The organism is Rhizobium sp. K33, assembly GCF_056501445.1.
The window spans coordinates 623990-732750 of sequence record NZ_CP096478.1; the positions used below are offsets into that span (position 1 = coordinate 623990).

113 protein-coding genes, 2 tRNA genes and 1 other annotated feature (2 of these 116 running past the window's edge) are annotated in these 108761 nt (G+C 63.0%); of the genes, 57 read left to right on the top strand and 58 right to left on the bottom strand.

Features of this window, described 5'->3' with window-relative positions; translation table 11 throughout:
* Nucleotides 1-287, bottom strand: the beginning of a protein-coding gene (locus M1E12_RS02955) for an MFS transporter (RefSeq protein WP_479563682.1). 877 nt of this gene lie to the left of the window's left edge; only the first 287 of its 1164 coding nucleotides appear in the window; it begins with the start codon at nucleotides 285-287; the stop codon falls past the left edge of the window.
* Nucleotides 288-605: 318 nt separating this feature from the next.
* Nucleotides 606-1919 carry an enoyl ACP reductase FabMG family protein gene (locus M1E12_RS02960; RefSeq protein WP_479564809.1) on the bottom strand — a complete coding sequence of 438 codons (1314 nt, stop codon included), beginning with the start codon at nucleotides 1917-1919 and terminating at the stop codon, nucleotides 606-608.
* A gap of 358 nt (nucleotides 1920-2277) precedes the next feature.
* Between M1E12_RS02960 and ppdK the strand changes: the two genes are divergently transcribed.
* From ppdK to M1E12_RS02975, 3 genes are all read left to right on the top strand, one after another.
* Entirely contained in the window at nucleotides 2278-4959 is a 2682-nt protein-coding gene (gene ppdK, locus M1E12_RS02965) for a pyruvate, phosphate dikinase (protein WP_479563683.1), read from the top strand.
* A 1-nt stretch (nucleotide 4960) separates the two neighbouring features.
* Nucleotides 4961-5212, top strand: coding sequence for an addiction module antidote protein (locus M1E12_RS02970; RefSeq protein ID WP_479564810.1), 252 nt, complete (start codon nucleotides 4961-4963; stop codon nucleotides 5210-5212).
* Nucleotides 5213-5282: 70 nt separating this feature from the next.
* A complete protein-coding gene (locus M1E12_RS02975; RefSeq protein ID WP_479563684.1) occupies nucleotides 5283-6239 on the top strand; it encodes a hypothetical protein in 957 nt (318 codons plus the stop codon).
* Between the two features lie 10 nt (nucleotides 6240-6249).
* On the opposite strand, the gene M1E12_RS02980 is transcribed toward M1E12_RS02975, so the two are convergent.
* Nucleotides 6250-6534, bottom strand: coding sequence for a hypothetical protein (locus M1E12_RS02980; protein ID WP_479563685.1), 285 nt, complete (start codon nucleotides 6532-6534; stop codon nucleotides 6250-6252).
* A 45-nt stretch (nucleotides 6535-6579) separates the two neighbouring features.
* On the opposite strand from M1E12_RS02980, the gene M1E12_RS02985 reads away from it, so the two are divergent.
* Nucleotides 6580-7056, top strand: coding sequence for a carboxymuconolactone decarboxylase family protein (locus M1E12_RS02985; RefSeq protein ID WP_479563686.1), 477 nt, complete (start codon nucleotides 6580-6582; stop codon nucleotides 7054-7056).
* Entirely contained in the window at nucleotides 7056-7916 is an 861-nt protein-coding gene (locus M1E12_RS02990; RefSeq protein WP_479563687.1) for a sigma-70 family RNA polymerase sigma factor, read from the top strand. Before M1E12_RS02985 ends, M1E12_RS02990 begins: the two co-directional genes overlap by 1 nt.
* A gap of 113 nt (nucleotides 7917-8029) precedes the next feature.
* Here the strand turns inward: M1E12_RS02990 and M1E12_RS02995 are convergent, their stop codons facing one another.
* Nucleotides 8030-8500, bottom strand: coding sequence for a cupin domain-containing protein (locus M1E12_RS02995; protein WP_479563688.1), 471 nt, complete (start codon nucleotides 8498-8500; stop codon nucleotides 8030-8032).
* A gap of 124 nt (nucleotides 8501-8624) precedes the next feature.
* Nucleotides 8625-9530: a helix-turn-helix transcriptional regulator gene (locus M1E12_RS03000; RefSeq protein ID WP_479563689.1), complete on the bottom strand. Its 906-nt coding sequence runs from the start codon at nucleotides 9528-9530 to the stop codon at nucleotides 8625-8627.
* A gap of 219 nt (nucleotides 9531-9749) precedes the next feature.
* Here M1E12_RS03000 and M1E12_RS03005 point away from each other — a divergent pair, with 219 nt between their 5' ends.
* Nucleotides 9750-10046, top strand: coding sequence for a cupin domain-containing protein (locus M1E12_RS03005; RefSeq protein ID WP_479563690.1), 297 nt, complete (start codon nucleotides 9750-9752; stop codon nucleotides 10044-10046).
* Nucleotides 10043-10963, top strand: a complete 921-nt coding sequence (locus tag M1E12_RS03010) for an MBL fold metallo-hydrolase (protein ID WP_479563691.1) — start codon at nucleotides 10043-10045, stop codon at nucleotides 10961-10963. The genes M1E12_RS03005 and M1E12_RS03010 overlap by 4 nt, the downstream gene beginning before the upstream one ends.
* A gap of 247 nt (nucleotides 10964-11210) precedes the next feature.
* Here M1E12_RS03010 and M1E12_RS03015 read toward each other — a convergent pair whose 3' ends face one another.
* Together M1E12_RS03015 and M1E12_RS03020 are read right to left on the bottom strand one after the other, a co-directional pair.
* Nucleotides 11211-12155 (bottom strand): DUF1499 domain-containing protein, encoded by a 945-nt coding sequence (locus tag M1E12_RS03015; RefSeq protein WP_136538434.1) that lies wholly within the window; start codon nucleotides 12153-12155, stop codon nucleotides 11211-11213.
* Between the two features lie 83 nt (nucleotides 12156-12238).
* Nucleotides 12239-13276: a hypothetical protein gene (locus tag M1E12_RS03020; protein WP_479563692.1), complete on the bottom strand. Its 1038-nt coding sequence runs from the start codon at nucleotides 13274-13276 to the stop codon at nucleotides 12239-12241.
* Between the two features lie 72 nt (nucleotides 13277-13348).
* Between M1E12_RS03020 and M1E12_RS03025 the strand changes: the two genes are divergently transcribed.
* Complete coding sequence (locus M1E12_RS03025) at nucleotides 13349-13675, top strand: hypothetical protein (protein ID WP_479563693.1); 327 nt, start codon at nucleotides 13349-13351, stop codon at nucleotides 13673-13675.
* Nucleotides 13676-13766: 91 nt separating this feature from the next.
* On the opposite strand, the gene M1E12_RS03030 is transcribed toward M1E12_RS03025, so the two are convergent.
* On the bottom strand, nucleotides 13767-14327 hold the full coding sequence (locus tag M1E12_RS03030) for a type 1 glutamine amidotransferase domain-containing protein (RefSeq protein WP_310240967.1): 561 nt from the start codon (nucleotides 14325-14327) through the stop codon (nucleotides 13767-13769).
* Nucleotides 14328-14499: 172 nt separating this feature from the next.
* Here M1E12_RS03030 and M1E12_RS03035 point away from each other — a divergent pair.
* Nucleotides 14500-14574, top strand: a tRNA-Gln gene (locus tag M1E12_RS03035).
* Nucleotides 14575-14616: 42 nt separating this feature from the next.
* Here M1E12_RS03035 and M1E12_RS03040 read toward each other — a convergent pair.
* From M1E12_RS03040 to M1E12_RS03050, 3 genes are all read right to left on the bottom strand, one after another.
* Nucleotides 14617-16302, bottom strand: a complete 1686-nt coding sequence (locus M1E12_RS03040; RefSeq protein ID WP_479563694.1) for an ABC transporter permease — start codon at nucleotides 16300-16302, stop codon at nucleotides 14617-14619.
* A 7-nt stretch (nucleotides 16303-16309) separates the two neighbouring features.
* Nucleotides 16310-17287: an ABC transporter substrate-binding protein gene (locus M1E12_RS03045; protein ID WP_136538439.1), complete on the bottom strand. Its 978-nt coding sequence runs from the start codon at nucleotides 17285-17287 to the stop codon at nucleotides 16310-16312.
* Nucleotides 17288-17375: 88 nt separating this feature from the next.
* On the bottom strand, nucleotides 17376-18497 hold the full coding sequence (locus M1E12_RS03050) for an ABC transporter ATP-binding protein (RefSeq protein WP_479563695.1): 1122 nt from the start codon (nucleotides 18495-18497) through the stop codon (nucleotides 17376-17378).
* 232 nt (nucleotides 18498-18729) lie between these two features.
* On the opposite strand from M1E12_RS03050, the gene M1E12_RS03055 reads away from it, so the two are divergent.
* From M1E12_RS03055 to M1E12_RS03080, 6 genes are all read left to right on the top strand, one after another.
* A complete protein-coding gene (locus tag M1E12_RS03055; protein ID WP_479563696.1) occupies nucleotides 18730-19611 on the top strand; it encodes a helix-turn-helix domain-containing protein in 882 nt (293 codons plus the stop codon).
* A gap of 123 nt (nucleotides 19612-19734) precedes the next feature.
* On the top strand, nucleotides 19735-21825 hold the full coding sequence (locus M1E12_RS03060) for a TonB-dependent siderophore receptor (protein ID WP_479563697.1): 2091 nt from the start codon (nucleotides 19735-19737) through the stop codon (nucleotides 21823-21825).
* Nucleotides 21819-22727, top strand: a complete 909-nt coding sequence (locus M1E12_RS03065) for an iron-siderophore ABC transporter substrate-binding protein (RefSeq protein ID WP_479563698.1) — start codon at nucleotides 21819-21821, stop codon at nucleotides 22725-22727. Before M1E12_RS03060 ends, M1E12_RS03065 begins: the two co-directional genes overlap by 7 nt.
* Nucleotides 22724-24682, top strand: a complete 1959-nt coding sequence (fhuB, locus tag M1E12_RS03070) for a Fe(3+)-hydroxamate ABC transporter permease FhuB (RefSeq protein WP_479563699.1) — start codon at nucleotides 22724-22726, stop codon at nucleotides 24680-24682. The genes M1E12_RS03065 and fhuB overlap by 4 nt, the downstream gene beginning before the upstream one ends.
* A complete protein-coding gene (locus tag M1E12_RS03075; protein ID WP_479563700.1) occupies nucleotides 24679-25461 on the top strand; it encodes an ABC transporter ATP-binding protein in 783 nt (260 codons plus the stop codon). The genes fhuB and M1E12_RS03075 overlap by 4 nt, the downstream gene beginning before the upstream one ends.
* Nucleotides 25462-25490: 29 nt before the next feature.
* Nucleotides 25491-27191, top strand: a complete 1701-nt coding sequence (locus M1E12_RS03080) for an ABC transporter ATP-binding protein (RefSeq protein WP_479563701.1) — start codon at nucleotides 25491-25493, stop codon at nucleotides 27189-27191.
* Nucleotides 27192-27227: 36 nt separating this feature from the next.
* On the opposite strand, the gene M1E12_RS03085 is transcribed toward M1E12_RS03080, so the two are convergent.
* Nucleotides 27228-28181, bottom strand: a complete 954-nt coding sequence (locus tag M1E12_RS03085) for a siderophore-interacting protein (protein WP_479563702.1) — start codon at nucleotides 28179-28181, stop codon at nucleotides 27228-27230.
* A 228-nt stretch (nucleotides 28182-28409) separates the two neighbouring features.
* Between M1E12_RS03085 and M1E12_RS03090 the strand changes: the two genes are divergently transcribed.
* Together M1E12_RS03090 and M1E12_RS03095 are read left to right on the top strand one after the other, a co-directional pair.
* Nucleotides 28410-29333, top strand: a complete 924-nt coding sequence (locus tag M1E12_RS03090) for a fatty acid desaturase (RefSeq protein ID WP_479563703.1) — start codon at nucleotides 28410-28412, stop codon at nucleotides 29331-29333.
* 35 nt (nucleotides 29334-29368) lie between these two features.
* The gene (locus M1E12_RS03095) at nucleotides 29369-30157 is read left to right on the top strand and encodes a phosphate/phosphite/phosphonate ABC transporter substrate-binding protein (RefSeq protein ID WP_479563704.1); all 789 of its coding nucleotides are present in this window, start codon (nucleotides 29369-29371) and stop codon (nucleotides 30155-30157) included.
* 16 nt (nucleotides 30158-30173) lie between these two features.
* Here M1E12_RS03095 and M1E12_RS03100 read toward each other — a convergent pair whose 3' ends face one another.
* Nucleotides 30174-30434, bottom strand: a complete 261-nt coding sequence (locus M1E12_RS03100; RefSeq protein ID WP_113458322.1) for a hypothetical protein — start codon at nucleotides 30432-30434, stop codon at nucleotides 30174-30176.
* 443 nt (nucleotides 30435-30877) lie between these two features.
* The gene (locus M1E12_RS03105; protein ID WP_113458324.1) at nucleotides 30878-31297 is read right to left on the bottom strand and encodes a hypothetical protein; all 420 of its coding nucleotides are present in this window, start codon (nucleotides 31295-31297) and stop codon (nucleotides 30878-30880) included.
* Nucleotides 31298-31656: 359 nt separating this feature from the next.
* Here M1E12_RS03105 and M1E12_RS03110 point away from each other — a divergent pair.
* Nucleotides 31657-31733: transfer RNA gene (locus tag M1E12_RS03110), tRNA-Pro, on the top strand.
* A 290-nt stretch (nucleotides 31734-32023) separates the two neighbouring features.
* On the top strand, nucleotides 32024-33064 hold the full coding sequence (locus tag M1E12_RS03115) for a LacI family DNA-binding transcriptional regulator (protein WP_479564811.1): 1041 nt from the start codon (nucleotides 32024-32026) through the stop codon (nucleotides 33062-33064).
* A gap of 39 nt (nucleotides 33065-33103) precedes the next feature.
* Here the strand turns inward: M1E12_RS03115 and M1E12_RS03120 are convergent, their stop codons facing one another.
* From M1E12_RS03120 to M1E12_RS03140, 5 genes are all read right to left on the bottom strand, one after another.
* Nucleotides 33104-34792, bottom strand: coding sequence for a methyl-accepting chemotaxis protein (locus M1E12_RS03120; RefSeq protein ID WP_479564812.1), 1689 nt, complete (start codon nucleotides 34790-34792; stop codon nucleotides 33104-33106).
* A 233-nt stretch (nucleotides 34793-35025) separates the two neighbouring features.
* Nucleotides 35026-35934 (bottom strand): MerR family transcriptional regulator, encoded by a 909-nt coding sequence (locus tag M1E12_RS03125; protein ID WP_479563705.1) that lies wholly within the window; start codon nucleotides 35932-35934, stop codon nucleotides 35026-35028.
* Between the two features lie 129 nt (nucleotides 35935-36063).
* Nucleotides 36064-37542, bottom strand: a complete 1479-nt coding sequence (gene cysN / locus M1E12_RS03130) for a sulfate adenylyltransferase subunit CysN (protein WP_479563706.1) — start codon at nucleotides 37540-37542, stop codon at nucleotides 36064-36066.
* A 1-nt stretch (nucleotide 37543) separates the two neighbouring features.
* Nucleotides 37544-38500 (bottom strand): sulfate adenylyltransferase subunit CysD, encoded by a 957-nt coding sequence (cysD, locus tag M1E12_RS03135; protein ID WP_310241035.1) that lies wholly within the window; start codon nucleotides 38498-38500, stop codon nucleotides 37544-37546.
* Nucleotides 38501-38689: 189 nt separating this feature from the next.
* The gene (locus tag M1E12_RS03140) at nucleotides 38690-39436 is read right to left on the bottom strand and encodes a phosphoadenylyl-sulfate reductase (RefSeq protein WP_479564813.1); all 747 of its coding nucleotides are present in this window, start codon (nucleotides 39434-39436) and stop codon (nucleotides 38690-38692) included.
* A 224-nt stretch (nucleotides 39437-39660) separates the two neighbouring features.
* Between M1E12_RS03140 and M1E12_RS03145 the strand changes: the two genes are divergently transcribed.
* On the top strand, nucleotides 39661-40092 hold the full coding sequence (locus M1E12_RS03145; protein WP_479563707.1) for an RrF2 family transcriptional regulator: 432 nt from the start codon (nucleotides 39661-39663) through the stop codon (nucleotides 40090-40092).
* 90 nt (nucleotides 40093-40182) lie between these two features.
* On the opposite strand, the gene M1E12_RS03150 is transcribed toward M1E12_RS03145, so the two are convergent.
* From M1E12_RS03150 to M1E12_RS03165, 4 genes are all read right to left on the bottom strand, one after another.
* On the bottom strand, nucleotides 40183-40431 hold the full coding sequence (locus tag M1E12_RS03150; RefSeq protein ID WP_113460868.1) for a hypothetical protein: 249 nt from the start codon (nucleotides 40429-40431) through the stop codon (nucleotides 40183-40185).
* A 107-nt stretch (nucleotides 40432-40538) separates the two neighbouring features.
* Entirely contained in the window at nucleotides 40539-40787 is a 249-nt protein-coding gene (locus M1E12_RS03155; RefSeq protein WP_113460868.1) for a hypothetical protein, read from the bottom strand.
* A 118-nt stretch (nucleotides 40788-40905) separates the two neighbouring features.
* On the bottom strand, nucleotides 40906-41154 hold the full coding sequence (locus M1E12_RS03160; protein WP_479563708.1) for a hypothetical protein: 249 nt from the start codon (nucleotides 41152-41154) through the stop codon (nucleotides 40906-40908).
* A 101-nt stretch (nucleotides 41155-41255) separates the two neighbouring features.
* Nucleotides 41256-41495 (bottom strand): hypothetical protein, encoded by a 240-nt coding sequence (locus M1E12_RS03165; protein ID WP_136538457.1) that lies wholly within the window; start codon nucleotides 41493-41495, stop codon nucleotides 41256-41258.
* 557 nt (nucleotides 41496-42052) lie between these two features.
* Between M1E12_RS03165 and M1E12_RS03170 the strand changes: the two genes are divergently transcribed.
* From M1E12_RS03170 to M1E12_RS03190, 5 genes are all read left to right on the top strand, one after another.
* Nucleotides 42053-43069, top strand: a complete 1017-nt coding sequence (locus tag M1E12_RS03170) for a sulfate ABC transporter substrate-binding protein (RefSeq protein WP_479563709.1) — start codon at nucleotides 42053-42055, stop codon at nucleotides 43067-43069.
* 144 nt (nucleotides 43070-43213) lie between these two features.
* Nucleotides 43214-43269 (top strand) — a sequence feature (sul1 is cis-regulatory element that is thought to sense ions involved in sulfur or methionine metabolism; They are found in Alphaproteobacteria).
* A 73-nt stretch (nucleotides 43270-43342) separates the two neighbouring features.
* The gene (locus M1E12_RS03175) at nucleotides 43343-44830 is read left to right on the top strand and encodes a SulP family inorganic anion transporter (protein ID WP_479563710.1); all 1488 of its coding nucleotides are present in this window, start codon (nucleotides 43343-43345) and stop codon (nucleotides 44828-44830) included.
* Nucleotides 44831-44975: 145 nt separating this feature from the next.
* Nucleotides 44976-45365 carry a DUF6152 family protein gene (locus M1E12_RS03180; RefSeq protein ID WP_479563711.1) on the top strand — a complete coding sequence of 130 codons (390 nt, stop codon included), beginning with the start codon at nucleotides 44976-44978 and terminating at the stop codon, nucleotides 45363-45365.
* 5 nt (nucleotides 45366-45370) lie between these two features.
* On the top strand, nucleotides 45371-45838 hold the full coding sequence (locus M1E12_RS03185; RefSeq protein ID WP_479563712.1) for a DUF6644 family protein: 468 nt from the start codon (nucleotides 45371-45373) through the stop codon (nucleotides 45836-45838).
* Between the two features lie 115 nt (nucleotides 45839-45953).
* On the top strand, nucleotides 45954-46325 hold the full coding sequence (locus M1E12_RS03190; RefSeq protein WP_479563713.1) for a hypothetical protein: 372 nt from the start codon (nucleotides 45954-45956) through the stop codon (nucleotides 46323-46325).
* On the opposite strand, the gene M1E12_RS03195 is transcribed toward M1E12_RS03190, so the two are convergent.
* A complete protein-coding gene (locus M1E12_RS03195; protein ID WP_479563714.1) occupies nucleotides 46309-46983 on the bottom strand; it encodes a DUF2161 domain-containing phosphodiesterase in 675 nt (224 codons plus the stop codon). The two genes, M1E12_RS03190 and M1E12_RS03195, sit on opposite strands and share 17 nt — an antisense overlap.
* Before the next feature lie 156 nt (nucleotides 46984-47139).
* Here M1E12_RS03195 and M1E12_RS03200 point away from each other — a divergent pair, with 156 nt between their 5' ends.
* On the top strand, nucleotides 47140-47394 hold the full coding sequence (locus M1E12_RS03200) for an Ada metal-binding domain-containing protein (RefSeq protein ID WP_479563715.1): 255 nt from the start codon (nucleotides 47140-47142) through the stop codon (nucleotides 47392-47394).
* Here M1E12_RS03200 and M1E12_RS03205 read toward each other — a convergent pair.
* The 3 genes from M1E12_RS03205 to M1E12_RS03215 all read right to left on the bottom strand — a co-directional run bounded on the left by M1E12_RS03205 (nucleotide 47391) and on the right by M1E12_RS03215 (nucleotide 50344).
* Complete coding sequence (locus M1E12_RS03205) at nucleotides 47391-48701, bottom strand: TRAP transporter large permease (protein WP_479563716.1); 1311 nt, start codon at nucleotides 48699-48701, stop codon at nucleotides 47391-47393. The two genes, M1E12_RS03200 and M1E12_RS03205, sit on opposite strands and share 4 nt — an antisense overlap.
* Entirely contained in the window at nucleotides 48701-49240 is a 540-nt protein-coding gene (locus M1E12_RS03210) for a TRAP transporter small permease (RefSeq protein WP_136538465.1), read from the bottom strand. Before M1E12_RS03210 ends, M1E12_RS03205 begins: the two co-directional genes overlap by 1 nt.
* Nucleotides 49241-49309: 69 nt before the next feature.
* Nucleotides 49310-50344 (bottom strand): TRAP transporter substrate-binding protein, encoded by a 1035-nt coding sequence (locus tag M1E12_RS03215; protein ID WP_136538466.1) that lies wholly within the window; start codon nucleotides 50342-50344, stop codon nucleotides 49310-49312.
* A 386-nt stretch (nucleotides 50345-50730) separates the two neighbouring features.
* On the opposite strand from M1E12_RS03215, the gene M1E12_RS03220 reads away from it, so the two are divergent.
* The 3 genes from M1E12_RS03220 (at nucleotide 50731) to M1E12_RS03230 (ending at nucleotide 54797) form a co-directional block, all read left to right on the top strand.
* Nucleotides 50731-51867, top strand: a complete 1137-nt coding sequence (locus M1E12_RS03220; protein WP_479563717.1) for an alpha/beta hydrolase — start codon at nucleotides 50731-50733, stop codon at nucleotides 51865-51867.
* 204 nt (nucleotides 51868-52071) lie between these two features.
* Nucleotides 52072-53394 carry a phosphatidylglycerol lysyltransferase domain-containing protein gene (locus tag M1E12_RS03225; RefSeq protein WP_479563718.1) on the top strand — a complete coding sequence of 441 codons (1323 nt, stop codon included), beginning with the start codon at nucleotides 52072-52074 and terminating at the stop codon, nucleotides 53392-53394.
* The gene (locus M1E12_RS03230; RefSeq protein ID WP_479563719.1) at nucleotides 53391-54797 is read left to right on the top strand and encodes a virulence factor family protein; all 1407 of its coding nucleotides are present in this window, start codon (nucleotides 53391-53393) and stop codon (nucleotides 54795-54797) included. Before M1E12_RS03225 ends, M1E12_RS03230 begins: the two co-directional genes overlap by 4 nt.
* A gap of 60 nt (nucleotides 54798-54857) precedes the next feature.
* On the opposite strand, the gene M1E12_RS03235 is transcribed toward M1E12_RS03230, so the two are convergent.
* From M1E12_RS03235 to betA, 3 genes are all read right to left on the bottom strand, one after another.
* Nucleotides 54858-55223: a hypothetical protein gene (locus tag M1E12_RS03235; protein ID WP_310236934.1), complete on the bottom strand. Its 366-nt coding sequence runs from the start codon at nucleotides 55221-55223 to the stop codon at nucleotides 54858-54860.
* A 36-nt stretch (nucleotides 55224-55259) separates the two neighbouring features.
* Nucleotides 55260-56726, bottom strand: coding sequence for a S8 family peptidase (locus M1E12_RS03240; RefSeq protein ID WP_479563720.1), 1467 nt, complete (start codon nucleotides 56724-56726; stop codon nucleotides 55260-55262).
* 90 nt (nucleotides 56727-56816) lie between these two features.
* Nucleotides 56817-58469, bottom strand: a complete 1653-nt coding sequence (gene betA, locus M1E12_RS03245; RefSeq protein WP_479563721.1) for a choline dehydrogenase — start codon at nucleotides 58467-58469, stop codon at nucleotides 56817-56819.
* Between the two features lie 52 nt (nucleotides 58470-58521).
* On the opposite strand from betA, the gene M1E12_RS03250 reads away from it, so the two are divergent.
* Together M1E12_RS03250 and M1E12_RS03255 are read left to right on the top strand one after the other, a co-directional pair.
* A complete protein-coding gene (locus tag M1E12_RS03250; RefSeq protein WP_479563722.1) occupies nucleotides 58522-58767 on the top strand; it encodes a type II toxin-antitoxin system RelE family toxin in 246 nt (81 codons plus the stop codon).
* A gap of 3 nt (nucleotides 58768-58770) precedes the next feature.
* Nucleotides 58771-59121 carry a helix-turn-helix domain-containing protein gene (locus tag M1E12_RS03255; protein WP_479564814.1) on the top strand — a complete coding sequence of 117 codons (351 nt, stop codon included), beginning with the start codon at nucleotides 58771-58773 and terminating at the stop codon, nucleotides 59119-59121.
* A gap of 226 nt (nucleotides 59122-59347) precedes the next feature.
* On the opposite strand, the gene betB is transcribed toward M1E12_RS03255, so the two are convergent.
* Together betB and betI are read right to left on the bottom strand one after the other, a co-directional pair.
* A complete protein-coding gene (gene betB / locus M1E12_RS03260; RefSeq protein ID WP_479563723.1) occupies nucleotides 59348-60811 on the bottom strand; it encodes a betaine-aldehyde dehydrogenase in 1464 nt (487 codons plus the stop codon).
* 106 nt (nucleotides 60812-60917) lie between these two features.
* Nucleotides 60918-61565 carry a transcriptional regulator BetI gene (gene betI / locus M1E12_RS03265; protein ID WP_479563724.1) on the bottom strand — a complete coding sequence of 216 codons (648 nt, stop codon included), beginning with the start codon at nucleotides 61563-61565 and terminating at the stop codon, nucleotides 60918-60920.
* A gap of 343 nt (nucleotides 61566-61908) precedes the next feature.
* On the opposite strand from betI, the gene M1E12_RS03270 reads away from it, so the two are divergent.
* The 4 genes from M1E12_RS03270 (at nucleotide 61909) to M1E12_RS03285 (ending at nucleotide 65813) form a co-directional block, all read left to right on the top strand.
* A complete protein-coding gene (locus tag M1E12_RS03270; RefSeq protein WP_374725511.1) occupies nucleotides 61909-63708 on the top strand; it encodes a bifunctional diguanylate cyclase/phosphodiesterase in 1800 nt (599 codons plus the stop codon).
* A gap of 111 nt (nucleotides 63709-63819) precedes the next feature.
* A complete protein-coding gene (locus M1E12_RS03275) occupies nucleotides 63820-64209 on the top strand; it encodes a membrane lipoprotein lipid attachment site-containing protein (protein ID WP_479563725.1) in 390 nt (129 codons plus the stop codon).
* Between the two features lie 115 nt (nucleotides 64210-64324).
* Entirely contained in the window at nucleotides 64325-64699 is a 375-nt protein-coding gene (locus M1E12_RS03280) for a GNAT family N-acetyltransferase (RefSeq protein WP_479564815.1), read from the top strand.
* Between the two features lie 112 nt (nucleotides 64700-64811).
* Complete coding sequence (locus M1E12_RS03285; RefSeq protein WP_479563726.1) at nucleotides 64812-65813, top strand: NAD(P)H-quinone oxidoreductase; 1002 nt, start codon at nucleotides 64812-64814, stop codon at nucleotides 65811-65813.
* A 73-nt stretch (nucleotides 65814-65886) separates the two neighbouring features.
* Here M1E12_RS03285 and M1E12_RS03290 read toward each other — a convergent pair whose 3' ends face one another.
* The gene (locus tag M1E12_RS03290) at nucleotides 65887-66261 is read right to left on the bottom strand and encodes a VOC family protein (RefSeq protein WP_479563727.1); all 375 of its coding nucleotides are present in this window, start codon (nucleotides 66259-66261) and stop codon (nucleotides 65887-65889) included.
* Between the two features lie 75 nt (nucleotides 66262-66336).
* Nucleotides 66337-66642, bottom strand: coding sequence for a hypothetical protein (locus M1E12_RS03295; RefSeq protein WP_113460560.1), 306 nt, complete (start codon nucleotides 66640-66642; stop codon nucleotides 66337-66339).
* 186 nt (nucleotides 66643-66828) lie between these two features.
* Here M1E12_RS03295 and M1E12_RS03300 point away from each other — a divergent pair, with 186 nt between their 5' ends.
* Complete coding sequence (locus M1E12_RS03300) at nucleotides 66829-67347, top strand: hypothetical protein (RefSeq protein WP_479563728.1); 519 nt, start codon at nucleotides 66829-66831, stop codon at nucleotides 67345-67347.
* A gap of 11 nt (nucleotides 67348-67358) precedes the next feature.
* Here the strand turns inward: M1E12_RS03300 and M1E12_RS03305 are convergent, their stop codons facing one another.
* Together M1E12_RS03305 and M1E12_RS03310 are read right to left on the bottom strand one after the other, a co-directional pair.
* Nucleotides 67359-67613, bottom strand: a complete 255-nt coding sequence (locus M1E12_RS03305; protein WP_479563729.1) for a hypothetical protein — start codon at nucleotides 67611-67613, stop codon at nucleotides 67359-67361.
* 267 nt (nucleotides 67614-67880) lie between these two features.
* Nucleotides 67881-68615: a DUF3750 domain-containing protein gene (locus tag M1E12_RS03310; protein WP_479563730.1), complete on the bottom strand. Its 735-nt coding sequence runs from the start codon at nucleotides 68613-68615 to the stop codon at nucleotides 67881-67883.
* A 72-nt stretch (nucleotides 68616-68687) separates the two neighbouring features.
* On the opposite strand from M1E12_RS03310, the gene M1E12_RS03315 reads away from it, so the two are divergent.
* The 5 genes from M1E12_RS03315 to M1E12_RS03335 all read left to right on the top strand — a co-directional run bounded on the left by M1E12_RS03315 (nucleotide 68688) and on the right by M1E12_RS03335 (nucleotide 73127).
* On the top strand, nucleotides 68688-69695 hold the full coding sequence (locus M1E12_RS03315) for an asparaginase (RefSeq protein ID WP_479563731.1): 1008 nt from the start codon (nucleotides 68688-68690) through the stop codon (nucleotides 69693-69695).
* A 156-nt stretch (nucleotides 69696-69851) separates the two neighbouring features.
* Nucleotides 69852-71126, top strand: coding sequence for a GNAT family N-acetyltransferase (locus M1E12_RS03320; protein WP_479563732.1), 1275 nt, complete (start codon nucleotides 69852-69854; stop codon nucleotides 71124-71126).
* Nucleotides 71123-72460, top strand: a complete 1338-nt coding sequence (locus M1E12_RS03325) for a lipopolysaccharide biosynthesis protein (protein WP_479563733.1) — start codon at nucleotides 71123-71125, stop codon at nucleotides 72458-72460. The genes M1E12_RS03320 and M1E12_RS03325 overlap by 4 nt, the downstream gene beginning before the upstream one ends.
* A 67-nt stretch (nucleotides 72461-72527) precedes the next feature.
* On the top strand, nucleotides 72528-72611 hold the full coding sequence (locus tag M1E12_RS03330) for a DUF4160 domain-containing protein (RefSeq protein ID WP_479564816.1): 84 nt from the start codon (nucleotides 72528-72530) through the stop codon (nucleotides 72609-72611).
* 108 nt (nucleotides 72612-72719) lie between these two features.
* Nucleotides 72720-73127 carry a DUF2442 domain-containing protein gene (locus tag M1E12_RS03335; RefSeq protein WP_479563734.1) on the top strand — a complete coding sequence of 136 codons (408 nt, stop codon included), beginning with the start codon at nucleotides 72720-72722 and terminating at the stop codon, nucleotides 73125-73127.
* 17 nt (nucleotides 73128-73144) lie between these two features.
* On the opposite strand, the gene M1E12_RS03340 is transcribed toward M1E12_RS03335, so the two are convergent.
* Nucleotides 73145-73804: a glutathione S-transferase family protein gene (locus tag M1E12_RS03340; RefSeq protein WP_479563735.1), complete on the bottom strand. Its 660-nt coding sequence runs from the start codon at nucleotides 73802-73804 to the stop codon at nucleotides 73145-73147.
* A 302-nt stretch (nucleotides 73805-74106) separates the two neighbouring features.
* On the opposite strand from M1E12_RS03340, the gene M1E12_RS03345 reads away from it, so the two are divergent.
* Nucleotides 74107-74661 carry a DUF2087 domain-containing protein gene (locus M1E12_RS03345; RefSeq protein WP_479563736.1) on the top strand — a complete coding sequence of 185 codons (555 nt, stop codon included), beginning with the start codon at nucleotides 74107-74109 and terminating at the stop codon, nucleotides 74659-74661.
* Between the two features lie 51 nt (nucleotides 74662-74712).
* Here M1E12_RS03345 and M1E12_RS03350 read toward each other — a convergent pair whose 3' ends face one another.
* Nucleotides 74713-76551, bottom strand: coding sequence for a putative bifunctional diguanylate cyclase/phosphodiesterase (locus tag M1E12_RS03350; RefSeq protein ID WP_479563737.1), 1839 nt, complete (start codon nucleotides 76549-76551; stop codon nucleotides 74713-74715).
* 121 nt (nucleotides 76552-76672) lie between these two features.
* A complete protein-coding gene (locus M1E12_RS03355) occupies nucleotides 76673-78052 on the bottom strand; it encodes a TIGR03808 family TAT-translocated repetitive protein (RefSeq protein WP_479563738.1) in 1380 nt (459 codons plus the stop codon).
* Nucleotides 78053-78269: 217 nt separating this feature from the next.
* Here M1E12_RS03355 and M1E12_RS03360 point away from each other — a divergent pair, with 217 nt between their 5' ends.
* Nucleotides 78270-78473: a hypothetical protein gene (locus M1E12_RS03360; RefSeq protein ID WP_113460547.1), complete on the top strand. Its 204-nt coding sequence runs from the start codon at nucleotides 78270-78272 to the stop codon at nucleotides 78471-78473.
* Between the two features lie 144 nt (nucleotides 78474-78617).
* Here M1E12_RS03360 and M1E12_RS03365 read toward each other — a convergent pair whose 3' ends face one another.
* Nucleotides 78618-79169: a MarR family winged helix-turn-helix transcriptional regulator gene (locus M1E12_RS03365; protein WP_136538484.1), complete on the bottom strand. Its 552-nt coding sequence runs from the start codon at nucleotides 79167-79169 to the stop codon at nucleotides 78618-78620.
* A gap of 202 nt (nucleotides 79170-79371) precedes the next feature.
* On the opposite strand from M1E12_RS03365, the gene M1E12_RS03370 reads away from it, so the two are divergent.
* Nucleotides 79372-80895 (top strand): MDR family MFS transporter, encoded by a 1524-nt coding sequence (locus tag M1E12_RS03370; RefSeq protein ID WP_479564817.1) that lies wholly within the window; start codon nucleotides 79372-79374, stop codon nucleotides 80893-80895.
* A gap of 76 nt (nucleotides 80896-80971) precedes the next feature.
* Here M1E12_RS03370 and M1E12_RS03375 read toward each other — a convergent pair whose 3' ends face one another.
* Nucleotides 80972-83182, bottom strand: coding sequence for a methyl-accepting chemotaxis protein (locus M1E12_RS03375; RefSeq protein WP_310236999.1), 2211 nt, complete (start codon nucleotides 83180-83182; stop codon nucleotides 80972-80974).
* 314 nt (nucleotides 83183-83496) lie between these two features.
* Here M1E12_RS03375 and M1E12_RS03380 point away from each other — a divergent pair, with 314 nt between their 5' ends.
* Nucleotides 83497-84324: a L,D-transpeptidase gene (locus M1E12_RS03380; protein ID WP_479563739.1), complete on the top strand. Its 828-nt coding sequence runs from the start codon at nucleotides 83497-83499 to the stop codon at nucleotides 84322-84324.
* A 157-nt stretch (nucleotides 84325-84481) separates the two neighbouring features.
* A complete protein-coding gene (locus tag M1E12_RS03385; RefSeq protein ID WP_479563740.1) occupies nucleotides 84482-85189 on the top strand; it encodes a L,D-transpeptidase in 708 nt (235 codons plus the stop codon).
* A gap of 96 nt (nucleotides 85190-85285) precedes the next feature.
* Here the strand turns inward: M1E12_RS03385 and M1E12_RS03390 are convergent, their stop codons facing one another.
* The 4 genes from M1E12_RS03390 to M1E12_RS03405 form a co-directional block, all read right to left on the bottom strand.
* A complete protein-coding gene (locus M1E12_RS03390; protein WP_479563741.1) occupies nucleotides 85286-85690 on the bottom strand; it encodes a host attachment family protein in 405 nt (134 codons plus the stop codon).
* Nucleotides 85691-85819: 129 nt separating this feature from the next.
* Nucleotides 85820-86194: a hypothetical protein gene (locus tag M1E12_RS03395; RefSeq protein ID WP_479563742.1), complete on the bottom strand. Its 375-nt coding sequence runs from the start codon at nucleotides 86192-86194 to the stop codon at nucleotides 85820-85822.
* A gap of 5 nt (nucleotides 86195-86199) precedes the next feature.
* A complete protein-coding gene (bla, locus tag M1E12_RS03400) occupies nucleotides 86200-87093 on the bottom strand; it encodes a class A beta-lactamase (protein WP_479563743.1) in 894 nt (297 codons plus the stop codon).
* 101 nt (nucleotides 87094-87194) lie between these two features.
* Nucleotides 87195-87650 carry a MarR family winged helix-turn-helix transcriptional regulator gene (locus M1E12_RS03405; protein WP_479563744.1) on the bottom strand — a complete coding sequence of 152 codons (456 nt, stop codon included), beginning with the start codon at nucleotides 87648-87650 and terminating at the stop codon, nucleotides 87195-87197.
* A gap of 144 nt (nucleotides 87651-87794) precedes the next feature.
* Between M1E12_RS03405 and M1E12_RS03410 the strand changes: the two genes are divergently transcribed.
* Together M1E12_RS03410 and M1E12_RS03415 are read left to right on the top strand one after the other, a co-directional pair.
* Nucleotides 87795-88217 (top strand): organic hydroperoxide resistance protein, encoded by a 423-nt coding sequence (locus M1E12_RS03410; protein WP_113460538.1) that lies wholly within the window; start codon nucleotides 87795-87797, stop codon nucleotides 88215-88217.
* A 134-nt stretch (nucleotides 88218-88351) separates the two neighbouring features.
* A complete protein-coding gene (locus tag M1E12_RS03415; RefSeq protein WP_479563745.1) occupies nucleotides 88352-88567 on the top strand; it encodes a hypothetical protein in 216 nt (71 codons plus the stop codon).
* A 5-nt stretch (nucleotides 88568-88572) separates the two neighbouring features.
* On the opposite strand, the gene M1E12_RS03420 is transcribed toward M1E12_RS03415, so the two are convergent.
* On the bottom strand, nucleotides 88573-89019 hold the full coding sequence (locus tag M1E12_RS03420; RefSeq protein WP_479563746.1) for a MarR family winged helix-turn-helix transcriptional regulator: 447 nt from the start codon (nucleotides 89017-89019) through the stop codon (nucleotides 88573-88575).
* A gap of 50 nt (nucleotides 89020-89069) precedes the next feature.
* Here M1E12_RS03420 and M1E12_RS03425 point away from each other — a divergent pair, with 50 nt between their 5' ends.
* Genes M1E12_RS03425 through M1E12_RS03435 form a run of 3 tightly spaced genes read left to right on the top strand, consistent with a single transcriptional unit; the run spans nucleotide 89070 to nucleotide 91142 of the window.
* Nucleotides 89070-89837, top strand: coding sequence for a DUF899 domain-containing protein (locus tag M1E12_RS03425; protein WP_479563747.1), 768 nt, complete (start codon nucleotides 89070-89072; stop codon nucleotides 89835-89837).
* Between the two features lie 13 nt (nucleotides 89838-89850).
* Nucleotides 89851-90336 carry a DUF1579 domain-containing protein gene (locus M1E12_RS03430; RefSeq protein WP_479563748.1) on the top strand — a complete coding sequence of 162 codons (486 nt, stop codon included), beginning with the start codon at nucleotides 89851-89853 and terminating at the stop codon, nucleotides 90334-90336.
* Between the two features lie 29 nt (nucleotides 90337-90365).
* Entirely contained in the window at nucleotides 90366-91142 is a 777-nt protein-coding gene (locus tag M1E12_RS03435) for a VOC family protein (protein WP_479563749.1), read from the top strand.
* A gap of 75 nt (nucleotides 91143-91217) precedes the next feature.
* Here M1E12_RS03435 and M1E12_RS03440 read toward each other — a convergent pair whose 3' ends face one another.
* The 3 genes from M1E12_RS03440 to M1E12_RS03450 all read right to left on the bottom strand — a co-directional run bounded on the left by M1E12_RS03440 (nucleotide 91218) and on the right by M1E12_RS03450 (nucleotide 92280).
* Nucleotides 91218-91445, bottom strand: a complete 228-nt coding sequence (locus M1E12_RS03440) for a hypothetical protein (RefSeq protein ID WP_479563750.1) — start codon at nucleotides 91443-91445, stop codon at nucleotides 91218-91220.
* A gap of 154 nt (nucleotides 91446-91599) precedes the next feature.
* Nucleotides 91600-91836, bottom strand: a complete 237-nt coding sequence (rpsU, locus tag M1E12_RS03445; RefSeq protein WP_113461985.1) for a 30S ribosomal protein S21 — start codon at nucleotides 91834-91836, stop codon at nucleotides 91600-91602.
* Between the two features lie 234 nt (nucleotides 91837-92070).
* Nucleotides 92071-92280: a cold-shock protein gene (locus tag M1E12_RS03450; RefSeq protein WP_113461984.1), complete on the bottom strand. Its 210-nt coding sequence runs from the start codon at nucleotides 92278-92280 to the stop codon at nucleotides 92071-92073.
* Nucleotides 92281-92744: 464 nt separating this feature from the next.
* On the opposite strand from M1E12_RS03450, the gene M1E12_RS03455 reads away from it, so the two are divergent.
* The gene (locus tag M1E12_RS03455) at nucleotides 92745-93236 is read left to right on the top strand and encodes a histidine kinase (RefSeq protein ID WP_479563751.1); all 492 of its coding nucleotides are present in this window, start codon (nucleotides 92745-92747) and stop codon (nucleotides 93234-93236) included.
* 70 nt (nucleotides 93237-93306) lie between these two features.
* Here the strand turns inward: M1E12_RS03455 and M1E12_RS03460 are convergent, their stop codons facing one another.
* Together M1E12_RS03460 and M1E12_RS03465 are read right to left on the bottom strand one after the other, a co-directional pair.
* Nucleotides 93307-94014 carry a response regulator transcription factor gene (locus tag M1E12_RS03460; protein ID WP_479563752.1) on the bottom strand — a complete coding sequence of 236 codons (708 nt, stop codon included), beginning with the start codon at nucleotides 94012-94014 and terminating at the stop codon, nucleotides 93307-93309.
* Nucleotides 94011-95459 carry a sensor histidine kinase gene (locus tag M1E12_RS03465; protein ID WP_479563753.1) on the bottom strand — a complete coding sequence of 483 codons (1449 nt, stop codon included), beginning with the start codon at nucleotides 95457-95459 and terminating at the stop codon, nucleotides 94011-94013. The genes M1E12_RS03460 and M1E12_RS03465 overlap by 4 nt, the downstream gene beginning before the upstream one ends.
* Before the next feature lie 224 nt (nucleotides 95460-95683).
* On the opposite strand from M1E12_RS03465, the gene M1E12_RS03470 reads away from it, so the two are divergent.
* A complete protein-coding gene (locus M1E12_RS03470; protein WP_479563754.1) occupies nucleotides 95684-98080 on the top strand; it encodes an autotransporter outer membrane beta-barrel domain-containing protein in 2397 nt (798 codons plus the stop codon).
* A 389-nt stretch (nucleotides 98081-98469) separates the two neighbouring features.
* Nucleotides 98470-99489, top strand: coding sequence for a fatty acid desaturase (locus M1E12_RS03475; protein WP_479564818.1), 1020 nt, complete (start codon nucleotides 98470-98472; stop codon nucleotides 99487-99489).
* 90 nt (nucleotides 99490-99579) lie between these two features.
* Here M1E12_RS03475 and M1E12_RS03480 read toward each other — a convergent pair whose 3' ends face one another.
* On the bottom strand, nucleotides 99580-100272 hold the full coding sequence (locus tag M1E12_RS03480) for a helix-turn-helix transcriptional regulator (RefSeq protein ID WP_479563755.1): 693 nt from the start codon (nucleotides 100270-100272) through the stop codon (nucleotides 99580-99582).
* Between the two features lie 122 nt (nucleotides 100273-100394).
* On the opposite strand from M1E12_RS03480, the gene M1E12_RS03485 reads away from it, so the two are divergent.
* Nucleotides 100395-101030, top strand: a complete 636-nt coding sequence (locus tag M1E12_RS03485) for a LysE family translocator (RefSeq protein WP_479563756.1) — start codon at nucleotides 100395-100397, stop codon at nucleotides 101028-101030.
* Between the two features lie 24 nt (nucleotides 101031-101054).
* Here the strand turns inward: M1E12_RS03485 and M1E12_RS03490 are convergent, their stop codons facing one another.
* From M1E12_RS03490 to M1E12_RS03510, 5 genes are all read right to left on the bottom strand, one after another.
* On the bottom strand, nucleotides 101055-101366 hold the full coding sequence (locus M1E12_RS03490; protein ID WP_136538504.1) for a BrnA antitoxin family protein: 312 nt from the start codon (nucleotides 101364-101366) through the stop codon (nucleotides 101055-101057).
* The gene (locus tag M1E12_RS03495; protein WP_136538505.1) at nucleotides 101363-101611 is read right to left on the bottom strand and encodes a BrnT family toxin; all 249 of its coding nucleotides are present in this window, start codon (nucleotides 101609-101611) and stop codon (nucleotides 101363-101365) included. Before M1E12_RS03495 ends, M1E12_RS03490 begins: the two co-directional genes overlap by 4 nt.
* Nucleotides 101612-101670: 59 nt before the next feature.
* Nucleotides 101671-101991: a YnfA family protein gene (locus tag M1E12_RS03500; protein WP_136538506.1), complete on the bottom strand. Its 321-nt coding sequence runs from the start codon at nucleotides 101989-101991 to the stop codon at nucleotides 101671-101673.
* A 50-nt stretch (nucleotides 101992-102041) separates the two neighbouring features.
* Nucleotides 102042-102848, bottom strand: a complete 807-nt coding sequence (locus M1E12_RS03505; protein ID WP_479563757.1) for an EAL domain-containing protein — start codon at nucleotides 102846-102848, stop codon at nucleotides 102042-102044.
* 151 nt (nucleotides 102849-102999) lie between these two features.
* Nucleotides 103000-104559 carry a helicase HerA-like C-terminal domain-containing protein gene (locus tag M1E12_RS03510; protein WP_479563758.1) on the bottom strand — a complete coding sequence of 520 codons (1560 nt, stop codon included), beginning with the start codon at nucleotides 104557-104559 and terminating at the stop codon, nucleotides 103000-103002.
* Nucleotides 104560-104801: 242 nt separating this feature from the next.
* On the opposite strand from M1E12_RS03510, the gene M1E12_RS03515 reads away from it, so the two are divergent.
* Nucleotides 104802-105194 (top strand): DUF937 domain-containing protein, encoded by a 393-nt coding sequence (locus M1E12_RS03515; RefSeq protein ID WP_102021634.1) that lies wholly within the window; start codon nucleotides 104802-104804, stop codon nucleotides 105192-105194.
* Nucleotides 105195-105537: 343 nt separating this feature from the next.
* Nucleotides 105538-107226 carry a methyl-accepting chemotaxis protein gene (locus M1E12_RS03520; RefSeq protein WP_479563759.1) on the top strand — a complete coding sequence of 563 codons (1689 nt, stop codon included), beginning with the start codon at nucleotides 105538-105540 and terminating at the stop codon, nucleotides 107224-107226.
* A 27-nt stretch (nucleotides 107227-107253) separates the two neighbouring features.
* Here the strand turns inward: M1E12_RS03520 and M1E12_RS03525 are convergent, their stop codons facing one another.
* Nucleotides 107254-108761, bottom strand: partial view of a sensor histidine kinase gene (locus M1E12_RS03525; RefSeq protein WP_479563760.1) — the 3' portion only. Its footprint extends 37 nt past the window's final position; only the last 1508 of its 1545 coding nucleotides appear in the window; its start codon lies beyond the right edge, outside the window; it ends in the stop codon at nucleotides 107254-107256.

Sequence of the window (108761 nt, forward strand, 5' to 3'; positions counted from 1 at the left end):
AAAACATAGGGCGCCGAGGGCAGGAGCGGGATCAGGCTGAGCAGCAGCATGACGCCGAGCAGGGTAATGGCAAGCGTCACCCGCGATCCGAGACGCACGATGAGCGGCGACGAGAAGGTGAGCGAGATCAGCGAACCGATGGCCATGCCGATCAGCGTCATGCCCAGTTCCGCCTTGTTGACGGAAAGCTGCATCTGCAGGTCCGGCAGGCGCGAAAACAGAGATCCGGTCGACATGGCGAACAGGAAGAAGGCGATATAGACGCGGTACTGCGGCTGAAACTGCATCGGTGAGACTCGATTTGTCTGATGACCCGTCAACGGCGTGACAGCATTCGGCGGCCAAGTCCAGTGACGCCAGACGCCGATCGGTTCGCTTACGGAAAAGACCGTCATCCTCGGCCTTGTGCCGAGGATCTGCCGAGGGTGGTCACGAATTGGGAGGGGCTCAAGGGAATGGCCATGAACGTCGAGCAAGCTGCAGCGGCAGTAGATCCTCGGCACAAGGCCGAGGATGACGACCGTCGGGGGCGCCCGCCCAAACAGAAATGCCGGAAGCAAGCTCCCGGCATCGTTCTATTGGCTTTGCCTATTCGCTATTCGCGCTCACCCAGCCTTGTTGATCTGCCGTGCAACCACGTCGTGGTTCAGCCACAGAACCGGGGTCGACGGATTGGCCATCGCGCCGAAGATCAGCGCGCCGGTCGCTTCGACGACGAGAACGCTGAGATAATCCGAGATCAGCGCCTTGGCGTCCTTGTGCATCTGGGCGATCTCCTGGGAGGTGCCGATGGTGATATCAGACTGGCCCTGGCTATTGGGCATCGGCCAGTTGTTGAAGTCGTAGAACGGCTTCATCACGTCGCTCACCTGGAAATCGGCGATCTTCTGCAGCACGTCGTCGACGGTCGCACCCTCGACCAGGAGCGCTTCGCAATCGGCCCAGATCTTCTCGGCGCGGGCGCCGGGGGTTTCCTTCTTCAGCGCCTTCAGGAGCGGCAGAAGCGGAAGCTCGATGCCGGCGAAGACGTCGGACGAATTGGTGCGGATCTCGGGGCAGTTGAACACGGTCGCCTTGATCCCCGAAGCAAAAGCCTCTTCGGCAATCGCCTCGAGCTTCATCTTGGCATAGCCCTGGGTGTAGTTCGTATAGGTCTGCCAGCGATATTCGTCGCCGATCAGAATGCCCGTGCCGTGATAGCCATAGGCCGAGTAACGCACCTGGCCGCCGCTCTTCTCGATTCGGGCGCGGATGGCAGCGCTGCCTTCGATCAGGTGGCGGAAGGTGTTGGCTGAGACTTCGTCGAAGTTCTGCAGGATCAGCTTGCCCAGATCGCTGTCGAGCAGCACCTGCGAGGACATGTGGCGTGCGCCACGGCCCTTGTAGATGCGGTTGGCGATCACGAGGAAGACCTTGGCCTTCGGAATGCCGCCGGCCATGGTATGGGCGAAATGCACATTCTTGCCGTCGGCGATCATGCCTTCGAGCTCGGCCATGATGTCGGCCACGGCCTTCTGGAAGCGGGATACGCCCACCTGACGGCACTTTTCGATATGCGCCCAGTCGAGCTTTTCCGTTTCCCAGTTTTCGAGCGTCAGCGAGGCGAGCAGGTCGGTGGGCGTTGCTTCGCCTTCCGGAGCGTCGAGATCGAAGCCGGCCATGGCGGGAATGTTGATGATCCGGCCGCCGAGATTGGCTTCCGCCTGGGCAAGCTCTTCTTCCGTCAGCGGACGCAGTCGGTTGTTCTCGTCGCGGCGGCCAACGGTGATCCCGATGATCTCCATGCCGGCCTTCTTGGCCTGGTCGAGCAGGCCCGTGACATAGCCGCGCCCGAACAATTCACCGAAGAGAACGAAAACGTCGCCCTTTTTGTAGAGGTTGTTCTGCGGGATCTCGGTCAGGGAAACCGGGCTGGTCAGGGTCATGTTTGATTCCAAATTACAATTGGCGTGCATGCCCACTAGCAAAGTGTGAGCCGCAGTGCATCATCCCGAAGCGATTTCTCCGGTCATTTTAAGTGACCGTTTATCGCAATGCGTGATGAGCTGTAACAATCGGTCCTTGCCGGGCGACGCCCAAGCGGCTGCCCCGAAGCGCAGAGCCTCCAGCCTCGGCATTCCGGTCGTTCTGACGACGTTTCACGCCGCCGTGAGCACGGACTGCCCACACTGCCGCAATTATGATGCATTGCAGCATAAACTTCGGGCGGTGGCGTTTCCAATCCGTCACAATTGCTGTAAACGGTGGAAAAACAAGCCTGTTCGGGTGGAGAGGGCAATGCGTAAATGGGTTTACACCTTCGGCGGAGGAGCGGCCGAAGGGAGTAGGGCCGAAATCGATCAGCTGGGAGGCAAGGGGGCCAATCTCGCCGAAATGGCGGCGCTTGGCCTGCCGGTGCCGCCCGGCCTCACGATCGTGTCAGACGCATGTGGCCTCTATTACAAGAATGGCAAGACGCTGTGCGAGGACTTGAAGGCCCAGGTGCTGCAGGGCATTGCTGGCATAGAAACGGCCACTGGCCGTGCCTTCGGCGACACCAGCCAGCCGCTTCTTCTTTCCGTCCGCTCCGGCTCGCGCACCTCCATGCCCGGCATGATGGACACCGTCCTCAATCTCGGCCTCAACGACCGCGCGGTCGAAGCACTCGGCCACCATTCCGGTGACGCCCGCTTCGCCTGGGACAGCTATCGCCGCTTCATCCAGATGTATGGCGATGTCGTCATGGGCCTCGATCACGAGGTCTTCGAGGAGATCCTGGAAGACGAAAAGGCCCGCCTCGGTCATGAGCTCGATACCGATCTCTCCGCAGTCGAATGGCAGTATGTGGTCAAGCTCTACAAGGAAATCCTCGAACAGGAACTGGGCGAGCCCTTCCCGCAGGATCCGCATGTCCAGCTTTGGGGCGCGATCGGGGCTGTCTTTTCGAGCTGGATGAACCCGCGGGCCCAGACCTACCGCATGCTGCATTCGATTCCCGAAGCCTGGGGCACGTCCGTCACCGTCCAGACCATGGTCTTCGGCAATCTCGGCTCCACCTCGGCCACCGGTGTCGCCTTCACCCGCAATCCCTCGACGGGCGCCAAGGAGCTCTACGGCGAGTTTCTCGTCAATGCACAGGGCGAAGACGTGGTCGCCGGCATCCGCACGCCGCAATCGATCACCGAGGCTGCCCGCATCGACAGTGGCTCCGACAAGCCATCGCTCGAAAAGCTGATGCCCGAAGCCTTCGCCGAGTTCGAGACGATCTGCGCGCGGTTGGAATCTCACTACCACGACATGCAGGACCTCGAATTCACCATCGAGCGCGGCAAGCTCTGGATGCTGCAGGCCCGCTCCGGCAAGCGCACCACCAAGGCGGCGATGAAAATCGCCGTCGACATGGTGGCCGAAGGCCTGATCTCCGAAGAAGAGGCGGTGCTGCGCATCGAACCCTCCTCTCTCGACCAGCTCCTGCATCCGACCATCGACCCGCGTGTCGAGCGCCATGTCATCGGCTCCGGCCTGCCGGCGTCCCCGGGGGCTGCGACCGGTGCCATCGTCTTCACGGCGGAAGAGGCGGTCGAGGCGGAAGCCGAAGGCCGCAAGGTCATCCTCGTCCGCGTCGAAACGAGCCCCGAAGACATTCACGGCATGCATGCCGCTCAGGGCATCCTGACGACCCGCGGCGGCATGACCAGCCATGCAGCCGTCGTCGCCCGTGGCATGGGCATCCCTTGCGTCTCCGGTGCGGGCACCATGCGCGTCGATCTCCGCAACGAAAAGCTCATCGGCATGGGTGTCACCCTCACCAAGGGCGACATCGTGACCATCGATGGCTCCTCCGGTCAGGTGCTGAAGGGCGAAGTCCCCATGCTGCAGCCGGAGCTGTCGGGCGATTTCGCGCAGCTGATGGAATGGGCGGACCGCGCCCGCCGCATGACGGTGCGCACCAATGCCGACACGCCGGGCGATGCCCGCGCCGCCCGCTCCTTCGGCGCCGAAGGCATCGGTCTCTGCCGCACCGAACACATGTTCTTCGAGGGCGACCGCATCCATGTCATGCGCGAGATGATCCTCGCCGAAGACGAGGCCGGCCGCCGCGCAGCCCTCGACAAGCTGCTCCCCATGCAGCGCTCCGATTTCACCGAGCTCTTCACCATCATGCATGGCCTGCCGGTGACGATCCGCATGCTCGATCCGCCGCTGCACGAGTTCCTGCCGAAGTCGGACGAGGAAATCGAGGAAGTGGCCAATGCCATGGGGCTGGAACCCGGCTTCATGCGCCGCCGCATCGATGCGCTGCACGAGTTCAACCCGATGCTCGGCCATCGCGGCTGCCGTCTCGCCATCTCCTATCCCGAGATCGCCGAAATGCAGGCCCGCGCCATCTTCGAGGCGGCAGTGAGCGCCGCCCGCGAAACGGGCGCTGCCGTCGTGCCGGAAATCATGGTGCCGCTGGTCGGCCTGCGCTCCGAGCTCGACTACGTCAAGGGCGTGATCGACCGCGTCGCTGCTGATGTCATGGGCGAGGCGAAGCTCGAGATCTCCTATCTCGTCGGCACGATGATCGAGCTGCCGCGCGCTGCGATCCGCGCCCATATCATCGCCGAAGCCGCGGAATTCTTCTCCTTCGGCACCAACGACCTGACCCAGACCACCTTCGGCATGTCCCGCGACGACGCCGCCCGCTTCATCCCGACCTACCAGAAGAAGGGCATCATCGTGCAGGACCCCTTCGTCTCCCTGGATTTCGACGGCGTCGGCGAACTCATCCGCATCGCCGCCGAACGTGGCCGGAAGACAAGGCCAGACATGAAACTCGGCATCTGCGGCGAACACGGCGGCGACCCCACCTCGATCCACTTCTGCGAGGATGTCGGGTTGGATTATGTCTCCTGCTCGCCGTTCCGCGTGCCGATCGCAAGGCTCTCGGCGGCCCAGGCGGCGATCAAGGCGCGGGGGGTGATGGGGCACGGTTGAGATTGTTTCTGACTACGATCCGGTGAGAGACCTCACTCCACCGGAAGCTATCGCCACGTTCGTTAACGAAGCGCTGGGGACCGATGACGCCGCATACATTGCACATGCACTCGGTGTTGTCGCAAGGGCTAAAGGGATGGCCGGACTTGCCGACGTGGCTGAACTTTGGAATGAGGGTAATCCGACTCTCAAGACGACGCTCGCGTTGATAAGGGCATTGGGGATTTCGCTGACGGCAGAGGTGATGAGCTGATTGGTTAGCCGGCCGAAATGATAAACGGCGGACGGCAGCAAGCGCATTGCCTTAGAGGGGGATATCTCACTTGAAATTTTTGAAGAATTTCGCTCAGGCATGTCTAGATTTTTTCTTGAAATGGGCTGCGGCGGGAACCCGCCGCATCACATATCGAGAACGACGAAAGATGCTTCCGCCGCTGTTCATTGTGGTCGTCGCCGCAGTAATACTTCTGCTGTTAGACCTTCTTTTGCGGACAGATTTGCGGATGTGGATCTCCACCTTTGAAGGGGTGAACGCATACGAATTCTGGGTAGGCAAAAAGAGTGTGCTAGATGTTGCTCTGGGCCTTGTTACGACTTTGATCGCCGTTGGTGCAGCATTTCTTGCTCTCCGCAGCTATCAGGTCAACCAGCGTGCTGCGGTCGCTAATCGTTATCAAAAGGGAATAGAGCTACTCGGGGCTGAAGCCGACAGCTCGAAGCTTGGCGGGGTGGAGCTTTTATCCATTGTGGCAAGAGAGGCCCCTAAAGAATATCAAGAGCCTGTGCTTAGAACGCTTCGCCATTTTATGCAGGAACGTTCCGCAGAAGTTGTGAAAGCAGCCGAAACGGCTATGGCGGAAGATAGAGAGCTGCCCGCGACTGATGCCGTTGTTATTGCTGCGCTGTCCGTTGTAACTCGCACAAACCAGAAACTTAGATGGTTAGAACAAGAGTCTGATGCAGATGGCCATACGCTTAGTGGGATTTACCTGCACAATATTTGGATTTTCAGATCGGATTTTTCGAGAGTGTCATTTAAGGATGGTGTCTTCGGAGACATACGGTTCGAGTCTTGTGAGCTCGCCGAAACTTTCATTGCTTGCAGAGTGTTTGGATCGGTAAGCTTCGATGATTGCATTATTAGAAACTCTGAAATACTCGCGTACAACATTGATGGATCGCCTGTGGAAGCTTCCCAACTGCACTTTTCAATCTCAAAGAGCTGTCACACGTCTGGATTCACAGTTAATGGCAAAAGACTGCATGCCCGAGATGATTAAGTTCGCAAATTCAGATGCCATCGAACACCTCATCTAAGTCGATAAGACTATCGGCTTCAGTCATCACGTGATCATAGGTCGGCGCCATCATGCGCACGCCTTCCGAGACCACCTCGCCTTCATGGGAACAGGCGCCCGATACCGCTCTTGAGCGGATAAGATCGAGTAGCTCGGACGGCAATGCGACCGTCACTGTCTGGCGTATGCACGTGATGGTCCCCTTGGCGCTTGGGGGCAGAATATCATGACGCGTCCAGCGCTCACAAATATCCCCACGCCATGTCACATTGACCATTCCCCGCTCGTCATGAAGTCGTACCCAACAGAAGGAAACGATGTCATGACTGCGAGACTTGATCCCTTTGCCGCCGCGCCCGCACTGATGAAGAAGTGGATGGCGGTGTCCGTCGATGTGGCCGGCAGCCTCGAGCCGAGCCTCGTCGAACTCGTCAAGATCCGTTCTTCCCAGATCAATGCCTGCGCCAATTGCCTGAACATGCACACGGCCGAAGCCCGCGTCAGGGGCGAGACGGAGCAGCGCATTAATCTCCTGGCCGCCTGGCGTGAGGCGCCCTGCTACACGGAGCGCGAGCGCGCCGCACTCGGCTGGACGGAGGCGCTGACCAGGCTTTCCGAAGGCCGCGCGCATCTCGCTGCCCGGCAGGCGCTTCAGGCGGCCTTTACCGAGGATGAGCAGGTGAAACTGACGCTGATGATCAATGTCATCAACGGCTGGAACAGGCTGGCCGTCGGCTTCGATCTCTGGATCGAAACCCCTGCGACCTCCGCGCTCAGCGCGACCGGAGTGGCCGCCTGATGCAGACCTCCGAGCAAACAGATGCGGCGGCGAGTTTCGATCCCTTGCGGCGCAAGCTGATGCGGCTCTCTTACCGCATGCTGGGCTCGGTCGCGGATGCCGAAGACATCCTCCAGGAGGCCTTCATCCGCTGGATGAGGGCCGACCGTAGCGCAATCCGCGAGCCGGAGGCCTTCCTGCGCCGCGTCGTCACAAGGCTATGCCTCGACCAGCTGAAATCGGCCCGCCATCAGCGCGAGACCTATATCGGCCCCTGGCTGCCGGAGCCTGTGGTGGAGGACGAAGACGAATCTGATGACGTCACCCTGCCGCTGATGCTGGCGCTGGAACGGCTGTCGCCGCTCGAGCGCGCGGCTCTGCTGCTGCACGATGTCTTCGGCCAGCCTTTCGAGGAAATCGCGGTGACGCTGGATCGCGACGCTGCCGCCTGCCGGCAACTGGCGGCACGGGCACGCCGAAACGTTCGCGAGGAGCGCACGCGATATGCCGTGGACCCGAGGCAGGGGCTCGAAATCGCCGAAGCCTTCTTCAAGGCGTCGCGCAGCGGCGACATGACGGCGCTTTCCGCCATGCTCGCGGCCGATGTCGGCCTGCATTCCGATGGCGGCGGCAAGCGGCCGGCTGCGATCGCCCCGATCCTCGGCCATGCCGCCGTCATGAAGGTGCACGCCTATCTCGCGGACAAGATCTGGCCGCAGGGGTCCGAACTGCTGCGCGTCGGCCTCGTCAACGGCTTGCCGGGTTTCGTGACCCGCGAGGCGGATGGCGAATTGCAGACAACGGCGCTGCAGATCGAAGACGGTGCAATTGTCGCGATCTATGTCATGCGCAACCCGGACAAGCTGAAACATCTGCATTGACGAACCGGTGATCCACGCACACCCGTCATGCTCAGCGCAGCTATTCCGCCAACTGCCCGTCCGGTCAGTAACAGGATGGCCGACGATGGCGGGCGCCGGCTATCACGCGGAGGTCAATCCGCCAGCGGTGCATCGATCGGCGGGCCAACGATCTCCATGCCGTATTCAAGTGCCAGTTGCGGGATATCCGAGGTCGGGCGGCCCTTCATCGCCGGCATGAACTGTTCGAAGCCGCCGGGGGTGAGCAGGACCACCATGCGCAGCGGCGTGACCTCGAAATTGCGAAACGCATGCGGCGTGCCGCGCGGGATGGCGGCAAAGCCGCCCGGGCCGGTGCGGAAGCGTTCGCTGCCGCAGATGAAGTCGCCGATGCCCTCGAGCACATAGAGCACTTCGTCGGCATCGTGATGGATATGCAGCGGCGGTCCCGATTGCGGGGCGACGATGATCTCCGTCAGCGAGAAGGCGCCGTTGGTGTGCTGGCTTTCAACGCGCATGGCGATCTGTTCGCCGGGCAGCGGTTGAAACCAGTCGCGGCTCTCGCCAGAGCGGAAAAGATGGGTACTCAGTCTTTTGTCGGTCATGTCGGTCATTCCTTGTCTGAACGTTCGCCCACCGGCCAGGGACCGGCGGCGGCGAGACATTAGACGGGGAGGGGATGGGCGTTCCTGCACGCATCCGGCGCGACTGGAACAAAACCGATGTAAATCAGGCTCGGTTGCGGCGCCAGCGAAATGGGCTCTCACCGGTCTGCCGCAGGAAGGTGCGGGAGAAATGGCTCTGGTCGGCGAAGCCGCAGACCTGGGCGATCTGCGAGATCGGCAGATCCGAGCGCAACAGCAGATCCTTGGCCTGCGCGATCCGCCGCGCCTGCAGCCAGGCTTGCGGCGTCTGCCCGGTCGAGGCGCGGAAGGCACGGGTGAAATGATCCGGCGAAAGGCCGAGCGCCTGCGCGATCTCACGGATAGAGGCTGGTCGCGCATCGTCCAGCATATCCAGCGCCTGGCGCTCCTGCCAGGCCGCCAGCCCGCCGCGTGCAGGCCGGTGACCTGATGTGACGCCGCCATAGCGCCGCACGAAGTGGGCACCGAGGCCGAGCAGGAGATGTTCGTTAAGGAGGCCGTTCACCTCCGCCTCCGGCATCGCAAGCGCCTCGACGAGAACCGGCGCCAGCTGGTCGACCAGCGGGTCGGTCGTGCGCCAAGGGTCGGGGGCGCGCAATCCCGCGATCGTGCCGGCATCGGTGCCGTCTACCACATGCTCGATGGCTCGCATGGGCATATGGAACATCAGCGTATCGACCGGATGCAGCAATCGCCCGCAGGCATCTCCGAGACGCAGGTCGACGATGTTGAGCGTCCCGCGCCGTGCCGCATCCGGACGCTCCAACCGCCCGTCGAGCTTGAATTCATGCGCGGGATGGTCGCGCAGCTGGTAGAGCACGACAAAGGAGTCTTCGCCGGCCATTTTCGCCACATGCTCCCGCCCGGCAACAATCTGTGGCCTGAACCGGGTGACGCTGATTGCAGCCTCTCCGGCGCGTGCCATCAGTGCCGGCTGATGTCCCGGGAAGGCCGGGCGGCGAAGCGAGGTTGCTTGTCTCATTATCTGCATGGCACATGTCCAAGATCCGGAGAGCGCCTTCCCATTCGCCCCGCCCGGTGGTCCCGCGAGGGATTGTGCATGTTTCACCGGCGGAGAAAAGTGTCATCGGACACGGGGCGCTATCTTATCGCCGCCAGGGGTCTCTGGCGGCGCCGGTCCGTTCCACCAATTGCCCCCGCCACCTCGGCGGGGTAGATTGGCCCCTAATCCACTTCGGAGTCCCACCCCATGCCCGGCTATTCCGCCCGTCCACCCGCGATTCCGACCGTCGTCCTCGACGATGCCGTCACCCGCATCACCCGCTGGGATTTCGAACCCGGTGCCGCGACCGGGCATCATACCCACGGCCTCGGCTATGTCGTCGTGCCGATGACCGATTGCCACTTCCTGATCGAGGATGCCGCGGGTGAACGCCGCGTCATGAGCAAAGCCGGCGAGGCCTATCGCCGCGATGCCGGCGTCGAGCACAATGTCATCAATGGCGGCGACCAGCCGATGAGTTTTGTCGAGATCGAGTACAAATGAGCGACGACCAGGCATTGCCGCGTTTCGTCACCACCTTCGAACCGCATCGTGGTATCGCGGTCCCGGTGGCAGATGGCGTCCAGCGCCTGACGGCACCCAATCCAAGCCCGTTCACCTTCCACGGCACCAACACCTATATCGTGGGTCAAAAATCCGTCTGCGTCATCGATCCCGGCCCTGACAATGACGCGCATTTCGAAGCCCTGATGAAAGCGCTGAAGGGCAGGGAAGTCACCCATATCGCCGTCAGCCACACCCATCGCGATCATTCCCCGCTTGCCCGCCGGCTGAAGGACAAGACTGGCGCCGTCGTCGTCGCCGAAGGCCCCCATCGCCCGGCCCGCCCACTGTTCGAGGGCGAGGTGAACCCCTTTGCCGAGAGTTCGGACACGGACTTCGTGCCCGACCGCGAGCTCGCCGATGGCGAAACGGTCGAGGGCGATGGCTGGCGCTTAAGCGCCGTGCACACGCCGGGTCATACGGCGAACCACGCAGCCTTCGCGCTTGAGGACACCGGCATCCTTTTATCCGCCGATCACGTCATGGCCTGGGCCACCTCGATCGTCGCGCCGCCCGATGGCGCTATGAGCGATTACATGGCCTCGCTCGATAGGCTGCTGGAAAGGCAGGACACCCTCTATCTCCCCGGCCATGGCGGGCCGGTCGAGGATCCCCAGGCCTTCGTGCGCGCGCTCCGCACCCACCGCCTGATGCGTGAAGAGGCGATCCTTGCGCGCATCCGCTCGGGCGACCGGTCGATCGCGGACATGGTCAAGGTCATCTACGCCTCAACCGATCCCCGCCTGCACGGCGCCGCCGCCTTGTCGGTGCTCGCCCATATCGAGGATCTCGTAGAGAGGGGTGAGGTCGTCACGGAGGGCGCGCCGAGACTGTTGGGAGACTATCGGCCGGGTTAGATGGACCTGCAGGCCTCTGGCCTGCCTCGTTCGCCGCATCACCTGGCTCACCCCCCTCTGTCGGCTTCGCCGACATCTCCCCCACAGGTGGGGAGAGCGGCCACCCCGCCAGCCTTTTGCCCTATTGATGAGGTAAGGTGGTCCGTTAGACGCGACGCTCCGCCATCCCCCTTGTGGGGGAGATGTCACGCAGTGACAGAGGGGGGTAGCACACGGCAGCAAGCCAGACGTCTTCGATGGGCCCACCTCAGTTCCCTGCGATCCCCAGAAGCTCCGCATCCAGTGCATGCAGGAAACCCTCGGCGATCTGGTCGCTGATCCCGAGATCGTGCGGGCCGTAACGCGCGGCAACGCGCATGTCGACAAGCGTCATCTCCGCCTCTTCGCGAAGCCGCACCACGGCATCGAAGGGCAGGCCGAGCACCAGCGTACGGGTAGAAAACTGCAGTCGCGCAACGCCCTCCGGTTCGCCGTCGGAAAGCGGCACCATCAGCCCCGGCTCCGGACGGGCGGTGGGCAGCGGCCCGCTTTCCGGCAAGGCTTCGTCCTGCGGCGCGGGGTTCGCCCCCGCGGCGGGATCGACGGGCTCGAGCGGCGTCTCCGTCGTCGGACGAAGCTCCAGCGCCGGCAACCCATATTCCTCGCCGCGGCTTGCCGTCAGCACCAGCCGGTTTTCGCCCGCCACCTTGCGCACCGCCTCATAGACGCGGTCGATCGCCCCTTCATAGCGCCGCCCGTTGAGCCCGGGATAGGCGGCGGTCTGGGCATCGGCGGCGTTAGGGGGGAGTTCAGGGCGCGGCAGGAGATGCTGCTCCGCCGCCGGTTCCGATACCCAGGCGGGTCGGTCGGAAAGATCGGTCGCCACCTCGGTCAGCGGCGGCTTGGTCATGTAAAGATAGTAGCCATAACCGGGCAGCGCGATCGGCAGTGCCGCATAGATCAGCGCCCAGGCCGAGGCGATGCCGCCGAGCGCGCCGATCTGCCAGAGCCGCGCGAGCCCAAGCAGGGCAAGCGGCACGGCAAGCAGCGCCGGCACGGCCGCGGCGAGAACCAGCATCACGAAATCGGGTGTCTTCAAAGGGCCGAAACGATGCGCCAGCACCACGATGACAAGCATGACCAGCGAAAACAGCGCCAGCCGCCGTGCAAAAAAGGCGGAGCGGGACACCGGACGGTCATAGCGGATATGCATGCGGATCTACCGGAATCAGGAATTTGCACCAGATGTAACGGCTCGCAGGAAGGCCGTCGATATCAAAGCGGACTGTTCTTGGCTCAGGGCTCGGTCTCGCCCCTGCCGCCCAGAAGCGGATTGTCTCCCAGCACCGGCCCTGGAATGCTGCCACCGTCGGGCGTCGTGCCGAAGTCGTCGGGCGCTGGCACGAGCCCCTCTTCGACGCCGGGATCAAGCGGCGGCAGCGCCGGCGCGTCGAGCGTGGCACCGCCATCGGGCAGGCTCGGATCGGGCAGCGGCGGGGCATCGGGCGTCAGCGGCACATAAAGCGAGACGGTGACGATGACGGCAATCACCATCAGCCAGGAGCCGATGATGCGGGCAGGGATGACGAGCCAGCCCCCCTGGAAGGGCCTCAGCATCAGGCCCGGTACCAGGAGGATCCACAGCGCGCCGAGCACGGCGGAAAAGGCAAACTCCTTGATGCCGATCCCGAAATCATCGAGCCCAATGAAGAGCGAGAAGGAAAAGCCGACGACAGCGGCTGCCACCGGCGCCACGACACGCCGGATCCGGGCAGGTAACCACAGGACCACGCCCGACAGCATCACCGCGATCGGCGCAATCAGAAAGAGTTCATGCCCGAGCGGGCTTTGCAGGATGGCACTGAAGATCGGGTCGAAAAACAAGAGCATCGGCGCGATGATGCCGAGAAAGGCAAGCGTGATCGAAAAGACCTCGCTGCGGCGCTCGGCAAGGCCGATGGCGACGGAGAGCCCGAGCATGGCCAGCACTAGATCATAGATCGACAGCGTGAAGAGATAGCCGAGCTCGAAGAAGGCAAATTCATGGGGAATGGCAAGCGAGGCTGCGACGATCGACACGCCGCCGAGAAAGAAGGCGAAGGCAATGCGAAACGCAGGACTGCGCAGACCGTCCTGCAGGCGCAGACGGGCAGCTCCGGCTTTGCCGACCTCGGATGAAACCGAGCGCTCGACCGGACCGCCAACCTCCGCCGCAGCGTGGGCCTCAGCCTTGGCGCGGCCGGAGCCGGACCCGGAACGCCCCGTCTTCTTCTGTGGCTGCTTCTGCTTCTTCATGTCCTCGACCTGGTCCCGCGCCGCAAGCTGCGTGTTCATGCCTATTCCACAGCCCACTTGATTTGTCACCGCTGAGGACTGCAGAGTGTCGCGAGTGCGAGGGGTCCGATCATGGCCATTGTCATGCTGTCAGCCGTCACGCGCATCGAGCGCAAGACGGCAACGAGCTTCGTCTTCGACATCGTCAACCGGCTGGGCGGCTGGATCGACGACGTGCACATGTATTCGAACCTCATGAACACCATCCGTTTCACGCTACCAGCCGGCGCCTACGCGGATCTGGTCGCCGCTCTGGAGGCCGAGGCTATCCTCGTTGAACCGCCCGCCGGCCTCGGAGACCTGCGTGATCCCGCCGCCGAACGCATGGGCACGCTTCAACTGACCTTCATTCATGACGAACCGGATCTGAAGCGGGAGGTGCCGTCGGTGCCGGGCTAGCTTTGAGCTCGGTGATCGCAGAGGGGCGTGACGCGAAAAACCCGGCAGTTGCCTGCCGGGTTTTGGTAGCTTGGGTGAAGTGTAGGAGACCTCAGGCCGCGCGACGGTCGTGGCGGCCTTCCTCGACCTCTTCCACGATCTTCGCCACGAAGGCATCAAGGTCGCCAGGATTGCGCGAGGTGATGATCGCCTGGTCGGTGACCACGGCCTCATCGCGCCAGTCGGCACCGGCATTGATCAGGTCCGTCTTGATCGACGAATAGGAGGTTGCCTTGCGGCCCTTCAGGCCACCGGCTTCGACCAGAAGCCACGGACCGTGACAGACGGCTGCGACCGGCTTGCCGGAATTGAGGAAGGTCTTCACCAGCTCGACGGCCTTGTCTTCCTTGCGCAGCAGGTCCGGATTGATCTGGCCGCCGGGAATGACAAGCGCGTCGAAGTCCTCAAGCTTCACTTCGTCGAGCGTCAGGTCGACATCGACGGTGTCGCCCCAATTGTCTTCGTCCCAGCTCTTGATCGGTGCCTTTTCGAGCGAGGCGATCTTGACCTTGGCACCCTTGGCCGAGAGCTGATCGAGCGGCACGCGCAGCTCCGAGCGCTCATAGCCATGGGTGGCAAGGATGAGGATGCGGGCGGATGTGATGGAAGGCATGAGATTATCCTTGTCGTTGGGTTTCGTCGTGGGGGATGCGAGGGAAACGGCCTCGCCGCCGCATCGTTCCGGGAAAATCGCATGACACCCCATCGGAAGGTGTTGCCGCCCGCCTTCCGCTTTGCTAATCAGGCCGCGATTTGCAGCGCCGACCGCGGCCTCGCAATTCAGTTGGGGCGTCGCCAAGCGGTAAGGCACCGGTTTTTGGTACCGGCATTCCCAGGTTCGAATCCTGGCGCCCCAGCCACGTTTTCCCTAAGCGGCACCAAGCCTTGTCATCGTCTCGATCTCAATCCATCCATGGCAGCGTGCCTTTTGGCAGGCGGCGGCCGGCGAGGGTGGCGATGGCGACGAGAGCCAGCACCATCAATGTCGACAGCACGGCAACGGCGGCGGCGGACGTGGAATTGCCCTCGTATTGCAGGGCAAACACCATCACCCCGATGGTCTCGTGACCGGATGACCAAAGCAGGGCCGAGAGGGTGAGCTCGTTGAGAGCCGTCATCACGACGAGGATCGCGCCGGCGGTTGCGGCCGGCAAGATGCCGGGCAGGAAAATAGAAAGGATGCGGCGCACAAGACCGGCCCCGGCCACGCGCGCGGCCTCGTCGAGGGATGGATCGGTCGAATGGGCCGCCGCAGCCACCGGTCTGAGCACCAAGGGCAGGAAGCGGGCGAGATAGGCGATGACGAGGATGGCCGAGGTCCCGTAAATCGACACACCGATCAGCGGCAGCGGCTTCAGGAAGGCGAGGATCATCCCGAGCGCCACGACGGTACCCGGAACGACCCAGGGCGCTTCGATGACCATGTCGAGCAGTCGCAGCAGCCGGTTTTTGCGGCGCACGCCGAGAAAGGCGAGCGGAACTGCCACCAGCACGCAGATCGCGGCCGTCATTGTCGCCAGCATCAGGGAATTGCCAAATGCCCGCCGCACGGTCTGATTGTCGAGCACGGCGCGGAACTGGTCGAGGTTGGCCGTGTCGGGTCCGAAGGCGACACCGATCGCCGGCAGGAGCGCTGTCATCGTCAGCGCTGCAAGCGGAACCAGCGAGAGGACCAGCACGACCAGCCAGAGCAGGGCCTCTATCAAAGGCGCGGATCGTCGGGGCACAAATGGCGCGCCCGCCGGCAATGGCACCGCGATGCGGGTGGTCACCAGATTGCGGGCCAGGATTGCAAGTGCGGCCATCAGCGCGAGCACGAGCGCCAACGTGGCGACCTGCCCTGCCGCAGCCGGGCCGAAGCCATTGAGCCGCTGATAGATCAGCGTCGTCAGCACCGAGATGCGGCCCGGAATGCCGAGCAGCGCCGGCACGCCGAAATTGCCGATCGCCGCCGTGAAGGCAATCAGGCTTCCGGCGAGCACCGAGGGCATGACGATTGGCAACACGATGCCGCGTCCAATCCGGGCAGGCGGTATGCCGAGAATGCGCGCCGCCTCCACGAGGTCGGCGGGCAGCGCACGCAAGGCAGCGCGCACGGCAATGAAGACCAGCGGCATGTGCTCGATGCCCATGACGAACGCGATCCCTCCCATCGAGTAAAGCGGATTGGTCGTGCCGGGTGGTGGTGCAAGTCCCAGTGGTTTCAGGATCGGTGACTGAGCGCCGGTGAGCTCGATCCACGCGAGCGCCATGGTCTGCGAAGGGATGATCAGCGGCATCAGGATGAGGAAGGTCAGCGCTGCCCGCGTGCGCAGCTTGAGCAGGCTGACGGCGAAGGCGAGTGCAACACCGAGAACTGTCGAGACCGCGACGGACAGCAGCGAAGTCTGCAGCGTGCCGGAAAGCGCGCGCAGTGTCGAGCGGCTTGAAAGCGTGGAAAGCATCAGCCCGAGTGCCGCGCCGTCTTCCCCTGGCTGAAAGGCGCTGGCGAAGAGCCGGACGAGCGGCCAGAGCGTGGTGATTGCGACATAGAGAACGAGAAGGGAGACGAGCAGATGCTCGCCTCCCGAAGCACGCGGCTGGCGCATGATGAGATCAGCCGCCGAACAGCTCGGCGAACTTCTCCTTGTTCTCGGTGTCGGCCTTCAGCATGGCGTCGCTGTCGGCAGGCAGGATCTTCAGCGTCGAGAGAGCCGGATAGCCGTCCGGCTGGGTGACGCCGGGCAGGATCGGGAAATAGCCCTGGGCGGTCGCCTGTTCCTGAGCGGCCTTCGACAGCTGCCAGGCGACGAAGGTCTTGGCAGCCTCGACGGCATCCGAGCCCTTCAGCACGGCGACCGGCTGGGTGATCGAGCTGACACCCTCCTGCGGGAAGACGAAATCGACCGGCGAGCCCTTCTTCTTGGCGTTCAGCGCCATGTATTCGATGATGATGCCATAGGCTTTCTCGCCGCGGGCCACGGCCTCGATGACCGTGCCATTGCCCTGACCGGCGACTGCGCCGGCCTCGGCCAGTTTCTCGTAATAGGCCCAGCCGAATTCCGGCTGCTGGGTCATCGTGCCGACATGGATGACGGCCGCACCCGAATAGAGCGGGCTCGGCATGATCAGGCTTTTCGCCGCATCGGCTTCAAGCAGGTCGTTCCAGCTTGTCGGCGCAGTCTTCACCAGATCGGTATTGTAGACGATGCCCGTCGTGATCACCTTGGTGCCGAAGAAGGTCTTGTCGGGGTCGATAAAGGCGGGGTCGATGCCTTCGACGGGCGCTTCGGCAAAGGAAAGCAGGCGGTCGTCATTCTTGAGCTGGGTCATCGCCACGGTGTCGGCGATCAGGATGACGTCGGCCGGGCTGTTGCCGGCGGCATATTCGGCCTGGAGCTTGGCCATGACTTCGGTCGTGCCGGAGCGGAAAAGCTCGACCTTGATCTCGGGATGGTCGGCATTGAAGGCTTCGATGACCTGGGTCATCTGGTCCTGCGGCTGCGAAGTGTAGACCGTGATCGTATCCTCGGCATGCGCGGAGAGGGCAAGACCGGCAAGGATGGTGGTGGCGACGAGAGTGCGAATGGACATGGGATCCTCGTTGAATGGGCGGGGCGCAAATCGTCTCCGGCCCGGACGATGGGGGACACCCGCCGGGGCGGCGGGCAGGCGTAGTCGCCTAGCGCAGCGAGATGACGGCCGGACGACAGGCCGATGATGTTCCCGTGACATTGGCGGCCTGGCGGCTGGCATTGCCATCGCTGATCACCCACCCGCCTGTGAAGGCGAGTTCGATTGGCGTGCCGGGCGAAAGCCGCTCGGAAAGCGGCAGGCTCACCACGTCCCCGTCGACCTCGGTCGGCAGGCAATGGCTGAGAAAAGTGCCGTTCTGAAAGACTTGCCCGACCAGTTCGGTTTTCAACTGGCCGCCCTCTGTCACGTGTCTCAGATCCGAGGCGTGGAAGCAGAGCCAGCCATATCCAACGGGCGCGTCTCCGGGCAGGTCGAGAAGCTCTCGTCCCAGCATGACCAGATTGCGACCGCCTTCCGACTTGATCACCTTCACCGGGAGGGTTCGGCCCCGGCCGATGAAGCGGGCGACCATCGGCGAGGCCGGTTTCCGATAAAGCTCTTCGGGTGTGCCGACCTGCTCCAGTCGCCCCCTGTCCATGACCGCGACATGCGTGGCAACCGCCATGGCCTCGTCCTGGTCATGCGTGACGAATACGAAGGTGGCGCCGGTCAGGCTATGGATGCGGCGAAACTCGGACAGCATGGTCTCACGCAGATGGGCGTCGAGATTGGCAAGCGGCTCGTCAAGCAGGATCAGCCGGGGCCGCGTGGCCAGTGAGCGGGCGAGCGCCACCCTCTGGCGCTGGCCGCCCGACAGTTCATGCGGGCGCCTGTCGCCAAGCCCTTGAAGGCCGACAACCTCAAGCACCTCTTCAATGCGCGCTGCACGCTCCACAGCATTCAGGCCGGCAACCCTGAGCCCGAATTCGATATTGCCGCGCACCGTCATGGTCGGCCACAGCGCGTAGGACTGGAAGACCATGCCGATCCGCCGTTTCTCAGGCGGAACGAAAGCCACCTCGCTTGCAACCGCCTCGTCGTCGAAGTGGATCGCGCCGCCATCGGGCATTTCCAGTCCCGCGATCAGCCGCAACAGCGTGGTCTTGCCGCAGCCGGAGGGGCCGAGCAGGGCGAGAAAGGCACCGTCGGGGATGGCAAGCGACACAGCATCGAGTGCGAGATAGGTGTCGAAGCGCTTCGATACGGCTTGCAGCGTCAGTCGGGGCACGGGGTCTTTCTCCTGATTTCGAGGCACCCTTGCCACCGGGAAATGACATCAGCATGAAGCTGCGAAGCTGCGGAAACGCACCGCCGGTGTCCGGCTGTGCGTGCTGGCGATCATCAGGCAAAATAGTTGACTATTTTGGTTATGTATTGCATGACGACAGCCACGATCAATCCGCGGCCCGCAAGCCTGGCTGCCATCTTCACCCGCATCGAGCCATTCCCGGCGGTGTCTCATGGCCTTTCGCCCTCGCATGCAGACGCAGACGCGTCACTATCGCACCATTGAGCCGTTGCGCGTCCGAACCTGGCCGGGCGTGGTGGCCGATGTCTGGCATGTCCAGGGCGCTCAAGGGGCCGGGGGCTTTTACCTGTCACCGGATCCGCGCCTTGTCGTCTTTCTCGGGACGCCGCCACGCAGCCTCTCCTTGAGAACGAGCGAGACCGGTCATCCGATATCGGATGTCGCCATGCTCTATGTGCCGGCCGGCCAGCCGCTGTGGAGCGCCATGGATGGCGAAGAGACATTCGCGCATCTCGATTTTCATCTGGAAGCGGGGCCGCTGCAGCAAAGACTGGCGGGTCTCATACCCTCCGGCAAGCTGTCGGAGACGGTGATGCTGGCCGATGCGGCAGACGTGAAGGGAACGCAGAGCCTGGCGCGCATGGTGGCCGACGAGATCGAGCGCCCTTCGCGCCCGGCCATGATGCTCGATGGTCTGCTATCGGCAATCCTGGCAGAGGTTCTGAACCTGCCGCACGAACCGATGGAGCACACGGGCGGCCTGTCTCCGCGACAGATCTCTGCCATCAGGCGCCACGTATCCGAAGCTCTGCCGAGGCGCACCAGCGTGGCGGAACTGGCAGATCTCTGCGGCCTGTCTGAAAGCTGGTTCAGCCGGGCCTTTCGCCAGAGCACCGGGGAGACGCCGCAACGCTGGCTCACCCGCCAAAGGCTCGAGACCGCCATGGAAATGATGCTGTCGACAGACCGTGGCCTGGCGGAGATCGCGGACGCCACCGGGTTTGCCGATCAGGCCCATCTCACTCGCGTCTTTCGCGCATCCCAGGGCCTGCCGCCGTCGCAGTGGCGACGCATGCGGGCCGGTTGCGACTGAGGAAAACAAGGCGAAATTGCGAAAATTGAGCAGATCCAGTCAAATCGCGGAGCTTTCGTTCAAGCGTCGTCCGAAAACAAGACTTATTCAGTCATGAATTCCCTTCGTCTTGTTGGATGGACCATGAACACCAGGATAGCCCTTTTCGCCGGAGCCAGTCTCCTTGCCCTTCATGCCGCTGCAGTCGCCCAGGAGGCCGCAACAACGGAATTGAACGAGATCGTCGTCTCTGGGCAGGGCGATCCGACCGCGCCGACGGAAGGCTATGTTGCAAAGAGCGCAGCCTCGGGCACCAAGACCGGCGCGCCGGTCCTTGAAACCCAGCGCTCGGTGTCGGTCGTCACCCGGGACGAAATCGAGGATCGCGGTGCGCAGACGCTCGGCCAGGCCTTGTCGACCACCGCTGGTGTCGTTGGCGAACCCTTCGGTGCCGATCCGCGCTTCGACAGCCCTGTGCTCCGTGGTTTCGACATGCGCAACGCGCAGTATCTGAACGGCCTGCGGCTGATGCGGTCCCAAGGCGCGCCGTCCTACGACATCTATGGTCTGGAAAGGGTCGAAGTGTTGAAGGGCCCGGCCTCCAGCCTCTATGGCTCCGGCACGCCGGCAGGCGTGATCAACATGGTCCAGAAACATGCCCAGTTCAAAGATGCCTATGAGGCAGGAACGGGCCTTTCAGTTGATGGCGATGCGGAAGTCTTTTTCGATGCCAACAAGGCCTTGACCGACGCGTTTGCGGCAAGGGTGACTGGCAAGCTTGCCAAAACCGAGGAAGACATCGACGAGCTGACCAACAAGCGCGGCTATCTCGGTCTCGCCACCCGCTGGTCGCCCTCGGATGCGACCACCATCGATTTCCTCGGATCCTATCAGAAGGATTCGCCCATCACCCCGGCCGGCATTCCCTTCGCTCTGACGGGGCAGGGCAATGACGAAGACCTGCGCGACCTTTACGCGGGTGACCCGTCGGTCGACGACTCCGATCGCCGGATGACGAATCTCGGCTATGAGTTGCACCATGAGTTCGACAGCGGCTGGGCGCTCGACCAGTCGGCGCGCTACCAGAAGTTCGATTGGGACTATACGGGCTTTTATGTCTCATCCCTGACGGCACCCTCGACGATCAATCGTGGCGTGATCTTTCAGGATGAAGACACCTGGACGGCCAACCTCGATACCCGCGTCTCCGGCGACTTGCAGACGGGCGTGCTTGATCACAAGCTGCTCTTCGGCCTGGATCTACGCAAATATGGTGACAACACCACGACCGAATTTGCCTCCTCTTCGGCGCTCGATTTGACGAACCCGGCATCCGCGACTGTCGGCGCGCCCTGGTACATCAAGACCGACGACCTGACGCTCGAACAGGCCGGCATCTATGCCCAGGATGAGCTGTCTTACGACAAGTGGCGCGCGACACTCGGGATCCGGCACGACTGGACCGACCAGCAGGGTACATCGACCAACAACTTCTCCGGCGCGACGATCATCGACCAGCAGGACAGCGCCACGACCAGCAATGTCGGTCTGTCCTATGTCTTCGACAGCGGTTTTGCACCCTATGTCAGTTATGCAACCTCATTCGATCCCGAAATCGGCACCGATATCGACGGCAACCAACTGAACCCGACGACTGGTGAACAGTGGGAAATCGGCGTGAAATACCAGCCGACCTCGTTCGAGGGTCTCTTCTCTGTCGCCCTCTACGATCTGACGCAGGACAATGTGAGTGTGACGGTCAGCGAGGGCGGCCTGAGCGGCATTCGCCAGATCGGTCAGGTCAAGTCGCGCGGTCTCGAGATCGAGGGAGCCGCCGAAATCGCCATGGGCTGGAGCGTCAAGGCGGCCTACAGCTACAATGATGCCGAGCAGGTGGGTACGAATGACGGCAAGATGCCGGCCAACATGCCGCGCCACACCGGCAGCCTCTGGCTGGCTTACGACTTTGCCGAGGATACGGCTCTGGAAGGGCTGACCCTTGCCGGCGGCATCCGCTACATCGGCGAGCGCTTCGGCGACAATGCCAACACCTATGAACTCGATCCCGTAACGCTGGTCGATCTAGCCGCCAAGTACAAGGTGACGGAAAAGGCCACGCTTGCGGTGAACGTGAACAACCTGACAGACGAAACCTATGTCGCCAATTGCGGCTCCTTCGGTTGCTATTACGGCTCCGGCCGCTCCGTCATGGGAACCCTGACCGTCCGGTGGTAAAGCTCGATCGATCCTATCGCCGGCGCGCCTTCCTGCAGCTCCTTGCTGCCACGGGGTTCGCCGGCCTCTCGTCTCCGCTTCACGCGAGCTCTGCGGCGTCTTCAGGCGCCGCAGACCTGCGTCTGGCAGCCATCGACTGGGCCATGCTGGAAACCGCCTGGGCGCTGGGGCATAAGCCGGTCGCGGCCTGCGAACTGATCCGCTTCCGCGTCGAAAGTCCGGCAGTTCCGCTGCCGCAAGAGACGCTCGATCTTGGCCTGCGCGGCGCTCCCAATTTCGAGCAGTTGCGGTTTGCTGCACCCGACCTGATCCTCTCCTCCCCATTCTACACTCGGCACGAAGCAGCTCTTTCGGCGATCGCACCCGTCTTCAGCCTGCCATTCTTTGTCCGCGGCGAAGCCTCGCTGCCGCATGCGCTCAACGCCCTGGAGGGGCTCGCCGACCGACTGGGCGATCGACAAGCGGGAGAGCGGGTACGACAGGCGGCGGAAGACCAATTCGACCGCATCGCGAACCGTCTCAAACCGCAGGCCGGCCGGCCCGTCATGCTGATCGATTTCGGCGATTCCCGTCATTTCCGCGCCTTTGGGTTCGACAGCCTCTACGGCTCGACGCTGACACGGCTCGGCCTCGTCAACGCCTGGCAGGATGGGACGCAATTCTCCTTTGCAGCCCCCGTGCCCATCGACCGCCTGGCGGAGATGTCCGACGCCAGTTTCGTGATCGTCAGCCCTATCCCGATCGAGGCGCAGGCGCAGTTGCAGCGTTCCGTGCTGTGGAATGCGCTTTCCCCCGTCAAGGCAGGCCGCGTTCACCAACTGGCCGCCACCAATGCCTTCGGCGGCGTGCCCTCTGGCCTCGCCTTTGCCGAAGGCCTCGCAGACGCACTGGCCATCGCATGAAATTGCTGCCCCTTCTTCTCCTGGCTGCAGGCGCGTTGCTGTGGTTTGTCGCCGCAAACGCCCTGCTGCCGCTCGCTGCCTGGCCCGAGGCGCTTGTGCCGGCCGGCGATCGCAGCGTCGCCGAGATCCGCCTCGTCTTCGGCCTTATGCCGCGCGCGGTGGTCGCGCTGCTGGTCGGAGCGGCACTCGGTCTTGCCGGCGCCCTGCTGCAGCGTGTGCTGCGCAATCCGCTCGCCGATCCGACCGTGCTCGGTGTCTCCGCCGGAGCGCAACTGGCTCTCGTTTGCGCCACGCTCTTCGCGCCGGCACTTCTCGCGCAAGGCCGGTTGCCGGTGGCTCTGGCCGGCGCCGCCGCGTCTGCAGCCCTCGTTTTCATCATCGGGCAGAGGCGGGGCTTCGAGCCGGCCCGCATGGTCGTGGGCGGCATGCTTGTCGGCCTGATGGCCTCGAGCCTTGCCACGGCACTGACCCTTGCCCATGGCCAATACCTGCTGTCGCTGGTGATCTGGAACGGCGGATCTCTGGTCCAGCAGGATTGGTCCGCCGTCATCCGTCTCGCTTTCGCGCTGGGCGTCTGCCTTGTCCTGGCCCTCGGTCTGATCAGGCCGATGCAGCTTCTGGCGATTGGCGCGGAAACGGCCGGTGCCCTCGGCCTGCGCGTCGGTCTCATTCGCTTGGTCGTCATTGCCGTCGCCGTTCTCCTGACCGCCATTGTCTCGGCCGAAGTCGGGCTGATCGGCTTCATCGGTCTGGCTGCGCCGACGATCGTGCGCACGCTCGGGCTGCGGACCGAAACCACAAGGCTTCTCGCCTGCATGGCCGCCGGCGCTGGCCTTCTTCTCCTCTGCGACAGCGGCGTGCTGCTGATCGATCACGCCGTCGGCGAGATGTTCCCCGTGGGCGCCGTCACGGGCCTGATCGGCGGGCCGCTGATGCTCTGGCTCCTGCCGCGGCTGTCCGGCCGGACCCCACCCGCCTCGGCAGAGGCGACAGCGACGCCGCAGAGCGGTTCGGCCTGGCGGCCGCTTGCGGTCCTGGCGGTTCTGCTGGTCGCCGGATCGCTGATCGGGCTCGCGCTTGGCCGCGGACCCGGCGGCTGGAGCTTCCTCCAGGCCGCGGACATTGCCGCCTTCCTGCCGCTGCGCCTGCCACGCCTTGTGGCTGCGATCGCTGCCGGCGCGCTGCTGGCCGGTGCCGGTGCCATTCTGCAGAAAACGACATCCAACCCGCTCGCCTCGCCCGAGGTCATGGGCGTTTCCGCCGGTGCGGCCCTCGGCTTCGGCCTGGCGGTCTTTTTCGTGCCCATGCCCCAGCCCTGGATGTTCCTGATTGCCACAGCACTGGGTGGCGCAGTGGTCTTGCTGATCGTCGCGCGCGCGGCGATGAAGGCGGGCCTGCCTTCCGAACGCATCCTGCTGATGGGGCTGGCGCTCAGCGCGCTGGCATCGGCCGTCCTCTCGGCCATGATGGCAGGCGGTGACGCCCGTGCCTGGATCATCCTGACCTGGCTTGCCGGCTCCACCTCGGCGATCGGCATGGTCGAGGCGGTGATCCTGGTGGCGCTTGCCGTGCTCCTCATGATCTTCTCTCTGCTCGCGGCGCGGTGGCTGACTGTCCTGCCGCTCGGTGCCGAAATCGCCTCCGCGCTGGGGCTCTCGCGCTTTGCCCGTGTCAGCCTCTTCCTGGTCGCCGGGGTCGCCACCGGCACGGCGACCGTTCTGGTCGGGCCCGTCAGCTTCGTGGGGCTGATGGCGCCGCACATCGCCCGCAGGATCGGGCTCAACTCGGCCGCCGCCTTCACCGCCGGCGCCATGCTGATCGGCGGCTTCCTGATGATGCTGGCCGATGCCGGCGCGCGCCTCGCCGCCTTTCCTTACGAACTCCCGCTTGGGCTGTTTGCGACCCTGATCGGGACGCCCTGGCTCCTGCTCACCATGACGAGACAGACGCGATGACCTGCCTGTTTGAAATCCGCGATCTCACCATCGACCTCGGCGGAGGCCGCACGCCGCGCCGGGTGATCGACGGCCTCGACCTCGATATTCCCGCAGGCCGCACCGTCGCGCTGATCGGGCACAATGGCTCGGGCAAGTCGACGCTCCTGAAGGCCCTGGCGCGCCAGATCGAAATCACCGCAGGCGAAATCCGCACCATGGGGCGGCCGCAACGGGACTGGTCGCCCCGCGACCACGCCCGCGCGCTCGCCTATCTGCCGCAATACACGCCGCCGGCCGAAGGCATGACGGTTCGCCAGCTCGTGGCGCTCGGCCGTTATCCCTGGCACGGCGCGCTCGGTCGTCCGAGTTCAGAGGATCGGGCAGCCGTCGAGGCCGCAATCGCCGAATGCGGTCTTGCAGACTATGAAGGTCGCCTGGTCGATACGCTCTCGGGTGGTGAACGCCAGCGCGCCTGGCTTGCCATGCTGCTTGCTCAAGGGGCGAATGCGCTGCTCCTGGATGAACCGATTTCGGCGCTCGACATCGCCCACCAGATCGAGGTCATGAATCTCGTCCACCGTCTGTCGGAAGCCGGTCGTTCGGTGGTCGTCGTGCTGCACGACGTCAACCTCGCGGCCCGCTTTTCCGACCACATCGTCGCGCTGAAGGGTGGAAAGGTTGTGCTGAACGGATCGCCTGATGATCTGATGCAACCGGAAGCCTTGTCACGGGTCTACGGTCTTGCCATGGATGTGGTGACACGTCCCGGCCGCTCCCCGCTCGCCAGCGCCCTTTGAGGGTGCAGAGGACCATTGCAGGATATCGCATGCTGAAACAATTTTTTGCCTATTACCGCCCCTGGAAGGGCCTGTTCTGGCTGGATTTCTCCTGCGCGGTCGCTTCCGGCCTCTTGGAACTTGCCTTTCCGCTCGCTGTCACCGCCTTCATCGACAGGCTGCTGCCGACCGGCAACTGGACGCTGACGCTGATTGCGGCAGCGGGCCTGCTCGCGATCTATCTCGTCAACGCCGCCCTGATGGCGATCGTGATCTATTGGGGCCACAAGCTCGGCATCAACATCGAAACCGCCATGCGCGCCAAGGCCTTCGAGCATCTGACGACGCTCTCCTGGCGCTGGTATGACACGGCCCGGACCGGCAAGCTGGTCGCCCGTGTCACGCGGGATCTGGAAGAAGTGGGCGAGGTCGCCCATCACGGGCCGGAAGACCTGTTCATCGCCATCATGACCTTTGTCGGCGCCTTCATCCTGATGCTCAACCTGCATGTGGAGCTCGCCCTGGTCACCGCCCTCATCGTGCCGGGCACGGTCGCCATCGTCTCGATCTATGGTGGCCGCATGACGCGCACCTGGCAGGAGATCTACGGCCGCATCGGTGCCTTCAACGTGCGGCTGGAAGAGACCATCGGTGGCATTCGCGTCGTCCAGGCCTATGCCAATGAAGAACACGAGCGCAAGTTGTTCGCCAAGGACAATGCCCGATACCGCAAGACAAAGCTCGACGCCTACCGGGTGATGGCTGCCTCGTCCTCGCTGCATTACATGGGCATGCGCTTCGTCCAGGTGGTGATCATGGTCATCGGCTCGTCCTATGTGCTCTCAGGTGCCATGTCGACGGGCAGTTTCGTGGGCTTCCTGCTTCTGGTCGGCGTCTTCTTCCGTCCGCTCGACAAGATCAGCGCCGTCATCGAGACCTATCCGCGCGGCATTGCCGGTTTCCGTCGTTATCTCGATCTGCTGGCGACCGAACCCGAAATCACCGACAGCCCTGATGCGCGGCCGGTTTCCAATCTCCGCGGCGAGATCGTCTTCTCCGACCTCTGTTTCGCCTTCACCCCGGGTCGCCCCGTGCTGCATGACATTTCCTTGCATGTGCAGCCGGGGGAGACGATCGCCTTTGTCGGCGAGTCCGGTGCCGGCAAATCGACGCTTTTGTCGCTCCTGCCACGCTTCTACGAGCCGACCTCCGGCACGATCACCATCGACGGCATGGCGCTGCCTGCAATGACCGTCGAAAGCCTGCGCCGCCAGATCGGCCTCGTTTCGCAGGATGTCTTCCTGTTCGGCGGCACGCTGCGCGAAAACATCGTCTATGGCCGGATCGGCGCAAGCGACGACGAGGTTCTGGAGGCCTGTCGGCGCGCGCAGCTCTCGACCATGTTGGAGAACCTGCCCGAGGGGCTGGACACGATTGTCGGCGAGCGCGGCATCATGCTCTCCGGCGGTCAGAAGCAGCGCGTCGCGATCGCCCGCGCCTTCCTGAAGGATCCACCGATCCTGCTGCTCGACGAAGCGACATCGGCCCTCGACAGCACGACGGAGCGGGAAATCCAGTCTGCGCTGGAGGAATTGTCCAAGGGCCGCACGACGCTCGTCGTTGCCCACCGGCTCGGAACGATCCGCAATGCCGACCGCATCGTCGTCATGCAGCAGGGCCGGATCGTCGAGGTCGGCAATCATGCCGAACTGATGAAGCGGGAAGGGGCCTACGCCAAGCTCGCCGCCTGACGGGGGGCGAGAGGCCAGACCTCTGCGCCCCGCCGCTCAACTCCAATAAGCCGCAGCCGTGAACCGGTTCTTCGCCAGACCGAGGCCTGACAGATGGCTCCGCGCCTCCCTGGCACGCTCGGCATCGGCTGCAAACCAGACGTAAGTGTCATCCGAGACCGCAGCGGATTTCAGTGCTTGGACCAGGTCGTCGGTTCGCGCCACCCTCTCGTCGGCTGCGAGATGGCCGAGGTTTTCCCTCGTGCTGGTAAGGACGGCCGTCACCGTCCCTTCGGCGAGCGACAGCATCCGAGCGATGGCTGGCTGGGCTGTCTCGTCGCCGAACAAAAGCAGGTTCGGCGCGGCCGGGCACCAGCCGCCGCCAGGTCCCATGACCCCCACCGTCTCTCCAACGGGCTTCCGGCCGATCCAGTCGCAAGTGGGGCTGCCTGCGTGGTGGAAGATGTCGAAGTCGAGCCAGTCCTCGTCCTGCGCCGCCACCGTGTAGACAGGCTTGTGGATCTTCTGCTCCGGCCAGACGGTGCGCCCCGTGCGCGCGATCCGTGGCCATTCCGGCGCGTCGGGATCGGCAGACAAAAGGAGGCGGAAATGCAGGCTGCCGGTCGCAAAGCGCGGCGCATCATCGCCTCTCAGACGCACACGGCTGAAGCCGGGCGAAACGCGGATGATTGACTCGACCTGCATCAGGGAAAGCCCGGGGGCCAGCGCCCCTTCGTTGACCTGTTCCCATTCGATGGTCATGCCGCGCTCATCGAACACTTCGGCAAGATTGCCCTGCAATGTCAGCAGCAGGCGCTGCTCTGGGCTCTCAAGTTCAACGACGCAATCGCCATCGAGCCGACGAAACACGGCCGTGCTGCTCCAGATCGAAAACCGTCGTTCCTCGTCTGTGCCCGTCAAGGCAACGTCAAGACGCGAGGCATGCGCTTCAAGCAATTCAAGAGCCTGGCTATGCTGCCCCTTGATCGTCCCGGCCAACCGGTGCGTCATGTTTCACCCTCACGCTAGTGGATCTTCTCCGTCTATAAACATGAGCGGCAATGTCAACTATAATCGCCCGTTCGCGCGATAGGGCCGTGTGACCCAATTCACCCCGAAACAAGCCAAAATCCGCCTTATCCTGCTCGTTTCGCGGCGAAACATGCCGCTTTTGCCAAAGCGAATCGTTTGAAATCGCGCTAAACAATCCGTCCATGGGGAATTCTCTGTGGGGACTGCATGGCACATCTTGCCGAGGGTGAGATCGCACTACCGCGCATTGCGCGCATCGAATGGCCGACCGTCGCATTGGCCGCTCTGATATACGGAGGCTTTGGTTGCCTCACTTATTTCTGGCGCGACATTCCAATCTGGATTCTGGTCCCACTCGGGGCCTGGCTCATCGCCTGGCACGGCTCGCTGCAGCATGAGGTCATCCACAATCACCCGACCCGCCATGTCTGGCTCAACGATGCGATCGGCGTGCCGCCGATCTCGCTCTGGCTTCCCTATCATGTCTACAAGGAAAGCCATCTCGCCCATCATCGCGACGAGCATCTGACCGATCCGATCGAGGATCCGGAATCCTATTATTTCACAGCCAAAGACTGGGACCGCTTCGGCTGGTTCGGCCGGACGCTGCGCGAATTCAACCTGACGCTTGCCGGCCGCCTGACCGTCGGCCCGGCCATCATCCTCGGCTCCTTCCTCTGGCATGAGGCGATCAAGGTCATCCGCGGCGAGGGTGACAGCCGGCGTCTCTGGGCGGGCCATGCCATCGGGGTCGCTGCCGTCCTCTGGTGGGTGCTGGTCATCTGCGAGATGCCCTTCCTGCTCTTCTTCTTCGGCTTCGTTTATTGTGGCACGGCGCTGTCGCGCCTGCGTTCCTATGCCGAGCATCGTTTTGCCGACAATCACGAGGAGCGTACGGCCATCGTCGAGCGCAGCCCGCTCTTCGGCCTGCTCTTCCTCTACAACAACCTGCATGTGCTGCATCACCGCGTGCCGGGCCTGCCCTGGTACATGCTGCCCCGCTTCTACGAGCGCCACCGCGATTTCCTAGTGCGGCTCAATGGCGGTCTCGTCTATCGCGGCTATGTGGATGTGGCCCGTCGCTTCCTCTTCCGCAAACACGATCGCCCGACCCATCCGAGGCACTCCTGACCGGGGCGGGGGAGACGAGGCTCGCCAGCCTCGCAATGTATGTCGCACCGCAGGTGGTGGTGGAGGCGCAGCACGCGCTCTGGGCCTTCGTGCGCGATTACTTGCGTGGGGCAGGCATGACCGGCGTTCCCGAGGCCCTGGAAGAGCAGGTCGCCCATCACGACGCTTGGCTCTATCCGCGCCTCATCCTCGCCCAGACCTGCGGCTTCCCCTTTGTCAAACGCCTGCGCGGCCGGGTGCGTCTCGTCGCGACCCCGGTTTATGATGCCCCGGGCTGCGAGGGCTCGAATATGTACAGCGTCATCGTGACGCGCAAAGCAGGTGCGCCGGCAAACCTTGCCGCCTGCGCCGGCTTGGCGGTGGCGATCAATGAGCGCGGTAGCAATTCCGGCTACAATCTCCTGCGCGCCGCCATCGCCCCGCATGCCGCAGGCAAGCCCTTCTTTTCACGCGTCGTCGAGACCGGCGGGCATATTGCGAGCATGGCGGCCGTGCAGACCGGCGCCGCCGACGTCGCCGCCATCGATTGCATCACCTTCGACCTCCTGCGCCGGCACAGCCCCGAGCGACTGGAGGGCCTCGTCGTTCTCGACAAGACCCCCTCCGGCCCCAATCTCCCCTTCATCACCCGCCTGTCGGCAACCGACCAAGAACTGACCGCCTTGCGGTCTGCCCTGAAGGCCGCAATGGCCGCCCCCGAGCTTGCAGAAGCCCGCGCCGTGCTCGGCCTGAAGGATGTGGTGGTGCTGGACGAGACGGCCTACGACATCCTGCTGCAGCACGAGCAGGCGGCAATCAGGGTAGGCTATTCGGATCTCCCTTGAGACCGGCTTCGACCAGTTACAGCTTCACCTTCACCGGGCGCCAGACGATGGTCTCGGGCGTGCGGTCATAGGGATTGTCCATCAGCGTGATCTTGCTGTTGCGCGTGTCGCAATGGGTACAGCGGAATTTGAGCGAATGGGGGTCGCGGCCCTGCCCGTAGAAGGTCGCGAGGTCCTTGGCCAGGAACCGCCCCTGGCGCTGGCAGTCGCGACAGGTCGCGACCACGAGCATGTTGTGGCGGATGGCTTTTCCAAGAGTATCGATCACGCGGGTCATGAATGGTGATCTTGAACAAAACAAGAACATCGTCAAGTGCTGAGATAAGGCGGGCATACTGGAGCGCCTGATTTTCAAGGCTTTCCACAGCCTCGCAGAGCTTGCGGCAGCGTCTCGACAAGAACTGCTAGGTCACTGAAAATTAACCATAAACCTCACGGCCCGTAAGTCATCTGTTAACCTTGATCTCTCTATATAGAAGGCGCTTCCACCAAGGTAATGCGTCGCGAAGCGCTCGGTTTCTGTATTGCGTATCGGGGGAGGGCGTCATCCACGGCGCTCTCCCAATTTCGCATCAACCGGGCGTTCCCTTTGGGGCATGAGGCCCTCGCGACGAGAAGCATGGCCCGATTAGCGGGCATGGCAGAATTTGCGTTTCACGACATGAAAAAGCCTCCGTGCCAGATCGGCCGGAGGCTTTTGACTTTGCCGTCGGTGTAAGGTCAGTCGGCCGTCAGGAACTCGGCGCAATAGCTCTTGCCGCCATTGGTGCCGGGGCGATCGACAACGGTGCGCACGCCGCGGATGACATAATCGGAGGAGACCGTGAGCTGGACTTCGCAGCGCAGATATTCGGTGCGCGCGCGGGTCAACAATTTGCCCTTCTTGCCGTCGCCGAGATCTTCATAGGTTGCCGGAACGGTGCGGGTGTTGAAGCCGCCGCGCCAAGTATAGAGCGTCGAGGCACCGGAGGCGGCATCCGAGACGGGCGGGCCGAACTTGGCGAAGAAGGCGCCCGCCTGCTGGCCGTTCCACCGCGTCTCGATCTCATTTTTCGGAAGTCCCCCCGTCGTCGTGCAGCCCGCGGCAGCAAGGCAGGCTGTCGCGATCAATCCGGATGTCATGCTCTTCAGCAAATTCATGTGAGTGTCCTTTGAACCCCTGTAAGGCCGGTCCCACAGTCGTCCGCGACGCACCGTCGGCCACAACCGGCCCATGACTGCTTTACTGCGAAACCATCAGGCGCGAAATGGATGGATGCGACCGATACTTGAAATTTCCGACCGGTGACTTCTTGGCAACGGCACCCGTCTTGTCGAGCGGCGCAACAGCTCTTTGGCCACTATCAGCCGCACCTTTGTCCTGTCTGATCGGTCGCGCAGACCCAAGAATATCAGGGCGATACGCGGGCCTGTCACGAATGTTTCAACTTTCTCGCGGCTTTTTGCGATTCCCTGCTTGTGCAACGAAAATCGCTGGTCTATAGAGGCGCCGCTGGTCACGGAGTGTAGCGCAGTCTGGTAGCGCACCACGTTCGGGACGTGGGGGTCGAGTGTTCGAATCACTCCACTCCGACCAGCTGATCTTCCCGAAAATCCCGACTTCCTCAAAATCATCCCCAAGACGCGCTGACGCCCGTTGGGGCATTGTTTTGGCCGTTCCGGCCGCTCTGGGGTCAGGTTGTATTCTTTACAAACAGTGGTGGTGAATATCTATCCCGGCTTCACTTGAGAGTTGGGGGTATCCCCTGCAAGCCGTTGCTGAGGCATGTAGATTAGGCTATCTTGAATTGTATTTGAGAGCCTGTGCCCTGATGGCGGCATATCGGCGACTGCTACCAATGATTGCAAAGAAACGGTCTGGTGAGCATGACTTCAGGTTCAAGGAAACGTCGCCAGCGCCAGGACAAGATCACGTTGTCCGATGTGGCCCACCAGGCCGGGGTCAGCGCAATCACGGTCTCCCGCGCCTTGCGCGAACCGGAGAAGGTCTCGCCGCCCTTGCGCGAAGCGATCCTGAAGGTCGTGGAACAGATGGGCTATGTGCCCGATCTCGCCGCCAGAGCACTGGCCAGCAAGAACAGCGGCCTCGTCGGCGTCATGTCTCCCGGCCTGACCAGCCACGCGTTCCTGGCGCTTATCCGGGGCATCGAGGATCGGGTGCGCTCTTCCGATCTCCGGATTCAGTATGCAAGTGCCGAGACGGACACCGAGGACCAGCTTCGTCAGTTGCGTTTCTTTCTCTCGCAGAACCCGGCAGGCCTCATCCACGTCGGCCAGATTGGCGATCCGGCAATTGACGATCTCCTGCGACATGCCCCTTGCCCGGTGGTCGAGATCATGGACGTCAGTCGCGAACCGTCGGATATGGCGATCGGCATCGACCATCGGCAGGCTGCCGAGACCGCCACGCGTCATCTGCTGGAGAAAGGCTATCGCCGCATTGCCATGCTCGGCGGCGCCTGGGATTTCCGCGCCCGCCGTCGTCTGGAGGGCTTTCAGGCCGTGCTGGAGGAGGCTGGCCTCTTCGATTCCGCGCTCGTGCTCTCCATCGATGGCAGCACCAGCGTCGGCTTAGGCTGTCATCTTCTCGACCGGTTGAAAAGCGAGGCGCCCGATGCCGAGGCCGCCTTCTGTCACAATGACGATATCGCGCTCGGCGTGCTCTTCGAATGCCAGCGGCGAGGACTGGCTGTGCCTCAGGATTTCGGCATCTGCGGCTTCAACGATCTGGACTATGCCGGCTTTGCCTTCCCAGCCATCACCTCGGTCCGTGTCCCGCGCTATGAGATCGGCTATCGCGCCGTCGACATGATCATCAGGGCGGCGGGATCCGACACCTCGCCGGCAAAGCGGGTCGATCTCGGCTATCAACTGGTCCAGCGCGGCTCGACAGCCCGAAAGGGGTGACACGGCACCCCGGCCGGACCTTATGCATGAGCATGACGGTCAGGCGGCGCGCGCCTGGCGGTGCATCGCGCTCCCGCCGTGATTGCCGAGATTGAACTGACCGATCATGCCCTGCAGCTTCTGGGTTTCGTTGGAAAGGGTTGCGGCCGCCGCACTGCTTTCCTCGACCATGGCCGCATTCTGCTGGGTCATCTGGTCCATGCCGTTGACGGCGCTGTTGACCTCGACCAGACCGGACGACTGTTCGCGTGCGGCGGTCGAGATGGCGACGACATGGTCGTTGATCTCGACGATGAGCTGGCTGATCGACTTCAGCGCCCCACCGGTGTCGCTGACCAGCTTCACGCCGGACGCGACCTCCGTGGCGGAATTCTGAATGAGATCCTTGATCTCCTTGGCGGCCTTCGCCGAGCGCTGCGCCAGTTCGCGCACTTCCTGGGCAACGACAGCAAAGCCACGGCCGGCTTCACCGGCACGGGCTGCCTCGACGCCAGCATTCAGCGCAAGCAGGTTGGTCTGGAACGCGATCTCGTCGATCACGCCGATGATGTTGGAGATCTTCGACGACGAGTCTTCGATGCGGCTCATCGCATCCACTGCATGGGCCACCACATCGCCGGATTTTTCGGCGCTGGACTTGGCAGAGCCGGCCACCGTGCGGGCTTCCTGGGCACGCTGGGCAGACGAGCCGACATTGGCGGTGATTTCTTCGAGCGCTGCGGCCGTCTCTTCGAGATTGGCCGCCTGACTTTCCGTGCGCCGCGAGAGGTCGCCGACGCCCTGGGTGATTTCCCGTGTGCCTTGGCTGATCAGATCCACGCTGGTGGAAATCTCCTGGAAGGTATCGCGCAGCTGCGAGACCGAGCGGTTGAGATCGTGGCGCAGGAACTCGAATTCAGCCGAGAAGGGCTCCGTCAGCTGGAAGCCGAAGTCGCCGGAACAGAGACGTTTGAGGGCCTCGCCGAGCGAACTGACGGTCCGCACGCGGGCGGTGACGTCGGTCGCGAACTTCACGACCTTCACCACCTTGCCATGGATATCGAGGATCGGGTTGTAGGAGGCCGAGATGATGACTTCCTTGCCCGTCTTTGTGACGCGCTTGAACTCCGAGCTCTGATAGCGACCTTCGCGCAGGGCCTGCCAGAAGGCCTTGTAGTCATTCGACGTGGCATAGTCCCGCTCGACGAACATGCTGTGATTCTTGCCAATCAGCTCCGGCAGCGAGTAGCCCATCAGGTTCAGGAAGTTCTCGTTGGCCCCCATGATCGCGCCATCGACGGTGAATTCGATGATCGCTTGGGACCGCGAGATGGCGGCGATTTGGGCAGCATAGTCGACATTCAGCAGGCGTGCCTTGGCGTCGGCCCATTCCACGACGAAGCCGACGGTCTTGGCGCCCTGTTTCAGTGGCGTCACGAGCAGGTCGAACACACGGTTGCCAACCGTGATGGTGGCGCTGTGGCGGTTTTTCAGCGCGGCCAGCATGTTGCGCTGATGCGACGGGTTCTTGTGGAAGACGTCAATATTGCTGCCGATGAGAGAGGCGACGCTGAACTTCGGCAATTCCTTCTTCAGGTCCGATTCCGCTTCTTTCAGCAGCTCCATGACCGCCGGGTTCATGTAGGTGATGTTCAGATTGGCATCGGCCACCATCACGTTGGCCTGCAGCGCGTCCAGCGCCAGCGTCTTGGCAACAGTCTTGGCATTCGCAAACCCCGGCAGTCCCATCATTTCCTCCGATCGACCAGCAGCCCCTGCGCTGGCTCTGAGAACATTAGCTGGAGAGAAAATGCATACAAAAAATAAATGAAGAGCTAAAATATGAACGGCTTGTCTATCTTTCATGCGAAATTTTGTAGTGCCTGGCCCTGGCTCTGACACGTCGATCTCGAACGGAAGCGCCTTCCGCGACAGGACGGCGCGAAGCATGCAATGGAAGTGTAGGGGCCGGAGGAGGGCGCTCAGCCTGTCGCGCGGAGATGTGACGCCGAACGGTCGAGCGCTTCCAGGAAGACCTCGAGATCGGCCATGTATGTGACGCCGTGAAGGGTCGAGACCGGCCGATAGGCGGCTCCGCCGATCCAGATCGCGATATCTGCAGAGAGCGCAGTGCGCAGCTCCTTGAGGTGTCGCTCAAGGGCCGCTTTCCGTCCGGTCAGGGCACTGAGGCAGACGCAGGAAACATCCCGCCGATGCGCGGCGTCGGCGATCTCGGCGGCGGGAAGATTGGCGCCGAGGAACAGGGCGTTCCACCCCCTCAGCCGGGCAAGGAGGGCCGCAACCAGCGCGCCGATGTCGTGCTCTTCCCGTTCCGGGGTGGTGGCAATGAGACGCGGCGCATCGCCTGCCGGCTGAGGACACTGGTCGAAAAAGCCGCCTAGGATACGCTTGATCTGGGCGGTGGTCATGTGCTCGGCCGCAATCGTCGCATCACCCTTGGCCCACAAGGATCCGATTTCCCGCATCAGCGGAAGCGCGCTCGTTCGGATGAATTGTTCCGGCGTGTCCCGCCCAGCCCGCGCCTGCAACAGCCTCTGCAGCCGGTCGCTGTCCATCGCCTTGACGGCCTCGAAAACCTCCGACAGATCCGCGCGGGCCTGCAATTCCGCCTCGAGCCGCGAGAGGGCATCGGTCGGCAGTGATACGAGATTGCCGATCCGGTGGCCGCCATCGCTGCAGGACTTGAGCAGTCTCAGGCGTTCAACCTGCTCCCGCGTATAGAAGCGGCGTCCCGTCGGGCTGCGTTCGGCCGGCTCGATTCCATAACGCCGTTCCCAGGCATGCAGCAGCAGTTTTGGAACCCCGCTCGTGGTGAGCGTCTCGGCGAGACCGATCAGCGCTTCCCCTTTGTCCTGCCGTTTTCGATGCATGCCAGCTCCGGTTCGTCCGGAGTATATTAGCCAATCATTCCAAAATGGAAAGCTGCCGAAGGCATGCCCTCGGATGCAAACGAAACGGCCCGCGCGAGGCGGGCCGTTTGCGGGATGCTTAAAGGTGGCTCAGCCGTCGATATCGTCGAGCAACTGCCGTGCTGCGCTGGTGGTGACGCGGCGCGTCTCGACCTCGTCCCGCCGGCTTGCCAGCAGTTCGGTGGCCAGAAGCTGTTCGGCAAGATCAGCCGGCAGCGAAAGAATGACCCGGCCTTCATGCGCGTTCAGCCCGCCGAGCTCCGTCCGCTTGGCGGTGATCATGCCGCCGGCCACCGTGTTGTTGGTGTCGGGATCGATCAGGATGAATGCGCCGGTGCCGCGGTTCAGCTCGTAAGGATCGAAGATCGCCGTCTCGTCGAAGGACAGATGCACCTTGCCGATGGCATTCATCTGCAGCATTTCGGCTGCCTGCCACTTGCCGGACTTGAGATCGAGCTGCTGCACCGGCTGCACCTGTACGCGCTGGCGACGCGAGCCGGCCTTCAGCCAGTAGCGCTTGCCGGGCACGATACCGTCCGGCTGCAGCGCGACGAGCTGCGCATCGAAGGCAAGGCCTGTCTGCGGCTGGGCATCGAGCGAGACGATCATGTCGCCGCGCGCCACGTCCACCTGGCGGTCGAGCACCAGCGTGATCGCGTCACCGGCGACGGCGGCGTTGCGCACCAGGTCAAAGGTGACGATCTGCTTGACGTTCGCCACCTGACCGGAGGGCAGGATGGCAACACTGTCACCGGGCTTGACCGCACCGCCGGCAACCGTGCCCTGATAGCCGCGGAAGCTTTCGCCCGGACGCGAGACGCGCTGGACGGGCAGGCGGAAACCGGTCGACTGGCCGGAGCGGAGCGTAGCGAGCTCCAGCGTTTCGACCAGCGTCGGGCCCTCATACCACGGAATGACGGCACGGGCGGAATAGACGACGTTCTCGCCCTTCAGCGCTGACATCGGGATCGCGGTCACCTGGCGCACGCCAAGCGTCAGCGCGAGTGCCTTGAACTCGGTGCTGATCTGGTCGAACACGGCCTTGTCGTAGGAAACGAGGTCGAACTTGTTCACTGCCAGAACGAACTGCTTGATGCCCATCAGCGAGGCGATGGTGGCGTGGCGGCGGGTCTGTTCCAGAAGGCCGGCGCGCGCATCGACCAGCAGCACGGCGAGATCCGCCGTCGAGGCGCCGGTTGCCATGTTGCGGGTATACTGCTCATGGCCGGGCGTGTCGGCAACGATGAAGGAGCGGCGGTCGGTGGCGAAATAGCGATAGGCGACATCAATGGTGATGCCCTGTTCGCGTTCGGCCTGCAGACCGTCGAGCAGCAGCGCGAAATCGGGCAGGCCGAGATCGTTCTGGCTTCCGGAGTCACGCTTCAGGCTGGCGGCCTGGTCTTCCTTGACGGCCTTGGTGTCCCAGAGCAGCCGACCAATCAGCGTCGACTTCCCGTCATCGACGGAACCGCAGGTGATGAGACGCAGTGGACGCGAGTCGCGGATGACGGGAGCGGCGTCTGCATTGGGAGCCTCGGAAACGAGGGCGGTATTGGCAGCTGCGGTCATTTCAGAAATATCCTTCGCGCTTCTTCTTTTCCATCGAGCCGGCTTGGTCGCGGTCGATGGCGCGGCCCTGGCGTTCGGAGACGGTGGCGATTTCGAGTTCGGCGATCACCTCGTCGAGGGTGGTCGCATGGGAGCGGATGCCGCCGGTCAGCGGCCAGCAGCCGAGTGTGCGGAAGCGCAGCATGCCTTCCTGGATCTGCTCGCCCGGAAGCGGCTCGAAGCGCGGATCTTCTGCCCACATCAGCATTCCGTCACGCTCCACATATTTCTGCTTCTTCGCATAGTAGAGCGGCGGCAATTCGATGTTTTCGGCCTGGATGTAGCGCCAGATGTCGACTTCGGTCCAGTTCGACAGCGGGAAGGCGCGCACGCTCTCGCCGCGGCGGATCATGCCGTTATAGATGTTCCAGAGCTCCGGACGCTGGTTGCGCGGATCCCATTTGTGGTCGGGCGTGCGGAAGGAATAGATGCGTTCCTTGGCGCGGGAGGCTTCCTCGTCGCGCCGCGCGCCGCCGAAGGCCGCATCATACTTGCCGGCGTCGAGCGCCTGGCGCAGCGCTTCCGTCTTCATCACATCGGTATGATAGGCCGAGCCATGGGTGAAGGGGCCAATGCCCTCTTCCTTGCCGCGCGGATTGGTGTGCACGATCAGGTCGAGATCGAACTTTTCCGCCGTGGCATCGCGAAACGCGATCATCTCCGGGAATTTCCAGCCGGTGTCGATGTGCAGCAGCGGGAAGGGCACGCGGCCGGGGAAGAAGGCTTTGCGCGCCAGATGCAGGAGAACGGACGAATCCTTGCCGATCGAATAGAGCATCACCGGCTTTTCAAACTCGGCTGCCACTTCGCGGAAGATATAGATGGCTTCGTTCTCGAGCGCCTTCAGATGCGGATCGAGCGGCGGCTTGGTCTGCGCGTCCCGCGAATGCGGATCGAATTCGGATGTGTGTACGTGCATGGTCTTCTTTTTCTTTCCCTGGGCTCTCGCCCTCTATCTTCGGTCGCTTTGCCCCTCATCCCCCTGCCGGGACCTTCTCCCCGCAGGCGGGGAGAAGGGGCAGAACGGTAACCGCGTTGCCCTTCTCCCCGTTCACGGGGAGAAGGTGGCGGCAGCCGGATGAGGGGCAGCTACCTAAGCGAAATCAATTCAAGCCGGCGTCGGCACCAGAGACGTCGCCGCCTCCGGCACGTGCAAACCGCATTCGCGCTTCTCGTCATTCTCCCACCACCAGCGACCGGCGCGCTCCGGCTCGCCCGGCTTGATCGCGCGTGTGCAGGGCTCGCAGCCGATCGAGGGGTAGCCTCTGCTGTGCAGCGGATTGGTCGGCACGCTCTCGGCCTCGACATAGGTATTGATGTCCTCGATCGACCAGTCGGCCAGCGGGTTCACCTTGATCAGGTCGCGCTCGGCATCGTATTCGGCAAAGGGCGTGGCCGCGCGGTTGCCGGACTGGGAGCGGCGCAAACCGGTGATCCAGAAGCGGGCGCCCGAAAGCGCCTCCGCCAGCGGCACCAGCTTGCGCACATGACAGCAGGCATGGCGGGCTTCGACGCTTTCATAAAAACCGTTCAGACCATACTTCGCCGCGTAGGCATCGATATCGTCCTGGCGCGGATGAAAGCGCTTGATGGTGATGCCGAAACGCTCTTCGGTCTCGTCGATGAGGTCGACCGTCTCCTTGAAGAGGCGTCCGGTCTCCAGCGTCGAGACATCGATCGGCAGGCTCGCAAGCCCGATCGCAGCCGTGATCACCTGGTCTTCGATGCCAAGCGACGTCGTGAAGACGGCGCGACCATCAAGGCCGGCGACGATGCGCAGGCGCTCGGTGAGGTTTGCGGAGGCGAGTTGCTGGTCCAGTGCTCTGGCCAGATCTGCGGCGGTGGTGACAGTCATCATCAAATCCCTGCTCAGTGGCGCCATTATCCGGCAAGAGCAGGGAAACGGACAGAAATCGACGTTCGCCCTGTCGCGGTCAAAGAGCAAATATCTCTCTTGCACGCGCGGATCGCGGCAATTCGTCCCCTGAGCGCTGAAATCACCCGTGGAACCCGGCGGTAAATTGCGCTATGGCCGGATCCCAAGAATATGGGGCCGTTTCTGGCGGACGTTGACGATCGATGATCACACAGAAAGCCAAATATGCGCTGCGGGCGCTGACACTTCTTGCCCGCGCCGAGCCGGGCGAGCCGATCCAGATCCCCGACATTGCCGATCAGCAGAAGATCCCGAAGAAATTCCTCGAGCAGATCATGCTCGATCTGAAGCGCGGCGGCATGGTGGAAAGCCGGCGGGGCAAGCAGGGCGGATATCTTCTGCTCCGGCCGGCAAGCGAGATCACCTATGGTGAGGTCCTGCGGCTGATCGACGGTCCGGTGGCGCCGCTTCCCTGTCTCTCGCTCACGGCCTATCGCCGCTGCGAAGATTGCGACGGCGAGACGGATTGTGAGATCCGCCGAGTCTTTGCCCGCGTTGCCGATGAGACCCGGGCCGTGCTGCTGACGACCAGCCTGGCGGATGCCGCGGCCGATGCCAGCGACGCGCCCCACTGAGCGCGGATCGAGGCGAAGAGATCACCTGAAACACGCGCACAAAAAAAGGCCCCGGGGCCGAAGCCCCGAGGCCCATCACGCACCCTTGGATCAGGAAGCGTTGGAGATGGTGCGGTTGACGAGGGTCACCGACTTGTCGGCATTGACCTTGTAGACCTCGCGAACGTCGCGGCCGTCACCGTTTGCGAAAGTGTGGAAGAAGGTCGAACCGGCAGGTGCCTTTTCCAGCTGGACATTGGCGTTGTCATAGGTGATCGAGCCCGGGATCGGTTCAACGGCGGCGAAAGCGGCCGAGCCGGCAGCAAGCGAGATGAGGGCTGCAGAGATGATGGTCTTCATGGTCTTGTTCCTTTCAAAGATTGGGGTTGGCGGCGGCCCGGTTGGGGGAAGGGGGAGAGGGGAACCGAGCCGGCCGCCGAAGGATGCGTCTTCAAGAGGCGCGTTGATTAAGAAGCGTTCGAGATCGTGCGGTTGACCAGGGTCACCGACTTGTCGGCATTGACCTTGTAGACTTCGCGTACGTCGCGGCCGTCACCGTTGGCAAAGGTGTGGAAGAAGGTCGAACCGGCAGGTGCCTTTTCCAGCTGAACATTGGCGTTGTCATAGGTGATCGAGCCCGGGATCGGTTCAACGGCTGCAAAAGCGGCCGAACCGGCTGCGAGGGAGATGAGGGCTGCAGAGATGATGGTCTTCATGATCGTATTCCTTTGTGCGTTGTGTGTGGCGGCGGCTCGGGGCGGTGGAGAGGGGCCGAGCCTGCCGCTGGAGGTCTTCTGTGCGTCTTGGGAGGCGCGTTGGTTCAGGCGCTTCGGATTAGGAAGCGTTCGAGATCGTGCGGTTGACGAGGGTCACCGACTTGTCGGCATTGACCTTGTAGACTTCGCGAACGTCACGGCCGTCACCGTTTGCGAAGGTGTGGAAGAAGGTCGAACCGGCAGGTGCCTTTTCCAGCTGGACGTTGGCGTTGTCATAGGTGATCGAGCCCGGGATCGGCTGGACGGCGGCGAAAGCGGCCGAACCGGCTGCAAGCGAGATGAGGGCTGCAGAGAGGATGGTCTTCATGGTCGTATTCCTTATCTTTGGTAGAGCAACACCGGATGTGTTCAGCTCATGATTGTGGATATGGGTAGGGTTCTACCCGGGATCTCAGATCGTCTGGCGCGTCAGTCGTTCGCTACGGAACGGGAAACGAGGGAGACGGTCCGGTCTGCGTTCACCTGATAGATCTCGTGGACTTCGGATCCATTGGCGTAGAAGGTATGGAAGAAGTTCGAACCGGCGGGCGCCTGTTCGAGCCTCGGCTGCGCACCGCCATAGGTGATGGAGCCCGGGATTGGCTCGATCGCGAAAGCGGCCGAAGCGGCTGCGATGGTGGTCAGGAGTGCTGCTGCGATGGTCTTCATTTTGGTGTACCTTTAGAACCTTGCGGATCGAACTGCTTGGTTCGATGAGTTGTATTTGGCGCAGGATGATTGGGTTTGCAATACCCCTTTGCGCACAATCGAACTGATTGGTTCGGTGAAAGTACCCGGTATCAGGTTTGGCACTTGAAATTATGGTTGAATGAAAACAGCGGGTTAGGCTGTCTTTTTGCCGTCATTTAACTATGACATACAACGATTATTTTTTATTTCTTTCACCCTTTTGTGACTGCCGTTTGAGGGCAGGAGGGGGTGGAAGAGGGGGGCGGGGGGAGGCCTGCTCCGGTCCCGCCGTGCCGCAAGACCGAGACCCTTCGCCACATAGACTGCTCCTCATCGCGGCTCGGACGACCGTCGAAGCGTTTCGCCGAAATCGCTCCTGATGAAAAACTTCGGCCACTTCCCCGTCTCAAGGCAGAACGACCATCGCGTCGACCACCCGTGGCAGGGAAACGCTTTTGCGAACTTCTCACCCCGCGTTGACTAAGACGACCTGTTCGGTAGTCTTAAATCGTTAACGCCAGAGAGGAGGCACAGACATGACGTGCATTGGGAAAAATCTTGCGGCGTTTCTCGTCGGATTGAGCCTGTCCACCGGCCTCGTGCTGCCGGCAGGGGCGGCGGAGCTCTTGAACGTCTCCTATGATCCGACCCGCGAGTTCTATCAGGACTACAACGCAGCCTTTGCCAAACACTGGCAGCAGGAGACCGGTGAGACCGTCACCATCGACCAGTCCCATGGCGGCTCCGGGCGCCAGGCCCGCGCGGTGATGGAAGGTCTGGAGGCCGATGTCGTAACCCTTGCTTTGCAGAGCGACATCGACATCATTGCCGAGCGGGCGAAGCTACTCGCCCCGGACTGGCGCAACCGCCTGCCGAACAATTCGTCCCCCTATACCTCGACCATCGTCTTCCTGGTGCGCAAGGGCAATCCCAAGGGCATCCAGGACTGGGGCGATCTGGTAAAGGGCGACGTGCAGATCGTCACGCCCAACCCGAAGACCTCGGGCGGCGCCCGCTGGAACTATCTCGCCGCCTGGGCCTGGGCCAACAAGGAATTCGGCGGTGACCAGCAGAAGATCCGCGATTACATCGCCGAGATCTACCGCCACGCCCCCGTGCTCGACACCGGCGCACGCGGCGCGCTGACAAGCTTCGCCCAGCGCGAGATCGGCGACGTGCTGATCTCCTGGGAAAACGAGGCCTATCTCGCTGGCAAGGAATTCGGTGCCGACCAGTTCGACATCGTGACCCCGTCGCTGTCGATCCTTGCCGAACCGCCGGTCGCCGTCGTCGATGTCAATGTCGAGAAGAAGGGCACCCGCAAGGAGGCCGAGGCCTATCTCGACTACCTCTATTCGCCGGAAGGCCAGACTCTCGCGGCCAAGCACTTCTACCGCCCCTCGCGCCCCGACCTCGTGCCGGCAGGTTCCGGCCCGGAATTGCCGAAGCTCGATCTCGTCACCATCGACGATCCGCTCTTCGGTGGCTGGGCCAAGGCGCAGCCCGAGCATTTCGGCGAAGGCGGCGTCTTCGACCAGATCTACCGCCCCTGATGGGCGGCTCCTCCCGAGAGAAGAAGGCGGCTCCGCAAGGGCCGCCTTCTTTGCTTTTGGCCGCAGAGGGAAGGGCAGCGCGCGGGCCTGTGGCCTTCCCGGTGTTGCCCTGCAGCAGGCTTTCGGCTAAACGAGAGCCATCCACAAGGACCCGGTGAAACTCCGGGTGGCTCTTCTGGCCGCCGATCCGCCAGACAACACAGCAACGCAACCATCCTCTTTTCCTGGCCCGAGACCCGCTCGGACCGTTGCAACAACTGTGAAAAATCAACAATGCAAAGCTTTACCAATTACCGCCGCGAGTGGTTCTCCAACATCCGTGGCGACATCCTCTCGGGCATCGTCGTCGCACTTGCCCTGATCCCGGAAGCCATCGGCTTTTCCGTCATCGCCGGTGTCGATCCCAAGGTCGGCCTCTACGCCTCTTTCGCGATTGCCTGCGTCACCGCCTTTGTCGGCGGTCGTCCCGGCATGATCTCGGCCGCCACCGCTGCCACCGCCGTCATCATGGTGACGCTGGTCAAGGAACACGGCCTGCAATATCTCTTCGCCGCCACCATCCTGATGGGCGTGATCCAGATCCTCGCGGGCTATCTGAAGCTCGGCCGCGTCATGCGCTTCGTCTCCCGCTCGGTCATCACCGGCTTCGTCAACGCGCTCGCCATCCTGATTTTCATGGCTCAGCTGCCGGAGCTGATCGGCGTGCCGGGCTTGACCTATGCCATGATCGCCGGTGGCCTCGCGATCATCTACCTCTTCCCCTATGTCACCAGGCTCATCCCGTCGCCGCTGGTTGCCATCATCGTCTTGACGACGCTTGCCTGGTGGACGGGCATGGACCTGCGCACGGTTGCCGATCTCGGCGAACTGCCCTCGACACTGCCCGTCTTCCTCCTGCCGGACGTGCCCCTCAATCTCGAGACGCTGCAGATCATCCTGCCTTACTCCGTGACCCTTGCCGCGGTCGGCCTCTTGGAATCTCTGCTGACGGCCCAGATCGTCGACGACATGACGGACACGCCGAGCAACAAGAGCCAGGAATGCATCGGCCAGGGCACGGGCAACATCGCCTCGGCGCTGATCGGCGGCATGGGCGGCTGCGCCATGATCGGCCAGTCGGTCATCAACGTCACCTCGGGTGGCCGCGGCCGCCTGTCTGCCTTCGTTGCTGGCGCCTTCCTGCTCTTCCTGATCGTGGTGCTCGATGATCTCGTCCGCATCATTCCGATGGCAGCGCTGGTTGCCATCATGATCATGGTCTCGATCGGCACCTTCTCCTGGCGCTCGATCCTCGATATCAGGCGCAATCCCTGGCAGTCTTCGGTGGTCATGCTGGCAACCGTCGTCACGGTGGTCGCGACCCACGACCTCGCCAAGGGCGTCATCGTCGGCGTGCTGCTCTCCGGTATCTTCTTCGCCGGCAAGGTGGCCAAGCTCTTCCGGGTCACCCGCCACGCCGACGAGATCACGGGCGCGGTTACCTACCGTGTCACCGGCCAGATCTTCTTCGCCTCGGCCGAGAGCTTCATCCATGCCTTCGACTTCTCCGATGAAGCCCGCAAGGTGATCATCGACGTCAGTGCTGCCCATCTCTGGGACATTACCGCTGTCGGCGCGCTCGACAAGATCGTGCTCAAATACCGCAAGGCCGGCGTCGAGGTCGAGGTTCTCGGCTTCAACGAGGCAAGCGCTGACATGGTCGATCGCTTCGCCCTGCACGACAAGGACGAGCGGCTCGCCGCCAGCGCTGCCTTGCACTGAGCTGTCTTGCACTGAGATCAAGGGCAGGGGGCGCCGTTCGAATTGGCGCTCCCGGTCATCTCACCGCGCGATCAAGCAAAGGTGACGTCGAAAAGCCGGGCGGGCGCACTACTCTTGCAGGTGTGTCCCAACCCGGAGAATGATCATGAACCGCGCAGTCTCCCCCGCAGTGCCCGCACTTGCCGCCCTTGCCGCCGCCGCCCTGTTCGCCGGCGCTGCCATGGCTCATCACGGCTGGTCCTGGGCCGAAGCAGACCAGATCGACCTGACGGGCAAGATCACCGCGATCTCCTTTGCCCCGCCGCATCCGACACTGGAACTCGACACCGCCGACGGCGCCTGGCGCATCGAACTCGGCAATCCCAACCAGACCCAGCGTTCCGGCTTCGTCGAAGGCGTCGTTGCCGTCGGTGACGAGGTCACCGTGCGCGGCAATCGCTCGCTCGATCCGGAGGAGAAGCGCTTGAAGGCCGTGCGGGTGATCGTGGCGGGCAAGAACTACGACATCTATCCCAGCCGCATCGTCACCAACTGACCGGCATGGAGTGGCTGGCAATCCTCACGGCACCCGTGGGCCAGGCGCTCATCCGCTGGCCCACCCTCTATATCTTTGCCAATGCCAGCCACATCCTCTCGCTCGCCATGCTGATCGGCGCGAGCGTCCTCCTCGACCTGCGCCTGCTCGGCGGCCTTGCCCGCCTGCCGCTCGCAGAGACGGCGGTCACCCTGTCGCGCGTGGCAGCCCTGGCCTTGGGCGCAACCATCCTCACCGGCGCGCTTCTCTTTTCCGTGCGACCGCTCGAATACGTCGAAAACACCGCCTTCCTGATCAAGATCGGCCTGGTGTTCCTCGGTACGATAAACGCGCTCGCCGTTCGGGCCTCAGGGCCTTGGGCAGCCCTGATCGCCGGCGCCAGCCCGGCGCCGGCGCTGCGGCTTGCGGCATCCGCATCGCTCGTCCTCTGGCCCGCTGCGCTCCTGGCTGGGCGCTGGATCGGGTTTCTCTGAGGTTCGCCGCTTAGCAAGCTGTGCCCAAATCTTCCCGAAAACGACGATTGTCAGCCGATTGCGCCTGGCTGAACCAGTGTTATCCTGCGGGCTTGTTGTATCGGGGGATTTCAACATGCCACAATTATCTGTCTGGTATTTCCGCACGGCCATCCTGTTCTTGATCGCCGGCATCTGTCTCGGGCTTTACATGTCGATCACGCACCAGTTCGAAGCGACCGGTGCCCATGCGCACATCAACCTGCTCGGCTGGGTGACGATGGCGATCTTCGGCATCTATTACGCGCTGAACCCGATCCAGGCCGCAAGCCGCGTCGCCAAGGTGCAGTACATGCTCTACACGGCAGGCATCCTCGTCATGGGCCCGTCGCTCTTCCTGATGCTGAGCGGCAACCAGGCGCTGGAACCGATCGTCGCCGTGTCCTCGCTGGTCACCTTCGCCGGGGTGCTGCTCTTTGCCGTGATCCTGTTTACGCGTCGGGCTTAAGGGGCAGGGGCGCTTCCGTCCACCGCGAAAGCGCCTCGAGACCCACAGGCGTCAGACCATAGACGCCCCGCTCCACGCGCTCGAACCAACCATAGACATTGCCCTGCAGGATCTTGGCAGCGTCCGGCACATGATCGCGGATCTCCCGCACCTTGAGGGGACCGGCCTTGAGTGCCGCTGCACAGCCCAGCGCCTGCTGGCGATAGGCGGTCATCAGAGGCGTGCGTGTGCTGCCACCGACGGCGGGGTCACCCTTGCGCTTCTGGTGTTCGCGCATCAGCCGCGACCGCCGTTTCGGATTGGTGCGCGGCATGGGCGTGACCGAGCCGACGATGACGCTGACCGAACCATTGTCGGCGACGCCGAGCATGCCGATCCCGAGCCGCCGGCAGAGGTCGCGGTAGCGTTTGTCGCTCTCGCGGCCCCGGCCCTTGGCCGAGACACGGGCGGCGATCCAGACCTCGTCGGCGATCGAAGCGCGATCGACCGCCTGCAGGATGAGTTCGAGATTGAAGCTGAGCTTCAGTTCGCACACGACGAGGAGCGTCGGATCCCCGTCGCTCACCCCCACCACATCGCAGCCGCCGACTTCACCCTTCACGGTATAGCCGGCGCCTTCGAGGAAGGCTTTGACGGGTTGGTAGAGTGAAGTTTCCATGCCGTTCCAGGATTCGGGTTGCGGATCGGTCCGACACCTACCGCGCTTCGTCCCCGCGCGTCACCTCTAAAGCGTCCGTGATGCCCGCAGGAAACGGGTGGCTCGTCCCCCTTCATCGGGTGCATGCTGACGCTCAAGCTGCAAGGAGACCCCAGCATGAACCCCGATCCGACCGAAGACCCTCGATGGCAGGCCATCGCACGCCGTGATGCAGCCATGAACGGCCGCTTCGTCTATGGCGTTTTCTCGACCCGCATCTTTTGCCGTCCGTCCTGCCCCTCGCGTCCGGCGCGGCCGCAGAGCCTCACCTTCTTCGAAACGGCAAAAGCCGCCCGTGAGGGCGGCTTCAGGGCCTGTCTGCGCTGCTGTCCCGACGAGCCGGACAGCGCCCCGGTCGATGACCCCGCCTAGACGAGGAAGATCGAGATAATCGGAAAGGCCGTCAGCAGAATGATGCGGAAGACGTCTGCGGTGATGAAGGGGATGATCCCCTTGTAGGTCTCACGGATTGGCACGTCGCGCGCCATCGCCGATATGATGAAGAGATTGAGCCCCACGGGTGGCGTGATCATCCCGATCTCGGCGACCATCAGCACCAGGATGCCGAACCAGATGGCGAAATGCTCCGGGCTCATGCCGAAATCCATGGCCGTCACGATCGGGAAGAAGATCGGGATCGTGAGCACGATCATGGAGAGCGAATCCATGATGCAGCCGAAGATGATGTAGAGAAGCAGGATGATGATCAGCACCGTCATCGGCGCAAAGCCCTGCGCCGTCACCCATTCCGCGCCCACCTGCGGCAGACGGGAGAAGGCGAGGAAGGAGTTGAACACCGAGGCACCGAGAATGATGAAGAAGATCATGCCGGTCGAAACTGCCGTCTCCTTGAAGCAGTCGAACAGCGACTTGCGATCCAGCCCGCCATTGACGAAGGCGACAAGCCCGGCGCCGGCCGCACCCACGGCCGCCGCCTGTGTCGGCGTAAACCAGCCGAGATAGATGCCACCCACGACGGCAAAGAAGATCGCGACCACAGGCCAGACGGCGATCAGCGCCGGCACGCGATCCTTCCACGGGATGCGCGCGGCATGCCCCGCCGATTCCGGCTTCAGACGGACATAGATGGCGATGACAACGAGATAGGAGATCGCCGCGATAATGCCCGGCACGAAGGCGGCGAGGAAGAGCTTGGCGATGTTCTGCTCGGCAAGGATCGCGTAGATCACCAGCACCACCGAGGGCGGGATCAGGATCCCGAGCGTACCGCCGGCGGCAAGCGAGGCCGTGGCAAGCCCGCCGGCATAGCCGTTGCGCTTCAGTTCCGGCAGCGCCACCTGCGCCATGGTCGCAGCTGTTGCGAGCGACGAGCCGCAGATCGAGCCGAAGCCGGCGCTCGCGCCAACGGCTGCCATGGCAACGCCACCCTTGCGATGCCCGAGAAAGGCAGCTGCCGCATTGAACAGCGCCTGGCTCATGCCGCCGCGCGCCGCAAACTGGCCCATCAGCAGGAAGAGCGGAATGATCGACAGCGAGTAGTTCGCATTCGTGTTCCAGGCGAGCACCTTCATCTGCGCCAGAACGGGCGTCCATCGGTCGAGCACCAGATAGGTGCCGACAACGCCGGTGGCGAGCATGGCCGCCCCGATCGGCACCCGCAGGAAGATGAGCAGAATGAGGACGGGGAAGGACCAGAGTCCGATTTCAATGCTGCTCATCAATGGGCTCCCATCGCAGCGACAATGGTCTTGCCGCGGCGCATGTCACGGATATCGGCAGCGATCACGAAGAGGCAGACGATCACATTCACAACGAGAAGGGCAAGCGCGACCGCAAAGCCCCACCACACCGGCATCAGGAGCAGCGGCGTGGTTTCACCATTGCCGATCTTGTCCATCGTCCCGACGGCATGGCGCCAGGTGACGAGCCCGATCAGCACGGCGATCACGATGTCGCCGATCAGCTGGGTCCAGTTCATCGCTTTCGGGCCGAAGGCGGAGATCAGGATGTCGACGCCCACATGGCCGCGCTTCAGCTGGCAATAGGGCAGGAAGGCGAAGACGGCGAGGCCGCACAGCGCTTCGACCAGCTCGATCTCGCCGGGCAGGGGACGCAGGGTCAGCCCGCCGAGGATCGAGGCCACGGTCAGCCCGCAGGCGACGACGAGACAGAGGCCGCCGAACAGGACCAGGCTCGCGGCAAGCCCATGGCAAGCCCGCTCCAGTCTGTCGAAGCCGGTGGAAGAGGCAGTCGCCATCAAGAAGTCCTCTGGTAGGCTCAAAAGGTCCGGGCGCCTTCCGACAAGCGCCCGGACAAGTCGGGGAGGTTATTGCGTGTTCGCCTGGATCAGGGCCAGCGCGTCGTTGTAGAGCATGGTGCCATCGAGGCCCTTGCTGTCCATCTCCGCGATCCAGGCCTTGGTCACGGCCTCGCCGGCGGCCTTCCAGCGCGCGGTCTCGGCTTCGTCCAGCGTGATGATCGTGTTGCCGGCCTTGTCGGCAATGTCCTTGCCGCGCACATCGCCCTCATCCATGGCCTTGCCGAAGAGACGGGCGAGTTCCTTGCCGGAATTGTCGTCGATCACCTTCTTCAGGTCGTCGGGCAGAGCATCGTAGCTGTCCTTGTTCATCGCAAAGACGAACGTGCCGGTGTAAAGGCCGGTGGATCCGGAAAAGCCGGTATGGTTTGGCGCAAGCTCGGCGATCTTGATCGCCGGCGTCACTTCCCACGGAACGACGGAGCCGTCGATGACGCTCTTCGACAGGCTTTCCGGCACGGCGGTGACCGGCATGCCGACGGCAGAAGCGCCCATGGCTTCGAGCATCTGGTTGACCACCTTCGACGTGCCGCGCAGCTTCAGGCCCTGCATGTCTTCAAGCTTCTGCACGGGCTTGGAGGCGATGGTGTGAATGAGGCCCGGACCATGGGTGTGGACTGCCAGGACATGGTAGTCGGTGAGCTCGTCCGTCAGATGCTTTTCGGCATATTCCTGGAAGGCGACCGAGGTTGCTTCCGCCGTGGTCACCATGAAGGGCAGTTCGAAGGCTTCCGACTTCGGGAAGCGGCCGGGCGTGTAGCCGAACAGGGTCCAGGTGAGATCGACGACGCCGTCCTTGACCTGGTCGACGAGGTCGGACGGTTTTCCGCCGAGCTGCATGGCCGGGTAGAGTTCGACGGCGATGCGGCCTCCGGAATCGGCCTGGATCTTCTCGGCCCAGGGGGCCAGCACCTTGGCAGGGATGGTCGCCTGCGGCGGCAGCATCTGGTGCAGCTTGAGAGTGACATCCGCAGCGAAGGCTGCGGCTCCGGTCAGGCAAAGTGCAGCACCGGACAGTCCGGCGATCAGAAATTGGCGCAACATGAATTCCTCCTCCCATGTTTTGTCAGCTTGGAAAGTCCCCGGCTCGAGGCGTCGAAGCGATCACAATCATGACCTGGAGTCATGTAAAGTTCGCGTCACCCGGCTCCTCACTCCCACCCGGCAGACCTTTCCTTGTCAGTTATGATTACAGAAGGGGTGCAGGCAGGCAAATAATTATGTAGCCGGAAACCATAACCAAATCTGTATGGATCGCCGCCCTCAAGCGTCGGCCCGATGATGCCGGTCACCAGCTCTTCACCGGCACATCCCAAGCCTGTCATGCCGTCGGGCCTTGGCGGCACTTTCATCAGCGGTTATAGCTCGCGCTTTCCGCCCGGTCATGAAGGCACGGGCGAGCTTGTGTCGATCTGCAAGGATGATCCTGAATGCGTTTTCCGACCGTTGGCCTATCTCAGACGTCGCGTCAGCTGCTTGTGGCCTTCAGCCTGGTGTCGGCTGTCGGCCTGACATCCTGCGCCGGGCGTCCGGGCCCGGAAACGCTCGGCACCGTCGCCCTGAACGACTACCAGCCGAGCCGGGTCGAAACGCTCTACAGCGTCACCACGCGCGATCGCGCCGAGCCGGCCAAGAATGTCTTCACCACGACCCGGACGCGCGAACCGAACTACGCCAGTTTCGACATCTCCATCCCGCCGAACCACAAGCCCGCCAATATCGAATGGCCGAAGCCTGGCCGCAAACCCGATCCGAAGACGGATTTCGCCGTGGTCTCGCAGTCGGTGCTGGATCGCGCGGCCCTGCTGCAGGCCGTGCGGACGCAGGACAAGGCGCCACCCGTCGTCTTCGTCCATGGCTACAACTACAATTTCCAGGAATCGCTCTTCCGCCTCGCGCAGCTGAAGACGGACAGCAACCTCGACGGCACGCCCGTGCTCTTCTCCTGGCCCTCGCTCGCCGCCCTGCCGGCCTATGTCGCCGACAAGGAATCCGCCACCTATTCCCGTGATGCGCTCGCCAATCTCCTGAGCGATATGACCCGTGCCCGCAACGGTCAGGTCGACGTCTTCGCCCACTCCATGGGCGGCTGGCTCACGATGGAGGCGCTGCGCCAGCTCAGGCTGGAGGGCAAAGGCGACGTGCTGAACCGGCTGCGGGTGATCATGGCCGCGCCCGACATCGACGAGGGCGTCTTTACCGCCCAGCTCGATGTTATCGGGCGGATGCGCACACCCATCACCGTTCTCGTGGCGCCCGATGATCGCGCGCTGCAGGTCTCGAGTTTCCTCGGTGCGGGCAACCGCGTGGGCGCGCTCGATGCGCGCAATCCGGAAGTGGCCGAAGCGGCCAAGCGCAATGGCGTGGCGATCGTCGACATCTCCTCGCTGGAGCCGACGGATGTCACCAACCACAACCGCTTCTTCGACGTGAAGCAACTGGCCACGACCCTGAGCAAGCCCGCCGCCGCAGCCACGATCGGTGATGCCGGCGCCTTTGTCCTGGATGCCGCGGCACAAACCGTCTCGAGCCCGTTCTCTCTCGCCGCGCGGGTTCTCCGCCGCTAGACCTCGGACCGAATCTTCCATCTCGGCATGTTCCCGCCTTGCAAGGCTGGCTTGCATTTCCTCGGCTTGACCGTGATCGAATTTGCGTGTCTTGCGCAATTTATGCGCTGGTTTACCGACTCGTTTACTCCTTGGTGTCACAAGCTTCGGTCCATGCATGGGCGCTAATAAGCGTTCGGTCCCCTTCAGTTCGTGGTCCGGTTCATGGCTTCTTCTCTGTCCGATGCCGAAGCGGCTGCGCCTGCGCTCGCCGCAGCTCGCGCCAAGCCTCTTTCGATCGTTGCTCTATCCCTCGTTCCGAAGCTCGTATTGCGTGCCCCGCGCACGGGATTGGTGCTGACGGCGCTCGCCATCCTGGCATTGCTCGGCCCTGTTCTGGCGGAGGAAAGCCTGCTGAAGTTCGGCTGGGGCCTCGTGCTCGCCCGCCACGGCATCGATGCGACCGAAGGCACGCTCGGCCTGTCCATGGTGCTCGGCGTCATCGCCTCGCGCGGCCTCGTCCGCTTCCCCCGCCGCAGACGGGAAACGGAAGACGAGACGGCCGATGATCTCGCGCGCGCCATCGCGCTCTTGCCGCAGCAAGAAAACGCGAGCGCCGGCCTCGTGCGTCTCGGCGACAAGCGCATCCTCTTCTCCGATTGCGGCCAGGGATTCATCATGTATGCCCGCCAGGGCCGCTCGCTGGTCGCGCTCTTCGATCCCGTCGGACCGGGACATCTCTGGGCGCCGCTAGTCGAAAAATTCGTCGCGGAAGCACGCCGCAGCCGCAGCCGCCCGGTCTTCTACCAGGTCTCCGCCGATTTCCTGCCGGTGGCCGTCGACATGCGCCTGCAGGCGCTGAAACTCGGCGAACAGGCCGTCGTCGATCTTGCCCGCTTCTCGCTGGCCGGCGGCGATTGGGTGAAGCTCCGCCGCTCGATCAACCGCGCCGAACGCGATGGTCTCTGCTTCGAGCTCGTGTCCGCAGACGCCGTGCCCCCAATGCTGGACCAACTGCAGGCGGTATCAGACGCCTGGCTCTTGGCCCATCAGGCTGCCGAAAAAGGCTTCTCGCTCGGCACTTTCGAGCGCGCTTATGTTGCGTCCGGTCCTGTCGCTGTCATTCGCCTCGAGGGCCGCATCGTCGCCTTCGCCAGCCTGATGACGGCTTCCTCTGAGGGCGATGCCTTTATCGATCTGATGCGCCATGTGCCGGGTGTGCACCGGGGCATGATGGATCTGCTATTCGTGAAGATCATGGAGACGTTGAAGGCGGAAGGGTTCCGCACGCTCAACCTCGGCATGGCGCCGCTGGCCGGGCTTTCCGATCACAGCCGCGCCCCGGCCTGGAACCACGTCGCCCGCCAGATCTTCGACCACGGCGAGAGTTTCTACAATTTCCGCGGTGTGCGCGCCTTCAAGGAGAAGTTCGATCCCAATTGGCAGCCCCGCTATCTCGCGGTCGCGGGCCAGGGCCTGCCGATCCTCTCGCTGATCGATGTGACGCTGCTGATCGGCGGCGGGCTGAAGGGCCTGATGCGCAAATGAGCGGCGCGATCGCCAAGACGCGCCGGAGCCACCTGCACAGGCTCGCTGCCGCATGGGCCCTGGCGCTGCCGCTCGTGACGGGCGTCGCAGCCGCATCGAGCGCCGACGGCATCGTCAGCCTGCCGCAGGATCGTATCGTCGCTCCGGATGACGGCAATATGGCGGGCGTCGTCGTCATCATCTCCGACGCCAATGGCTGGGATGGCGCAGAGCAGGCCGCGCTGGAGACGGTCGTTCACGCCGGCGCAGTCGGTGTCGGCGTCGATCTGACGACGTGGCGCGCCGCCCTCTCGCGTGAGACCGACCGCGACTGCCTCTTCCTGCCGGCCGATATCGAACGCCTGACGCGCCGGCTGCACCGCAGCCACAAGGCCGATTTCTATAGTCCGCCGCGCATTCTCGGCTTCGGCGAGGGAGGGGCACTCGCGCTGGCCATGGCGGCCCAGACCCCGAACGGGAGTTTCGCGGAGACGATTGGAGAAACGGTCGCCGTCGATCCGACCGAGGCGATCGCGCTGCCGAAGCCGCTTTGCACGCCGGCCCCGCGCCGCGAAACGCCCGAGGGAACGTCCTACGGCCTGTCGCCGGGCAGCCTGCCCAATCCGTTGCGTGTGGTCTTCTCCTCGGCCGCCAATGAAGCGGCACGAGACCATGCGCAAGAACTGAAATCGAGCCATCCGGATGTGGTGCTCGCGGAGGGGGAGGGCGGTGCCGCGCGCATCCTCTCCGCCGAAGCGTCCGACCTCGTCGCCCGGCTGACCCCGGCTGATGAGGCGCTGGATCTTCCCCTGGTCGAAGACATCGTCGAGCCTGAACACGATACCGTCGCGATCTTCTATTCCGGCGATGGCGGCTGGCGCGACATCGATCAACGGGTCTCGGCCCGACTGAACGAGAAGGGCCTGCCCGTCATCGGCGTCGACGCCCTGCGCTACTTCTGGAGCGAGAAAAGCCCCGAGACCACCGCCGCCGACCTGAGCGCGATGATTGCGCACTACCGCAAACGCCTCAGCGTCTCCAAAGTCGTTCTGATCGGCTATTCCTTCGGCGCCAACATCCTGCCCAAGGTCTATGGCCTCCTGCCCGAGACGGACCGCAAGTCCGTCACGCTCCTTTCGCTGCTCGCTCTGTCCCACCAGGCCGATTTCGAGATCGTGCTGGGAAGCTGGGTGGGTGTGACCGGCCCCGCCAAACACGGCGATCCCGTCGACCATCTGGCCGAGGTTGAGGCCTCCAAGGTGCAATGCGTCTACGGTCTGGAAGAAGAAGACAGCGGCTGCCCCGCGCTGGAGCCACGCGCAAAGCAAGGCCTCCAACTCATCCCCCGCCCGGGCGGTCACCATTTCGACGAGAACTACGAACTGGTGGCGGATCGGATACTCGAGCGGATCGTCGGACGGTGACAGTGCGGCGGTCAGTCCCGACTGCTCCGGTCAGGTGTCTCCTGGCAAGACGCAGGAGACTCAGTCGATCAACACCGCCGTAGCCTCGTTCGGATACATCTCGACATCGGGATTGCCGATCAGCGTACTGTCGTCCGTGATCAGCTTCTCCCAGACAGCGGCCGGCGCCGCCACGATCAACTGCGGGGTGCCGTTCAACTCGTTTATGATCCGCAGTCCATCGGAGCTGTAGTCGGTCAGGGTATCGATGATCGGCTGCTTGACCTCTTGATAGAGGCCGAAGAGCAAAGACTTCCGTTCGCGGGCGGTTGCGGCTTCGCGTGCCTTTTCGACCTTCTCGTCAGCGACTTTGACTGAAACGAGGACGGAAAGGTCTTCAGTCGGGTCCAGTTGACGGACCGATGCTTTCATCTGTGCACTCATCATGTCCTTGTCCCTTTGGGTAGACGATCGCGTGCCACATCAGATATTCGCAAGATGAAGCCGTCCTCGGCCACCTCGCGGAGATTTATCATGCGGCGCGGGCGGTAAAGTTGCCGTTAACTTGAGAAGACGCTCAATCAAGCCTACCGGTTCCCCGCGCAGCGACTCATCCTGTTCGATCACCAGTGCTGCAGCGCCGGCAACGATCGGGCACGCCATCGACGTGCCCGACATTAATCCATAGCGACCACCGGGTAAAGCGCTGCTCACCTGGACCCCAGGCGCAACCAGATCGGGCTTGTAGACCGGCGGCTGTGAAGCCGGCATCGCCGGACCCCAATCGCTGAACTCTGCGATTTCGTGATGACGATCGACGGCACCGACAGCGAGAACACAGTCGTACATGCCCGGAGCACTATGATTGCCTTGTCCAAGGCGGCCGTTGTTGCCAATGGCAGCGACGATCAGGATACCGCCATCGATATAGCCCCTGGTTACCTTGTACTCCTCCCGATCGAAGGTCTGGCCAAGCGACGCATTCACGATGTCGACGCCTTCGCCCGCTCCAAGGGCTTCGACCGCGAGCCAGTTCAGGCCGGCGGCGACCTGGTTGCGGTACCCGATCAGCCTCTGATTTGCATCCCGTGTAGTCAGCACCGATGCCATCGCAATCTGAGCGTCAGGCGCCACACCTTTGGTGCGTCCTGCACTGAGCGCCGCGACATGCGTTCCATGCCTGCCGTAGTCCTTTGGCTCTCTCTTCTTCTTGGAGCCATCTGGAGCGAAATCCTGAAAGATGACCTGTCTTCCGACGAATTCGGGATGGTTTGCATCGATGCCGGTGTCCACGAAGCCGATGGTGACGCCGCGACCGGTCAATCCCTTCTGGCGGGCAGCGCTGATTCCGATGGCGTCGAGATGCCAATCATCCCTCAGGCCACCGGCACCTTCTTCTTCTGTCGGTGCAATGTGCATCACGACTTCATTTTCCAACACCACGGCGCCTGCGTCCTTGAGATTGGCAATCGTTTCGTCGGGAAGAGCCGGCAATATCATGGCGTCCAATGCGGAGAGATAAATGCCCCGCAATTGTGTAAAGGCCCCGAACTGCGCCTCTGCGACAGCCGGTATGGCCCCACCCGCGCTATTGGCAGCGTTCAGCAGGTCGACACTCATGTGATCGGATGTTGTCTCGTACAGAAGCGCCTTGGCGGCCTTCCGTCCCACTGGGCCGTTCGTCCGTTCCCGCGTCGGCATCAGCACCAGCAAGGCCCGTTCGGCATCCGGCTTGAGCCACAGATCTCTCATGCTGTGGGCTCTGGCGACTTCGGGCAGGCGGGTCATGCCCGTCTTGCGCTTGTAGTCGCGTATCCACCGTCGTCTCAGATCGCGGGCGTGGCGCTTGGCACCCTTATGTCCGGTCGCCCGACGTTTCCACGTATACATCTGACGGTCCAGCTTTTGCAGAAATGCACCGACGTCCCCGTAGTCTCGTGACTTGCCCATGAATCAGTTGCCCCCAAACCTGACCGGGAGCAAGACTAGCAAAAATATCCTAGGTTGCAAGATCGTGAGATGAATACAACCGGAAGCCCATCACCGGTCGCTGGTTTCCCAGCGCGGGTTGATCCAGGGCTCCTGGTTGGACCGGGGGAGCGGCGTCTTGCCCAGGATGTGATCGGCAGCCTTCTCGCCGGTCATGATCGAGGGGCCGTTCAGGTTGCCATAGGTCAGCCGCGGGAAGATGGAGGAATCGACGACACGCAGGCCGTCGACGCCGATCACCCGGCATTCCGGATCGACGACGGCCATCGGATCGTCCTTGGCGCCCATCTTCGATGTGCCGCAAGGGTGGTAGGCGCTTTCCAGATGTTCGCGCAGGAAGGCGTCGATCTGATCATCCGTCTGCACGGTTTCGCCCGGCTGGATTTCCGGTCCCCGGAAGGGATCGAAGGCCTTCTGGCCGAAGATCTCGCGGGTGAGCCGCACGCAATGGCGGAACTTCACCCAGTCTTCCTCGTGGCTCATATAGTTGAACTGGATCACCGGATCGGCCATCGGATCGGGCGAGCGCAGCGTGACGGCGCCGCGCGACTTCGAGTGATTATAGCCCACATGCACCTGGAAGCCGTGGCTCTTCGCGGCCGCCTTGCCGTCATAGGAGATGGCGACCGGCAGGAAGTGGAACTGGATGTCGGGCTGCTTGACCCCGGGGGCGGAGCGCACGAAGGCGCAGCTCTCGAACTGGTTCGAGCCGCCGAGCCCGGTGCCGGTGAACAGCCATTGCGCCCCCGCGACGCCCTGCCAGAACCAGGGCAGCCAGGAATAGAGTGAAACGGGTTTGGTCGAGACCTGCTGGAAGTAGAATTCCATGTGGTCCATGAGATTGGCGCCGACCCCCGGCCGATCGACCTTCACCTCGATGCCCATGTCCTTCAGATGCTGCGCCGGACCGATGCCGGAGAGCATCAAGAGTTTCGGCGAGTTGAAGGTCGAGGCGGAAACGATGACCTCGCGATTGGCCTTCACCACCTCGATTTTGCCGTTGCGCTCGATCTCGACGCCGGTGGCCCGGCCGTTTTCGAGGACGATTCTCCGGGCAAAGCAGCGCACCAGCTCGACATTGCCCCGCTTCATGGCGGGCTTCAGATAGGCATTGGCAGCAGACCAGCGACGCGAACGCCAGATGGTCTGCTCCATCAGGCCGAAGCCTTCCTGCTTCTCGCCGTTATAGTCTTCGGTCGTTTCGAACCCAGCCTGCTTGCCCGCTTCGACAAAGGCGCGCACCAGCGGGTTCTTCGCCGGGCCACGCTGGACATGCAGCGGCCCGTCGGTGCCACGCCAGCCCTCCTGGCCGCCATGCGAATTCTCCATCCGCTTGAAGTAGGGAAGCACATCTGCATAGCCCCAGCCCTTGGCGCCACTCTCTTCCCAGCGATCGAAATCATCGGCCGAACCGCGCACATAGACCATGCCGTTGATCGAGGACGACCCACCGATCACCTTGCCACGAGGTGCTGTGATCCGCCGATTGTTGAGGTTCGGCTCGGGCTCGGAGAGATAACCCCAGTTGTAGCGCTTCATGCTCATCGGCCAGGCCAAGGCCGCCGGCATCTGGATGAACGGCCCGACATCCGATCCGCCATATTCCAGCACCATGACGCTGTGCTTGCCGTCTTCCGACAGTCGATAAGCCAGCGCCGAACCGGCCGAGCCGGAGCCAATGATGATGAAGTCTGCGTTCTGCATGGTGTCAGGTCCGAGTGGTTGAAGAATTATAGCTATTTGCTATAATCCGGCGATGAAGAGGGTTGAGTATTCCAAGGCCGCGACCAAGGTTTTGGGCCGGATGCAGCCCCGTCGACGGGAAGCGATCCGGTCGAAAGTTGATGCCTTCGCGCGCGGAGACCGCGTCGATCTGAAGAAATTGAAGGGCAGTACCCTTCTCAGAATTCGTGTCGGCGATGACCGGGTCATCATCGATGAGCAGACGATGCTGGTCATCGTCGTCGAGGTCGGGCCGCGCGGCGGCATCTACAAGGAGTGAATGATGGGCGAGCTGCGCAAGACCGTTATCGATGGCGAGACCTACGTCCTCGTTCCCGAGGACGAATACGAAGACCTGATGGATAGCGTTGCGGCTGAGAAGATCATGGCGCGCATCCGGGCCGGTGAGGAGACCTGGCCGGCTGAGCTTGTCTACGAACTCTGGGAAACCGATAGCCGCATCCGCACCTACCGCAATTACCGAAAGATGTCCGTCTCCGACCTCGCCGCCGCCGCCGGCATCTCGCAGCCCTATCTCTCCGAGATCGAAAGCGGCAAGAAGACCGGCTCCGTCGATGTGCTGAAGCGTATTGCGGCAGCGCTCAAGGTCGATCTCGACGATATTGTGGTGTGACGGGCAAACGTCGGAGCAGTGGCACCCCCCTCTGCCCTGCCGGGCATCTCCCCTACAAGGGGGGAGAGCGAAGCGCGGCTGACCGCTCGACCGCCTTGCGAAGCTCGCTAATCGCATTCCAGAACGTTTACTGGGCAAGGCGCGCGCGGCCACTCTCCCCCCTTGTGGGGGAGATGTCGGTGAAGCCGACAGAGGGGGGTATCCTCGCGCGACGGCCGATCTCATCTCAATACGGCGCCTCGCACTTGCCCATGCCGACATAAACCGTCTTCAGCTCGGAATAATGTTCCAGCGCCGCTGCCGAGTTCTCGCGACCGAAGCCCGACTGTTTCGAGCCGCCGAAGGGGATCTCGACCGGGCAGAGATTATAGGTGTTGATCCAGAGCGTGCCGGCTTCCAGCTGATCGACCACGCGGTGCGCGCGGGAAAAGTCGGCTGTGAAGACGCCGGCCGACAGGCCGAATTCGGTGGCATTCGCCCGCGCGATCACCTCTGCCTCATCCTCGAAATCGAGCACGCACATCACCGGCCCGAAAATCTCTTCGCGCGCGATGGTCATGTCGTCGGTGACATCGGCAAACACCGTCGGCTGGATGTAGAAACCTTCGCCGGTGACGCTGTTGGGAATACCGCCGCCGGTCACAAGCCTTGCGCCCTCGGCCTTGCCCTTGTCGATGTAGGACAGGACCTGCTCGCGCTGCGCGAGCGAGACCATCGGCCCCATCTGGGTTGCCTCGTCCTGCGGATCACCGATGACGATGGCTTCCGTGCGGGCCTTCAGGCGGGTGAGGAAGGTCTCCTTGATCGCCTTGTGCACGAAAACGCGCGTGCCGTTCGAGCAGACCTGGCCGGTCGAATAGAAATTGCCCAGCATCGCGCCCGAGATCGCGCTGTCGACATCGGCATCGTCAAACACGACGAGCGGCGACTTGCCGCCGAGTTCCATCGTCACATGCTTGAGCTGGCCGGCTGCGGCCCCGGCCACCTTGCGGCCCGTCGGCACGGAGCCGGTGAGCGACACCTTGGCGACATCGGGATGGCTGACGAGCAGCGGCCCGGTCTCGCGATCCCCCTGGATGACGTTGTAGACACCCTTCGGCGCACCGGCCTCGATCAGGATCTCGGCGATCTTGAGTGCACCGAGCGGCGTCACTTCCGATGGCTTGAAAACCATGGCATTGCCGGCGGCGAGCGCCGGTGCGCCCTTCCAGCAGGCGATCTGCTGCGGATAGTTCCAGGCGCCGATGCCGACGACGACGCCGAGCGGCACGCGTTTCGTATAGGCCCAGTCGCCACCCAGCGGGATCTGGCTACCGTTCATCGCGGTTGCGATGATGCCGCCGAAGAATTCGAAGCTGTCGGCACCCGACGTCGGGTCGGCAACGATCGTCTCCTGGATCGGCTTGCCGGTGTCAAGCGTCTCGAGCTCGGAGAGCTCGCGGTTGCGCTCGCGCATGATCTCGGCGGCCTTCTTCAACACGCGACCACGTGCGGCGGGGCTCCAGGATGCCCATTCCTTCTGAGCCCGCTTGGCCGATGCAATCGCCTTGTCGATGATCTGAGGCGTTGCCGCATGCAGCCTGGCGATCACCTCGCCGGTCGCCGGATAGATGCTCTCGATGACGGTGCCGGCGGTATCCTCGACATACTCCCCGTCGATGAAGTGGGAGGCTTGCGGTTGGGCTTTCATGTCCTGTCTCCAGACGGGTGTTCGAATTTGCATCTTGCTATTAAGGGCCCCTCATCCGCCCTTCGGGCACCTTCTCCCCGCAGGCGGGGAGAAGGATACTCCGGCGCTAGCGGTTGCCTCTCCCTCTCCCCGCTTGCGGGGAGAGGGTAGGGTGAGGGGCTATTGTTTCGGCGGTCACGGCTTGCAGCTGCCCCGTCACATAGTCCTCGACCAATGCGACAGAGGCATCAAAGGAAAGCGGGGCGGCTTTCAGAGATTGCCGGATATAGAGCCCGTCGATCATGGCGGCAGCGCCATCGGCGATCCGGCTCGCTTCGGCTGAACCACACAGCGGCTTCAGGCCTGACATCAGGTTGGAATGCAGCCGCCGCGCGTAAAGCGCCAAGAGCCGGCGCACCTCCTCCGACCGCTGCGCCTCTGAATAGAAGGCGAGCCATGCGGCAACGACCTGGCTGTCGAACTGGTCGGCCTGGAACGAGATGCTGATGACCGCGGAAATCCGCTCGCGAGGCGTCGCCGCGGCCGAAAGGGCTGCTCCCGCATCGGCGCGCAATTGCCGCAGCAGCGAACGGATCGTCTCGATCAGCAGCCGGTCCTTGGAGCCGAAATAATGATGCGCCAGCGCCGCCGAAACACCGGCCTCGCGGGCGATCTCCGACATGGTCACGGTCAGCGAGCCATGATGGCCGATCGTCTTCAACGCGGCATCGACAAGCGCCTTCCGGCGCACTGGCTCCATTCCAACCTTCGGCATGCATCCTCTCCAATCTTGACCCATGATAATTTTGATTGACTGATCAATCAATAAAAAACTGCAGCATATCCTGCTGTTCTGGCGCTTGGCGTTTAACCGTAAACCGGAAGCAGCACGCGTTCGACGTTGCCGTCAAATCTGCCGGAGCTTTGCGACGCAGGCCCACTCGAAGCCCTTGCGGCGCAGGGTTTTTCGCTCAATCGGACAAGCGCGTCTCATGCCAAACCCGAGATGGTTGCGACATGAAACTTTCATCCAGCTGTCACACTACGGAAAGCCTTTGTTGACGATTGCTCCGCCACATTTCTGCCCATAAAAACAAATGCATACTGGAGTATCGCGTATGGGTGCGGGGGTGGCGGAAGATTTGGGCGCGCTGCGGCGCTTTGCCAGCGATCAGCTGGTGACGCTGGCGAAACTCGTCGTCGAAAATGCCTTCCAGCCCATCGTCGAGGTCGGCACCGGGGTCGTCTTCGGTCACGAAAGCCTGATGCGCGGCCATGATCGCATCGGTTTTCAAAGCCCCCTCGATCTCCTCGACCAGGCTGCCGAGACCGGCCAGCTCCTACCCCTCGAACAGATGGTCGCCACCCGGGCGCTCGCCAAATTCGCCACGCTGCCCGATTGCGCCGGCGCCACGCTCTTTCTCAATCTCGATGTCCGCCTGATTCCGGAAGGCAATGCGCTGGTCGACACCCTGCTCGACCAGCTGCGCAAGGCCCATGTGCCGCCGTCCTCCGTCTGTTTCGAGCTCTCGGAGCGTTTCGACAATACCCGCGTTCCGGAATTTGCCGCCCTTGTCGAGCGCCTCCGCCGCTCCGGCTTCAAGCTCGCGATCGATGACTTCGGTGTCGGCCATGGCGAGATGAAGCTGCTCTGCGACTATCCGGTCGACTATGTGAAGATCGACCGCCACTTCATCGCCGGCCTCGACAGCAATCCGCGCAAGCGCCACCTCGTCAAGAACATCGTCAATTTCTGCCACGTGCTGGGCGTGCGCGTCATTGCCGAGGGCATCGAGACGGAAAGCGAATTCCTCGCCTGCCGCGAATTCGGCGTCGATCTCGTTCAGGGCTGGTATATCGCCCGCCCCAGCACGATCGTTTCGGAGCTGAAGAGCGCATTCCCGCATCTCCAGGATGTCGGCAAGGCCCGCCGCACCAGCCAGTCCCTCGACGAGATCCTGATCCGCAAGCAGATCGAGACGCTGCCCACCGTCTACGAGCACGAGAACATCGACCACGTCTTCGATCTCTTCCGCCGCAATCCGGGCCAGTCCTTCTTCCCCGTGCTGAACGCCAATGGCGAGCCGCGCGGCATCATCAACGAGCGGCATCTCAAGGAATACATCTACCAGCCCTTCGGCCGCGATCTCCTGAAGAACAAGCTCTACGAGCGTTCGATCTCGCATTTCGTCGACCGCGCCCCGATTGTCGGGCTCGATGCCGAAGCCGAGCGACTGATGACGATCTTCGCCAACATGGAAGGCTCCGACTGCGTCATCCTGACGGAGAACATGCGCTACGCCGGCGTCGTCTCGGCCGGCTCGCTGATCCGCATCATGAGCGAAAAGCAGCTGAAGACCGCCCAGGACCAGAACCCGCTGACGGGTCTGCCCGGCAACCGCGCCATCCGCGATTTCATGCGCACGGCAGCCCTCGATGGCGATGGCCCGCGCTTCTTCTGCTACTGCGACTTCGACCACTTCAAGCCGTTCAACGACCACTATGGCTTCCACCAGGGCGACCACGCGATCTCGCTCTTCGCCGCCTTGCTCCGCCGCTATTTCTTCTCCGAAGGCGATTTCCTCGGCCATGTCGGCGGCGACGATTTCTTCATCGGCGTCACCGACTGGACCCGCGAGGAACTGACCGAGATCCTCGACCGCCTGCTGTCCGATTTCCACGACGACGTCATCGACCTCTATTCCGAAGCCGACCGCCAGACCGGCCATATCAAGGGCCTCGACCGCCAGGGCCGCGAGCGCGAATTCCCGCTGATGCGCTGCTCGATCGGCGTGCTCGAACTCCCAGCCGGCCTCGTCATCGACGACGTCAACCGCATCAGCGGCGAGATCGCCGACCTGAAGAAGCAGGCCAAGGAGAACGAAGGCGGGCTGTCCTTCGGGCTGATCGATCTCTGATCAATAGGCCGGGCTGGCAACTCCGGAAATAGATGCGAGATCCCTTCGGTCTCGCTTGATTGCCCGTCAAAGATGCGCAAGATTGCGATGCACTCCAGACGGGATTCTCCAATGAAAAAATCGATTTCTTTCCTCGGCGGCCTGCTTCTGCTCGCCAGCTGCCAGACAGACGTGCCGCAGTCCGTGGCCGACTCGCAGGTTCCCCCGTCACCGCAGGTCAAGCGGGAGCTTGTCCGCGTGCTCAAGGAAACCGATGGCACGATCGGAGATTTCATCGACCCGCAGATTTCGAGTGTCGTGCTGCTCGAACCTGAGACGAAGACCTATGCCTTCTGCATCCGGGCCTGGCACACCCAGCGTAAGCAACAGCCCGATGTCATCGGTTTCTCGTTCCGGGGCAACATGCTGCTGGGCGGTACCAACAACGAGCCGCGCTGCCGCGACAAGCGCCTGCGCTACTACCCCTATCCCGAACTCAGGGCCGTGCGCGGCCTGCGCTGATGACCTCCGAGCCATACGGGGCTTTCGTCGGATCTGTGTCGGTCGGGATTTAGCCTGCCGACCAGCCCGACATGCAGCGCCTCCTGGATCTTTCCGACGCCGTCGCCACAAAGCTATACCCTGGCGCCTTCCGCCAGCCGCTGAATGCCGCCACCCTCCAGAGCCCGGATGTCACCCTTTTTTTGTCGCCCGCGATGAAGCGGGCCATGCTCTTGGTTGTGTCGCCTTGCTCGACCAGGGGGATTTAACTGCCGAACTCAAGCGCATGATCGTCGACCCTGACCATGCCGGCCGGGGCGTCGGCCGCAACCTTCTGTTGACAATCCTTCAGGCGGCCAGAGATCGCGGCCTCCGGTCCGTGCTGCTCGAAGTCGGCATCCGCAATGTCGAAGCGCGCCGGCTCTATCAAAGCGTCGGCTTCCGCGACCGAGGCCCCTTCGGCCGCTACCAGCAGACGGAGATTGCCACCTTCATGGAATTCCAGCTTTAGGGAGGATTGCTCCCTCCCGATACCATTTGCCACGTCGGACAAAGGGCCTCCTTTTCATCGCATTTCAGAGGCTCTATGCCTGACCTCAAGCATTCGATCCAAGGAGCTTCCCATGTCACTGCCTGCCACCATGCGCCATGTCGATCTGTCCGGACATGGCGGCCCTGAGGTCATGCGCTTTGTTGAGGGGCCGCTTCCGGTTCCCCGGCCGGGCGAGATCCTGGTGAAGGTCGAGGCGGCAGGCGTGAACCGGCCGGATGTTGCCCAGCGTCAGGGCGCCTATCCGCCGCCGAAGGATGCAAGCCCCATCCTCGGGCTAGAGATCGCTGGCGAAATCGTCGGGCTCGGCACCGGCGTCACGGATTTTCAGATCGGCGATCGGGTCTGCGCGCTGGCCAATGGCGGCGGTTATGCCGAATACTGCGCCGTGCCGGCCAGCCAGGCCCTGCCGTTCCCCAAGGGCTATGATGCGGTGAAGGCCGCGGCAGTGCCCGAAACCTTCTTTACCGTCTGGGCCAATCTCTTCCAGATGGCGGGTCTGACCGAAGGCGAGACCGTGCTCATCCATGGTGGCTCGTCCGGCATCGGCACGACGGCGATCCAGCTCGCGAAAGCCTTTGGCGCCACGGTCTTCACGACCGCCGGCTCGGCCGAGAAATGCGCCGCCTGCATGGATCTCGGAGCCACCAGGGCGATCAACTACAAGGCCGAGGATTTCGTCGAGATCGTCAAGGAAGAGACCGGCGGCAAGGGTGTGGATGTCGTGCTCGACATGATCGGTGCGGCCTATTTCGATCGCAATCTGCAGGCTCTCGCGAAAGACGGCTGTCTCTCGATCATCGCCTTTCTCGGCGGCTCCACCGTCGAAAAGGCGAGCCTTGCGCCGATCATGGTGAAGCGCCTCACCGTCACCGGCTCCACCATGCGTCCGCGCACGGCTGAAGAAAAGCGCGCCATCCGCGATGACCTCGCCACCGAAGTCTGGCCCCGCCTGGAACGCGGCGAAGTTGCGCCGGTCATCCATCAGGTCATGCCGTTCGAGGACGTGGTCGAGGCCCATCGGCTGATGGAAAGCTCGGCGCATATCGGCAAGATCGTGCTGAAGTTGGTATAACGGCTAGCGAGGCGAGGGCGCTCGTGCGGTCTCTTGGGAGCGGACCTCCGCTCCCTCAAGATGGCCTCGGCTCTTACCGCCCCGGCAGCGATCGCGCCGTGAGCTTGTTGCCGTCGGGGTCCCGCAGATAGGCGACGAACGAGCCATCGGGCCGCGCGCAGGGCGGCGTCTCGATCGAGGTGCCTCCATGCGCCACGCCGTCATCGTGCCAGGCCTGAACCTGATCCGGATTGTCGGCAAGCAGGCCGATCGTGCCGCCATTGGCAGCCGTTGCCGGCTTGCCGTCGATCGGTGCGGTGATCATCAGCCGCCCGCCCTTGTGCTGGTAGACGAGCCTGCCGCGCGGGTCCGTCTCGCCGGGCGTCCCGCCCAGAGCCTGAAAGGTGGCGTCATAGAACTGTTTCGACCGTGCAAGGTCGTTGCTGCCGATCATGATATGCGTGAACATCACGTCTCCAGATAAATGCTTCAATATACCGGTCGGTCCTGCCCGCCAGTTTGGTGAGACCTGCTCGATCCCTGGTCAGATCCCCGAGCCGTCTAGCTCGGCCTCGTCTTCGCCCTCCCAGGCGGGCGGCCGCACCATCGCGTCCATATTGACCCCGGGCAGCGGCATCCAGCATTTGAGTTCCGGCTCGGCATATTGAACGATCAGTCCCGGCGTCGAATCCGACGAGCGCCAGCCGTCGGCCCCGAACCGGTCGCCCTTCGACCAGTAGACGAGATCGACCGCACCCGGTCCCTGTTCGGAGGCGCGGATGGTCACGAGAATGCGGCTGCCGTCGCGCGGTGCAGTGCGCATGTTCCGCCAGCGGATGGATTCGTTCATGGTGATGTCCTCCCGTTTTGAAGCGGAGTGTCGCTGTGGGAGGAGGGGCGGTCAATAAGAATTGCCGGAAGTGCGTCAGATGACGCGGGCAGTGTTTTCTCAGTTGGCGGGAGCGGGACTTTACTTCTGAGTCAATGATGGCAGCTTGCGTAGTGAGTTTGAAGGTGTTGCTGGGACTTGCACGAGATGAGCGAGCGACTGACGACCGCGGTCAAGATGGGCATCAGTGCCCGTCAGATTCTGAACAAGGCGCGGACGTTTCCGGATGCCAATGTCAAAAACCCATTCGGTTTAGATGGGTCCCATATCGGTGTCGAACCCATGCTACTCGCTCTATCAATGGAATTGGCGCTGAAGGCTTGGTACGTTTTTGACTACGACAAGACGAGGAAACGCTGGTACCACGATCTCGACAGGATTTTTGACAGCCTGACCGAAGGAAGCCGGCAGAAACTGGACACCGCCTTCAAAGCGACTGTGGCGCCGCTCCACCCTAGCTTCTTCTGCATTGATTATGGGATCCGAGACGTGCTTTTCCAGCACAGAGATGCATTAGTTAGGTGGCGTTATCTCCACGAAAGGGGAGAGCCCATGATGTTTGAGCGATCGGTTTTTGAAGCAACGCTTGAGATGGTTATCGTGGAATTTGAGAAGCGTTATCGCACGGAGCAGATAGGTGTGCCGGCGCTTTCTAGGAGGCTCTAGATCAGAGCCCATCACAGCCCTATCGGTTTCGTGTGACCGTCACTCCAACTCTCCACCCAAGCCAGTACCGCCTCGCCGTCATGGCCGATTTCGCGGTCGACATCCGCCAGGGCGTGCTCCATGTCCGCGTGCCACCGGTTCAGGCCCTCGACATGGGTCTCGATGGCGCGCTGAACGATGTGCTCCCGTGTCTGCCCGGTCTCACGGGCCAGGCTGTCGATGGCCCCGCTCGCCGCCTCGGGGAACATTATTTCGAGCTTCGTCATATTTCGTGCCTTGCCGGATCCACTCGACGCTCCTACCTTACTCTCATCGGCAACGTAACGAAAGGAAGGTGATCCAATGTCTAATGAGATTTCGGTCTGCGTACGTGACTTTGGAAAGGGTGCGGTTTTGACGGGGCAGCCCTCGGCCTGATCCAGCCTTCCTTCGGGTGGTCTTCCACCCGGGTCCGGACAAAGGACTAAAGCTCATGGGAGCCACCCTCAGGGTGGCTCTTTTGATTCCAAGCCCATACTGCATGTGAAGGACGCCTACAGCCCGACCGTGCCGAAGCCCGGTACCTTGATACCCGGCCGCGCGAAATCCACACCCGCCACAAGCCCGAGGAAATTCACCTCCAGACCGCTGCGCACACCGACCGAAAGCCCGGCCAGACCGCCGAGGCTCAAATGCAGGTCGCGCCCATCCTTGTCGAGATGATAGAAGGCGCCGCCGGGCAGATAGTCGCGGCCGACCGCATCGGCCGGCAGGACGGCTCCGAGTTCCGGCACCTCGCGCAGCACATGCGCGACGAAGGTGTTCGAGTTCGGCCCCGGATAGATCCGGTAGCCGTCGGGCTTTCCATAGGCATAGCCGGCGATCGCCGCCTCCACCATCGGGATCAGGCGCTTGGCCTCTTCGCCCTTGATCTCCACCACCAGCCTTGGCGGGTTGGAATACCAATAGGCGTCGGGCGCCCGGTGGTTGCGGCGGATCGGCGAGCCCCAGCCGACCTTGTCATAGCGCTGGTATTCGCCGTTTTCTTCCTTGGTGACGATCCAGGCATGGCTGGCGATTGCGCCTTTCAACCCGCCGGTCATGGCGGAAAAGACATAGATCGCAGCCTCCGGGCTTTCCGCCGCCGTCGGCAGCAGTCCGGAAGAGCTCCACCGCGCCGAACTCCAGCCATCCGGGTGGTCGCGTGTCGCCCAGAGACCGGCCGAAACCAGCGTCGGCAACACGAAGACGAGCAGGATGACGGAGACGATGCGCAGCAGAAATTTCAATCCGGACCTCGAACAGCGGGACAATGCATGCTTTAACAAGCATCAGACAATATTGGCATTTTGAGGCAGGTCATGGAAAATCCGATCACGGTAGAGGTCACGCGCGGTCAACTCGTCGAGAGCCGCCATCGAGGCCTGGCCGTCGTGGTCGATGCCGAAGGCAAGATCCTCTTCTCCGCCGGCGATGTCGAAGCCGGTGTCTTCCCGCGTTCTGCCTGCAAGGCGATGCAGGCTTTGCCGCTGGTCGAAAGTGGCGCGGCAGACGCCTATGGCTTCGGCAACCGGGAGCTGGCACTCGCCTGCGCCTCCCATTCAGGCGAACCGGAACACGTGGCCACCGCCGCCGCAATGCTGAAGGCTGCGGGGCTCGATGAGAGCGTGCTCGAATGCGGCGCCCATTGGTCCTCGCATCAGTCTGTCCTCATCGATCAGGCCCGCACGCTCGACAAGCCGACGGCGCTTCACAACAATTGCTCGGGCAAACATTCGGGCTTCGTCTGCACCTGCAGCCACACCGGCGAGGAGCCGCGCGGCTATGCCGGCTTCGACCATCCGCTGCAGCAGGCAATCCGCGCCATCATGGCGGATCTCACCGGCGCCGTGCTGTCGCGCGACAATTGCGGCACGGACGGCTGCTCGATCCCGACCTATGCCGTGCCGCTCACCGGCCTTGCCCGCGGCTTCGGCAAGCTCGTCACGGGCAAGGGCCTGGAGCCGTTGCGCGCCGCCGCCGCCCGCCGGCTGATCAATGCCTGCATGGCCGAACCCTTCTACGTCGCCGGCACGAAGCGCTTCTGCACCAGACTGATGCAGGTCGCGCCTGGCCGCATCTTTGCCAAGACCGGGGCCGAAGGCGTCTTCTGCGCGCTGCTGCCGGACAAGGGTCTCTCCTTCGCCGTCAAGGCGGAAGATGGCGCCACCCGCGCCGCAGAAGCGATGATCGCCGCCCTGCTTGCACGCCACTTCGACGAGGACAGCGAAGAACGGGCCGCCCTGATGCGCCTTGCCAATCACGGCATGACCAACTGGAACGGCCTGGCCGTCGGCTCGGTCCGCGTGACCGATGTTCTCTTCGCCTGAGCCTCGGTCCCTGAATCGTCCCACGCCCGCGATCGCGCCGGTTGCGCCGGCCAGATCCTGCCTCAAGGGAGGTTTAACCCTTCACGGCTAGACTGGCGGCCCGACAGATCATGCGCAACCGATGAGGCCGCATTCATGGATGTTTCGAGCCGAGGGATGAACCGGACCTCCGGCAGCAATGCCGGTCGTCGCTGGACCCTGCCGATCGCGCAGAACGGCCGCCGGCTCGAGCTCGAATGCCTGGAAACGCTGGATGAGCTCGTCGCCCTCAAGGAGGAGTGGCAGGCGCTGGAGCAGCGCACGCCCGAGCCCTTCACCTATTTCCAGAGCTTTGACTGGTGCATCAGCTGGTGCCGGGCCTTCCTAGACGGGGAGGCGGCAGCCGATCAGCGACCTTCGGTCTACGTGCTCTGGGACGGCGGCGAATGCCTGATGATCTGGCCGCTGATGACGCGTCGTGTTGCCGGCACGGTTCGGGCGGTCGTGCCCCTCTCGGCGCCGATGAACCAATATGCCGCGCTGCTCTACGATCCCGCCCGTTTCGACCTCACGCTTGGCAAGCGTGTCTTCGACGGCATCTGCGGCCGCGGCGAGGGCGATGCGATCTGCCTCGATCACGTGCCGCAGACGGCGTTGCTGGCGCGCATTATCGGCGGCCGGGGCGTCTCGCCCCTCACAGAACAGCAATCCTCGATCCTCGATCTCACCGACATCGCCGATTGGGAAAGCCACCACCGCGCACTTCCAAAGAAGCAGCGCCTGCAGCGCAACAGCCGGCGCAACCGGCTTGAGAAGCTCGGCCGGCTCGACTACCGGGTGCTGACCCCGGCCGATGCCGAGTATGCCGATCACGTCACCCGCTGCATCGCGATGAAGCAGGACTGGCTGAAAGGCACCGGCCGCCTGGGCCGCGATCTCTTCGACCCGCGCTTTGCCGCCTTCCTGCGCGGGCTCGGCCAGGATGCCGGCCCGGATGAAGGTTGCGTCTACCTCCATGCACTGACGCTCGATGGCGTCCCGATCGCCATGGAACTCGGCATGCGCTTCCGCAAGGATTACTACTGCTTCCTCGGCGCGATCGATCTTGCCTATCAGCAATATTCGCCCGGCAAGGTGCAGATGGAAAGCGCCCAGCGCTGGGCGATCGAGAGCGGCATCCACCGCTTCGATTTCCTCAACGATACCTCCGCCTACAAGTCAAGCTGGACCAATACCAGCGAGCCGCTCACCGCGCTCTACGTGCCGCTCACCGCTCTCGGACAAGTCTATTGCCGCCAGTGGATGGCAGGCCTACGGCCGCGTCTGCGTGCGCTCTATCACGGTCTGGGGCCGGCCTGGCGGGGACGCTTCCGCCATGTGCTGGACAGGCTGCAAGCCCTCGTCGGCCGCGCCGGCGGCAGCATGAGCCTCGTCTTGTGCTGCATGCCATGATCGCAAGGCTGAGGCAAAAGGCCGTCCATGCCGTGCGCGATCCGGGCCTGCGCGGCGCGCTCGTCAGCATCACCGTGCGCATCGCCGCAGCCTTCGTCGGCCTAGGCCTGCAGATCCTGCTCGCCCGCCTGATGGCGCTGGAAGACTACGGTGTCTATGTCATCCTCTGGACCTGGGTCAGCGTCGTCGGCCAGATCGGCGTTCTCGGCTTCTACGATTCCGCCGCCCGCTTCATTCCCCGCTATGGACGCAGGGAAAAACAGGCCCATCTCGCCGGCTTCCTCGCAACGGGCTTCAAGGCCGTCATCGCAGGCTCCGGTGTGATCGCGGCCCTGGCGCTGGTCTTCCTGTTGGCGCTGCCAGGCCTTGTCGATGAGGCCTTCCTGCTGCCGCTCGCCGTCCTTGCGCTCGGCTTTCCGGTGCTCTCGCTCGAGACCTATCTGACCGGCGTCTTCAGAGGCTTCGGCTGGTATGCGCTTTCCACCATTCCAGGCTTCATCTTCCGCCCCGTGCTGATCATGCTCGGTGTCGGCATCGCTCGTCTCGCCGGTCTGCCGCTGGATGCCGTAACGGTGCTCGTCATCGTCGTGCTTTCCTCCGTCGTCGTGCTGGTTGCCCAGGCGCTGCTGTTGCGCGCCCGCCTGCCGAAGCGCGAGAAGCCTGTGACCAGCCATGAGCGCCGCCGCTTCTGGCTGCTCGCCTCCGTCCTGATGATGCCGGCCATGACGGCGGAGGAGCTGTTCGTCTGGATCGATGTGCTGATCCTCGGCTTCCTCGTGTCACCCGACCAGGCCTCGCTCTATTTCGCCGCCCAGCGCTCCCTCTCGCTCGCAGCCTTCGTGCAATATGGCTTCATGCTGGTCGCCGCCCGCGGCTTCTCGCTGTCGCTGGCCTCGGCCGACCGGACAGGCCTGCAGGCCCGCATCACCCGCTCCACCAATGCCACCTTCTGGCTCACCATTCCCTCGGTGGCGCTGACGCTGGTCGCCGGCTATCCCTTGCTCCACCTCTTCGGCGAGGCCTTCGTCCAGGCCTATCCCTGCCTCGTGCTGCTCGGGCTCGCCTATGTCATCCGCGCAGCAACCGGCCAGGCGGCCGAACTCCTGGTCGTCCAGGGGCGCTACCGCCTGAGCCTCGTGATCGTCTCGATCTCGGTCTTTGCCTGCGTCCTGCTGATGCTGCTGCTGGTGCCGCACTGGGGCATCACCGGAGCCGCCGTCGCCATGGTCCTCGTGCAGACGCTGCGCCTCGTAGTGGTCACGGCACTTGTGCATCGGCACACCGGCTATTGGGTCCTGGTCCGGCCGTTTGCGCGGGCAACGGCGAGTTCATAAGCGCGATTGAAAAACCCAACTTCATGGGTTATTTTGCGAGATGGTCACTGTCCTGCGAAGCCATGGCATGCGTTTTGTGATCTATACGGCGGATCACGAGCCTCCGCATGTGCATGTCTATGGGATGGCGAAGCCCGGATCGACATCGTGACGTTGAAGGTCATGACACAAGGCGGACTTTCCGATCGCGACGTTCGCAGAGCGGTCGAAGAAATCAAGGCGCAACAGGCGCTCTTTCTCAAGACGTGGAGACGCTATCATGGGTGATGTCAGCGACGCTGATCTGCAGGCAGCCAAGGCACGCTGGGCCGAGGAACGCGCCGGCCGGCCGATCCCGGTGGCCGTCCGGTTCGATCGGGCGACCGAGCGCATCGTCGTTGATTTCGTCAATGGGGCAACCTTTCTGGTTCCCGCGCGTGCGCTCGAAGGGCTCGAAAACGCAACAATCGACGAACTCGCCGAGGTCGAACTGCTCGGCGAGACTGGCCTTCATTGGGAAAGCCTCGACGTCGACTATACCATCCAGGGACTGATGGCCGGCATCTTCGGTTCGCGCATGTTCATGGACGCCCAGCGCCGGGGAGGGCAGTCGCGCTCCCCGGCCAAGGTGGCTGCCAGCCGCGCCAATGGCGCGAAGGGCGGGCGACCGAGAAAATCAGAGGCCTGAAACCGCAAGCGCTGCGGTCACTCCACCTCGGCCAGCCGCTTTTCCCACATGGCCTTGAAGGCGGGGCGGGACTGGATGCGGGAAAGCCAGGCGGCTGTCTTTGGATGGGCATCGAACAGCGGCTGGTAGGCCTGGGCGTAGCGCACGATTTCGCCGAGATTGATGTCCGCGACGGTAAAGCGGTCACCGAGAGCGTAGTCATGCGCCGCAAAATGCTTTTCCAGCACGCCGAAGGGCCGCGACAGGATGCGGGCGAGGGCCTTGGCCTCCTGCTGGCCGGCCTCGGTCGCGAGCCGACCTTCGGCGTTCGCCATGGAGATCTTCAGGGCGTCCGTCTCGATCGAGGTTGCCGCAAACAGCGTCCATTGCAGCGTCAGGGCCTCCTCGGCTGCATCCTTCGGCGCAAGCGGTCCGCCATGCTTCTTCGCCACATGGATGGTTTGTGCGAGTGACTCGTTCAGAACCAGCCCGTCATCCTCGATGGTCGGGATGCTGCCCATCGGGTTGATCGCAAGAAACGCAGGCGAACGGGTGTTGAGCCGCGCATCGGCCGCCGACGGATCCTGCAGCTTGTAGGCCTGCAGGACAGGCACCAGTTCGAAAGGTGCGCCGAGTTCTTCCATCAGCCAGAGAATGCGCGTCGCGCGGGATTTGTAGACGCCGTAGATCTTGAGCATGTGCGACTCCGTTGAAGATTGGCCGGAGGCTATCTCGCGTCAGCCGCCCGGAAAAGCGCTTCGGGCTGATGCGACCGATGAAATTTGCTGATTGTTCGCGCAATTGACAGCGCATGCCCGTCGCGCGTATTTCTGCGCTTCCAGGGTCTGCAGTCCACCCAGGCGTCACCGCCCCGGCAAGGGGAGCTAAACCTGCCTTTCTTCTGATCGACGAAGCTCGTTTTTCCGTGCCCCGTCGGAAGTCGGTGACCACCGGCCATGTTGGCTGCTCGAGGCAGCCGGGCACGACCAGGAGAAATGAGATGTCGAGGACGTCACACGCCTATTCCGCGCCCGATCTGTCGGCGCTGGCCAAGACCCTGAAGCGCGAACTCGAAGCGCGGGCGCAAGTGCCCGGCCATGTCGAGCTTTTGAACATGCTGACGCGCGCCGTCGGCTATCGCAACTACCAGCATTTCAAGGCAAGCCGCGCCGCGGAAGATCGACTGGCCAACCCGCCGACGATCGAGGCCGAGCCGGCGGTCGATTTCCGCCGCGTGGAGCTCACCGCCCGCTGCTTTGCCGGCACCGACGTTCTCATGCGCTGGCCGGGCAAGCTCAACCAGCAGCAACTGGCGCTCTGGGTGCTCTGGTCCTTCCTGTCCGCAGGGGAGGAGATGCCGGAAAAGACGGTCAATGAGGTACTCTCGCGCCACAATGGCTTTTCGGATCACGTGCTGATCCGCCGCGAGCTGGTCAACATGGGGCTTTTGAGCCGCACGCGCGATTGCCGGCTCTATCGTCGAATGGAAAAGCGCCCGCCGCCGGAGGCACGCGAACTGATCCGTCTCGTCACGGGCCGGCGCCGCAGCGCCTGATCTCAAGAGGCCAATTGGCGCTGGGGCGCGATAGCGTGCAGATGTCGCGTCTCAGCCGGCCTTGTTGAACAAGAGCCGGTTTCTGTCGCTGACAAAGCGCGACCATTCCGGGTGGAAATTGCTGACCTCCAGCGTTTCCCGCACGCTGTCGCGATCGACCGGATGGGAGAAGTAGTAGCCCTGGCCGGCCTTGCAGTCGAGCGAGAGCAGATGCTCGGCCTGTGCCTGTTCCTCGATGCCTTCGGCAACGACCCAGATGCCGAGGCCACGCGCGATATCCAGAAGCCCCTTGGTGATGACCCCGCCACCACCGGCATCCGACAGGCGGCGCACGAAACATTTGTCGATCTTGATGATGTCGACCGGCACGGTCAGGAGGTGAGTGAGCGAGGCAAAACCCGTCCCGAAATCGTCGAGCGCCACTTTGATGCCGGCTTCGCGCAGCGCATGGATCTCTTCGGCAACGACATTGTCCTTCTGCGCAAGATAGACTGACTCCGTCACCTCCGCTGTGATGGTCATCGGCTCGAGCCCTGCGCCTGCCAGGGCATCGACGATCCGGCGCGTCAGTCCGCCGCGATGAAAATCGGCAGCAGACAGGTTCAGGCCGATACGGGAGAAGAGAAGATCCTCGCGCTTCCACTCGCTGGCCGCCGCGGCAATCCGCTCCAGCATGCGCTCGGTGATCTCGATCGCCACATGGGCGTCCTTCATCGCCTCGTGAAAATGGGCTGCCGCCACCAGACGCCCGTCCGGCATGGTCATGCGGCAGAGCGATTCAAACCCCATGATGCGGCCCGTCGCGAGCTCTATCACCGGCTGGAAATGCGCATCGATCCTGTTGTCGCGCAGCGCCTGATCGACCTCCTGCACCGAGCGGAAGCGCTTGGCGATCGAGGTGCCGAGACCTGCCTGATATTCGAGGTAGCGGCCGCGCGCCCGTTCCTTGGCGTGGTAGAGCGCGTAGTCGGCATTCTGCCGCACCTGCTGCGGGCTGCGTTCCGCCCCGGCCTTGGCGCCGCCCAGCGTCGCTGCGGGATAGATCAGGTGCCCGCCGCAATCCGCCGGCTCCTTGATCCGCGAGATCAGCGTCTCGGCAAGCGCTGCAGGCTCCGTCGTCGCAATACAGGGAACGATCACGGCAAATTCGTCGCCGCCGAGGCGAAACGCCATGCCGGCCGGCGCTTCCTGCTTCATGCGTTCGGCAACGATCCGGATGAGATCGTCACCGGCACCATGGCCGAAGGTGTCGTTGACCATCTTCAGATTGTCGAGATCGATCAGCATCAGGGCCCAGTCGGGCTCGCGCCGCGAGACTTCGGCAATCACCTCGTTGAACCGGCTGCGGTTCGGCAGACCCGTCAGGCCATCGGTATCGGCCAGACGCCGCCGCTCCGCCATGCGCTGGTCACGCTCAATGGCGATAGCGCAAAGATGCACGCAGGCCTTGACGATCTGCCGCTCCTGCTCGGAGGGGCCTCTGATGTTGCGGTAGTAGAAGGCGAAGGTGCCGAGCACCCTTCCCGATCCGATGATCGGCGTCGACCAGCAGGCCTTCAGACCAAGCGGCAGGGCAAGCTGCTTGTAAGGCTGCCAATATTCATGGCTGTCAATGTCCTCGACCAGCACCGGCTCGCCGTAATAGGCCGCTGTCCCGCAGGATCCGACGCCATGACCGATCGCAACGCCGTCGATGGCAGAGGTGTATTCCAGGGGAAGGGAGGGGCCGGCCAGATGCCGCAGCCGCCGATCCTCGTCAAGCAGCAATACCGAGCAGACGATGTCGTCGGTCATCGTCTCGACTTCGCGGCACAGATAATCCACGGTCTCGGCCAGTGACTGCCCGGTCGCGATCTTCTCGAGGATTATGTTCTGCAGAGGTAGAAGCATGTGACCCACGACAGGTTAACTGCCGCAAGTAAATCAGAGTTAGCTTAAACAGAAATTACGACAGTTCGAAAGGTCGCATATTGGTTTCCGCGCGGTTAACAAAACGCCTTGCTCGAGCCGCTCATCCGCCGGCGAAGACGTTCCCGCGCAATGTGAGATGCGCATGGGTCGTGTCGCCATCGGAAAGCGCGCCACCCACCCGATCGTTCCAGCGATAGCCGACGACCGCGCCCTGCTGCGCCCCGTCCACGACATTGCCGCTGATCAGCGTCTGGCCCGAACCCTCGACCACGCTCACCCGCATGCCCTCGGGGCTGCCGCGCAGGATGTTGTCGCTCACGATGACATTGCGCAGATAGGGCCCCCAGCCGATCGCAAGTGCTGCCGTCTCCGCACCCTCGACGAGATTGCCGGTCACCAGCGTGTCCGCCTCGACCGAGATGCCAAAACCGAAGCCGCTGACCGTCGGCTCGTAAGGTCCCTTGTTGACGATCCCGCGCACGACGTTGTCGCTCACCGTCGAGAGCCGCCCGCCATGATCGAAATTGGCAACCGAGATCCCGATGGCCGCCCCGTCGATGACATTGCCGGTTATCAGGGCGCCCTCGAATTCGAACTCGGCATAGATGGCCGTCTCCCCCGAACCGAAGGCCTGGTTGCCGCTGATCGTGATGTTGGAGGCGGAATTCGCCCGGATGGCGGAAAAGGCGCAATCGGAAACGTGGTTGCCCGAGACCAGCACATTGTCGGCCCTGAAGACATTGATCCCGTTGCCGTATTGACCGGTGCCGCCATTGGTGGCGCCGATCCGCGCCACCCGGTTCCCCGTGATCACGGTGCCGTCCTCGCCCTTCGTCCAGCGATGCACCAGGATGCCGCCATTGCCGCAGTCGAAGACTTCGTTTTCCCGGATCGTGAAGGCTCTGCCTTCGATCGCCCAGATCCCGGCTTCTGCCGCACCCGACACGCGCGAGCCTTCGATGCGCCCGCCAGACCGCGCGACATAGATCCCGCATTTGCGGCTGCCGACGATCTCGCAACCGTCGATGGAGACCTCGTCGACACTGCGGAAGGAGAGAAGCCCCTCGGTGTAATCCGCAAGCCAGCGATTGGCACCGTCGAAGGTGATGCCCGAGAGGCTGACGCGCCTGATGTCCTGGGCGGCGATCAGATGCCCGTCACCACGATAGACGAGCCGGGTCAGGCCGGGCACACCGGTCAGGCGGGTGCCATCGCGCAGTTCCAGATTGGCGACCTCATAAGTCCCGGCCGGCAGGAAGACCGGCTGGCCCACGGCTGCCGCCCGGTCGATCAGATCTTGCAGCCGGCGGCTCTGGTCGTCTTCCGTGCCTGGCAGGATGCCGGCCTCGGCCGCATCGAACCCGCCGCGCAGCTCCGCCATGGCCAGCGTCTGGGCTTGCGCCACGGGCCTGCGCCCGGGCAGGCCCGCCGTCGCGAGCAGCCCGCCAAGGCCGATCATGACTTGACGTCGAGAAGGCATGGCCTGTCGGTTCCCTGTGGAATCGTGATGTCCGGGACCTTGGAGGAAGCGGGCAGGGGCGGCAACAACAGGCTTAAAACAATGTTAACGGCGAGACTGAACGACTGCGCCTTTGGTCTAAGCATTTCCTGTCAAGGATTTGAGCCAGATCAAGGAAAAAGTTGCCGCTCATCTTATGGTGAAGCTCGATAGACATGAACGCGAAGGGAGTTTCGTCATGCTTCGTCTGGCCGCAGTTCTCTACATCCTCGTCGCAAGCGCCGTCGGCGGTGCTTCGGTGATCGCGGTCCTGTCGCTCGACATGCGGGAAGGCTGGCAGATAGCGGCGGCCTTTGCGGCCGGTCTGGTGATCTCCATTCCGATCGCCGCCGTACTGGGGAAGAAGATCTACAACGCTCTTCAGGGCCCCAAGCCCGTCTGATCCATGCCATTCGGCGTGGGACACAAACCCTTTCTGTCCTGGCGGAGCGGCAAGGGGTGGTGGATAACCGGTCCCATGACGACCGGCCGGCGTTTTCTCGGGGGAGGGAATGCCGGCCGGGTCTATGTCCGCAGGGATGTGCGGCTAGCGACCTTCGTCCTGTTCGAAGCGATCAAACTGCGCTTCCAGCCCCTCGGTAAACCGCATGTAGAGGCGCCCGAAGGTCTCGACCTCTTCGTCCGACCATCCGGCCGTTGCTTCCATGATTGTCTCCCGCTTGATCGCCTCGATGTCGTCAAGCACCTTGCGACCGGCCTCCGTCACCCGCACCAGGCTCCGGCGTCCGTCCTCCTGCGAGGCGGCGCGCTCCAGAAGCCCCTGTTTCACCAGATCGGCCACGATCCGGCTGCCGCGCGACGGATCGATGCGGAGCTGCTCTGCAATCGTCCCGACCGTTACTTCCTGCTGGCTGCCGATCCGCTTGATCACGCCGATTGCGTCGAGGTCGGAGAGCTCGAGCCCCGTGCCGATCCGTCTCAGCGCCATGCGCCCGATGAAGCGGCGCCCGATCAGGAGCCGCATGCGCGTCATGGCGTGACCGATGGCGGCCAGCGGCGGGGCGCCGACAGGCGAGGGGCCATCGGTGTCGGGCAGATCTTCAAGGACCGTGGGTCTGGAATGCGAAGCAGATGTCATGAGCGGACCATAGCAGAGCCTGACGGCAGCGAAAAGCAAAATAGATGCGATCAGCAAATATGTGCTATTGACATATAATTGCGAGAGGCACATTTTGCGGTCAGACAGGAGCGCCCGATCCATGACCAAGTCCAGCACAGCCGCGCCAGCCGGCCCGGAACCCCGCTTTGAACCCCACCCGACGCCGCGTTCGGCAGCAGGCATGACCGCGCCCGCCGAGGGCCCGCTGGTCACGGATCCGAGGCTCCGCCTTTTCGTCTATCTCCTCTTGATGTCGGCCATGTTCATGGCGACCCTCGACAACCAGATCGTCTCCACCGCTTTGCCGACCATCGTCGGCGAGTTCGGAGAGCTGGAACGCTTCGGCTGGGTCGGTTCGGCCTACCTGCTGACCACCAGCGCCGTCATGCCACTCTACGGCAAGCTCGGCGATCTCTTCGGCCGCAAATACGTGATCATGGCGGCGATTGCGATCTTCACGCTCGGCTCGCTCGTCTGCGGCCTTGCCGTCTCCATGGACACGCTGATCGCCGCCCGTGTTCTCCAGGCGCTCGGTGGCGGCGGCATCATGGTCTCGATTTTCTCGATCAATGCCGATCTCTTCGAGCCGCGTGAACGCGCCCGCTACCAGAGCTATTCGAGCCTCGTGCTGATGGCGTCCGGCGCACTCGGTCCTGTCATCGGCGGCACGCTGTCCGATCTCTTTGGCTGGCGTTCGATCTTCCTCGTCAACCTGCCGATCGGCATCGCCGTTCTGATCGGCCTTGCCTTCCTGCTGCCCTATCGCAAGCCGAACCGCAAACCGAAGATCGACTATGCCGGTGCGATCCTGCTGGCCGGTGCCGTCGCTTCCGTCGTCTTCTGGGCCGATAGCGGCCAGATCTTCGGCTCGCTGATTGCCTGGCAAAGCCTTGCCGTTGTCGCCTTCGGTGCGCTCTGCGCGATCGGCTGGGTCATGGTCGAGCGTCGCGCGCCGGAACCCGTGGTACCGCTCTCGCTCTTCTCCAAGCCCACGATCAATCTGCTCTTGGTCATCTCGCTCGTTTCGGGCGCCATCGGCATCGGCTCGGTCAACTATATCGCCCTTTACCTGCAGACCACGACTGGCCTCTCGCCCTCGATGGCCGGCCTGCTCTTCGTCGCGACCACGGGCGGCATCGCCTTCGGCTCCATCGCCGCCGGTCGCCTGATCGCCCGCACCGGCCGCTACAAGCCCTTCTCCATCGCGTCTACAGCGCTTGGCGTCATCAGCCTCGGCATCTTCTCCTTCCTGCATGCGGGAACGCCGCTGATCTTCATAGCGCTCGTCATGCTCCTGCAGGGCTTCGGCGTCGGCATCGGCCAGCAGGTCCCCGTCATCGGCGTGCAGAACGCTGCCTCGCGCGCTGACGTCGGCGCTGCCACCGGCACGGTGACTCTCACCCGCATGGGCGGCGCGGCCATCGCCATCTCCATCTACGGCGCCATCGTCAGCTCCGGCCTCACCCATGTGCAGATCGCGCTGCCCGGCGGCGTCGACTTCCGCAACCTCACACCCGAGGGCCTGGCTGCCCTGCCGGACGCCGCCCGCGCGCTCGTCGCCAATGCCTATTCCGAGGCCTTTGTCCCGCTCTTCCTGACGGCGTCGGGCATGATGGTTATCGGCCTGATCTGCGCGCTTCTGCTGCCCAACATCCGCCTGCCGCGCGAAGGCGAGGGGAAGGCGCCGGCGCCCGCCAGCGAGTAACGACTTCGCCGAAACGCAAAGACCCCGGCTCGCGATGAGCCGGGGTCTTTTTGTGTCGCGATGACGGATGCGCGGATCAGGCGGCGTAGCGCTGTGCCCCGCCGTCCCGCTGCACCTTGAAGCGGGCGACCAGCGCCCGCAGATGCGCGGTCTCTTCCGCGAGCTTCGCTGTGCTGGCGGCGGCCTCTTCCACCATCGCCGCGTTCTGCTGGGTCATCTGGTCCATCTGGTTGACGGCCATGTTGACCTCCGAGAGACCGGTCGACTGTTCCTGAGCAGCCGTTGCGATCGAGGTGACCTGGCTTGCAATGCCCACCACCTTGGCCTGGATGTCGCTCAGCGCCTGACCCGTCGAGCTGACGAGCTGAACGCCGGTCTGGACCTCGTGCGACGACTTGGTGATCAGCGTCTTGATGTCCTTGGCGGCCGTTGCCGAGCGTTGCGCGAGTTCCCGCACTTCCTGGGCTACGACGGCAAAACCCTTGCCGGCTTCACCCGCACGCGCCGCTTCGACGCCGGCATTCAGGGCCAGAAGGTTTGTCTGGAAGGCGATCTCGTCGATCACATTGATGATCTGGGTGATCTCGTTCGACGCCTGTTCGATCCGGCTCATCGCCGAAGTCGCTTCACCGACGACGCCTGACGAGGCCTCGGCGAACTGGCGGGCTTCCGTCACCATCTTGCTGGAATCCTGTGCGCGTTCGGTGGAGGTCTTCACGGCGACCGTGATTTCCTCGAGCGCCGAGGAGGTTTCTTCCAGCGAGGCGGCCTGGGTTTCCGTGCGGCGCGACAGGTCGTTGGAGGCCTGACGGATCTCGTCCGCACCGCCATTGATCGCATCCGCCGACTGACGAACCTCCTGCATCAGGGTGCGCAGGCTCGACATCGTCTCGTTCACATTGGCCTGCAGGTCGGCAAAGACGCCCTGGTAATGGCCTTCCATGCTTTCCGTCAGGTCGCCCTTGGCAAGCGCCGAGATGACGCGGCCGGTCTCGGCAATGCCGGTATCGACGGACTGGACCAGCGTGTTCACATTGGCCGCAAAGCGGTCGAGGTCCGGATTGTCATAGGTCTTGGTGATCCGGCGGGTGAAGTCGCCGGCAACAGCCGCATCAACCACGGTCGCGATGTTCGACTGCAGGTCAGCATTCTTCTCCTGCAGCGCTGCTTCCTGGGCCGCCAGATCGCGGATCTTGATGGCGTTCTGCTTGAAGACGTCGACGGCCTTGGCCATCAGACCGATTTCGCTTTGGTGGTCGAGCCCCGGAATGACGGTGTCGAGCTTGTTGTCGGCAAGCGAACCCATCGCGCTGGTGATCTGGCCGACCGGGACAGTGATGCTGCGGGCAATGAAGAAGGCGATGAAGCCGGCCATGACAAGGCCGACCGCGGCCAGCGTGCTGCCGATCATGACGGCAGTCTCCATCGTCGACTGGATCTGTGGCCCCAGCGTATCCTGCGTCTTCTTCAGGTCCAGTTTCAACTGTTCGACCGATGTCGACAGCTGGTCGCCGGCGACATTCATCGACCCGTTGATTATCTCGTTTCGGCTCTTGATCACCTCATACACCGACTTGATGGCGGTCTCATATGTCGCCAGTTCCGTTGCCAGCGTGTCCAGCGTGCCGGTCACGGCGGCATCGGTCGAGCTCGCCTTAATTTCTGCGACTTCCTCACGCGCCTTTTCGGCAAACGTCTTGGCGTTCTCGAATGCGCCATCGGTGTTGTTCAGCAGAAACTTGTTGGTTCCGAGCCGCAGACTGCTGATGTCATACTTCAATCGCTCGAGCGTTGCGGCCGCCTCGACGTTCCCGGAGGTCGCAACGGACTCGCTTATCGTCTCCAGTTCCCCGGCCATCTTCGGCCCGAGTGTGTCGAGCGTCCCGTCGACAAGCTCTTCGCGCTGGCTCTGCAGCATCACGACCTTGTCGAAGTCCTGCGCATAGGTGTCGATGATGGCGTGGAAGCCGGAAACGGTCGTCCTTGCCGAATCGGTCAGCTCATAGGTCAGCATGGTGTCGACCGATGCCTTCGTCGTCGCAAGCCGGGTCGTCACCTCCTGCTTCAGCTCATCCGTGGGTTCGGCGCGGAACTTGCGAAAGGCGAGGCGCGCTTCCAGCATGTTGGCCTGGATACGGCCCGCCTCGTTCGTCTTTCTGGCGCTCTCCCGGTATTCCGCGAAAGAGGCCTCGTTGGTGAGGTTCGAATAGATGCCAGCGCCGGCGATGACGCCAAGCACGACCAGCACCGACCCAAAGCCCAGATAGATCTTGCTGCCAATTTTCATGTTGTGAAGCACGTGGATTCGCCCCTGCCCAGATGTGAAATGCTCAACGGATCGTGATCGAAACGCCTTAAAGAGTTATGAAACACTAATATCTGCAATACTAAAAATCGTAGATATGCGCCGCTCTGACGGTGAAATACGACTTCCGGTACAAGTCTATCCGAAGCAATTCCCCACATGCGGGCACCACAACGTCGCAGCTCTAATTCGTGGGGCCAACATGACGACGAGTGCAAATCACCCCCGGCCATAAGCTTCGCGCCAGCCGCGCCTGACAGGATGCAGATAACGCTGTCAGTATGATCAGGTACCGCATGTCCAAGCTCTCGCCCTCCGGTCAGGCCGCTACGGCCTCCCTCCTGTCGAAGCGCCTCCTGTCGCTGGGGTTTGGCACGGCGCTCGTCGGCTCGCTGTCGGGCTGCATCCTTGTGACAGACACCAGCCGGATGAACATCGACGTCTTTCAGGATGAAGTCGCCCCCGTCTGGTGTGATCCGGCGCGCACGCCGCCGGCTGCCGATCAGACCGCGCCGCAAAAGCGCAATCTCTACCAGACGCAGTTCCACCAGACCTATGGTTTGCCGGTGACCAATCCGCTGCATCGGACAATGTATGGTCTTGTGGTGGATGACGGCCACACGCTGTCGCCGATCCCGCTCGATCGGGTGCGCGCCGACATGCTGCGTCAGGAAGTGGTCTATCAGACCGTCGAAGCTCCAGGCACCATCGTCGTCGACACCAAGGCGCACTACCTCTATCTCGTCCAGCCGGGCGGCAAGGCGATCCGCTATGGCGTCGGCCTTGGTCGCGACGGCTATGCCTGGTCGGGCAGGGGCGTGATCCAGCGCAAGGCCAAATGGCCGCACTGGACCCCGACGGACGACATGGTGGAGAACAATCCGAACCTGCGCTCTGTGTCTGCCGAACGGGGCGGTCTCGTCGCCGGCCGCAACAATCCGCTCGGCGCCCGCGCGCTCTACATCTACCAGAACGGCAAGGACACGCTTTACCGCGTCCACGGCACGCCCGACTGGCAGTCGGTCGGCAAGGCAACCTCATCCGGCTGCGTGCGCATGTTTAACCAGGATGTCATCGATCTCTTCGACCGGGTGCCGGACAACACCCCGATTGTTGTCATTTAGCGACACTCTTTTGCGACCTTCCCCCTCTCTCCAAAACGTGAAAGGGGGGCGGCGTTGCTTTAATTGAACCTTTCCTGTTTGCATCGGATCATCGCGGAACAAAGCGCACCTCCCAGCGTCTTCATCCGCAGAACTGCTACAGGAAACTCATACCTTCATGTCCTCAACATCGAATCTGACCCGCCGTTCGCTTCTGTCCTTGACAGGTCTCGGCGCGGCGTCCCTGCTTGCAAGCTGCACCACATCGCGTCCTATGCCGCCGGGCACCCGGCTGGAAGGTCCCGTCGTGCCGGCTGCCCCGAAGGGCCGCACCCCCGAACTCGACGCCATGTATGGCGAAGTCTATGACGGCGGCTATGTCATTCCGGCTGTTCCCTACTGGCGCATCCCGGAGCGCTTCTACCGCCAGCAGGTCATCGATCCGACCGGCGAGGCCCCCGGCACCGTGGTTGTCGATACGCCCAACCGCTTCCTCTATCTCGTCGAGCGCGGCGGCACTGCCATGCGTTACGGCGTCGGCATTGGCCGTGATGGGTTTGCCTGGGGTGGCCAGGGCGTCATCCAGTGGCGCCAGAAGTGGCCGAAATGGACCCCGCCGGACGAGATGATCGCCCGCCAGCCGGAACTCGAGATCTATTCCGTCCGCAACGGCGGCAAGCCCGGCGGCCTCGACAATCCGCTCGGCGCCCGCGCGCTCTACATCTTCCAGAACGGTCAGGACACGCTCTACCGCCTGCACGGCTCGCCGGAATGGAATTCCATCGGCAAGGCCGTGTCCTCGGGCTGCGTCCGCCTGATGAACCAGGACATCATCGACCTCTACGAGCGCGTGCCGACCAAGGCAAAGATCCTCGTTCGCCAGTAACGGAAGGCGATCGCCTCTAAAAACTGCCAGACACAGAAAGGCCCCGCCGATAACGACGGGGCCTTCTTGTTTGGTGCTGTTGATCGTGTTTCGGGATCAGGCCGCCTCAAGCGCCTTTTCAATCTCCGGCACCGAGTGGCCGGTGAGATCCTTGTCCAGTTCGCCGACCAGCACGGCCGAAAGCTGCTTGTGATAGCCTTTGCGCATTTCGCCGAGCGTTCGCGGCGCCGCAACGATCACCAGGTCCTTGATCTTGCCGTCGAGGACCTGGCGGTTGAGCATGTCGGTCACGCCACCGCTGAAGCCGTCCTCTTCCTGCTGGTCGTCATCCGGGTTGGCAGCGCTGCTGGGATGACGTCCGCCGGAAGCGATCTTCGAGCTGTCGATCTCCTCCGCCGGAATGGCCCGGAGCTTGATGTTCAGCGCATTGCCTTCGTTCTGGAACAGGCTCAGCTTCTCGCCATCAGCGACGGCAATCACGGCGTTCTGGGGCACTTGCATGGGCATTCTCCTTCATGGTCCGCGCGGCAGCCACGCAACGTGGTTGCCGCCATTGACCTGGAGTTAACCCCTTGAAAGAAGATGAGTTCCTTGTTCCATGCCGTGTCCAAGACAGCGCAATGCGGACACTCATCCGCGGCATCTAAAGGGGCTGAACGAGCTCGCAGCCCCGGCATTCATGGTGGCAATCGTCAGCCCGTTGGCGATCTCGATCTCCGCCTCGCTCTCCGGACAGGCATCGACATCGGCAAGGCAGCCGCTGTCGATGAAAGCCTGGTTCTGGGCGAGGAAGTGCTCGGATACATCCTCTCGGCCCACATGGTCGAGGATCTCGGCCAGCGCCTTGGCATAGACATCGCACTTCTTCGTCTGCCAGTCCGAGCGCTCCCCGGCCACCGTGCCCGCCTCCTGATCGGCCGCCGCCGCCTCGGCGGCGATCATCGTGCTGCCGGCGACAACCAGGGAGAAAGCGAGGCCGAAGGAAAGGCTGAGGCGGGCTGTCATCGGTCTCATCGCTGATAGCTCTCGAATATCGCCGCGCCGATCTCCGCAATCGCCGCATCCCGGACCTTCAGCGGATGTTTCGTCCCGTCCATGTAAATGGCAATGACGAGCGGCGCCCCCTCAGGCGGGCGGACAAGGGCGACGACCCCGCGCGTGCCATGGCCGCCGGCCCCGCTGCGGTCGGCAATCAGCCAGCCCTTAGGCAGCCTGGAGCGCAACAGCCCGCCGGCCACTTCATTGGCCGCCATCCACTCTTCCAGCTGGTGACGCGCTTCAGGGTCCAACGCATCCTGAAGCAACAGCCGCCGCAACGTCCCAGCGATCGCCTGCGGTGTCGTCGTGTCGCGCGGATCGCCCGGCTTGGCTTCATTGAGTTCCGGCTCGTATCGGTCGAGCCGCGTCGTTTCATCGCCGATTTGCCGCAGGAATCCTGTCACTTCCGCCGGCCCGCCCAGCGCCTTCAGGATCGCATTGGCGGCGGCATTGTCGCTGGTGCGCAGCGTCATTTCGCAAAGCGCGCGGGTGCTGATGCTCGTGCCGACACGCTTTTCCGTGACCGGAGAATGCGGACGGAGATCCGCCTGTCGGATCGTCGTCTTCTTGGCCAAAACCGCCTCGCCACGCGACAGCGCGGCCGCGCAAGCAAGCGCCTTGAAGGTGCTGGCCATGGCAAACCGCTCGTTCTGCCGGTAACCGGTGACGGTGCCATCGCCGGTATCGATGACGGTGAAACCCACCCGCATGTCGAGCTTCTGTTCGACGCGCTTGGCCGACGCCACGATCTCCTCCGGACCGGCCTCCGCGAAAGAGGGCAGGGCAGCGAGAACGATCAAGGGCAAAAGGAGGATGCGGATCCCGGTTGCGATCCGGTGGGGCGAATGAAGTGGTACTGAAATCATGCAAGTCTCCTGTTCGCCCTGCATCGAGGGCAAACAGGGCGGCAGCAAGGCGCGGCCGGACCTTTCCCGTCTCGGCTTCAGGTCGGCATGCGGGCGCGGTCTCAGACTTCGTCGATCGCCTCGAGCTGCGTCTTCAGCCGCTTCAGGCTGTCCCGCAGGCTTTCGATCTCGCCGATGTCGCAGCCGAGCTGGCTGCCGATCGACTGGAAGACTTCCAGCGCGCGCGCCTTCAGCTGCCGGCCTTCTTCGGTCAGCGTGATGAAGACGACGCGTTCGTCGGCCGCATCGCGGCGCCGCGCGACATAGTTGATCTGTTCGAGCCGCTTCAGGAGCGGAGAGAGCGTACCGGAATCAAGCCCCACCTTCTCGCCAAGCGCCTTGACCGAGATGTCGTCCTCCTCCCACAGGGCCATCATCACCACATATTGCGGATAGGTGAGGCCAAGCGGCGAGAGCAGCGGCTTGTAGGCACGGGTGAAGGCATGCGCGGCGCCGTAAAGCGCGAAGCACAGCTGCCTGTCCAGCTTCAGTTCCTTTTCCAGCGTTTCCTTGTCCATAGCCCTTGATGAACCCCCATCGGCTTCTATTGTTTCCACAGTGACCAAAACGGCCGTGGATTTCAATGTGCAAAAAACAATTGCACACAATTCAATTGTGCCCTATATAGAAGCTCACCAACCCGAAAACAAGGAGAACACCTAATGGCTATTCTTTACACCGCACATGGACATGCCACCGGCGGCCGCTCCGGCCACGGCGCCTCTGATAACGGCGTTCTCGATGTGACGCTGACCACCCCGAAGGAACTCGGCGGCGACGGCGCGACCGGCACCAATCCCGAACAGCTTTTCGCCGTTGGCTACTCCGCCTGCTTCCTCGGCGCGCTGAAGGCCGTCGCCGGCAAGGAAAAGGTGAAGATCCCGGAAAATGCCAAGGTCTCCGCCGACGTCGGCATCGGCCCGCGCGAAGACGGCACCGGCTTTGGCATCGAGGTGAAGCTCTCGGTCGAAATCCCCGGCATGGAGCGCGAACTGGCAGAGCGTCTGGTCGCCGCTGCCCATATCGTATGCCCCTACAGCCACGCCATGCGCACCTCGACCGAAGTGCCGGTCTCGGTCGTCTGATCGATCGCAGTCGAGATTATCCACCGCCCGAAGGCCGGCCTCGTGCCGGCCTTTTTGCGTTCAGGGCAGGGGGCGGGAACACTTGGCCGCGATTTCGGTTCGCTCTTGAGCCCACAAAACTCGAGGACAACCCCATGCACACGACCACGGCCAATGAAATCCATGAAGATGCCCGCCTGGCGCCGGATGCTCCGGTCGATGAGAGCACCCGCCACCAGATCCGCCACCGTTATCCCGCCGCCGCCTTTCGTGGCCCGCTTTTCGAGGGGCGTGACCGGATTGCGCTCGCCATGGCGACCCTGATGTTGCTCGGCCCGCTGGCGGCCATGCCGCTCGGCCTGGCGGGCTAAGGGCTTTACGCGCTGATTTCGAGCAGCCCCTGACGCAGCATCGCCGGATCGCTTGCGATCCCGGCCTCGATCTCGGCATGCACCTCTTTCCAGATCGGCACGGCACTGGCGAGTGCCGCCGCCCCCTCGGCTGAGAGCTTCAGCCGCTTGCCGCGCTTGTCCTTCGGATCCGGCTCGATCGTCACCCATCCGCGGTTAGAAAGCGGTTTCAGCGCCGCCGTCAGTGTCGTGCGATCCATGGCCAGAAGTCTGGCAACAGGTCCCATCGGCGGCGGCTCCGGCCGGTTCAAGGCCATCATCAGAGAAAACTGCTGGTTTGTCAGCCCCGTCGGCTTCAAGGCGAGATCGAAGCGTCGGGCAAGCGCCCGGGCTGCCCGCTGCGCATGCAGGCACAGACAGGTATCGCGCACATGAATGGTGGTGGAATAGGGAATCAGGGGCATGTTTGACATGGGCTAAATATGTTGATATCAACGTAAATGTCAAGAGGAGGATCAGAACAATGGAATATGCCGCTAAACTGGAGCCGGAGGTCGATCCGGCCTCGCGTGTCGTCTCGCGCGTGGAATGGCTTGAGGCCCGCAAGGCCCTGCTGCAGCAGGAAAAGGAGCTCACCCGTCAGCGTGACCGGGTCAATGCCGCCCGTCTGGCGCTGCCATGGGTGAAGGTGGAGAAGGACTACCGCTTCCAGACGTCGTCAGGCGAAAAGACGCTGTCGGATCTTTTCGACGGCCGCAGCCAGCTGATGATCGACCATTTCATGTTTCATCCCGACTGGGATGCTGGCTGCGAGGGCTGCTCCTTCTTCGCCGACCACATCGACGGCATGCTGCCCCACCTCAACAATCACGATGTGACCCTCGTGGCCGTGTCACGCGCGCCGATCGAGAAGATCGAAGCCTATAAGCGCCGCATGAACTGGCATTTTCCCTGGGTCTCGTCCTTCGGCAGCGACTTCAACTACGACTTCCACGTCTCTTTCACCAAGGAGGAGCTCGCCTCCGGATCGGTGAACTATAACTTCCGCCAGACCCCGAGCGAGCAGGCCTTTGACGAACTCCCCGGCCTCTCCGCCTTCTACAAGAACGAGAAGGGCGAGATCTTCCATACCTATTCGCAATATGCGCGCGGCGGCGAAGAGGCGCTCGGCGCGCTGATGATCCTCGATCATGCCCCGCTTGGCCGAAACGAGACGGGCACGCTGAGTTTCGTCAAGCGCAAGGACGAGTATGTCGCAAAGCCGGCCGCATCGTCCGGTTGCTGCCACTGAGGGAGGAAAGGTCATGGAATTTCCCAAACCGAGCGAGCACCACAAGGTGCTCGACCGCCTCGTCGGCGACTGGCTCTATGTCACCTCCAGCGCGGTGGAGGGCTATGATCCGGAAGATCCCTTGAAACGCTGGACCGAGAAGGTCCGCTCCATCGGCGGCCGCTGGGTCGTGGCCGAAGGGCAGGGCGGCATGGGTGACGATACCGCCACCATGATCATGACCCTCGGCTATGATCCGCGCAGCGGCCACTATGTCGGCAGCTGGATCGGCTCGATGATGGACACGTTCTGGGTCTACAGGGGCTGGCTCGAGGACGAGGGACAGACGCTGGTGCTGGAGGCAGAAGGCCCGAGCATGCAGGACCCTGAGCGCACCGAGCTTTATCGCGACGTCATCCACTTCATCGATGATGACACGCGCAGCTTCTCCGGCAGCGTTCGCCAGCCGGACGGCAGTTTCAAGACCTTCATGACCAGCCAGGCAAAACGCATCGGCTGAAGCCGGGCATCACAAGAGAGGGACAACGCATGCATGGCACATTCATCTGGCATGAACTGATGACCCCCGACCCGGCCGCAGCCAAGGCCTTTTACGGCCCGCTCCTCGGATGGGAGCCGACCGATATGCAAATGGACGGCTTCACCTATACCTCGTTTGCGGTGCCTGGTTTCCCCTTCGGTGTCGCCGGCATGATGGCGCTGACGGACGAGATGAAGGGGCAGGGCATCCCGCCCAACTGGACCGGTTACATCGCCGTCGATGATGTCGACCAGACGGCGGCCGACTATGCAGCGAACGGCGGCACGATATGCCGCCCCGCCGAAGATATCCCCGGCGTTGGCCGATTCGCAGTGGTCGCCGACCCGCAGGGTGCCGTGCTTTGCATCATGACCCCGATGATGGAAGACAGAAGCACCGGCAACTGGCCAACCCCCGGCAGCACCGGCACCGTCGGCTGGAACGAATTGATGGCCGGCGACTGGGAAAAGGTCTGGGACTTCTACGCCGCCCGTTTCGGCTGGGAAAAGGACATGGCCGTCGACATGGACGCCATGGGCATCTACCAGACCTTCAAGCTCGGCGATCGCGGCATCGGCGGCATGATGACCAAGCGTCCGGAAATGCCCATGCCCTATTGGGGCTTCTACTTCATCGTCCCGGCCATCGATGCTGCGATCGAGAAGATGCAGTCGCTCGGCGGTGAGCTATTGATGGGCCCGCATCAGGTCCCCGGCGGCTCCTGGATTGCTGCCTGCGTCGACCCCCAGGGCGCCTATTTCAACCTGACGGCCGCGCAAAAGTGACAAACAAAAGGCCGGAGCACGTATCGCGCTCCGGCCTTTGAACTGGTCTGCTGAAGGATGTCTCGAGCGCCGGCCTCAGCCGCGCTTCACGGCCTTCTTGCCGGCGCGCTTCTTCGGCGCGGGCGCCTGTTCGGCCTCGAGTGCCTCGCGCTCCAGACGCAGCGCCTTCAGCGCTTCGGTCTTGCGTTCGCGCGCGGTTGCTTCCTGAGCGATCAGGGAGCGGGCGACACTGTCGGTGGTCGCGGCCTTGTCCTGCGGCGAAATCTTCTCGGGCTTGAAGAATGTCTCTTTGGTAGCGGTCATGTCCGGGTCCTTCCTGCAGCCTGGCTGCCTGTCGCGGCATGGGTGGAGGGGGATGGCTTCAGTCCAGGGGACCGGAACCGGGTGACGGAGGAAGGCGGCTCGCTTTCCTCGGGCAGACATCCGCGCGCCCGAAGGCGCACGGAGGGTGTCGGCATCAGCGCGCGCGCACAGCCTTCTTCGGCGACGGCAGCAGGCCTTCGCGCTGCATCTTCTTGCGCGCGAGCTTGCGCTGGCGGCGAACGGCTTCAGCCTTTTCGCGAACGCGCTTTTCAGACGGCTTTTCGAAGGCGCTGCGGGCCTTCATTTCGCGAAACAGGCCTTCGCGCTGCATCTTCTTCTTCAGCACGCGGAGTGCCTGGTCGACATTGTTGTCACGAACGAGAACTTGCACGGTCGTTTCCTTTCCGGGCTTTGGGCCCGATTGATCTGGAGTTGCGAAAAGGGGATACGCTAGGCTAACGCGCCAGGCCCCGGCGGAGATCCCGAACAGGTCGGGAAAGATGGCAAGCGAAACGCAGGAAGCGTTCGAAGCAAACAAAAAAGGCCGGGCGAAACCCGACCTTCCCTCGCCACTCAGCCCCCCTCTGCCAGTACTTCCGTGGTCAGCGGGGCGAGCGACAAAATATTAAGCGGCGCGCAGGTTGTCGGCCGAGCTCTTGCCCGAGCGCTTGTCCTGGACGATGTCGTACGAGATCTTCTGGCCTTCGACCAGATCACGCATGCCGGCACGCTGAACGGCGGAGATGTGGACGAACACGTCGGCAGAGCCTTCATCCGGCTGGATGAAACCAAAACCCTTGGTGCTGTTGAACCACTTAACGGTACCTGTGTTCATAACGATTTCCTTTCAATCGTTGGAGATGCCGGCGAGACATTCGCACGGCGGGTATATCGACGTTGAAGGAAATCTGGCGTGCGCCGGAGGCGCGTAGACAAAGTCGCTCGCAATCTTCGATAGCGTCAATATAGGGGCTCAAAGCCCCTGACACAAGCTTAAATGGCCAAAGCCGCCTGTAGGCCCCCGCCACGACCGCGGTCGAAGCGGCCCAACGACCTGATTTGATTGGCACAATCACGGTCGGTCGCCTCACTGAAAAATGAATCCGGAGGCGAGATCCAAGAGCCGGTTTGGCGATTTTTATCCATATCGGAAAATTGCGATGATTTTGTTCGCCGGAAGCGCGGTTCCCACAAAAACAGTACGAGAATTTTCACACGCGATTGTTAGGAACAGGCCGGTCGGCGCTGCGCTTCAGTATGTTGCGCCGGCCTGTCCTCACTCATCCACGGGCTCATCCGATGAACAAGTTTCTCGCCGCCACCGCCATTCTCCTGATCACCGCCACGACCTCCGTCGCCGGCACTTTCTCCTTCCCGTCCGACGATCCGGCCGCTTCGGTCGAAATCCCCGACGATTGGCAGCCGACCGAGACCGACTACGGTGTCGAAGGCAATTCGCCCGACGCCGGCACCTATATCTCCTTCGATGTCGCCGGTGACGAGGACATGGACCAGGTCATGACCGACGTCTTCGCCTTCCTCGAAGAAAACGGCGTCGTGCCCGATCCGGCAAGCCAGCACGAATCGAAGGATCAGCTGAACGGCATGCCGTTCCAGACCATCGACTGGAAGGGCACCGACAAGGACGGCCCCGTCTCGATCGGCGTCGGCATCATCGGCCTCTCCGAAGAAAAGATCGCCATCGTCACCTATTGGGCATCGACGGAAACCGAAGCGGAGAACATGCCCGAAGTCGGCAAGATCCTCGCCACGCTGAAGCCGGTGAACTGAGCCAGCGGCTGCCTGCCTTCCGAAGCCAACACCATGACACCCCGCATGTTCAGCGCGGGGTGTTTTGCATCTACGCTCGCATCGATTTGACAGGTGCGGTGAAAGCATAGCCCCGCCCGTAGATCATCTTGACCGGGAGCGGCCGTCCGCAATGGCCCTGCACCTTGCGTCGCAGCCGGCTGACGACGGAGTCGAGATGGCGGCTATCCCAATGGGGAATTGGCCGCGCAATCTGGCGGACAAGATCATCGCGCGAGATCGGCTCGCCTGCGCGCTCCAGCACCAGGGCGAGGAAGGCGAACTCCGTCGCGGTCAGTCGGGTGACGCAGCCGTCTGGCGCGGTCAACTGCCAGCCCTCGCGGTCGAGTGACCACGCATCCCGGGCGCCCACCGATTCGGAGCCTTGCCCCGCGCGGGCCGACAATCGACGCGCAAGGCTCAGAACTGCGGCTTCGATCTCGCGCAGTGTCGCCTGCTTCATCAGGTAGATGTCGGCCCCCGCCTCGAAGCCCCGAATGCGATCTTCAGGTTCGGCAAGTGCCGTCAGCATGATGATGCCGAAGTCCGCAGTTCGGCGGATCTCTTCGGCCAATTCAAAGCCATCCGCGTCCGGTAGCCCGACATCGAGAATGACGATCTGGGGAGCATCTGCCGCAACGGCGTCCCGGAAGCTGGCGCCATTGCCAACGCCGCGGGCATTCAGTCCCTTGAGTGTGAGATAATCGACGAGATCGGCGCGGAGGGACGGCTCGTCTTCGACGACGAGAACAGAAATCATGACGGGTCCTGAATTGATCTAGGCCGGGCGGCGAGCGGTAGGCGGACCTCGGCGATCGTGCCGCCGCCTTCGCGGTCAGAAAGCGAAATTGTACCCGCGTGATAATCGATCAGCTTGCGGGCGCTGTAGAGGCCGATACCAACCCCGGCCGTATCGGTAGTATTGGCGCCGCGATAGAATCGCTGGCCGATCTTGCGGCTGTCCGTTTCAACGATGCCGATTCCTTTGTCGGCAACGCGAAAGACAAGCTTTCCGTCAAGAACGCTGACGCTCAGGCTGACGGTCTCGTCGGCGCGCGAGTATTTGAGCCCGTTGTCGATGAGGTTGGTCAGAACCGTCACCATCATCGCCCGATCAAATGGAGCTGCAATTGCCGCATGATCACGCGATATCTTTAGGCGGCCATCCTGCTGAACGGCGGCAAAGTGTTGCCGGACATCTTCAAGAAGAGCGTCAATCGCCGTCATCTCGATCTCGGGCCCGATGATCTGGTGGCGTTCCGTAATGAGGAAGCGATCAATCAGGCCGAAAAGGCCCGCTGCCGCTGAGCCGATCTTTGCCAGCCGGTCGCGAATGGATGGGGCTGGTTCCTCGAGCGTCAGCGCGATCATTTCGGTGGAGCGGCTGATTACGGCAAGCGGCGTGCGCAACTCGTGACTGACGAGCCGCACGAATTGATACTGCTCCTCGCGCAGCGTCGTCTCCGCCGCCAGGCGCTCGGAAAGCTCCTCCTGCAGCCGCCGCCGTTCCGCCACTTCGGCTTCGAGCGCTTCGACCGAGGTGGTCAGCGAATGCGCATACTGCATGACGAGCGTCACCAGCATGAAGAGATTGAGCAGGCTGAAGAACAGGCCCCACTCGAGGAACATCCAGGCCTGTACTGGGTCGTCTAGCAACTGTGCCTGAGGCGGTGCCTTGAAGAATTGCGCGCCGCTGCGGACAAACAGGACCAGTACATGCAGGGCCATGACGATCAGGATCGTCACCCGTAGCAGTTTCGGTTGGAGCATGTCCTCTGCCACCGCACGCGAAATGACGATCAGCACGATCAGCGCCACGAGATTGACCGTATGCACTCGGAGGGCAACATTCTCGGGCGTCGTGTCGAAACCATAGGCGAAGCCGGCAATGGTGATCCCGATGCAGGCTGCAAGAACCCGGAAGCTGAAGCGTTTGCGCATCAGCTCCAGATAGCCTGCCACAAGCAGAAGGATGCCCGTCATGACGAGCGTGTTGTCCGTCAGAAGATAGAGCGCACTGGGATCCGGCCCCCGCATTCCGATCCGCCAGAAGCCAAGAGCGCCGCAGAGCGACCCGAAGACGATGAGCTTCGGCCCGGCAAGCCGCGGGCGCAGCATGGCCAGGATGATCCAGATGATCGCGTTGAGGACCTTTCCTGCGACGACGCTTGTCAGTGCGGTCACCGGATCGAGGGCGGGCAGCATCTTGAGCCAAGTAATGTAAATTTTCGTGAAAGTATTGCTTCACGATCACTAGCTTCGTCGCGGAAGAGTTTCTGTGTCGTCCGTCACAGATGCTTGCGCAAAGAGCCTGTCGACAGAATTGGACAGAATTGATCCGAATTCGTTCGTGGCGAGCCGAGCAACCTTCCTCCAAAAACCGGTCGACGGCGCGGAAAGCGCCAGAAGAACTGCTTGAGAGGATCATTATGAAACCCTTTACGCCAGCCCATGGCACGACGCCGCGCCGCCGGATCCGCACCGGCCTCTTGCTCGCCTCGACGGCCATGACGTTCGTCGTTGCTGGTCCGGCGGCGGCCAACGACGTCAACGGCACCGTGATCTGGAACGCCGATTTCAACTATGGAGGCCACATTCTGGTGGGCAACGGCACCACGGGCTCGATGATCGTCGAGGATGGCGCCGAGGTTCTCAATACATCTGCCTTTGTCGGGGCGAGCAGCAGCATGACTTCGCCGAATGGCGAGGTGATCGTCCGAGGCGCCGGCTCGTCCTGGCTGAGTTCCAGTGACGTATATGTCGGTTACGGGAGCGATGGGCTGTTGCAGGTGCTCGACGGCGGTTATGTCGCCGTCACGGGCTCTATGCACGTGGGTGCCTCGTCGGGGCGAGGCGATGTCATCATCGATCGGGGCTCGCGCTTGGAGATCGTCGGCGGCGATCTGATCCTCGGCGGCAATAGTTATGGTACGGTCACGGTCTTTGGCGGCTCGACCCTTGCCGTGGGTGGCGGAACTGGCGATATCGTCCTGGGTAGTTCATCCTCGGCTGCTGAGCTCAACATAGGCGCGGGTGGCGGCACAGTCAGTGCAGGTGCCGTTCAGTTCTCGAACTCGACGTCCTCATTGGTCTTTGATCATGGTCTTTCGTCGTTCACATTCGATACGAAACTTGAGGGCGGTGGGCAGATATTCAATGACAGCGGCACCACGCTCCTCAGCAGTGATGTCCAAGACTTCGCCGGAACGGTGTATGTTCGGGGAGGAGCGCTCATTCTAGACAATCTCGCGATCAGCGGCGCGGGGGTTGTTTTCGGCGGCGCTCTCGGTGGAACCGGTTCGCTCTCGGGCGTGATGTACGTCCAGAACGGCGCGACGCTAGCGCCAGGCAGCAGTGCGGGGATCGGTCAGCTCGACGTCGGCGGCAACGTGAACTTATTCACCGGCTCGAACTACGAGGTGCATGTCGACAGCGCCGGCAATGCCGACAAGGTCGTCAGCGGCGGCGGCGTCTATATTGATCCTGGCGTCACGCTCAACGTCCTGGCGCAGAACGGTACGGACACCGGGTCAACCTACAATCCGTCCACGACCTATACCATTCTCGAGGCCGCTTCCAGCCTGTCGGGCACCTTCGACACCGTCAATGAGAACTTCGCCTATCTCGATGCCAATGTCACTTACGACGCGACCAAGGCCTACCTGACACTCACTCGCTGTGTCAGCTGCGGCACCTTCGCTTCGCTGGCCAATACGCCAAACCAGTCGGCGGTTGCCGGTGCCATCGAAAGTCAGGGATCAGGCGCCCTCTACAACGCCATCCTCGCCTTGCCTGTCGGCGAGCCCGGTGCGGCCTTCGAACAGCTCTCCGGTGCCGCACACGCCTCCGTCGAGACTGGCTATCTCGACCGGAGCCGCCTGACCCGAGACGTCATCTCCAACCGCCTCCGCGATGCCTTCGAAGGCGTCGGCGCACCTGCCAAGGGAGAGCACATCGCTGGCTATGACAAGGCGCCGCAGCAGCTTCTGCCGCGGGACAACCAGCCGAACGGCGTCTGGATGAGTGGCTTTGGCGCCTGGGGCCGGTATGACGGTGAAGGCACCGGCTCGAACTTCGATGTCGATGGCGGCGGCGTGCTCTTCGGTGGCGATCGCGAGCTCGAAAACGGCTGGCGTCTCGGCGTTGCCGGCGGCTATTCGCGCGAGAGCTTCGGCGCTGACGGCGTCTCGGCCAGTGGCTCCGCCGACAGCTACCATCTCGCCGCCTATGCGGGCCGTCGGGCCGGGCCGCTCGGCCTGAAATTCGGCGCCGCCTATGGCTGGTCGGCAATCGAGACCGAGCGCAATGTCGCTTTCACCGGCTTCTCGGACACCTTGACCGCCGATTACAACGCCCGCACCGCCCAGGTCTTCGCCGAAACCTCCTGGCGCTTCGACCGCGACCTCTGGCATTTCGAGCCCTTTGCCGGCCTCGCCTATGTCCATGTCGACCGCGACGGCTTCACCGAGCAGGGCGGTGTCGCGGCGCTGACCGCCGATGCCCATTCGGCCGGCCAGTGGCAATCGACGCTCGGCGTGAAGGTCGATCGCGACATCGCGGTCAATGGCGCACTCGGCAAGGTGAAGGGCTCGCTCGGCTGGCGCCACGCCTTCGGCGACACGGCGACGGAGGCAAGCTACGGCTTCGCCACCGGCGACATCTTCTCCGTCGCGTCCGCCGCCATGGCGCGTGATACGGCCCTCGTCGGCGCCGGTGTCGAGTTCGAGCTCGGCAAGGCCTCGACCGTCTCCTTGTCCTATACCGGCCAGTTTGGCGAGGAAGGTTCCGAGCATCTGGTTTCTGCCAATCTCGGTCTGCGCTTCTGAGTCTATGACCGTTGAGCTCACCTCGGCCTTCGGGCCGGGGTTGGGGGTCGCCAATCACCCCGGCGGCCCCCTTTGTCGTCACCGGGCTGCGCACACGCGCCGCTCATTCGCGCCTCGACGAAATGCCGCAGGTTGCTTGAGGCCGATGTTCCATGGCGACAAGGCGGCGCTGATCTGTTAGGAGACCCACGCCCGCTGAGGAGTGGCGGGCGATTTTCAAGCCACGAAAGCCAGCCTGTCATGACCATTGCTGAGGGCCTCTCCTTCGGATGCCCCCTGTCGCGCGCCCCGATCCTGGGCGCATCCAGCGTCTTCGCTGCCTTCTCCCCTCGCATCCATCCGTCGGAGGTCCGCCTGTGAGTGCTGCATTCGACTATCGTGACGAACAGATGGCCGAGGAGACGACACCCGATGCCAAGACCTGGCTGAAGATCGTCAATGCCTATCGCAAGCCCAACCTGACGCGCTCGAGCTTCGAGCTCGGCGTAACACTTGTGCCTTTCATCCTGCTCTGGCTCGGCGCCTGGGCAAGCTTCGAATTTTCCTTCTGGCCGGGCCTCGTGCTCGTCGTGCCGGCCGCGGCCTTCCTGCTGCGCCTCTTCATCATCCAGCACGACTGCGGCCACGGCGCCTTCTTCGCCCGCCGCTCGGTCGATGACTGGACCGGCCGCCTGCTCGGTGTCCTGACCTTCACGCCCTACGACTACTGGCGCCGGGCGCATGCCGAACACCATGCCACCGCCGGCAATCTCGAAGAACGCGGCGTCGGCGACATCACCACGCTGACCGTCTCCGAATACCGCGCCCTGCCGCGCTGGAAGAAGCTCGGCTACCGCCTCTATCGCAACCCTGTCGTGCTCTTCGGCATCGGCCCGATCTGGGTCTTCCTCCTGAAACAGCGTCTGCCCTTCGGCATGATGAAGGACGGTGCTTTGCCCTGGGTCTCGACCATGGCCACCAATGCCGGCATGGTCGTTATGGCCGCGCTGATGATCTGGCTCGCCGGTCTCGATACCTTCCTGATCGTGCATCTGCCGATCGTTCTGCTCGCAGGAGCCCTTGGCATCTGGCTCTTCTATGTCCAGCACCAGTTCGAAGACACCCACTGGTCGGCCCCGCCGGAATGGCAGTTCCAGCATGCGGCCCTCCACGGCGCCTCGCATTACGACCTGCCCTGGGGCCTGCGCTGGCTGACCGGCCATATCGGCGTGCACCATGTGCATCACCTGTCGAGCAAGATCCCCTTCTACCGCCTGCCGGAAGTCCTGCGCGACCATCCCGAACTGAAGACCATCAGCCGCATCACGCTGAAGGAAAGCTTCGCCTGCGTGAAACTCGTCCTCTGGGATGAAAAGCTCGGGCGGCTCGTGTCCTTCCGGGAAGCGCGGCGGATGGGGGTCGCCGTCTGATCTCCGAGGTACAATCTGAAAATCGGGACGCCCGTTGCTCAGCCGAGCAGCGGGCGTTTTCTTTTCAACGATGGCAAATGAGACCGCCGTTCAGCTTTTCGTGCCTGTGTCCCACCCCGCGACCCACAGCTTGCGCAGCCTGTCGCCCTCGCGGCGAAAATGCGCCCCCGTCGCCCGGCAGTCTTTGATCCTGTCGACCCTAAAATTGCGGATCCCCTCGCGCAACTCGCACCAGCCGACGATCACAGCCGCCTCGGCATAATGAATGACGGCGATCGGCTTGATCGTCCGTGTGGTCGCCTGCTGCTGTTCGTTGACATAGTCGATCTCGAGCTTCTCCTCGTCGCGGATCGCCCGGCGGATCATCGCAAAGTCGATGGCCTCGGGCGCTTCCGCCACGCGCCCCCAGGCATAAAGCGTGCGCGAGATCATGGCCTCGCGCAAAGGATCGGGCAGCGCCGCGGCGATCTTGTCCAGCACCCGCGCCGAGGCTTCGCGCAGCTCGGGATCTGCGGTCCGCTTCGTCAGCGCCATGCCAAGCACGATCGCCTCCGTCTCCTCCGGCGTGAACATCAACGGCGGCAAGTGAAAGCCGGGGCGCAGGATGTAACCGATGCCGCGCTCCCCCTCGATCGGCACGCGCATCGCCTGGAGCGCGGCAATGTCGCGATAGATCGACCGCTGCGTGACCTCGAGCTTCTCCGCGATCTGCTGCGCAGTAATCGGGTGGTCCGCCAGGCGCAATATCTGGATGATGTCGAACAGTCGGGAAGCCTTGCGCATGCGATGTCCTCGTCACAACTGACACAGCTCTGTCAGTTGGCTCTTTGTATAGCATGGCGCAACAGGCTGAAAACAGGTGGGAAACTGGTTCGGTCATCCATTGAAACGCACAGGCAACTGACATGACCTACACGGAAAATCTCTGGCTCTTCACCCTTCTGCTGGCCGGCATCATCGTCGTTCCCGGCATGGACATGATCTTCGTCATCGCCAATGGCCTGACCGGCGGTCGCCGCGCAGGCGTTGCCGCCACCTCCGGCATCATGCTCGGCGGCGCCTTCCATACCCTCTTCGGCACGGTCGCCGTCACCGTCCTCTCGACGCTGGTGCCTCAGTTGGCCGGCCCGATGCTGGTGATTGGCTCCGCCTACATGATCTGGATCGGCTACAAACTCGCGAGGAGCGCCATCGTCATCGACGACATAGAGGCCTCGAAGTTGCACCGGACGGTGCGCATCTTCATCCAGGGCCTCATCACCTGCCTGCTCAACCCGAAAGCTTGGCTCTTCATCCTCGCGGTCTATCCCCAATTCATGCGCCCCGAATACGGCCCCTTCTGGCGCCAGGCGCTGATCATGGGTGCTCTGACCTTAATCCTGCAGGCAACCGTCTATGGCGGACTGGCCATCGCGGCGGCCAAGGGGAGGGATGCGCTCACCGCGAAACCTGAAGTCACGATCTGGATCGGCCGCGCCGCCGGCTGGCTGCTGGTGGCTGTGGCGGCGCTGATGCTGGTGGAAGGGTGGCGAAGTTGGTGACGGTTCGGGAAGGCAGTCGGCGCCCTACAGTCCCACCGCCTTGCGCAAGGCCTCGTTCATCCGCGACTGCCAGCCATCGCCGGTCGCCTTGAACCGGTCGATGACCTCCTGGTCGAGCCTCAGGCTGATCGCCTTCTTCGGCGTTTCGGCCTTGGGGCGCCCAAGCTTGCGATCGATCGAGGCGGCAAGTTCGGGAAACACTTCGCGGAAGGGACGCAGTTCCTTCAACTCCTCCTCGGTCATCTCGGGATTGTCAGGATCAGACGCAATCATCGCCTGGATCTCTGCCTCTTCCGCATCCGTAAGTGGCCGGGTCGATGAGAATTTGCCCTTCATATCTCGCTCCTTTCCTTCCGGCTGGCCGGTCGCATGGAGATAATGGAGATCGCCTCGCGTCCCATTGGCAGAAAGACGACCGCGACGATGATGCGCCCTTGAAACTCACCGATCGCGATGGCCCGACCGGTCTTTGCTACCCGGATCGAAGCGCTCAGGAAGAACGACACGTCTAGATCCGCGAAGTCCAAGCCGTGCTTCGCCAGATTCTGCTGCCGCTTCGGTTCATCCCAGACGATCACCATAGTTTATGTATATACGGAAATTCCGCAAGCCGGCATCCTGGCTTTTGAGGGGAAACCGCTCAGCCTCTGGAAGGCAAGAGGATCACCGCAGCACCCACAAGGCAGATCGCAGCGCCCGTGAGATCGAACCGATCCGGCCTTTGCCCCTCGATCACCCAGAGCCAGATCAGCGACGCGGCGATATAGACGCCGCCATAGGCCGCATAGGCGCGACCCGCCGCCTCAGATGGCACGAGCGTCAAGAGCCAGGCAAACAAGGCGAGCGAGACGAGACCGGGTAGTAGCCAGAGCGGCGAGCGGTCGAGTTTCAGCCAGGCCCAGAAGGCAAAACAACCGGCAATCTCGGCAAGCGCTGCGAGGGGATAGATGAGGAAGGTCATGCCGGCGATCCTGCCATGTCGCGCCACGGCGGGAAAGGGCAGGGGCAAGATCAGCCGGAGCGGCCCTGCAGATTGAGCACGTGGCAGACGCGCGGCACGAGCTCCGCCTCCTTCGGCACGCAGACGAAGAAGCCCTGCACGCTGTCGAAACCGAGCTGCACCGCCGTTTCCATCTGGTCTTCGCTCTCCACGCCCGCCGCCGTCACGATCATGCCGAGATCATGGCCGAGCGCGATCACATGGCGCACGATCGCCTTGTCGACGGGATTGCTAAGCGCGCTGCGCATCAGCGCATGGTCGATCTTCAGGCGGCGAAAGCGATGGTTGCGCAGCGCCGAAAGCCCAGCATGGGTGGCGCCGAAATTGTCCATCGCAAGCGAGAAGCCGCAATAATGCAATGCCTCGAGCGCCAGCCCCACGGCCTTGGAGAGCGGACCGTAAAAGGCGGGCTCGGCCACCTCGATCTCGAACATCTCGGGCGTCAGGCCGAAATCCTGCACCATGTCGGTCAGCCTGAGGGCGAAGTCTCCCGCGCAAAGGTCGAAGGGCGTGGCATTGATGCTGATTCGCCCGAGATCGTGGCCCTCGGCCCGCCAGCGCGCCGCCTGGCGCAGCGTGGTCGACAGAACGAAATCGCGAATCGAGAGCGACAGCATCGGGTCGCGAAAGACGGAGCGGAAATCCTGCGCGACAGCCAGCCGGCCCGGGGACAGACGCCAGCGCAACAGCGTTTCCACGCTGTCCACTTCGCGATGATCGACGGAATAGATGGGCTGATAGGTCAGCTCGAAGCGACCGCGTTCAAGCGCGCGCTTCGCGTTGTTGATCAGAACGATGTGATCCAGACTGCTGTCCACGCTCAACCCCATGTAACCCCCGCGCGCTTTAGCGGGAATTGTGGCGACGCCGAGTATATATCAGGGATGGTTGCGGGGAGGTGAACAAAATCTGGGGACGATGCCGAGCTTTCGTCACTCAGTTCTTGTGTTTTGTCGCAAAATTGAAACCTCAGCGCCGGAGGCTGCCGAGGATCCCCCGCACCAGCGCCCGGCCCACCGAAGTCGCGACCGAACGCGCTGCGCTCTTCATCGCCGCCTCGATCACCGTTTCGCGCTGGTAACCGGAGCTGCGCTTCGTCGTCCGCGTGCTCGTCGTTTCCGCGGGCTCGTCGCCAAAGCCGGGCAATGTCCAGCGGCCGGCCGCGCTGTCGTCACCGGCGGCCTTCTCCTCGGCCGCGCGCTTCGCCGCTTCCGCCTCCGCCGCCTTCTTTGCACGCGCCGTCAGGATCTCGTAGGCCGATTCCGAATCGAGATCGATGTCGTATTGGCCGGCAACGGGGCTCAGACCCATCACCTTCTGCCGTTCGGCGTCACTAAGCGGCCCGACGCGACCGGAAGGCGGGCGGATCAGCGTGCGTTCGACCATGGAGGGGATACCCTTGGCCTCCAGCGTCGAGACCAGCGCCTCGCCGATGCCAAGCTGGGTAATCGCCGTGGCGCAGTCAAAGGCCGGGTTGGGGCGGAAGGTATCGGCCGCCGTCTTCACCGCCTTCTGCTCGCGCGGGGTATAGGCTCTGAGCGCATGCTGCACGCGGTTGCCGAGCTGGGCGAGCACGGTCTCCGGCACGTCCAGCGGGTTCTGCGTGACGAAATAGACGCCGACCCCCTTGGAGCGGATAAGCCGCACCACCTGCTCGACGCGCTCGATCAGCACCTTCGGCGCGTCGTTGAACAGGAGATGCGCCTCGTCGAAGAAGAAGACGAGCTTCGGCTTGTCGAGATCGCCCACTTCCGGCAGCTCCTCGAACAGCTCCGACAAGAGCCACAGCAGGAAGGTCGCGTAAAGACGCGGGTTCATCATCAGCTTGTCGGCGGCGAGGATCGAGATCGCCCCGCGCCCGTCATGGGTGGTGCGCATGATGTCGGTCACGGCCAGCGCCGGCTCGCCGAAGAAATTCTGCGCGCCCTGCTGCTCGAGGATCAGCAGACCCCGCTGCAGCGTGGCGATCGAGGCCTTGGAGATCAGGCCGAACTGGCTGGAAAGCTCGGTCGCATGTTCGGCCATGTAGGTCAAAAGCGCCTGCAGATCCTTCAGGTCCATCAGCGGCAAGCCGCCCTGATCGGCAATCTTGAAGGCGATGTTGAGTGCGCCTTCCTGCGCCTCCGAGGCATTCATCAGGCGTGAGAGCAGCAGCGGGCCCTTCTCGGCCACCGTGGTGCGCACCCGGTGGCCCTTTTCGCCATAGATGTCCCAGAAGATGACGGGGAATTCCGCCGGTGCATAATCGGTAAAGCCGATCTGCGCCGCCCGCTGGGTGATCCAGTCCTTCGGCTCGCCCATGGCCGCAATGCCGGAGAGATCGCCCTTGATGTCGGCGGCAAAGACGGGAACGCCGGCCTCGGAAAAACTCTCGGCCAGCACCTGCAGCGTCACGGTCTTGCCGGTGCCGGTCGCGCCGGTCACGATGCCGTGGCGGTTGCCATATTTCAGCGCCAGATATTCCGCCTTGTTCAGGCTGTCGTCCGGATTGCGGCTGGTGCCGAGATAGAGCGAACCTTCTTGCGGCATGCGGACCTGTCTCCCATTCGTCATCAGGACTTCAGCTTGTTCTTATAGGAGGAGTGTGAGACATCGACAACGGTCGGATGAGCCGCCATGATGCGGCTGAATTCGTGGGGCGCATCGAAGGACGGAAAGCACCTTTCGTCCCCGCAATTTTCGCGGGCTTGAGGCCACCGGCGCTTGAGTTCGGAAACAACATCCATTACGTTGACGTTAACGTCAAAAATCGCCTCAGGAGGACTCTGTAGATGAGCGAAATCGTCACCCGCATCGCCGATAACGTCGGTATTTCCCCGGACAAGGCCGAAACGGCCCTCGGCATGATGCTCGGCTTCCTGCAGCGCGAAGCAGCTGATGGTCCGGTCGCCCGCATGATCGAAGCGATCCCCGGTGCAGCCGAACTCGTTGCCAAGCACAATGGCGAAGGCGCCGGCGGCGGCGGTCTCCTCGGCGGCCTGATGAGCGCCATCGGCGGTGGCGGCATCATGGGCCTCGGCCAGCAGCTGATGTCCCAGGGCCTCGGCATGGGTGAGATCTCGACGCTCGCCAAGGAAACCATGGCGGTCGCCCGCGAATACGCCGGCGCCGATGTGGTGGACGAGGTTGTGGCCTCCGTCCCGGGCCTGAGCCAGTTCGTCTGAGACGTCCAGCTACAGCAAAACCTTTGATCAACCGCCGGGTGCAGATCCGGCGGTTTTTATTTTCCAGTCTCCATGCCGCGCTTGTTCCATCCCTGCAACCACGGGACACGTGACGAACACCATGGCTCGACACTGTTCGAGAGGCGAAATTCGGCCTCCTCAAAAATGGGGTAGGCCCTGTCTCGCAGGGGCATCGGCTATTTTTGAATTCAACCCATTTTGCAGGAAAACGGCATTTTTCCCGTTTGACGATTGTTATTTTTGCCAAACGGCCAAGTCGCTTTAGCAGTCGTTAACACAACGCAGGCTTGATGAAGGCATTGTCTTGTGCCGAGGGGCTCTCATGCTGTCGAACTACCTGAACGCGAATAAACTTGCCGATGACATGAAAGCGATTTCGACGGCCCAGGCCATGATTTCCTTCAGTCCGGATGGCACCATTCTTCATGCCAACGAGAACTTCCTGAAGACGCTCGGCTATACGCTCGACGAGATCGTCGGCAAGCATCACCGGATGTTTTGCGACGAGGCGATCCGCACCTCGCCGGATTATCAGCGCTTCTGGTCGGATCTCGCCGCCGGCAGGTTCCAGAGCGGCCAGTTCCGCCGCTTGAGCAAGGCCGGCGACGATGTCTGGATCGAGGCGACCTACAATCCGGTCTTCAGCGGCGGCCGCGTGGTCCGTATCCTGAAGATTGCGTCCGACATCACCGCAAGCAAGATCGCCTCGCTGCATGACGGCAACCGCTTGAGGGCGATCGACCAGTCCCAGGCGATCATCGAATTCGAAACCGATGGCACGATCGTCGAAGCCAATGAGAATTTCCTGAAAGCCATGGGCTATGAGCGGGCCGAGATCATCGGCAAGCACCACCGCATGTTCTGCGACCCCTCTTATATCGAGACCTCCGAATATGCAGGCTTCTGGGAGCGGCTGCGCGGCGGCGAATTCATCTCGTCCAACTTCGTCCGCTACGGCAAGGGTGGGCGTGAGGTCTGGATCCAGGCCGCCTACACGCCGGTCTTCAATTCCCGCGGCAAGGTCTACAAGGTGATCAAGGTCGCAACCGACATCAGCCCGCGCATGCGGGCGGTGAAGATCATCGGCCAGGCGATCAAGCGCCTCGCCGAGGGTGATCTCACCCTGCGCCTCACCGAAGTTCTCGACCCGGTGCTCGAAAACACCCGGCTCGACGTCAACACCGCCGCCCAGGCGCTGGACGAAACCATGGCCGGCATCGTGCGCGCCGCCCAGGCGCTGTCGGAAAATGCCGCCGTGATCAGCGACGTCTCCAACAGCATCGCCGCAAACGGCGAACGCCAGGCCGCAACCGTCGAGGAAACGGCAGCAGCGCTTGAAGAGATCAACCGGACCGTCAAGGACACGAGCAGCCGCACCCATGCGACCACGCGCCTCGTCAGCGAGACCCGCGCCAATGCGGAAGCCTCCGGTACGGTTGTCACCCAGGCGACATCAGCCATGGACGAAATCGCCGGCTCCTCGCGCGAGATCGAAAACATCATCGGCGTCATCGATGAGATCGCCTTCCAGACCAATCTCCTGGCGCTCAATGCCGGTGTCGAGGCGGCCCGTGCGGGCGAAGCCGGCAAGGGTTTTGCGGTCGTGGCCCAGGAGGTGCGCGAACTTGCGCAGCGGTCGGCCAGTGCTGCCAAGGACATCAAGGGGCTGATCGCGAAATCTGCGGATGCCGTGCGCCATGGCGTCACCCTGGTCGACAAGACGGGCCACGCCCTGCAGTCGATCGTCAACCAGGTGCAGGAGATCGACACCAATGTCGACGCGATCTCGAGCGCCGCGCGCGATCAGGCGCAGGGCATTGGCGAGATCAACAGCTCGATCAACATGCTGGACAAGGTAACGCAGCAGAGTGCTGCGACCGTCGAGGAAGCGAGCGCTGCCGCAACCTCGCTCGCCGAAGGCGCCCGCGATCTCTACGCGCTGGTCTCCCGCTTCCAGACAACCGTCTGCAAGAACGGCGCCGTCCCGCATCCGGTGAACCGGGCGGCGTAAGGGGCGCGCCTCAGGCGCAACCGCCCGTCACAGCTTGAAGCGGATCACGTATCGCGTTCCGCCTTCGACTTCCCGGCGCATCTCGCCGCCCACCTGGGCGACGAAGGCGTCGACCAGACTGGTGCCGGAGCGCCGGGTCGTGTCGTCGGGAATGCCGATCCCGTCATCATCGACGGTGAGCTGCGCTTCTTCATCGCCGAGCCGCACCAGGGTCAGCTGGATCGTGCCGCCCTGACGTTCGGCAAAGGCATGTTTTACGGCATTGGTGATCAGTTCGAGCGTCGCGAGCGCGAGCGGCGAGGCGCGGTCGGCCGAGATCAGGATGCCTTCGGTCAGTGACGCCACGAGCGTGATGCCGCGATCCTCCGGAACGAGGGTCGCCGGATCACAGGCGCGGGCCAGGAGATCGCCGAGATCGATGTTTTCGCCTTGGTTCGAGCGGTAGAGCAGATCATGCACCTCCGACAGCGCCCGCACGCGGCTCTGCAGATCCTTGGCGTCGAAGCTGCCGCGGCGCGCCTGAATGCTGATCAGGCTGGTCACCAGCGCCAGATTGTTCTTCACTCGGTGGTTCATCTCGCGCACCAGCTCCGCTCGCTGCTGCGCCAGGCTTTCCGCCTCGGCAAGTTTCAGCGCCCGGATATCGGCCTCCCGCTGAACGAGCATGCTGCGCCGGGCAAGAAAGGTTGCAGCCAGGGTGAAGCCGCCCATGGCGAGCATCAGCAGCCAGACGGGAAAGGCGCTGCGGATCGTCGCGGAAAGCACTTCCCCCGTCGGCACGCCGAAATTGGCCACCAGCGGAACCCCGCCCAGCCGGCTGAAGGCATAGATGCGGCGGATGCCGTCGGAGACGGCGAGCGCTTCGTAAACCCCTTCATTGGCTGCGGCCATGTGCTGCCGCGCGGGCGTGTCGGCTGGCAGGACGATGGCGTCGCCCGGCTCCTGCCGCACGAGAAGCTTGCCGTCATTGCGCATCAGCGATGCCGCCTCGCCGTTGCGCGCCGCCACCGAGCGCAGGAAGGTACGGGCCGTATCGGTTGCGATCGAGGAGACGATCATGCCGCGAAAATCGTTCGTCACGAAGGGGCTTGTGACGATCAGCGCATCTTCCCCGCCGGGCTCGAGCTTTATGCGGTCGACAAAGAGGTCCGCTCCGCCCGTGATGGCATCGATATAGTCGCGCTGGTCCATGTCCATGTTGACGGGGAAGCGGCGGCTGGAGGCGACCATGCGCCCCTCATTGCTCACCACCACCATGCCGAAATTGTCGGGCATCCGCCCATCGAGCCCCGCCAGGAAGCTGTGAAAGGCCTCCGACTGAAGGAACTCCGCCGTCTCGCCATTGGCACGGCTGCGCGCCGCGCCGTGTTTGATAAGTTCGGTGTCGAACATCCGCTGCGAATATTGCCGCACCAGCGTCACCGTATCGACGGCATGGTCGGTGGCGATCGCCTGCTGGTCCTGGAATGCGATGCCGCCCCAGATCAGGCAGCCCAGCACCGGCAGCAAGATGCCCCCGATCTGGATCGTCCGAA

What these genes read in the sequence shown, in the direction of transcription:
- ppdK (WP_479563683.1), top strand. Translation starts at nt 2,278, where the DNA reads ATGCGTAAATGGGTTTACACCTTCGGCGGAGGAGCGGCCGAAGGGAGT.
- M1E12_RS02980 (WP_479563685.1), bottom strand. Translation starts at nt 6,534, where the DNA reads ATGGTCAATGTGACATGGCGTGGGGATATTTGTGAGCGCTGGACGCGT.
- M1E12_RS02985 (WP_479563686.1), top strand. Translation starts at nt 6,580, where the DNA reads ATGACTGCGAGACTTGATCCCTTTGCCGCCGCGCCCGCACTGATGAAG.
- M1E12_RS02990 (WP_479563687.1), top strand. Translation starts at nt 7,056, where the DNA reads ATGCAGACCTCCGAGCAAACAGATGCGGCGGCGAGTTTCGATCCCTTG.
- M1E12_RS02995 (WP_479563688.1), bottom strand. Translation starts at nt 8,500, where the DNA reads ATGACCGACAAAAGACTGAGTACCCATCTTTTCCGCTCTGGCGAGAGC.
- M1E12_RS03000 (WP_479563689.1), bottom strand. Translation starts at nt 9,530, where the DNA reads ATGCAGATAATGAGACAAGCAACCTCGCTTCGCCGCCCGGCCTTCCCG.
- M1E12_RS03005 (WP_479563690.1), top strand. Translation starts at nt 9,750, where the DNA reads ATGCCCGGCTATTCCGCCCGTCCACCCGCGATTCCGACCGTCGTCCTC.
- M1E12_RS03010 (WP_479563691.1), top strand. Translation starts at nt 10,043, where the DNA reads ATGAGCGACGACCAGGCATTGCCGCGTTTCGTCACCACCTTCGAACCG.
- M1E12_RS03015 (WP_136538434.1), bottom strand. Translation starts at nt 12,155, where the DNA reads ATGCATATCCGCTATGACCGTCCGGTGTCCCGCTCCGCCTTTTTTGCA.
- M1E12_RS03020 (WP_479563692.1), bottom strand. Translation starts at nt 13,276, where the DNA reads ATGAACACGCAGCTTGCGGCGCGGGACCAGGTCGAGGACATGAAGAAG.
- M1E12_RS03025 (WP_479563693.1), top strand. Translation starts at nt 13,349, where the DNA reads ATGGCCATTGTCATGCTGTCAGCCGTCACGCGCATCGAGCGCAAGACG.
- M1E12_RS03030 (WP_310240967.1), bottom strand. Translation starts at nt 14,327, where the DNA reads ATGCCTTCCATCACATCCGCCCGCATCCTCATCCTTGCCACCCATGGC.
- M1E12_RS03040 (WP_479563694.1), bottom strand. Translation starts at nt 16,302, where the DNA reads ATGCGCCAGCCGCGTGCTTCGGGAGGCGAGCATCTGCTCGTCTCCCTT.
- M1E12_RS03045 (WP_136538439.1), bottom strand. Translation starts at nt 17,287, where the DNA reads ATGTCCATTCGCACTCTCGTCGCCACCACCATCCTTGCCGGTCTTGCC.
- M1E12_RS03055 (WP_479563696.1), top strand. Translation starts at nt 18,730, where the DNA reads ATGGCCTTTCGCCCTCGCATGCAGACGCAGACGCGTCACTATCGCACC.
- M1E12_RS03060 (WP_479563697.1), top strand. Translation starts at nt 19,735, where the DNA reads ATGAACACCAGGATAGCCCTTTTCGCCGGAGCCAGTCTCCTTGCCCTT.
- fhuB (WP_479563699.1), top strand. Translation starts at nt 22,724, where the DNA reads ATGAAATTGCTGCCCCTTCTTCTCCTGGCTGCAGGCGCGTTGCTGTGG.
- M1E12_RS03075 (WP_479563700.1), top strand. Translation starts at nt 24,679, where the DNA reads ATGACCTGCCTGTTTGAAATCCGCGATCTCACCATCGACCTCGGCGGA.
- M1E12_RS03080 (WP_479563701.1), top strand. Translation starts at nt 25,491, where the DNA reads ATGCTGAAACAATTTTTTGCCTATTACCGCCCCTGGAAGGGCCTGTTC.
- M1E12_RS03085 (WP_479563702.1), bottom strand. Translation starts at nt 28,181, where the DNA reads ATGACGCACCGGTTGGCCGGGACGATCAAGGGGCAGCATAGCCAGGCT.
- M1E12_RS03090 (WP_479563703.1), top strand. Translation starts at nt 28,410, where the DNA reads ATGGCACATCTTGCCGAGGGTGAGATCGCACTACCGCGCATTGCGCGC.
- M1E12_RS03095 (WP_479563704.1), top strand. Translation starts at nt 29,369, where the DNA reads ATGTATGTCGCACCGCAGGTGGTGGTGGAGGCGCAGCACGCGCTCTGG.
- M1E12_RS03100 (WP_113458322.1), bottom strand. Translation starts at nt 30,434, where the DNA reads ATGACCCGCGTGATCGATACTCTTGGAAAAGCCATCCGCCACAACATG.
- M1E12_RS03105 (WP_113458324.1), bottom strand. Translation starts at nt 31,297, where the DNA reads ATGAATTTGCTGAAGAGCATGACATCCGGATTGATCGCGACAGCCTGC.
- M1E12_RS03115 (WP_479564811.1), top strand. Translation starts at nt 32,024, where the DNA reads ATGACTTCAGGTTCAAGGAAACGTCGCCAGCGCCAGGACAAGATCACG.
- M1E12_RS03120 (WP_479564812.1), bottom strand. Translation starts at nt 34,792, where the DNA reads ATGGGACTGCCGGGGTTTGCGAATGCCAAGACTGTTGCCAAGACGCTG.
- M1E12_RS03125 (WP_479563705.1), bottom strand. Translation starts at nt 35,934, where the DNA reads ATGCATCGAAAACGGCAGGACAAAGGGGAAGCGCTGATCGGTCTCGCC.
- cysN (WP_479563706.1), bottom strand. Translation starts at nt 37,542, where the DNA reads ATGACCGCAGCTGCCAATACCGCCCTCGTTTCCGAGGCTCCCAATGCA.
- cysD (WP_310241035.1), bottom strand. Translation starts at nt 38,500, where the DNA reads ATGCACGTACACACATCCGAATTCGATCCGCATTCGCGGGACGCGCAG.
- M1E12_RS03140 (WP_479564813.1), bottom strand. Translation starts at nt 39,436, where the DNA reads ATGACTGTCACCACCGCCGCAGATCTGGCCAGAGCACTGGACCAGCAA.
- M1E12_RS03145 (WP_479563707.1), top strand. Translation starts at nt 39,661, where the DNA reads ATGATCACACAGAAAGCCAAATATGCGCTGCGGGCGCTGACACTTCTT.
- M1E12_RS03150 (WP_113460868.1), bottom strand. Translation starts at nt 40,431, where the DNA reads ATGAAGACCATCATCTCTGCAGCCCTCATCTCGCTTGCTGCCGGCTCG.
- M1E12_RS03155 (WP_113460868.1), bottom strand. Translation starts at nt 40,787, where the DNA reads ATGAAGACCATCATCTCTGCAGCCCTCATCTCCCTCGCAGCCGGTTCG.
- M1E12_RS03160 (WP_479563708.1), bottom strand. Translation starts at nt 41,154, where the DNA reads ATGAAGACCATCCTCTCTGCAGCCCTCATCTCGCTTGCAGCCGGTTCG.
- M1E12_RS03165 (WP_136538457.1), bottom strand. Translation starts at nt 41,495, where the DNA reads ATGAAGACCATCGCAGCAGCACTCCTGACCACCATCGCAGCCGCTTCG.
- M1E12_RS03170 (WP_479563709.1), top strand. Translation starts at nt 42,053, where the DNA reads ATGACGTGCATTGGGAAAAATCTTGCGGCGTTTCTCGTCGGATTGAGC.
- M1E12_RS03175 (WP_479563710.1), top strand. Translation starts at nt 43,343, where the DNA reads ATGCAAAGCTTTACCAATTACCGCCGCGAGTGGTTCTCCAACATCCGT.
- M1E12_RS03180 (WP_479563711.1), top strand. Translation starts at nt 44,976, where the DNA reads ATGAACCGCGCAGTCTCCCCCGCAGTGCCCGCACTTGCCGCCCTTGCC.
- M1E12_RS03185 (WP_479563712.1), top strand. Translation starts at nt 45,371, where the DNA reads ATGGAGTGGCTGGCAATCCTCACGGCACCCGTGGGCCAGGCGCTCATC.
- M1E12_RS03190 (WP_479563713.1), top strand. Translation starts at nt 45,954, where the DNA reads ATGCCACAATTATCTGTCTGGTATTTCCGCACGGCCATCCTGTTCTTG.
- M1E12_RS03195 (WP_479563714.1), bottom strand. Translation starts at nt 46,983, where the DNA reads ATGGAAACTTCACTCTACCAACCCGTCAAAGCCTTCCTCGAAGGCGCC.
- M1E12_RS03200 (WP_479563715.1), top strand. Translation starts at nt 47,140, where the DNA reads ATGAACCCCGATCCGACCGAAGACCCTCGATGGCAGGCCATCGCACGC.
- M1E12_RS03205 (WP_479563716.1), bottom strand. Translation starts at nt 48,701, where the DNA reads ATGAGCAGCATTGAAATCGGACTCTGGTCCTTCCCCGTCCTCATTCTG.
- M1E12_RS03210 (WP_136538465.1), bottom strand. Translation starts at nt 49,240, where the DNA reads ATGGCGACTGCCTCTTCCACCGGCTTCGACAGACTGGAGCGGGCTTGC.
- M1E12_RS03215 (WP_136538466.1), bottom strand. Translation starts at nt 50,344, where the DNA reads ATGTTGCGCCAATTTCTGATCGCCGGACTGTCCGGTGCTGCACTTTGC.
- M1E12_RS03220 (WP_479563717.1), top strand. Translation starts at nt 50,731, where the DNA reads ATGCGTTTTCCGACCGTTGGCCTATCTCAGACGTCGCGTCAGCTGCTT.
- M1E12_RS03225 (WP_479563718.1), top strand. Translation starts at nt 52,072, where the DNA reads ATGGCTTCTTCTCTGTCCGATGCCGAAGCGGCTGCGCCTGCGCTCGCC.
- M1E12_RS03230 (WP_479563719.1), top strand. Translation starts at nt 53,391, where the DNA reads ATGAGCGGCGCGATCGCCAAGACGCGCCGGAGCCACCTGCACAGGCTC.
- M1E12_RS03235 (WP_310236934.1), bottom strand. Translation starts at nt 55,223, where the DNA reads ATGATGAGTGCACAGATGAAAGCATCGGTCCGTCAACTGGACCCGACT.
- M1E12_RS03240 (WP_479563720.1), bottom strand. Translation starts at nt 56,726, where the DNA reads ATGGGCAAGTCACGAGACTACGGGGACGTCGGTGCATTTCTGCAAAAG.
- betA (WP_479563721.1), bottom strand. Translation starts at nt 58,469, where the DNA reads ATGCAGAACGCAGACTTCATCATCATTGGCTCCGGCTCGGCCGGTTCG.
- M1E12_RS03250 (WP_479563722.1), top strand. Translation starts at nt 58,522, where the DNA reads ATGAAGAGGGTTGAGTATTCCAAGGCCGCGACCAAGGTTTTGGGCCGG.
- M1E12_RS03255 (WP_479564814.1), top strand. Translation starts at nt 58,771, where the DNA reads ATGGGCGAGCTGCGCAAGACCGTTATCGATGGCGAGACCTACGTCCTC.
- betB (WP_479563723.1), bottom strand. Translation starts at nt 60,811, where the DNA reads ATGAAAGCCCAACCGCAAGCCTCCCACTTCATCGACGGGGAGTATGTC.
- betI (WP_479563724.1), bottom strand. Translation starts at nt 61,565, where the DNA reads ATGCCGAAGGTTGGAATGGAGCCAGTGCGCCGGAAGGCGCTTGTCGAT.
- M1E12_RS03270 (WP_374725511.1), top strand. Translation starts at nt 61,909, where the DNA reads ATGGGTGCGGGGGTGGCGGAAGATTTGGGCGCGCTGCGGCGCTTTGCC.
- M1E12_RS03275 (WP_479563725.1), top strand. Translation starts at nt 63,820, where the DNA reads ATGAAAAAATCGATTTCTTTCCTCGGCGGCCTGCTTCTGCTCGCCAGC.
- M1E12_RS03285 (WP_479563726.1), top strand. Translation starts at nt 64,812, where the DNA reads ATGTCACTGCCTGCCACCATGCGCCATGTCGATCTGTCCGGACATGGC.
- M1E12_RS03290 (WP_479563727.1), bottom strand. Translation starts at nt 66,261, where the DNA reads ATGTTCACGCATATCATGATCGGCAGCAACGACCTTGCACGGTCGAAA.
- M1E12_RS03295 (WP_113460560.1), bottom strand. Translation starts at nt 66,642, where the DNA reads ATGAACGAATCCATCCGCTGGCGGAACATGCGCACTGCACCGCGCGAC.
- M1E12_RS03300 (WP_479563728.1), top strand. Translation starts at nt 66,829, where the DNA reads ATGAGCGAGCGACTGACGACCGCGGTCAAGATGGGCATCAGTGCCCGT.
- M1E12_RS03305 (WP_479563729.1), bottom strand. Translation starts at nt 67,613, where the DNA reads ATGACGAAGCTCGAAATAATGTTCCCCGAGGCGGCGAGCGGGGCCATC.
- M1E12_RS03315 (WP_479563731.1), top strand. Translation starts at nt 68,688, where the DNA reads ATGGAAAATCCGATCACGGTAGAGGTCACGCGCGGTCAACTCGTCGAG.
- M1E12_RS03320 (WP_479563732.1), top strand. Translation starts at nt 69,852, where the DNA reads ATGAACCGGACCTCCGGCAGCAATGCCGGTCGTCGCTGGACCCTGCCG.
- M1E12_RS03325 (WP_479563733.1), top strand. Translation starts at nt 71,123, where the DNA reads ATGATCGCAAGGCTGAGGCAAAAGGCCGTCCATGCCGTGCGCGATCCG.
- M1E12_RS03330 (WP_479564816.1), top strand. Translation starts at nt 72,528, where the DNA reads ATGCGTTTTGTGATCTATACGGCGGATCACGAGCCTCCGCATGTGCAT.
- M1E12_RS03335 (WP_479563734.1), top strand. Translation starts at nt 72,720, where the DNA reads ATGGGTGATGTCAGCGACGCTGATCTGCAGGCAGCCAAGGCACGCTGG.
- M1E12_RS03340 (WP_479563735.1), bottom strand. Translation starts at nt 73,804, where the DNA reads ATGCTCAAGATCTACGGCGTCTACAAATCCCGCGCGACGCGCATTCTC.
- M1E12_RS03345 (WP_479563736.1), top strand. Translation starts at nt 74,107, where the DNA reads ATGTCGAGGACGTCACACGCCTATTCCGCGCCCGATCTGTCGGCGCTG.
- M1E12_RS03350 (WP_479563737.1), bottom strand. Translation starts at nt 76,551, where the DNA reads ATGCTTCTACCTCTGCAGAACATAATCCTCGAGAAGATCGCGACCGGG.
- M1E12_RS03355 (WP_479563738.1), bottom strand. Translation starts at nt 78,052, where the DNA reads ATGCCTTCTCGACGTCAAGTCATGATCGGCCTTGGCGGGCTGCTCGCG.
- M1E12_RS03360 (WP_113460547.1), top strand. Translation starts at nt 78,270, where the DNA reads ATGCTTCGTCTGGCCGCAGTTCTCTACATCCTCGTCGCAAGCGCCGTC.
- M1E12_RS03365 (WP_136538484.1), bottom strand. Translation starts at nt 79,169, where the DNA reads ATGACATCTGCTTCGCATTCCAGACCCACGGTCCTTGAAGATCTGCCC.
- M1E12_RS03370 (WP_479564817.1), top strand. Translation starts at nt 79,372, where the DNA reads ATGACCGCGCCCGCCGAGGGCCCGCTGGTCACGGATCCGAGGCTCCGC.
- M1E12_RS03375 (WP_310236999.1), bottom strand. Translation starts at nt 83,182, where the DNA reads ATGAAAATTGGCAGCAAGATCTATCTGGGCTTTGGGTCGGTGCTGGTC.
- M1E12_RS03380 (WP_479563739.1), top strand. Translation starts at nt 83,497, where the DNA reads ATGTCCAAGCTCTCGCCCTCCGGTCAGGCCGCTACGGCCTCCCTCCTG.
- M1E12_RS03385 (WP_479563740.1), top strand. Translation starts at nt 84,482, where the DNA reads ATGTCCTCAACATCGAATCTGACCCGCCGTTCGCTTCTGTCCTTGACA.
- M1E12_RS03390 (WP_479563741.1), bottom strand. Translation starts at nt 85,690, where the DNA reads ATGCAAGTGCCCCAGAACGCCGTGATTGCCGTCGCTGATGGCGAGAAG.
- M1E12_RS03395 (WP_479563742.1), bottom strand. Translation starts at nt 86,194, where the DNA reads ATGACAGCCCGCCTCAGCCTTTCCTTCGGCCTCGCTTTCTCCCTGGTT.
- bla (WP_479563743.1), bottom strand. Translation starts at nt 87,093, where the DNA reads ATGATTTCAGTACCACTTCATTCGCCCCACCGGATCGCAACCGGGATC.
- M1E12_RS03405 (WP_479563744.1), bottom strand. Translation starts at nt 87,650, where the DNA reads ATGGACAAGGAAACGCTGGAAAAGGAACTGAAGCTGGACAGGCAGCTG.
- M1E12_RS03410 (WP_113460538.1), top strand. Translation starts at nt 87,795, where the DNA reads ATGGCTATTCTTTACACCGCACATGGACATGCCACCGGCGGCCGCTCC.
- M1E12_RS03415 (WP_479563745.1), top strand. Translation starts at nt 88,352, where the DNA reads ATGCACACGACCACGGCCAATGAAATCCATGAAGATGCCCGCCTGGCG.
- M1E12_RS03420 (WP_479563746.1), bottom strand. Translation starts at nt 89,019, where the DNA reads ATGTCAAACATGCCCCTGATTCCCTATTCCACCACCATTCATGTGCGC.
- M1E12_RS03425 (WP_479563747.1), top strand. Translation starts at nt 89,070, where the DNA reads ATGGAATATGCCGCTAAACTGGAGCCGGAGGTCGATCCGGCCTCGCGT.
- M1E12_RS03430 (WP_479563748.1), top strand. Translation starts at nt 89,851, where the DNA reads ATGGAATTTCCCAAACCGAGCGAGCACCACAAGGTGCTCGACCGCCTC.
- M1E12_RS03435 (WP_479563749.1), top strand. Translation starts at nt 90,366, where the DNA reads ATGCATGGCACATTCATCTGGCATGAACTGATGACCCCCGACCCGGCC.
- M1E12_RS03440 (WP_479563750.1), bottom strand. Translation starts at nt 91,445, where the DNA reads ATGACCGCTACCAAAGAGACATTCTTCAAGCCCGAGAAGATTTCGCCG.
- M1E12_RS03450 (WP_113461984.1), bottom strand. Translation starts at nt 92,280, where the DNA reads ATGAACACAGGTACCGTTAAGTGGTTCAACAGCACCAAGGGTTTTGGT.
- M1E12_RS03455 (WP_479563751.1), top strand. Translation starts at nt 92,745, where the DNA reads ATGAACAAGTTTCTCGCCGCCACCGCCATTCTCCTGATCACCGCCACG.
- M1E12_RS03460 (WP_479563752.1), bottom strand. Translation starts at nt 94,014, where the DNA reads ATGATTTCTGTTCTCGTCGTCGAAGACGAGCCGTCCCTCCGCGCCGAT.
- M1E12_RS03465 (WP_479563753.1), bottom strand. Translation starts at nt 95,459, where the DNA reads ATGCTGCCCGCCCTCGATCCGGTGACCGCACTGACAAGCGTCGTCGCA.
- M1E12_RS03470 (WP_479563754.1), top strand. Translation starts at nt 95,684, where the DNA reads ATGAAACCCTTTACGCCAGCCCATGGCACGACGCCGCGCCGCCGGATC.
- M1E12_RS03475 (WP_479564818.1), top strand. Translation starts at nt 98,470, where the DNA reads ATGGCCGAGGAGACGACACCCGATGCCAAGACCTGGCTGAAGATCGTC.
- M1E12_RS03480 (WP_479563755.1), bottom strand. Translation starts at nt 100,272, where the DNA reads ATGCGCAAGGCTTCCCGACTGTTCGACATCATCCAGATATTGCGCCTG.
- M1E12_RS03485 (WP_479563756.1), top strand. Translation starts at nt 100,395, where the DNA reads ATGACCTACACGGAAAATCTCTGGCTCTTCACCCTTCTGCTGGCCGGC.
- M1E12_RS03490 (WP_136538504.1), bottom strand. Translation starts at nt 101,366, where the DNA reads ATGAAGGGCAAATTCTCATCGACCCGGCCACTTACGGATGCGGAAGAG.
- M1E12_RS03495 (WP_136538505.1), bottom strand. Translation starts at nt 101,611, where the DNA reads ATGGTGATCGTCTGGGATGAACCGAAGCGGCAGCAGAATCTGGCGAAG.
- M1E12_RS03500 (WP_136538506.1), bottom strand. Translation starts at nt 101,991, where the DNA reads ATGACCTTCCTCATCTATCCCCTCGCAGCGCTTGCCGAGATTGCCGGT.
- M1E12_RS03510 (WP_479563758.1), bottom strand. Translation starts at nt 104,559, where the DNA reads ATGCCGCAAGAAGGTTCGCTCTATCTCGGCACCAGCCGCAATCCGGAC.
- M1E12_RS03515 (WP_102021634.1), top strand. Translation starts at nt 104,802, where the DNA reads ATGAGCGAAATCGTCACCCGCATCGCCGATAACGTCGGTATTTCCCCG.
- M1E12_RS03520 (WP_479563759.1), top strand. Translation starts at nt 105,538, where the DNA reads ATGCTGTCGAACTACCTGAACGCGAATAAACTTGCCGATGACATGAAA.